Genomic DNA, 113,743 nt, shown 5'->3' with positions numbered 1-113,743 from the left:
GTTCGTCCGCCGATCGAAAGGCTCGCGCCCGCGAACTCGCCGACCAAGTAGCGTTGCACCCGGAGTTGTTGGCGCGCAAGCCTCGTGAGCTGTCGGGCGGTCAACGGCAACGCGTCGCGATCGCCCGCGCACTAGCTCTCGACCCCAAGCTCGTCATTCTCGACGAGGCGGTCTCCGCGTTGGACGTCAGCGTCCAAGCACAGATTCTCGAACTCCTCGTGCGACTGCAGAACGAGCGAAACATCGCTTATCTCTTCATTTCGCACGACCTCGCCGTCGTCCGGCAGATCTGCGACGACGTCGCAGTCATGCGCGGCGGCCAGGTTCTCGAATCCGGTTCCACGGCAGCGGTATTCGACAACCCCACAACCGACTACACCCGTGATCTGCTCGGATCCGTTCCGAGCAACCGACAGGAAGCGACCGCCCAGTGACTTTTCAGACCCAGTTCGACGAACCCGCAGGCCTAGGCCCCCGTGGCACTCTCGTGGTACTGCCGGGTCGCGGCGACTCGGGCGCGTTGTACGAGCGATTCGGCGCCCGCATCGCCGCCGACGCGTACCGGGTCCGAATCGCCGACACCATCGATGTTGCAACGGCTTTCGTGAACGACGAGGACATCGTTCATCCTGTCGTGCTGGTCGGCGTCGACACCGGCGCACTCCAGGCGGTACAGCTGGCGAACGGAACGGTCGACGCTCTCGTTCTGGCCGGCGTCCCCGTTGCCGGCCACGATGTCACGTTGGACGACGAGGTCGACGCCAAAGTCAGCTGCCCGACCACCCAGGGCAGACTCCGCGACGACGCGTCTCTGTCCGAACGCGGCGCGCTGACGACGGATCACATCGCGGCCGACCTGCAGCAGACAACTCTCGACGTCACGATCCCGGTGCTGGCCTTGCACGGGCGCGACGACGTGGTGAGCCCACTCGATGCGGCTCGGGAACGGTACGCGGCTGCGAAGAATCTGCAGCTGGCCGTCGTCGAGCAGGGCAGGCACGATCCACTGAACTCGTTGAACCACCGTAGCGTCGCGGCTACGGTCGTGGTGTTCCTCGAAACACTGAAGAGCGGTGCGAAGCAAATCACGGAAGAGGTACTGAAATGACGGTCGCGATCGACGTCAGCGAACTGAAAGAACAACTGGCAGGCAATAATCCGCCTGTTCTCCTCGACGTAAGGTGGTCACTCGGCGACAGTGAGGGCCGCAGGCACTACCGCGAAGCACACATCCCGGGCGCCGTCTTCGTCGACCTCGACACAGAGCTCGCGTCGCACGGCGAACCGTCGGACGGCCGTCATCCTCTTCCCGACGTCGCGGACCTGCAGAACGCCGCGCGGAGCTGGGGTATCGGCGCGGACTCACGCGTCGTCGCCTACGACAACTCCGGCAACCTCGCTGCAGCACGCGCGTGGTGGCTCCTGAAGTGGGCGGGGCTGACCGACGTCGTCCTCCTCGACGGCGGGCTCGCAGCCTGGACCGCCGCCGGCTTCGACACCGCGCCGGGCGACGAAATTCCCGCACCCGGCGACGTCGAGCTGACGGCCGGACACCTGCCCACTCTGACTGCCGACGACGTCGAGAACTACTCCGGCACATTGCTCGATGCCCGTGCGCCCGAGAGGTATTCGGGAGAGACGGAACCGATCGATCCGAAAGCCGGCCATATCCCCGGCGCTGTCAGCGCACCGACCGGGGCCAATATCGATGCCGACGGCCGATTCCTGGCTGCCGATGCGTTGCGTGAGCGATTCGCGTTCGCAGGCGAGGATGTGGCGGTCTACTGCGGTTCGGGAGTGACTGCCGCGCATCAGATCGCCGCCCTGGCCATCGCCGGTGTCGACGCAACCCTCTACCCGGGTTCGTGGTCGCAGTGGTCGAATCAACCGAACAGGCCCGTCGCGACAGGCCCCTCACCTCGATGACACCATCCGTGACGGACTTCGTGGCGGAACTCGACCGTGCATTCGGAACCAACGCCGTGACGGATCCGACGACCTTGGCTGCCTACAGCATCGACCGATCCGGATGGGAGCCCGAGGGCTCGCCGTCGGCAGTGGTGTTTGCGGACTCCACCAAGGATGTTTCTCGGTTACTTTCTGTTGCAACACAGTTCGAGATGCCTGTCGTTGCTCGCGGGGCAGGGACCGGACTGTCCGGCGGCGCGGTCGCTCGTGACGGCGAAGTAATTCTGAGCCTGGAGCGGATGACTCGAATCCCCGAGGTGTCCGAGGTCGATCAAGTGGCTCGCGTTCAGGCCGGCGTGCTGACGGCCGACGTCGACGCCGCTGCGTCGCGGGTCGGTCTGCGGTACGCGCCGGACCCGGGCAGCGTCGCGATCTCGACGATCGGCGGCAACATCGCGACCAACGCAGGAGGCCTGCGTTGCGCGAAGTACGGCGTGACGAAAGATTCCGTGCTGGGCCTCGAAGTCGTGCTCGCCGACGGCCGCGTCGTACGCACCGGCGGCCGCACGGTGAAAGGTGTTGCCGGATACGACCTCACGTCGCTGATCGTCGGTTCCGAGGGCACACTGGGCGTCGTCACCGAAGCGACACTGCGCTTGCGTCCCGCGCCTGCATCGACGGACACGGTCGTGGCGTTCTTCGACACCGTCGGCTCGGCGGCCGCTGCGGCATCGGCTATCACGGCGTCGGGCGTGCAGCCGTCGGTGTGCGAGCTGCTCGACGCCGCCTGCCTTCGCGCGATCGACGACGCGGAGGGCACCGACCTGTCCCGGCAGGGGGACGCATTCCTGCTCGTCCAGGCGGACGGGCCGGGGTCGGCGAACGAGATCGACGCCATCGAACGTGTGCTGAATCCGCTGGCTCAGTCGGTGTCCCGCAGTGTCGACCCGGGCGAGGCCGACGCGCTGGTGCAGATTCGACGCAACGCTCTGCCTGCGTTGGAGCGCCGCGGACGCGTCCTGATCGAGGATGTCGCGGTCCCGAGGTCGAAGATCGGCGAGATGGCCGACGCAGCCGCACGGATCGCCCGCGAACACGGCGTCGATGTGGCCACGATGGCGCACGCAGGCGACGGCAATCTGCATCCGATCTTCGTCGTCCCGCACAACAACTCAGTCGGAGACGCGGTGTGGGCGGCGGCGGGCGAGGTATTCCAGACCGCGCTTCGGCTGGGAGGAACGCTTACCGGCGAGCACGGCGTCGGCGTCCTGAAGAAGCAGTGGCTGGGCAACGAGACCGGACCTGATGTCGGCGAACTGTCGCGCGGCATCAAGGCCGTGTTCGACCCTCTGGGGATCCTGAATCCAGGTAAGGCAATCTGAATCGGCGCGATTTGCTCCCCTATTCGGAATTCGAACCCTCTACAAGGGGTTCGAATTCCGACACGGGGAGTGAATTGCGACCACTGCCGTCGGCTCAGCCGTGGACGGACAAATCCTCCGCGGCGCGTGCACACCCCGCGCCGCACTCGGCGTGATCGTCGAACCAGCTCAAATCGAGAATCCTCTTCAGCCATGCCATACCCAGCAAGCTAGCCCCGGGACAGCGTCGACGACACCCTTCGAATCACGCTGATTCTTACCCCCGCATCACTACCCCAACCACGTGTCGAAGAACTACAGTCGAGCCGACGCCTCGAATTCGAGGTCATGGACCTTCGGGCCCGCGCCGATCGCCTGTGACAGCTCGATCGTCGGGATCAGCAGACCGTTGTCCAGTACCAACTGCTGGGCCTCGGCCAGGATGGCCTTGCGCTCCGCCTCGTCGGTGGTGGTCAGCTGGCGTTGCAGCACATCGTCCAGTTCGGGGATCGGACCGCGACGATTGTTGTTGCGGCCCTCCAACGCATAGGACGTCCGCAGGATGTCCCCGTCAGCACGAGTGCTGTTGCCGTAGGTCGCGTCGTAATCTCCACTGGCCTGACGGGCCAAAGCCTCAGGCGTGGACACCAGGTCGAGAACCAGCTCCACCCCCACCTCGGCCAGCTGCTGTTGCACCAACTCCAGAACAGCCTGATTGCCCGCGAACACAGCACTGAACGTGACCGAGAACGACAATCGCCGTCCATCCTTTTCGCGAACACCGTCCGGCCCCTCGACCCAACCGGCGGCGTCGAGAATCTCACGCGAACGCTCGGGCTCGTACGTGACCTCATCCAGCGCGACGTACTGCGGTGTCTTGCTCGCCAGCGTGCTCGTCGCGGGACGGAAGTCGGGACCCAGAACCGTGTCGACGAGTTCCTGACGGTTCAGCGCCGGGATCAATGCGCGCCGTACTTCTAGATCGCCCAGAACCGGTCGTTCGAAGTTCGGCGTGAACCCGAACGGCGTGCCAGGGTTCGACGTCGTCAGCACCCGCCCGCCTGCCGCTTCGATCTGCGGGGCATCCTGAGGCAGCGCATCGGAAATCGCGTCGACCTGGTCCGACGCCAGACTCCCGGTCCGCACACCCGACTCGGGCACGATCGTGAACTCGATCGCGTCGAGGTAGGCCTCACCGTCGTGCGAGAACACCTCCGAGCCCCAGTCGTAGCCGGATCGCTTCTCGACGGTGATCGCCCGATCCTGCTGATACGACGCGTACACGAACGGCCCGCTTCCGATGTTGTCCCCGAGGCAGCGCTGGTCGGCAGGCTTGTCGGTGGTCGCCTTGGCCTGCAGCCCCAGTTGTGGAGTCGACGTCGCCTGCAGGAACTGCGCGTTCGGCGCATCGAAATCGACGCGCGCGGTCAGCGGGTCGACGACCGTCGTACCCACATAGCCCGCGAGGTAACTGGCCCCGAGCTGTGCTTTCGCCGCGCCGAGGGTGTTCACGATCGAGTCGAAGTTCGCCTTGACCGATTCGGCGTCGACAGGAGTGCCATCGCTGAACGTGACACCGTCCTTCAACTCGAACGTGAACGATGTGGCGTCGTCGTTCACGTTCCAACCCCGAGCAAGCCACGGCGTGATCGCACCGGTCACGGGATCCTGGTCCGTCAGCGAATCGACGATCTGTCTTGCCACGTAGATCGTCTGATTGGTCCCGGACTGCGCAGGATCCGAGCACGTCGGTGCCTGCGACAACGCGTACCTCAGCGTGCCACCGGCCTGCGGCTCACCACCGTCGGCCTGCGATACGTTCGCGCCTCCGCACGCCGACACGACCGTCGTCACGGCAGCCGCCAGCGCCACCGGAACCCACCTACGCATGCTCGTCCCCCTGTCGAACGTCCTCAGACCAGTTCGAGATTCTCTCTGAATGTGCTTCCTACATAATCTTTTCCGACGATGCCTCGACGCCGCAGCTCAGGTAGCAACCCGTTCAGTGCAAAGTCCCGAGTCCGCGGATCTGCGAGGCCGCCGATCGAGATGACGTCGAGAACGCCGGCGTCGTAGCGCTGCTCGATCGCGTCGGCAAGCTGATCGGGCGTGCCCGCCTCGGCCCAGTGACCGGTGTCCTTCGACGCGATGATCAACTCGCGCAGCGTCTTTCCTTCCGCAGCGAGCTTGCCGAAGATCTCGACGCGGCCGCGTCGGCGATTCACGGTCTTCGGGTCGGGCAGCAGATGGACCGGAATCGGCTTGTCCAGTGGCAGTTCCGACAGATCGATCTCCCCGCCGAGCATGTCGGCGAGCCGAGCGCGCCCGGCGTCGAAGTCGGTCGACTCCTCCCGCTCCTTCACCAGTTGTCGCACCTCCGCCTCGGAAGCGCCGTAGGTGGCATGGAACGACGAGAAGATAAGCGGGAGCTCTTCCCCGCGACCCAATTCTGCTGCGCGAGAACGAATAGTTTTCGTGTACGTGACCGCATCTTCGAGCGTCGCGAGCGACGTGAAGACCACTTCGGCGAACCGAGCACCGAGTTCGATCCCTCCCGCGGACTGACCGGCCTGGAACTGTACCGGCCGTCCCTGCGGCAGCGACGGAATGTTGAGCGGCCCCTGCACGGTGTAGTACTTCCCGCGGTAGTCGATCGGCTGCACGAGCGACGCGTCGAGCACGGCACCGTCCGGGCCCGGCGTCAGAGCGCCGGGTTTCCAGCTGTCGTACAGCGCGTGAACAACCTCGAGGGATTCGGTGGCGCGGGCATACCGCTCCTCCGGGCTCGGGAGATCCTGATCGCCGTAGTTCTCCTCACCGAGTGACGACGTCACCGCGTTCCACGCGGCTCGACCGTTGCTGACGTGGTCGAGAGTCCCGAACAGCCGGGCCAGATTGTATGGGTGGTGGAACGTCGTGGTCACCGTCGCGATCAGTCCGACGTGTTTCGTCACCGCAGCAAGCGCCGCCAGGTAGATCAACGGTTCCTGTGCACCGATCGCACCCTGTGCACCGAAGCTCAAGAGGTCGGCGGCGAACAACGCGTCGATCCTGTTGTCCTCGGCGATCTTTGCGACCTCCAACGACGTCGCCAGAGTGGACTGCGTCGGATCGACGGCCAGATCGTAGATGTCCTGACCGCCGCTGACACCGGTCACCGTCTTCAACGTGCGACGGCGACCGGCAGAGAACGCTCTGGTCACCGCGCGATCACGTCCTTGATCGCAGCCAGGAAACCGTCGCGGTCGTCGAGATGCACAACGTGCCCGGTACCCGGTACGACGCGAACCTCGAAGCCTGCGACCTCGAGTTCGGCTGCTCGATGCGGCGGAATCAGCGCGCTGGGGTCTGCCAGCACGAGAGTCGACGGCACGGCAGCAGTCGAGACATCCGCGGCGGGGAGCGTCGCGAGCGCATCCAGGATCGCGGGATCCCATTGCCGAAGCGCCTCGAGCTTCAGTTCGTGACTGCGTGAGCTCCACCGCGGGAAGGCCGTCTCGACGTCCGACAGCGTCCAGTCCTTCTGCGCGCGGAACGAGCCGACGATCGCCTGATCGGCAGACACACGAAACGCCGGGTCCACGTACACCGCATGACCCGGCTGCAGGGTCGTGACGGCATGCGCGAGCACGAGACCACCCAACGAATGACCCACCGCCACGGCAGGTTTCGACGGAACGGCGGACACCACGGCATCGACGAGTGCCTGCACCGTGTACTCCGATGCCGGTGCACTGGCACCGTGACCAGGTAGGTCGACGGCGTACACGTGGAAGCCCCGTTCGGCGAATTCGGGCCCGACCTCCCACCATGACGTCGACGAGTTCCCGAGACCGTGGATCAGAACCGCAGCCCGGTCCCCCGACCCCCACTCACGTACGTTGATGCCCGCCATTCCCTACTCCTCCCCCGCACTGCCCGGTTCGTAGAACCACTCGTTCAGGTCGAAGTCTTCCCTGATGTTGCCTTTGTCCACCAGAAACTGCTTGGTTCCGGTCAACAATTCGACGGCCTTGGCCGGGAACGGTTCCTCTGCAATGGAATCCGGATTCGCTGCTCCGCGCACGACGTCGGGCGGGAAGTTGGACTGACCGATCTCGTACGCCAGGTAGTCGTCCCAGTGCTGCTTCGCGTACGTCGCCGACGACGACAGAAGCTGCTGCCACGCGGCACCGAACTCGGGGTTGGTGTCCAGAAATTCCTCACTGCTGACCGACGCGCTCGTGCCTGCGAGGTCACGGTGGTTGTCGTACACCGAGTCGACCTGATGGAAACCCTTGGCGAGAAACGCATGCAGCGACGCCGACGGATTCACGTCGGGAAGCGCCGCCGCGTCGATCTCGCCCGAGTTCAGCGGTGCTTCTTGATCGGCCGGGTAGAGGTGGATCAATTCGGCGGTGATGCCCTCCTCCTGCAGTGCGCCCTGCAGATACCGATCGATGTACGAGCCCGATGGGACGCCGATCTTCTTGCCGCTCAGGTCACGCAACGACGTGATCGCCGGATCCTTCGCGACGACGCCCGCGTTGTTGTCGAAAGCCGTCACCGCGAGAAGACGCGTGTCGAGTCCACTGCCCTTCGCGACCAGCGCAGGTGTGTCTCCGTAGTTGGCGACGTCGAGTTCACCGGCGACGAGCGCCTGGTTGAGGTCCGGGCCGTTGGGAAAGCTGAAGATCTCGACGTTCTCGACACCGAGGTCGGCAAGCGCGGGCACCAGCTTGTTCTGCGACTGCGCGAAGCCGAGCGGGCCGGACAGCGTGTTACCCGAACCGATCGTGCCGATGCGCAGCGTCTTGATCTCGGCGCGCGACGCGGACCCGGCCTCGTCGGAGCTGCAGCCGGACACGACGAGCGCAAGGGCGGCTGATGCGGCGACCAGGGCCGCACCGAAGGTGGTTTTCACTTCTGGAGAGTCTTTCTGTTCGTGGCCAATCGTGGTGGTGGATCACCGTGCGGTAGTGGAGGTCCCACTGCCGTCAGCGTCCCTGCGGCGCGCCCTTTACCCCATCCGAGCTTCTCTCGGTACCGACCGATGTGGTCGCTCGACACGTCGTGATCGTCGGCCGACGGAATCGACTGCGGGTCGACATACAACGCGTCGACCGGGCAGTACGCCTCGCACATGAAGCACGTCTGGCAATCGGATTGCCGCGCGATCTCCGGCACACCGGACTCCGTCCGGTCGAACACGTTGGTCGGGCACACGTCGACGCACTTGTCGCAGCCGATGCAGGCGTCGGCGATGACCAGTTCGATCACGATGCTTCCCGAACCGTCTCGTGATCAGCTGATTTCAAGGCACCGGGTCGAGTCCACACGTGATCGAGTCCACCGGTCAGGATGTGATGGTGCTGCGAATCGTCGAGGTTCGGGTAATCCTCACGCTTGCTCATCCCGCGCGACTCGGTCCGCGCCAGCGTCGAGTGATACATCCATCGCCCGACCGCGGTGATCGCCGCCGACTGCCGCGACCGCAGGCGTGATTCACCATCGTCGCCGCGCAATCCGGAAACACCGTCGTACCAGAGGCTTTCGAGATTGCTCAACGCCTCACGCACACGCTCTCCCTCGCGCAGGAAATTCTTCTCGTAAGGCACCAGTTCCGACTGTGCAATCCTCAGCACCTCGGAGTGGCCTAGCGCGTGTCCCCGCGTCGGACGCAGGCCCGCACCCCCGGCCCCGCGCAGTGCCGTCACCGGCGCGACACCTGCGCTGCGCGCGAACTGTGCGGCACCCGTGCCTGCCCAGGTTCCCGACGACATCGCCCACGCCGAATTATGGCTGCCCCCACCGGTGAAGCCACCACAGATGCGCTCGCGCGTCGCTGCGTCGCCGGCGGCGAAGAGCCCGGGCACACTCGTCGCACAGGTGTCGTCGGCGACTTCGATGCCGCCGGTGCCTCGCACGGTCCCCTCGGCGAGCAGGGTGATCGGAAAACGGTCCGTGAACGGGTTGATTCCGCGACGATCGAACTGCAGGAAGAAGTTAGGCTGCCCCAGACGCATCTGCCGTTGCACTTGCTCGTCGGCGCGATCCAGTTGCGCGAAGACTTTCTCCTGCAACAGGGTTCGCGCGATGACCGAGCGTCCCTTCGTCGACCCGGCGCCCTCGATGACGGATCCGTCCCCGCGGAAGAAGGTCGCGTAGCCGTAGTACGCCGTCTTCGTGATCGTCGAGTTCTCCGGCACGATCGCGTACGCGTTCGAGAACTCCATGCCCGAGAATTCTGCACCGACCTCGGCCGCCATCAGAGCGCCGTCACCGGTATCGACGTTGGTGCCGAGCGCCTTCGACAGGAAGGCACAACCACCACTCGCGACGACGACGGCACCTGCGGACACGCGGTAGTCACGATTCTCCTGACGCTGCCAGCCCGCGACACCCCTGACCTGGCCGCCGCTATCGACGAGCAGTTCCAGCGCCGGTGAGTGGTCGAGAATGCGGACGCCGCGTCGAGAGATCCACGCCCGCATTCGACGCATGTATTCGGGTCCTTGTAGACCTGTCCGAATTTGCCGTCCGGTCGTGTCGTCGACCGGGAACGGGTAGCGGCCCTCGGTGGCAAGCAAATTCATGTTCTCGTACGTCTGATCGAGAACGCGGTCCATCCATCGATGGTCGGCCAGATGCCCACCCAGCGTCTCGCGGCTTGCCTTCGCTTTTTCCCGCTGGCTTCGAGTGGGATCCACGTACCAGACGCCGGTACCCGACGGCGCCGTTGCGCCGGAGGTTCCGCAGTAGCCCTTGTCGACGAGCACCACGTCGGCACCGGCTTGCGCCGCACGCAGTGCCGCCCACGTTCCCGCCGGGCCGCCTCCGATCACGAGCACATCTGCGGTCAGGTCGAGTACATCGGACTTGTGAAGTACATCGGTCACAGCAAGCTCCCCTGGGTCGGTGAATCGGTCGCAGTCGGCGCGTCGGCGTCGACACCGAGACCAGTCAGCAGCCTCTTGCGCAACGCAGCGTGTTCAGGTGTGAGGACGGATCTCGGGCGCGGCGCGTCGACGACGATCTCCTCTGCGATTCGGCCGTCGCGCAACAGCAATGCGCGGTCGGCCAGGAGTAACGCCTCCTCGACGTCGTGCGTGACGAGCAGCACGGCGGGCCGGTGGCGCTGCCACAGATCGGCGACGAGTGCCTGCGCCTTGAGCCTCGTCAACGCGTCGAGCGCACCGAACGGTTCGTCGAGGAGCAGCACGTCCGGAGTCCGCACCAGCGCACGAGCGAGCGCGACACGCTGCGACTCCCCTCCCGACAGAGTCGACGGCCACACGTCGGCCTTCGATTCGAGACCGACCTCGGCCAGAGCCGAGCACGCGCGGGCGCGAAGGTCACTCCCCTTCACGCCCAGAACGACGTTCCGCCAAACGTTCAGCCACGGCATCAACCGGTGTTCCTGGAACACGATCGCCCGCGACGGTGCGACGTCCAACGTCCCGGTGAAGCCTGCGTCGAGACCGCCGATGGCACGCAGCAGCGTGCTCTTGCCGGACCCGCTCGCCCCGAGAAGGGCAACGAATTCGCCGGGGGCGATGTCGAGGTCAACGCCGTCGAGAACCACTTTGCCGTCGAACGCCCGGCCTGCATCCTCCACATGAACGCCACGGTGCGTTCGGGTCACAGATGTACTCACGGACGTACTCATTGGCCCTCGAATCCGGTTCGCCAGGAGAGGAATCGATGTTCGAGCACGCGCACGAACACGTCGGTCAGCAGTCCGAGAATCGCGTAGATGACCAGCACCAGGAAGATTTGATCGGTACGCAGAAACTCCTTGGCGTCGTTCATCAGGAATCCGAGGCCCACCGGGGTCGTCTGCATCTCGGCGACGACCAGTGCGAGCCAACCGATTCCGAGCGCCTGTCGCAGTCCGACGAAAATCTGCGGGAGCGCTGCAGGCAACACGATGCGTCGCACGAGTTCCACTCGTCCGAGCCCCAGCGACTGTGCCGCCTCGACGAGCTTTCGGTCGACACCCCGGATGCCGGCCAAGACGTTGAGGTAGATGGGGAAAATCGGCGCGACGATGATCAGCGCGATCTTGAACGAGTCGCCGATACCGAACCAGATGATGAACACCGGCACGAGCGCCAGCGCAGGCATCATGCGCAGCACCTGAATCGGCGCGTTGACCAGGTCTTCGGCGACACGCAGCAGGCCGGCCGCCGCGCCCAGTACGAGACCGATCGCGATGCCGATGGACAGCCCGATCACGACGCGTCGCGTCGATGCGAGAAGGTGCTGCCACAGCTCACCGGTTCGGATCAGATCCCACCCGGCTTCGAGAACCTCGGACGGCGCAGGTGTCGTCGCGCCGAGCCATCCACGTGCGCCGAGCTGCCACAGAACGAGTATCAACACCAGACCCGACGACTGCCGGAGCAATTTCACCCACCGCCGAGCGGTGTGTCTACGCGGTGCAGTCGGCGGCGCCGACGAGTCGGGTGGTTCGGCGGTCGGACGGACGTTCTCCGCCCTGTCCAGCTGAAGGGTCATCTGGTTCGAATCCTCGTGTGCGCGCGAAAGACGCACCGCGACCTGGGCTGTTCACGGATGCGACATGGTGGTTGCTGGCAGCGTACGAATATTCGGGCTCGTCGAACAGAAATAGAATCACCGTGATTCTGTGTTGACCGTTGGTGTCGACCAGCCGCTGCACCCGACGCCGTCTGGAGTCCGTTCCAGACTTGGTCGATGGGAAATGCCGGTTTATGGTTCGTGACGACTCTCGGGCGTCGACGAACGGCAGGGACGAAGAGCAGGGACGGGCGGCAGGCACCTCGAGAGGAAGCACACGATGAGCATCACAGCAGGCCATCGCATCGCGATAGTCGGCGCAGGCCCTCGCGGTACCGGTGTACTCGAGCGTCTGCTCGCCCATCTCGCGGACATCGACGCGGCCGACACCACGTCGATTCATATCGTCGATCCCTTCCCCGCAGGCGCGGGCCGAATCTGGCGCGGCAGCCAGCCCCCGTTACTCTGGATGAACTCGGTCGCCGCAGACGTCACGATGTTCACCGACGAGACAACGACCGTCGACGGCCCGATCAAGCCCGGCCCGACGTTGGCCGAGTGGGTCCTGTCGAACATCGGGACACTGAAGTCGGATCCCGAAGTCGCGCCGGAGCTCGAGACGTTCACGGCCCAGTCCTTCGCGTCGCGGACACTGCAGAGCCGATATCTGGAGTGGGTGTTCGCGCAGGCCGTCACCGATGCACCGGCCACGGTCGAAGTCCACCGCAGCACCGTCGTCGACATCGCGGACTCACCGGACGGCTCGCAGACACTGACTCTCGACGACGGTTCGACACTCGAGGTGGACACGGTCCTGCTCGCCCAGGGCCATCCGGACGCCCTTCCGTCGTCGGCCGAGACCTACCTGCAGAAGTTCGCCGATTCGCACGACCTGACGTACGTGGGTCCCGGGTACACCGCGGACCTCGATCCCGACGTCGTGCCGTCGGACGAGCCGATCCTCGTCGCCGGTCTCGGACTCGCGTTCATCGACTGGATGGTTCTGCTCGCCGAGAGCCGCGGCGGTGTGTTCTCTCGTGGCATCGACGGCGACCTGATCTACGAGCCTTCCGGACGCGAACCGATCGTCTACGCGGGCTCGCGACGCGGCGTCCCGTATCACTCGAAGATCGGATACGACATCGCCGCCGCCCGACCTCCGCTGCCGAAGTACTTCACCGCCGACGCATTTCCCGGCGACGGGTGGCTCGATTTCCGACGCGACGTCTGGCCACTGGCCGCGAAAGAGCTTGCGGGAGCACATTTTCACGAGTTGTTCGCCTCCCATCCCGAACGCACCACCGGTGAGTGGGCGGATTTCGACGCGCGGTTCGCTGCCCTCGAGTGGGGATCGGCCGAGGCACGCCGACTCGTGGAGGCGTTCGTGCCCAAGGACGACGACCGGATCGATCTCGACCTGATCGACCGACCGTTGACGGGTGAGTCCTACAGCGGTGTCGACGACGTCACGGCGCGCATCATCGGATACATCGACGACGATCTCGCACGCCGTGCCGATTATCACTACAGCAGCGACGCCGCAGTGTTCAGCGCTTTGCTGTCGGTCTACATGACCACCGGAGAACTGTTGCGCCGCGGGCGCATTCCGGCCGCGTCGGTCGCCATGGACATCGAAGGCTGGCTGCACTCCTTCTTCAGTTTCGTCGCCAGCGGTCCACCTCCGCAACGGCTCGAGCAACTGCGCGCCCTGGCGTCATGCGGCATCGTCAGGTTCCTCGGCCCCGACACGACGTTCAGTGCCGACACCACGGACGGGCTGTTCGTCGCGCAGAGCGCAGCTCATCCCGAAACCGTCACGGCGAGAACACTTGTCGACGCCCGCCTTCCGGTCGCGTCGATCCAGTCCAGTGGCGATGTGCTGCTGCGTACCCTGCATGCCCGCGGCGAGATGGTGGAGATCCGAGCGAACGAGCGCAGCGCCGCGAAGATCTCGGTCGACGGCAGATCTCGAATCATCAAGTCCGACGGCTCGGTTCACGAGCGCCGCTACGCCGTCGGACCATGGGTGGCAGGACACAACTGGTCGTCGGCCTTTCCCCGGCCACGGACGAACGCGGGCTTCTTCCGTCACAACGACGCATTGGCACTCGAGTTGCTTCCGTAGGACTTCGAATCACGGCGAATCGAACTGTTGTCGACCCCGCCCGGCCCGGGGTTTGCTGGGAAGATGCGTACATTCCTGGCAAGCCGAAGACCGACTCGCAATGCAGTCACCGCACTCACGGCTCTGGCCCTCGGCGTTGCTGCGCTGACCGGCTGCGCCAACGACGACACCCCGGAGAACGCGCTCGCGTCCGATGCCCCGCTCCCCACCGAAATCCCTGCGGGCACGAAGTTGGTCATCGCGGATCAGTCGGAGTTCCAGCAGTCCGTGCTGCGTGCATCCGGCGAGCTGGACAAGCTTCCGTTCGACTACGAGTTCGCGAATTTCGTCGGTGGCCCGGCGATTCTCGAAGCATTCCGTGCAGGCGCGGCCGACGTCGCACGCGTCGGTGACACCCCGCCGATTCAGGCCCTCATCGCAGGCCAGGACGTGCCGATCATTCTCGGTACACAATCGGATCCGGACAACACCAGACTCGCTGTCGCCGCAGATCGCGGCATCACGACCCTCGCGGATCTGAAGGGCAAGAAGATCGCCTACGCCGAAGGGACGGCACAGCAGGCAATCGTCCTGCGCGCATTGACGAAAGCAGGATTGAGCACCGACGATGTCGAACTGGTGCGTCTGCAACTCGCCGAGTTCCCCGACGCGATACGCACCGGTCAGGTCGACGTCGCACCGTTGAACGAACCGAATCTGACGCGCTTTTTGAACAATCCGGGCACGTCGCTGATCGACACGTCCGAATCCGGAGGTACGTCCACCGGCTTGTCGTACCTCTACGCACGACGTGAAGCCATTCAAGACCCAGCGAAAGCTGCTGCGCTGCAAGCCTATACAGCAAGCTTCATCCGAGCAGTGCAGTGGGCCAACGACAATCCCGAACAGTGGCTGCAGAGCTACTACGTCGAGAACCAGGGTCTGACGCCGGAGGACGGCCGGCGCATCGTGGAGTCGCTCGGACCCTACGTGTTCCCGAAGCTCGACGACGCACTGGTCCAGCGACAGCAGGACACGATCGACGTGATCGACGACGCGGGCGAGCTGCCGAAGTCGGTCGAGGCATCCGATGGCTTCGATCTTCGGTTCGCCGACGTCGCGAGCAGGACCGTCGAGGAAGTCGGTGGCGCGTTCACCAGGAGCGACAGCTGATGGCCATCTCGTTCCAGACCAAACCAGCGAAGACGAATGCGTCGTCCGCCGAACTGTTGAAGTCCCGAAAGACCACACGCCGCAGGCTCGGACCTGGCAAGGCGATTCCGTACGGCCTTGCGATCGGCCCGGCACTGCTGCTCGTTGCATGGGTCGCGCTGTCGGCGGCCGGACTCCTCGACGAACAGACGCTCCCGGCGCCGTGGACCATCATCGAGACAGCCATCGACCTCGTCGACGACGGGCGACTGCAGAGCAATCTCCTGACATCGCTCCAGCGCGCGGCCATCTCGCTCGTGCTCGGTGTCGCCATCGGCGTCGTACTCGCGTTGGTCTCCGGTCTTTCCCGCATCGGGGAATCCCTCGTCGACGGCCCCGTCCAGATCAAGCGCGCCATTCCGACGCTCGCACTCATTCCCTTGTTCATCGTCTGGTTCGGCATCGGCGAGTCGATGAAGGTCATCGTCATCACGACGTCGGTACTGATCCCGGTCTACATCAACACGCATGCCCAACTGCGCAGCGTCGACAATCGATACGTCGAACTCGCCGAGACCGTCGGGCTGTCACGGTGGCAGTTCGTTCGGCTCATCGCGCTGCCGGGTGCCCTGCCGGGCTTCTTCACGGGTCTTCGTATGGCCGTGACGATTTCGTGGTTGGCGCTCGTCGTCGTCGAGCAGGTCAACGCGACCAGCGGCATCGGTTACCTGATGACGCAGGCACGTACGTACGGGCAGATCGACATCATCGTCGTCGGCCTCGTCGTCTACGCGCTGTTCGGTCTCGTCGGCGACGTCCTTGTCCGTCGTGTGGAAAGGAGGGCCCTGTCATGGCGCCAGACACTGGGCGGGTAGGAGCTGGGCGGGTAGGAGCTGGGCGGGTAAACACTGGGCGGGTAGTTCGCGCAAGCGGACTGTCCAGAGGGTTCGGCGACCGCGTCGTCCTGAATTCGATCGATCTCGACATTGCGCGCGGCGAGTTCGTCGCCCTGTTGGGCCGCAGTGGTTCCGGCAAGAGCACTCTCCTGCGAGCGTTGGCCGAGTTGGACGACAACGTGCTCGGCTCCGGTGAGCTGACGGTCCCCAGGAACCGGGCGGTGGTGTTCCAGGATTCACGACTCTTGCCGTGGGCGCGTGTCCTGGACAACGTCGTTCTGGGTCTGCCCGGCCGCGACGCTCTGGACCGCGGCCGGGCAGCACTCGCCGAGGTCGGTCTCGCGGGGCGCGAGAAAGCGTGGCCGAAGGAACTGTCTGGAGGTGAGCAGCAGCGCGTAGCGCTGGCACGTTCTCTCGTCCGCGAACCAGAACTACTTCTCGCAGACGAGCCGTTCGGTGCACTCGACGCGTTGACACGCATCCGCATGCACGCGTTACTGCGGGAGTTGTGCGCCAAGCACACGCCCGCGGTTTTGTTCATCACGCACGACGTCGACGAGGCTCTGCTGCTTGCCGATCGTGTGTTGGTTCTCGACGACGGCCGCATCGCCTCCGACCGGCGCGTCGAGCTCGATTCCCCACGTAGACACAGTGATCCGAAATTCACGACGCACCGCGACGAGCTCCTTCACGCGCTCGGCGTCTTCGAGGAAGTGACCGCATGACCAGAACGCTCCACTTCAATGCCTTCTTGATGACGACCGGACACCACGAATCTTCTTGGCGTCTACCGCAATCCGATCCGCGATCTGGAACGAACATCAAGCATTACCAACGGCTGGCTCAGATCGCCGAACGCGGGAAGTTCGATTCCATCTTCTTCGCCGACAGCCCGCAACTCGTCGCCGATGTCGGTCGGCGGCCGTCGGGGTACCTCGAACCGCTGCAGATCCTGACGGCGGTGTCGACCGTGACCGACAGAATCGGCCTCGTCGCGACGGCAACGACCAGCTACAACGAGCCGTTCAACCTCGCGCGGGCGTTTGCGTCCCTCGATCACATCTCCGGTGGACGCGCCGGATGGAACATCGTCACCACTGCGGGTCTCGATGCCGCACAGAACTTCAATCTCGACACGCTGCCCGCGCACGGTGACCGCTATGCACGTGCCGCCGAATTCGTCGACGTCGCGCAGAAGCTGTGGGACAGCTGGGACGACGACGCAATTCTGGCCGACAAGGAAGCGGGGATCTGGGGCTCGAACGAACGAGTCCGCACCGTCGAGCACAAGGGCCACTACTTCAGCGTCCGCGGCCCACTGAATGTGCCACGGCCGATCCAGGGCTATCCGCTTCTCGTTCAGGCCGGTTCGTCGGAGGACGGCAAGGTGCTCGCGTCGAAGTACGCCGAAGCCGTGTTCACCGCGCAGCAGACCATCGAGGATGCCCGCGCGTTCTACTCCGATCTGAAAGCTCGCACGATCGCCGAGGGCCGAGGTCCCGACCACATCAAGATTCTGCCCGGCATCGTTCCCGTCATCGGGTCGACCGACGCGGAAGCCCGAGAACTGGAGGCCGAACTCGACCGCCTCATCGTGCCCGAATACGCGCTCGCACAACTTGCCAAGACGCTGAAGGTCGATCCGTCGGTCCTGTCGCTCGACGAACAACTCCCCGCCGACCTGCTCGCCGAGGAAGACATCGAGGAAGCCAAGAGTCGCTACACGCTGATCGTCGAACTCGCGCGTCGCGAATCCCTGACGGTGCGCGAATTGATCGGGCGGCTCGGCGGCGGACGTGGGCACCGTACGTTCACCGGGACACCGCTGCAGGTGGCCGACGCGATCGAGGAATGGTTCGTGGGCGGAGCTGCCGACGGATTCAACATCATGCCGCCCGCCTTGCCGTCGGGGCTCGAGATCTTCGTCGACGAGGTCGTGCCGATTCTGCAGGCACGAGGGCTGTTCCGCACCGAGTACTCGGGCACGACGCTGCGCGAGCACTACGGTCTGCCGCGGCCGGTCAATCGCAACGCAGCGTTGCTGGCCTGAGCTATCCCGTCTCGATCAACAGCACGCCCCCGATGATCAGGGCGATGCCCGCGGACATGACGGCCGTCAACGGCTCTTTGAACAGGAACTTGCCTGCGACGGCCGTCAGCGCGACCCCGGAAGCCGCCCATACGCCGTAGGCGACGCCGATGGCCATGCCCGCGGACAGCGCCAGCGCGAGGAACGTGAACGCGGCACCATAGCCGACCACGACCGGGACGAGCCAGATCTTCTTGCGGCCACCTTCGGACGCACGCAGTGACAGCGTCGCAACGACTTCGGTGACGATCGCGCCGAGCAGCAGAAACCACATCAGGCGCGCACCGCCCGTCCCGCGCCGAACTCGACGAGAACCACGCCCGCGATGACCAGCACGATGCCGGCGACCATCGGCACGGACAGGGGTTCGCCGAACACCAGGAACCCGAAGATCGCCGTCAACGCGATGCCCGCCGCAGCCCAGATGCCGTAGGTCTTTCCGATCGGTGCGCCGCCCCGCAGAATCAACGACAGGAACACGAAGGACGCACCATAACCTGCGACGACGACTGCATACCAGGCCGGCGCGTTCACGGCAGCTTTCATCGACAGGGACGCGGTCACTTCCACGGTGATCGCCGACGCGAGTAGCGCCCAGTACTTGTTGCTCACGCTTTCGAGCAACACGTCCACGCCTCGATGGATTCCTACCGGTCGGGTGAGCGCCACCCGTCGAACGAGAAAGTGCGGGTCGACGGACCACCTGGGTCGTCGTCCCGGCGGTTCCCCCGGCTCGCGACGCGGTGGGCGATACGCCAGCCGTCGTCGGTGCGCCTCAGCGTGTCCTGGTAGTCGCCGCTGCCGACCGAGCCGTCGGTTCGCACGATGAAGAACTTGCTCCACGCCCGCACCGAACCGTCGCGCAGAGCCGTCAGGATCGTGTTGCAAGTGTGGTGCGGGTGGTACGGCCGCACGGACTCGACCATCCGTCGTATCTCGGATATTCCGGTGGATGCCGACGACCCAGCGCCGAACACCACGTCGTCGGTGAACACCGTGTGCGCATCGTCCCAATCCCGGTTGTCGATGACCTGCGCATACCTCGCGAGCACGTCCAGGATCTCAGCGGCGACGTCGGCGGGGACGCGGACTTCCGACGTCATCGTCGGCCCCAGGTCTCGAAAGACTCGACCCTGCCCTGCTCGTCCGCCGGCCTGTTGCGAGTACTGATTCGGCGCTTGCCGATTCGCGGACCATCCGCGGTGTCCACGATCTCGTCTACGTAATCACCGGTCAACGAAGTCGCATCGAACTCGACGACCAGGAAGCGGCTCCAGGCGTGCACGATGCCGTCTGCGTCGACCTCAAGGATGGTGTTCAGCGTGTGGTGCGACCGACGGGAGTCGAATCCCTCGAGGAATTCTCGTAGTCGGTCGAGGCCGGTCACGACGCGGAATTCGCCGTCGGCAAATTCTGCGTCGAGTCGGACGTCGGCCGTGAACACCGACGGCAGCTCGTCCCACGCCTGGTTGTCGACGACGTGCCCGTAGCGGGCCAGGAGTTCGTGTACTGCCCAGCTGTCGTGGCTCACGGGATCAGCACGAACTTGCCGCGAGGGTGCTCGGCCTTCAGCTCCTCGTGCGCTTTCGCTGTCTCGTCGAGCGAGAACCTCTTCGCGATAGTCACACCGAAGTCCCCTGCTCCAGCGGATTTCACGAGATCGAGTCGCGCCTTCTTGCGTCGTTCTGCGCTCTCCGGGTTTCCTCCGCCGACCGACTGGAAGCCGTCCTTGCCCGCCCGCTCGAACGCCGCGATCGTCACGAAGCGCCGCTTGTCGACGACGAGTGCGAGCGAGACGTCCACGGCCTCGTCGGTTCCGACCGTGTCGATCGCGACGTCGACGCCGTCGGGAGCGAGATTCTTCACCCGTCCGAGCAGACCGTCGCCGTATTCGACGGGTTCGGCTCCGAGTGCACGCAGATCGTCGTGGTTGACTTCACGTGCTGTCCCGATGACCCGCGCGCCCTTCGCCTTCGCCAACTGCACCACGACGGAACCGACGCCGCCTGCTGCGCCGTGTACGAGGACGGTGTCACCCTCGCTCACATTCGTCACCGCGAGTGTGTCGTATGCCGTGCCCGCCACGAGAAGCAGGCCGGCCGCTTCCTCCCAGCTCAGCGATTCCGGCTTCGGCAACACCGCGTCGGCAGGCACGAGCAGCTTCTCCGCGTACGCGCCCTGCGCTCCCGACACGATGACCTCGTCGCCCACCGAGATCGGGCCTGCGGGCCCGGTCGCCGAATTACCGACCTCGAGAACGACGCCACTCGCTTCGCTGCCGAGGTGACGCGGAAGTGTCGACTCGTCGCTGCCGAACGCACCGCTGTACAGCTTGTAGTCGATCGGGTTCACACCGATGGCCTTGACCTCGACGAGCACCTGCCCCGCCGACGGTTTCACAAGCGCCTCGTCGACGATGCGCACTACCTCGGGTCCACCGAATGCTGTTGCTACCGCTACACGTGTCATGTCTCGATCCCCTTTCAGTGCTGCATCGTTGGTCCGTTGTACCTGTCCATCGAATGTCGCGGTCCATCGATGCGGAACTCAGACCCGCAACCGCGGCAAGCCCCACTCTTTGCCGAGCAGTTCGTAGGACCGAAGCCGGTCCGCGTGATCGTGAGTGATCGTCGTGACCACCAGTTCGTCTGCGCCCGTCGCCTTCTGCAGACCGTCCAACTTCTCTGCGACAGTCGCAGCGGACCCGACGAATTGCGTCGCGACCCGATCTGCCACCAAAACCTGCTGCTCGTCTGTCAGCGGCTCTGCGGTCTTCGGGTCCGGATACGGGATGGCACCGTGGCCACTGCGAATGCTGTGCACCCACTGCCCGAACGACGACGCGAGATACTCGGCTTCCGAATCGGATTCGGCGGCCACGACATCTGCGGACACGACGACGTACGGTTCGTCGAGCGTCGCCGACGGCACGAACGCCGCACGATACGCCTCGACCGCCTCGAGCGTCGTTCCCGGACTGACGTGGTAGTTCGCGACGAACGGCAGCCCGCGCGCGCCCGCGACCTGCGCACTCTGTCCACCGCTGCTTCCGAACAACCACAGTTCGACGTCGGCGCCCGTACCTGGCGTGGCGGTCAACTGCACACCCGACGGCGTGCTGAAGTCACCGCGTAGGAAGTCGACGATGTCGCTCAGCTGGTCCTCGAAGTCGGGCGCTTCGGCATGAGGTTGCTGCAGTACATCGCCGGACGCACGCAGTCGCTCCGACAGGATCAACTTGCCGGATTGGAACGGCTTCGGGAACAGAGTCCCCTCGACGACTTTCTCCTCGTGCTCGGGCTCCGGCCTGTCTTTGCCTGCCAACGCTTCCGCGCGGCGTTGACCGGACCGGCCGATCCCCAGATCGATACGGCCCGGGTACAGCGCGTCGACGGTTCCGAAGGACTCGACCACCGACGCGGCCGTGTGATGGCCGATCTGCACGGCGGCGGATCCGACGCGAATCCTGTTGGTAGCAGCAGCGATCAGACCGACGAGAACGGCGGGTGACGAACTCGCCGCAGCCACGAAATGATGCTCCGCCACCCAATACCGTGCGTAACCCCACTCCTCGGTCTGCCGCGCCAGATCGAGAGTATTGCGCAGAGCCTGCTGAACAGTGGATCCCTCGCTGATCGGCGACAGGTCGAGTACGTTCAGCGGCACTCGCGTCACGCAGGGACCTCGAATTCCGGTGTTTTCTCCCCCGCTTCGACGGCCACGGTCAGCTTGTTCTCGGCAGGAGCGACCGGGCACGTCGCGTAATCGGTGAACGCGCACGGCAGATTCGACGCCCGGTTGAAATCGAGGGTGACGCGACCATCGGCGTCCGGATCCGCGACCGCGAGCGAACGGGACGCCGCGTAGGTCGTCACACCACTCGTGGCATCGGTGAACAAAATCTGCAACCCACCTCGTTTACCGCCGAATGCGACGAACTGCTGACGCTCACCACCCAACTCGAAATCGATGGTTCCGACGGCGGTGTGATGATGCTCCAAGCCTTCGACGACGGCTCCCGTCGTCACGATCTTCGCTTCCGGGTACGGGGTGAACGTGCCTGTGACAGTCCATCGTTCGGAGGGTGCGTAGGTCGGAATGCCCTGGAACGACCGTAGGTGAGGCGATTTCGGATCGTGCACACGCAACGCCACCGCCCCGGTCCGACGAATGACCTCGATGCGTCGGTCACCGTCCTCGACGAGAATGCCGGGTGCGCCTTCGACGGGCTCGAGCCGCTCGACGTCCAGACCCTCGATGTAGACGGCATCCGCGTCGGCCTTCCACCGACCGGGCAGGTCGGCGACTGTCTCGAATTCGTCCGTCAGCCAATACAATCCGGTCAGCGCGACCCAGCCGAGCGGGTCACGATAGTAGCTCTCCCGGTCGGTGTGCCAGGTGTTCCACTGAGTTTCGAAGCTGTCGGCAGGAGCGGAGCCTGCGGAACGACCCGGTTTGACCGTACTGGTCATGATGCTCGTACTCCTTCACGCTCGTCGGTGTCGTGCGGGTGGGCGAGGTTCAAGTGCTCGCGCAGCGTGGTGCCGCTGTACCCGGTGCGAAAGCTGCCACGTTCCTGCAGCAGCGGAACCACCCTGTCGACGAATTCGTCGAGGCCGGCGGGGGTGATGTGCGGGACGAGGATGAACCCGTCGCACGCGTCGTTCTGCACGTAGCTGTCGATCTCGGCTGCCACCTGCGCGGGAGTACCGACGAACTGCTGACGCGTCGTGACCTCGATGATCAATTCGCGAATACTGAGGTTCTTCGCCTCGGCGCGCTCACGCCAGTCGCGTGCGACCGCGGCGGGATCGGCATGACGGACCCGGCCCCGCGTGATGTTCACATCGTCGGTCGGGTCCTGTTTCGGCAGCGGTCCGTCGGGGTCGTATTCGGACAGGTCACGCCCCCACACTTGCTCGAGGAACGAGATGGCCGTCTGCGGCCCGACCTGCTGGTGACGGATGATGTCGGCACGCTCGTGCGCCTCGGCTTCGGTGTCGCCGAGAACGAACGTGGCCGCGGGAAGCACCTTGAGATCGTCCTGCGCTCGGCCGTACTTCGCCAGCCTGCCCTTCACGTCGGAGTAGAACGCCTGCCCGGCCTCGAGTGTTCCGTGCACGGTGAAGATCGCGTCGGCCTCGGCTGCGCCGAACTCGCGGCCTTCGTCGGAGTCTCCTGCTTGCAGCAGGACCGGATGGCCCTGCGGACTGCGCGGGACGGTGAACGCAGCGTCGATGTCGAACTGCTGCCCACTGTGCCGGACACGACCGACCGCGTCGCTGCGTCCGAAGATCCCGCTCTCACGGTCGACGACGAGGTCGTCCTCGCCCCAGCTGTCCCACAGTTTCCGTGCGACGTCGATGATCTCGCGGGCGCGGACGTACCGATCCTTACGGTCCAGGTAGCCGCCGCGGCGGAAGTTCTCACCGGTGAACGCGTCGGACGACGTCACCATGTTCCATGCAGCGCGACCGTTCGACAGGTGATCGAGCGTCGCGAACTGCTTGGCCAGTTCGAACGGTTCGTTGAACGTCGTGTTGATCGTGCCTGCGAGTCCGAGATGCGTCGTGACGGCGGCGAGGGCGTTCAACACGATCAGCGTATCGGGGCGCCCGACGACGTCGAGATCGTGGATTCTGCCCCGGTGCTCACGCAGCCTGAGGCCTTCGGCGAGGAAGAAGAAGTCGAACAGACCGCGTTCGGCCGTCTTCGCGAGATGCACGAAGGAGTCGAACTCTATCTGGCTCTTCGATGCCGGATCGCTCCACACCGTCGTGTTGTTGACGCCGGGAAAATGCGCACCGAGGTGAATCTGTTTTTTACGCTCGACCATCACAACGCTCCTTCTGCATAGCGGTTCACCGGACGAGACAGGCCGAGACGTTCCCTCAGTAGTCCGGACGCACGGTTCTCCCGCGGCGGCAATGCGGCGACCCCCGACGCCAGTGCAAGCGGGCGGAACGTGATGCCGTCGACGATTCTCGACTCGTCCACCTCGTTCAGCAGGTCGACGAGGCCGGCCGAATCCCCTACGTAGCGCACGGTGTCCGAGACGTACGGCTCCCACCTGTCGAGTTGGTCGACGTCCGCGGCAGCGGTGTCGGACACGAGTACGTCGACATCCAACAGCACTGCGACATTCTGTGGGTCCCGGCCCGCCGCGACGACGGCTCGCCGCACCCGCGCCGCGACGACGGCCGCCTCCGCTGTCGTCGGGGCGATGATGCGGACGACGTCCGCGCGGGCGGCTGCCACCGGCAGAGAGTGCTCACCTGTGAACCGAACGGTCACGACGGGCTGCCCCTGCGGGGACCTGGGTGTGATCGAGGGACCCTTCACCGAGAAGTAGTCACCCTCGAAGTCGATGTAGTGCAGCTTGTCTCGATCGATGAACCGCCCGGTGCTCTGGTCGCGGATCTCCGCGTCGTCCTCCCAGCTGTCCCACAGCCGCGTCACGACCTCGACCGCGTCGTCGGCTTCACGCCACAGATCGGCCGCATCCTGAACACCTTTGCGGCCGAACGCCTTCGCGTCGTCGACGCCGGGTGACACAGCGACCTCCCAGCCGGCGCGGCCGTGCGATGCGAAGTCGATGCTCGCGATCTGCTTCGAGACATGAAACGGCTCGGTGTGCGTGACGGTGACCGTCGGGATCAGTCCGATCGACGAGGTGGCTGCCGCGGCACGTGCTGCGATCGATGCGGCGTCGAGCTGGCCGAACGACGCGGTCGTGTGCGCCCCGCGTGCGAACGAATCCGAGATGAACGCGAAGTCGACGCCCGCACGCTCGGCGCGTTCGAGCAGTTCGGTCCAGTAAGCCGCGGTGAACAGGTCCTCTGCGCGAGAATCCGCTCGCCGCCAGGACGCCGGATGCCTGCCGGTGCCCTGCAATTCGACAGCAGTGAGGAAAGCTCTGTCAGGCATGAAGTGTCTCCTTGTGGGTGCCCGGTATCGCTGCCAGCAGTTCGCGCGTGTACTCACGCTGGGGTGAATCGAAAATTGCTGCGGTCGTGCCGTATTCGACGATCGACCCGGACTGCATGACCGCGACGGTGTCACTGATCTGGCGGACCACCGCGAGATCGTGCGAAATGAACAGGTAGCTGAGCCCCAGTTCGTCCTGCAGATTCGAGAGCAACGTCAGAATCTGCGCCTGCACGGATACGTCCAACGCCGACACCGGCTCGTCGAGAACGAGCAGTTCCGGATGCAGCGCCAACGCGCGGGCGATCGCGACGCGTTGGCGCTGGCCGCCGGACAGTTCGGCAGGTCTACGGCGCAGATAGTCGGACCCGAGCGCGACATGGTCGAGCAGTTCGGCTGCGCGCGTTGTTCTTTCCGCCGACGAACCGACCTTGAATGCGTCGAGCGGTTCACGCACGATCTGCTCGACGCTCAACTTGGGGTTCAGTGACGCGTACGGGTTCTGGTAGACGATCTGCACGCGGCGACGCAGCGCACGCAGCGAGGAGCCTTTCAGGGTGGACACCTCGGTACCGTCGAACTGCACGGAACCCGACGTGGGCGTCTCGAGACCGATGGAGATGCGCGCGAGAGTCGACTTGCCGGAACCAGATTCGCCGACGATGGACAGCGTCCGGCCACGTTCGACGGTGATCGACGCCGACTTCACGGCGTCGAGCGACACACCGCGGCCGATGCGGAACGTCTTGGACACATCGCTGACGGTCAGAATCGGATCTGACGACGGGCGAGCCTGCCGCACCTCGGTGCTCAGACTCGGCGCCGCGGCAAGCAACGACTTCGTGTACTCGTGCTTCGGGTTCGCGAGAACATCTGCGGTGCGGCCGGTTTCGACTATCTCGCCCTTGCTCATGACGACGAGCCGATCCGAACGGTCCGCGGCGACACCGAGATCGTGCGTGATGAGCAGAACGGCAGCGCCCGTCTCCGCGATCCGCGCATCGAGGTGGTCGAGTATGCGGCGCTGGACAGTGACGTCGAGCGCGCTGGTCGGCTCGTCGGCGATGACCAGTTCCGGCCTGCACGCCAGGGCAATTCCGATGAGTACACGCTGGCGTTGACCACCGGACAGGTCCTGCGGGTACTGCCGAGCGCGGACCTCCGGGTTGTCGATGCCCGCTTCGGTGAGGATACGGATCGCGTCGACCTTCGCGGATCGCTTGGTCGCAAGACCGTGCACGCGAAGCACTTCGGCGACCTGGTCGCCGATGCGGATGACCGGATTCAGCGACGTCGTCGGATCCTGCGGGACCAGTCCGATGTGCGCGCCGCGCAGACGATCGAGCGTCTTCTCCGACGCGTCGTCGATGCGGTCGCCGTCGAACGTGACCGTGCCTCCGGTGACATGTCCGGAGCCGGCGAGCAGACCGATGATGGCGTGCGCCGTCGTCGACTTGCCCGAACCGGATTCACCGACGACTGCGACGACCTCGCCCTTCTCGACGGACAGGCTGACGCCGCGCACCGCCGTCGACTCACCGTAGGAAACCTGGAGGCCCCGGACCTCGAGGATCGGGCTCATCGCTTTCCTCCTTCGATGGCGTGTCCGACGCGGTGGGCGGACAGCACGACGGCGACGATGACGAGGCCGGGAAGCGTCGTCATCCACCACGCCGTGGCGAGGAAGTTACGTCCCTCGGAGATCAACGATCCCCATTCGGGAGTGGGTGGCACCGCTCCGAATCCGAGGAAGCTGAGTGACGACACGGCCAGCACGGCCATACCGAATTCGACTGCGGCCAAAGCGATCACAGGCGCATAGCTGTTCCGCAGGATGTGGCGTCGGAACACGTCGTACCACCGCACGCCCGACGCGTATGCTGCCTCGACGTAGAGCGAACGCCTCACCCTGAGCACTTCGGACCGCATGACGCGGGCGAAATTCGCCACGAGCGAGACACCGACCGCGATGGCGACGTTGGTGGTGCCGAAGCCGAGCGCGGTCACCAGGGCGAGCGACAGTAGCAATGCCGGAATCGACAGCAGGACGTCGACAATGCGCATCAGTACGGCGTCGAGCACACCGCCGACGGCACCGGACAGCAATCCCATGAGAGAGCCCGCGACGAGGGCTATTCCTACGGCCAGCAGCGTCGCCGTCAGCGACAGTCCCGCGCCGTGCACGACGCGGGTGTACACGTCGCGACCGATGTTGTCGGTGCCGAACCAGTGGGCGGCGCTCGGGCCCTGCAGCTTGTCGGCGGGTACGCCCTTCAACGGATCGCCGCTCGCGAACACCGACGGGAACAGGGCGAACCCGACGGCGAGGAGCAGTACGACCGTCGACACCACGAGCCAGACGTTCTTCAGCCAAGACCGCGGCGAGCGGCGCCGTCGCGGGGAAGGAACCGGTGCCGTCGCCTCAGGTTCGGTCTCCTGGACCTCGCGAATCAAGATGTCAGACATCGGCTTTCTCCTTCACCGGCGACTCGGAGTTCACGGCGTCGGCCTTCGCTGCCGGCTTCTTGTACTCCGCGACGATGCGCGGGTCGATCAGCGGGTAGAGCACGTCGACGAGCAGATTGATCGCCACGAACACCAACGACGTCAGGACGACGATGCCCTGCACGACGGGAATGTCCTGCGCCATCACCGAGGTCTGCGTCAATCGTCCGACGCCTGCCCGGGAGAAAACTGTTTCGACGACCACCGATCCTGCGAGGAGGTTGCCGACGAGGACGCCCGCGATCGTGAACGCCGGAATCGACGACAGCCGGGCGACATGCTTGGTCTGCACGCGCAGCCGCGAGACGCCCTTGGCGCGAGCCGATTCGACGAACGGCTGCTTCCACGTGGTCGTCATGGACGTCGCGAGGACCTGAGCGATGACCGCGCCCGTCGGCAATGCCAGCGTGATCGCGGGCAGCACCAGCGACGAGAACCCCTGGTCGCCGAACGCCGGGAACAGTCGCATTTGGAACGAGAACAGTTGCAGCAGGAGCAGCCCGACCCAGAACGTCGGGACGGCGACCCCGAGTGGCGGGATCGACAACAGGATATTGCGCAACCATCCAGCGCGGGTGTAGGTCGCGAGAAACGCGACCGTGCCGCCGAAGATCACGGCCAACACCAGGGCGCTGAAGGCGAGCGCCAGCGTGCTGGGCAGCGCGTCGAAGATCGCCGTCGTCACCTTCTGCCCTGTGGCAATCGAGTACCCGAAGTCACCTCGGACAGCGCCGCTGAGCGAGTTCCAATACTGAACCCACACCGGCTGATCGAGGCCGTACCGCGCCTGCAACTCCGCGATCGCGGCCGCGTCGACCGGGGTGCCTGCTCCCCCGCCGTCGGCCGCGATGCTGACCGGATCGGACGGGAGCAGGAACAGGACGACGAACGAGATCGTGAACGCCGCCCACAGGACGACAACCGCCTGCAGTACACGCTGTGCGAGGTACCGGGTCATGACTACTGTCCGCTCAGCCAGGTGTCGAAGAACTGAAGACGGGCCGACGCCTCGAATTTCAGGTCCTGCACGGTCGAGCCTGCGCCGATTGCCTGCGACAACTCGATGGTCGGGATCCACAGGCCGTTGTCGAGCACCTGCTGCTGAGCGCGACCGATGATCTCGTTGCGCTCTGCGGTATCGGTGGTGGCCAGTTCCTCGGTCAGCGACGCGTCGAGATCGGGAATCGGGCCGCGTGCGTTCAGGTTTCGGCCGTCGACGGCGAACGACGTGCGCAGGATGTCACCGTCGGCACGCGTGCTGTTGTAGTACGTGGAGTCGTAGTCCTTGGTGCCCTGACGCGCGGTGGCCTCGGCATTCGAAACCAGTTCGAGCTGCAGATCGACGCCGACCTCACGCAACTGCTGCTGGGTGAGCTCGAGGATTGCCTGGTTACCGGCGAACACGGCACTGAACATGACCTTGAAACTCAGCTTCTGGCCGTCCTTTTCACGGATGCCGTCGGCTCCCGGGACCCAGCCTGCCGCGTCGAGTATGGATTTCGCCTTCTCGGGGTCGTAGGTGACGTCCGCGAGTTCGGTGTAGCCGGGAGTCCTGCTGGCCAGCGTGCTGGTTGCAGTCTTGAAGTCCGGGCCGAGAATGGTGTCGACGAGTTCCTGACGGTCGATCGCCGGAACGAGGGCCTTGCGCACCTCGGGATCCTGCAGCGCACCCCGAGTCACGTTGGGCTGGATGCCGAACGGCGTGCCCGGATTCGACGTCGTCAGGATCCGTCCGCCGGTGGCCTCGATCTGCGGGGCATCCTGTGGAAGCGCGTCGCTGATCGCGTCGAGCTGATTCGACGACAGGCTGCCGGTACGGACACCCGATTCGGGGACGACTGTGAATTCGATGGTGTCGAGGTATGCCTCACCGTCGTGGCCGAACACGTCCGAGCCCCAGTCGTATCCGGTGCGCTTGGCGAGCGTCACCGATTTGTCCTGCTGGTAGTCGGCGTACGTGAACGGACCGCTACCGATATTGCTGCCGTCGCACCGCGCCTCCGCCGGCTTCGCGACGGTGGCGAGCGACTGAATTCCGAGCTGCGGCGTCGACGTCGCCTGCAGGAACTGCGCATTCGGACCGTTGAACTCGATCTTCGCGGTGAGCGGGTCGACGACGGTGGTGCCGACGTAGCCGGACAGGTAGCTGCCGCCGAGCGGAGACTTCGCTGTGGTCAGGGTGTTCACGATCGAGTCGAAGTTGGCCTTGACCGCCTCGGCATCGACCGGCGTGCCGTCACTGAACGTGACACCGTCCTTCAGCGTGAACGTGAACGACGACGCGTCAGGGGCCACTTCCCAGCTGTCCGCGAGCCACGGCGTGATCTCACCGGTCTCGGGATCCTGGTCGGTGAGCGAATCGACGATCTGACGAATGACGTAGATCGTCTGATTCGTGCCCGACTGCGCGGGATCGGAGCAGGTCGGCGCACCGGACAGGCCGTAACGCAGCGTTCCGCCCGCCTGGGGCTCACCCGCGTCGGCGGTGCTGGACGACGAACCGCCACCGCACGCGGTCAAAAGGACACTGGCGGCAGCGATGGTGCCGATTCCCACCAGAACGGAACGTGAGGACACGTGGATACTCCGGATCTCGAGATGCGAGGACACCGCAGACATGGGTGTCCTGAATTAGGGAGGGGTGAAGATGCTCAGCCGTCGAGGCTCAGCGACAACAGCTGGAACCGCACAGACGACACAGGTCGACGTGAATGCGGCCCCAAGCAGTCGTGAACCCCGCGCTGATCGACCCAGCGTCGTGAGTGGCGTGCATCGTTCCTCCATCGTTCCCGGCGGTAGCACCCGCTCCCGACTTGTTCGGGGGGTTGCTGCGACGTCGTAGAGCCAGGTCTCTCGGTCGCTCTGGATGGTGTTGCGCTGGCAAGTGTACGACTACGTACGACACTTATGCCAATTGGGGCATTCCCTACGGAGTATTGGGGGATTCGAACAGCGGTAGCACTCCCCTCCCGAAATGCTCGGCTTCTTCGACGTGGGGGTAGCCCGAAAAGATGAACTCGTCGATGCCCACCGCCTGATATTCGCGAATCCGGTCGGCCACCTCGGCGTGACTGCCGACCAGCGCGGTACCGGCTCCCCCGCGCACCAGACCGTACCCCGCCCACAGATTCGGCCCGACCAGCAGGTTGTTTCGATCACCACCGTGCAGATCGAGCATGCGTCGCTGCCCCTCGGACGCGATGCCGCGCAATGCTTTCTGCCTGCGTGCGATGATCTCGTCGTCGAGCCCGGAGATCAGGTTCTCGGCAACCGCCCACGCCTCGTCGGCGGTGTCACGCGCAATGACGTGCAGCCTGATCCCGCCTCGGATGTCCCTGCCTCGGTCGTGTGCGGCCTTCTTGACGTGCGCGATCTTGTCGGCGACCTGACTGGGCGGTTCACCCCAGGTCAGGAACACGTCGGCCTGCGCGGCCGCGACATCGACGGCAGCCGCGGACGATCCACCGAGGTACACGTCGGGAAGCGGGACCGGCGGGTAGCCACTGAAACCGGCGCCGCTCGGCCGCTCGACGGTGTAGAACTCGGACGACGTCGAGACAGGCTTGCCGTCGCCGACGGCACGGGCGATTTCGAGGAATTCGAGCGCTCGACGGTAGCGGTCGTCCTTGCCGCGTGTGTCGCCGTACGCGCGCTGTTCGACGTCGTCACCTCCCACGACGACGTTCAGCAGTGCACGTCCACCCGAAAGTCGTTGGAACGTACTGACCATCTGCGCCGACAGGACCGGCTCTACGGCACCGGGTCGGAACGCGACGAGGAATTTCAGACGCGTCGTCGCCGCGATCAGCGCCGACGTGACCAACCACGCGTCCTCGCAGTGAGCACCCGTCGGCGTCAGCACCGCATGGAAACCGAGCCGGTCGACGGTCTGCGCCAGACGGGTCAGGTAGTCGAGCGACGCGTCGCGATGGCCGGAATCAACCACTGCTGCAGCGTTTTCTGCAATGCGCACTCCGTGCGACGTACCACCGAGGCGTTCGTCGTCGCCACCGGTAGGAAGAAACCACGAAAACTTCGGTGCCGTCCTTGTCACTGCCCACTCCGTCTCTTGCTGTCCGTCACTGCACACGCCAACGATCCGAGCAACATCAGCGCGCAGACCCCGAGCCCCAGAACGGCTGCCCGCCCGAAGTTCTCGCTGTCCGCAGCGAGAACGCCCAAGTAGATTCCGGGCACCGCGGCGAGCGAGATCGTCGCCGACAATCGTTGCGACAGTTGGAGAAAACCTGCCGCCACACCGTTCGCGCCGGAAGGTGAATACTCCAGCGTCATACCGCGATTGGGCGCGTCGACGAATCCGCTTGCGAGACCGGACAGTGCGGCGAGGACGACGAACGCCGGCACGGTGAATTCCCTGGGAAACAGAGCGATGACCATGATGTACCCGGCTACGACGAACAGCTCGAGCACGATGGCACCGACGACCGCGTTGCGTCCGAACCGCGCCACCACCCGCCACCCGAACGCCGAGGTGATCGCCATCAGCAACGAACTGCCGACCATGATCAGCGCCGCCTGCAAAGCCGGATAGTTCAACCCCTCGATGAGATACAGACTGAGCACCGCTTGCAGCGCGAGCACGGCGCCGAACCAGAACATCGCCACCGCGGTGCCGAGTGTGTAACCACGCGCAGAAAGCAGTTCCGGTAGCAGGACCGGGACGCCGCCCGATGTCGAGAAACTCCTCTCCCAGAACCAGAACCCGACGAGCGTGCCGACGGATGCGAGAACGAGCACCGTAGACACCACAGCCCCCAGTGACGACACCATCGGCAGCAACAGCAACAGCGTCGCTACCCCGAGAGCGAGCAGTCCGACGACATCGATGCTCGCCCCCGACCGACGCACCTGATCCTTGCGAAGTGCGAACAGCGCGGCAGTGAGAGTCACCACCGCGAACGGCACGTTGAGCACCAGCAACAAGCGCCATCCGATGTCGGCGTCGGCGACCCCGAGAACGATTCCGCCGAGGATCGGACCGAACAGGCCCGCAAGTCCGCCAGCAGTGCTGTACGCGCCCAACGCCTTCGCACGTTCATGCCCGCTGTACCGATCGGTGATGATCCCGAGCACCTGCGAACTGACGGTGCCTGCGCCGATCCCCTGACCGAGGCGCGCGGCCACGATCATCCACGGCTCGGCAGCGAACGCACCCAGCAATCCCATCACCGAGAACAGGCTCAGCCCGAACAGGAACAGCCGCCGTCGCCCGATCACGTCCCCGAGGCGACCCGCGGGAACGAGCGCCAGTCCGAACGTCAGCGAGTAGCTGGCGAGGATCCACTGCACCTCGGAGGTCCCGGCATCGAGCGACGACCGAATCGCCGGGACGCCGATGCTCAGAACAGCCGAGTCGAGAAGCGTCGTGAAACCCGCTGCAGCGCAAACGAAGACATCTTTGCCAGTTGCTACCCGGTCGGCTGGATCAGCCCGCAGCGCTGTTATCGGTCTCACCGGACGTCCTGCGGGACAGCGGCTCACGCAGCCCGAGATGGCCGCGCAGCGTCGTCGACGTGTATTCAGTCCGGTAGGACCCGCGTTCCTGCAACTCGGGCACGAGCCAGTCGACGATCTCGTCGAGACCACCCGGCACGATGTACGGCGAGATGTTGAATCCATCCGTTGCGCCTTCGCGTACCCACCGCGTGAGCTCGTCGGCGACCTGACCCGGTGTACCTGCGAAGCCGGACCTGGCCGTCGTCTCGATGGCGACCTGACGCAACGACAGGTTCTTCGCCTCGGCCAAAGCGCGCCACTCCCTTGCCAATTCGATCGGATCCTTGCCGTCGCGGAAAGCACCACGCGTCGCCGAGATGGGAGCCGGCACCGGATCGTCCGCGGGGAGCGGACCGTCGGGATCGAGATCGGACAGGTCGCGCCCCCACACGAGCCCGATGAGCGACAACGCCGTCGGCCCGGTGAACTGGCCCTCGCGGACCCACCGTTCCTTCTCTTCTACCTCGTTCGCGTTCTCCGCCAACACTATCTGGGTACCGGGAAGGATCTTGATGTCGTCCTCGGGACGACCTGCCTTGCGGAGGCGAGACCGAATGTCGTTCGCGAACGTCAACGCTTCGTCGAAATGCGTTCCGTGACGGGAGAAGATGACGTCGGCGTTGGCAGCGGCGAAGTCACGGCCCTGCGGCGAGTCTCCGGCCTGGAAGATGACGGGATGTCCTTGCGCACTCCGCGGGAGGGTGGCGTCGAGCTCGATGTCGAATTGCGACGTGCTCTGCTGCACCCGAGTCGGTTCACCGTTCTCCCAGGAATCCCAGATCGCACGCGCCGCCTGGATGAACTGGCCTGCCCGCTCGTAGCGGAGCTCGTGGTCGAGAAACCCTCCCCGGCGGAAGTTCTCACCGGTCCACGCGTTGTCGGTCGTGACGGCATTCCACCCTGCCCTGCCGTCGGACAGGATGTCGAGACCTGCAAGGCGACGCGCGAGGTCGCCCGGCTCGTTGTACGTCGTGTTCTGGGTCGCGACCAATCCGATGTGTTCGGTGATGCCTGCGAGCGCCGCGAGCTGCGCGATGGCGTCGGGACGCCCGGCGATGTCCAGGTCGAGGATCTTGCCCTGCTGCTCGCGCAGGCGCAGACCCTCACCGAGAAAGAACGCGTCGAACAGGCCCCGCTCGGCCGTCGCGATGATCTTGCGGAACGTCTCGAAGTCGATTTGCGAACCGCTCTGCGGGTCGGACCAGATGGTCGTGTGGTTGACGCCTTGGAAGAAGACACCGAAGTGCACCTGGGCGTCCGGTCGAAGGACACTCATGTTCAGACCCTCTCGTAACGATTGACCGGCCGGGCAAGACCGAGGTTGTCGCGGAACGTCGATCCTGGAACCGGGCGATGCGCGACGCCTGTCTGGAACAGCTCGGGCAGGACGTAGCGGATCAGCACCGGTAGGTCCTCGTCGACGACCGTCGGGAACAGCCGAACCCCGTCTGCTGTGGAAGCTAGATCGGTGAGCAGTTCCGTCAGGCCGGCTGCAGGACCGGAGTAGCTCGTTCGACCCGCTGCCGTTGCGGCACCGAGTGATTCGAGTCGCTCGGCCGCAGTTGCGTCCGCGGTGTCGAGCGCGACGTCGATTTCGACGACGGTGAGCGCGTCCGTCCGCGACGAGGGTGTCTCGCGGACGAGGACGACGTCGACGAGGTCGCGCTCGTCCTCCGTGCCGAACACGACGAGCTGTCCCTGCGGTGGGCGCGGCACGATCGCCGGGCCTTTCACCGAGAACGACTCGCCCTGGAAGTCGACGTAGTGCAGCTTGTCGCGGTCGAGGAAACGCCCGCTCGCGACGTGGCGGATGACAGCGTCGTCCTCCCACGAATCCCACAGTCGTCGAGCGACGGTGATCGAGTCTCGTTGCTCGCGAGTGCGATCCGCGTCGGACGTCATTTCGGGTCGGCCCCACGCGCGGGCCGCCGCCGGGTCGGTCACACGAATCGGGATCCATCCGGCACGTCCGCGCGACGAGTAGTCGAGCGTCGCAAGCTGCGACGACGTGTGGAACGGCTCGGCGTACGTCGTGCCGACGACCGGGACGAGTCCGATCGTGGACGTGGTCGCCGCGACGAACGAGGCGCGGGCGACGGCGTCGACCCTCGCGCGTACGTCGCCGGACGGCGGGAGGATCGAGTCGTCGAACGTGGCGAACGTGAAACCCGCATTCTCGGCGGCCGCGACGCGACGCGATAGCGTCTTCCCGCTGATCGTCCCGCTCGACGGCTGGTTCGCACGCCGCGCCGCGCGTGGATGAGCACCCTCTCCGTCCAACTCGATTCCGACGGCGAAAATACTCATACGAGAACCTCTTTCAGGGCCTTGGCTGCGGCGAGTGGTCGGCTCGGAATCCGCTCGCGTATCACGGGTGCGACGTCGGACTGGAACAACTCCAGGCTACGACGCTGCTGACGCGCGGGGATACCGTCGGCATCCGCGCTGAGATGGATGATCTCGTGACCGAACTGTTCGTGGTACCGACCGATCTTGTCGACCACCTGCTCGGGGCTGCCGATCAGCGCGGAACTGCGCTCGACGAGGTCTTCGAGGGAGTCGAAGACGACCGGGAGTCCAGCGCTGCGTTGCGCCGCCAGCCGTGCCTCGAACGTGAAACGGTATGCGGCAACGGCCTCCTGCGACGTCGCGGCGACATGGAAGCCTGCAGTGCCGGCGCCCACGAGTGCGTCCTCGGGACGACGACCGTAGTGCGCCCAGCGCTCACGGTAATGGCGAATCAGTTCGGCGTACGGCTCGGGCGGATTGGTGACGTTGGCGGAGAAGATCGGATCTCCGTGCCGTGCAGCCAGATCCACGGATTCCCTGCTTGTCGCACTGCCGTGCCAGATGCGAATCCTGGACTGCAACGGGCGAGGTAGAGCTTTCGCGTCGACGAGCGGAGGCCGGAAACGACCGGACCACGTGACGCTGTCGCTGTCCCACAACGCGCGAAACAGTTCGTAGCCTTCACGATTACGATCCCATTGATCCTCGGGTGTCACGTGAAACAATGCGGCCTGGGCACTTCCGTTGCCCTTGCCGATGATCATTTCGAGTCGGCCATCGGACAGGTTGTCGAGCGTCGAATAGTCCTCGAAGGCGCGCACCGGATCGAGAAGGCTCAACGTGGTTACGGCCGTGAACAATCCGATGGTCGACGTGCGAGCAGCGATGTTGCTCAACACCACCGGTGGCGACGCCGAGATGAACGGATCTTCGTGACGCTCCCCCACGGCGAACCCGTCGTACCCCAGCTCTTCGGCGAGTACCGCGGTGTCGATGACTTTCCGGAATCGCTCCGCCGGGCTCTTCTTCTCACCGGAAACAGGGTCCGGCCGATGCGACACGAGGCTCATCAGCAGAAACTTCATGCGACACCCTCGCAGACGAGAAGCTTTTCGAACGGGTGTGGGCCGACGTCCTCGGCCGGGATCGACCGGTCGTACAGCGGCGTGTATCCGGCGGACAGATACAACGCGACAGCTTCCGGTTGCCGCCACCCCGTCGTCAGGTAGATGCGGGAGTATCCACGCTGTGTGGCGATGCGCTCGAGTTCTGCGACGACGAGTTTGCCGAGACCACGTTTGCGGTGTGTCGAGGCGGTCCAGATCCGCTTCAGCTCGGCGGTCGTGGCGTCGTACTGCCGGAACGCACCTCCTGCGACGGGTTGGCCACCCGAGATGGCGACGACGAGAGAGCCGCCCGGTGGGGCGAATTCCTCCGCCGGATAAGAGCGAAGTTCGCTGTACTGCTCACCGGGAGTGCGGCCGTAGCGCGTCGCATATTCGAGCGCGAGTTCCTCGATCAGCGGTGCGGCGAGCGGGTCGTTCTGGTGCACGGCCACGAATTGCAAGGCGAGCTGATCTTCCGACGTCGTCAAGTGCGGTTCCTTCCATCGATCCTGGCAGGAGCACCCCCACGCGCACGGCGTGATGGTTGCTGCGACGTCGTCGAGCCAAGGTCTCTCGGTCGCTCTGGATGGTTGTGTTCAGTTGTACGAACCGGGCACGACTGTATTTCATTCCCGATCGCTAGGAAACATCGCCGCCGTAACGCACGCCCAGACGGAACAGCTCCGGCGTCGATCCTCCGTCGACCAGATCGGCAACCAACTCACCGATTGCAGGCGCGAATTTGAACCCGTGGCCGGAGAAGCCGGCGGCAACCGTGAGATGTCCGACGCGATCGACGACGAAGTTCGAATCGGGAGTGGTCGTGTACAGGCACGTCAGAGCGTCGGCGGAGTCTGCGTCCACGCCCGGCAGCCAGCTTCTGGCGTACGCCTTCAGCCGTTCGATCCCTTCGAGGCCTGGGGTGAAGTCCCTGTCGTCGGGGTCCACCACCGGACCGGTTCCGTGTTCGCCGATCTTGATCCCTTCGACGCCCTGCAGCCCGTAGATTCCTTCGGTGCGGAGTTCTGCACCAGGATGGTGGATGAAGCTCGGCCAGTCGGCGTCGACAGTAGGCAGAAAATGTGCAGGTTGTTCCTGCGTGGTGACGAGCGTGGGAAGGTCCACCCGGCTGCCGAGAACTTTCGACGACCATGCGCCTGCTGCCACGACGACGTGGTCGGCTTTGTAGGTCCGAGAGTTCGTGGACACGTCCGACGCGGTGATCTCCCGCACCGGGCTTCCGTAATGCACAGCGGCACCGGCATTCCGGGCCGCGACGACGAAGGCGTCGACACTTCCGTCCGCATCCAACCGTCCGGCATCGGGATGATGCAGGACGGTCGTGTCGAACGCCAACCCGGGCCAACGCCGCCGCGCCTCGTGCGGGTGCAGAACTTCGGCAGCAAGCCCAGCGCGCGCCAAGGCATCTGCCCGGGGCGACACGGTAGCGGGCAAGCCATGGTCAACGGCACCCGTCAGTGTGAGAAGTTCGGTGCCGGTACTGTTCTCGAGTTCACGCCACAGCGTGTGAGCGCGTGACGCGAGCGATACGTAGAAGTCGTCGGCGTAGGCGTGTCGAAAGATACGCGAACTGCCGTGTGACGCACCGTTCTTGTGGCCGGGCTCGAACTGCTCGAGCAGGGTGACCTGGTGGCCTCGGCGCGCGAGAATCCACGCCGATGCTGTTCCGATCACGCCACCGCCGACGACTACTACTTTCATGCCTGGGTCTAGCCAGCCTTACGGGGCAGGCCCTGCGGGTTGATCACGGACTCGGTGACAACCTCGTCCTTCAGCCCCCAGCGGTCGATGACCTTCTGGTAATCGCCGTCCTCGATGGCGTGGTTGATCGCCTCCTGGATCGCGACGATCAGACCGTTGTCCTTCTTGGTGGTCACGGCGATTTCGCCTTGCAGGGCGTCGCCCGCACCGGACACCGTGCCGATGATCTTGCTGTCACCGCTGGTGGCCGCGTGGTAGACGGCGGACGGGTTGGGTCCGACGTAGCCGTCGATGCGCTTGGACGACAGCGCAAGGTAGTAGTCGGAGGTGTTCTGGTAGTAGGCGATCTCGGCCGGCGCGAGACCCTCGGCGATGTTGGCTTCGTTCCACCCGACCAGAAGTTGTTCCTGGTTGGTACCGGATCCGACACCGATTTTCTTGCCTGCGATGTCCTGACGGCCGTTCACGACCCAGTCCGTGTCCTTCTGAGTCTCGAAGGCGAGGTTGTCGAGACGGTACGTCGCGAAGTCGTACTTGTCCTTGCGCTCCTCGGTGACGGTGACGTTGGAGATGAAGACGTCGTTCTCACCGGAGTCGATCTTGACGAAGTTCTGCGCCCAGTCGGCGACGGTGATCTCTGGCTTCAGACCCAGAATGTCGGCGATGAGGATGCCGAAATCCACTTCGGAGCCGACGACGGTCTTGTCGTCGGTCGCGTAGAAGCGCAGCGGCGGAGCGGTACCGGCAGTTCCAGCAATCGTCAGGACGCCCGAATCACGAATGGACTGGGGAACTTTCGCCGCGATCTCGTCGACCTTGTCGGCGTGAACGCGGGTGGACTGCTCCGGTGAGAGGTCGAAGGTCTGACCGTCCTCGGTCACCACCTCCGACTCGGCGGTGGGTTCACTGCACGCGGTGAGCGTCAGTGCAGCAGCGGAGAGGGCAGACGCGAGGACGAGGAGTCCCCGGTTGAATCTGGGCATGGCTTTTCCTCGAGTTCAGAGAACGTGGGCGAGGAACGCTTTGGTGCGCTCCTCTCGGGTGTTGTCGAAAAGTTCCGTGGGCGTGCCGCTCTCGACGATCTGTCCGCCGTCCATGAAGACGACCGTGTCAGCGATCTCCTTGGCGAAACCGACCTCGTGCGTGACGATGACGAGTGTCGCGCCTTCACGAGCGAGCCCCCGAATGACTTCGAGAACCTCGCCGACGAGTTCGGGGTCGAGCGCCGATGTGGGCTCGTCGAACAGAATCACTTTGGGGCGCAACGCGAGTGCCCGGGCGATGGCGACGCGCTGCTGTTGGCCGCCGGACAATCTGCGCGGGTAGTCGTGCGCCTTCTCTTTCAAGCCAACGCGTTCGAGCAGAGCCAGAGCTTCGGGCTCGACGTCGGCGCGCCTCCGCTTCTGCGCCGCGATCGGTGCTTCGATCACGTTCTCGAGCACGGTGAGGTGCGGGAACAGATTGAAGTTCTGGAAGACGAAGCCGATTTGCGAACGCTGCTTCAGGATGTCCTTGTTGCTGAGCTCGTGCAGTTTGTTGCCCTTGCGGCGGTAGCCGACGAGATTGCCGTCGACCCTGACCGTGCCCTGATCCACCTTTTCGAGGTGGTTGAGGGTGCGCAGCAGCGTGGACTTACCGGATCCGGACGGGCCGATGATGACGGTGACCTCGCCCGGGCGAACGACGAGGTCGACACCCCTCAGCACTTCGAGCGGTCCGAACGACTTGTGTATGCCGCGGACTTCGACGGCGTACTTCGAGTTCTCCGGTGCGGCGGTCATCGGGTTGCTCCCCGAGGCGCGAGGGTGATCTCGGCGAGCCGCTTGCGTATCTTCTGGACCGGTGTCAGAGGGATGGTGCGCACCGCACCCTTGGCGTAGTGCCGTTCTACGTAGAACTGGACGACCGACAGGATCGACGTGAGGATGATGTACCAGATGGTCGCGACCATGAGCAGCGGAACGACCCGCCCGTTGCGGCCGTAGATGACCTGAACCTGGTAGAACAGCTCGGCGATGGCCATGACGGACACGATCGAGGTGCCCTTGAACAGGCTGATGACCTCGTTGGCGGCGTTCGGGAGGATCCCTCTCATCGCTTGTGGCAGGACGATCTTGAAGAATTCGCGACGCTTCGGAATGCCCAGTGCAGCAGCCGCTTCCAACTGGCCTTGGTCGACGGAGATGATGCCCGCCCTGACGATCTCGGCCGAGTACGCAGCCTGGTGCAGCGCGAGACCGATGATGGCGGCCGTCGAACCGCTGATCACGTTGTTCACGTCGAACTCGAAGAACGCGGGACCGAACGGAATTCCGAGCGTGAGAGTTTGGTACAGGTAGGCGATGTTGAACCAGAACAGCAACTGCACAATGAGAGGAATCGACCTGAACGCCCAGATGTAGAACCAGGAGATGACCTGCAGCACAGGGTTGTTCGACAGGCGAGCCACGGCGAGCGCGATGCCGATCGCGATCCCGATGAGTGTGCCCCAGAACGTCAGCTGAATGGTCAGCCACAGCGCGGACATGACGGACGCCGCCGTGAAGTACTGAGCGAACGTTCCCCAATCCCATCCCGGGTTGGTCGCGAGGCCGTGGAGGAACTGCGCGACCAGCACGAGGACCGCGATGCTGACGACCCAGCGCCACGGGTGCCACTTCTTGGCGACGACGAGGTCTTCGTCGTCTATCTGCGGTTCGGCCGACGCGGGCCGAGCTTGCAATTGAGTCACCGAAACAAGCTTTCTGGTGGAGGTGTGGTGTGTGGCGGGACTATCTGCAGGTACAGCTACAGGCGCCCACGCGGCACAGGTCGACGTGCAGGCGTCGCCGCATTGCCCGTCGCTGACACAGTGCGCTACTCATACTCATGTTCGTCCTCCATCGGTCCTGGCGGTAGCACCCACACCTTCCGTGAGGAAGGGGGTTGCTGCGACGTCGACGAGCCAGGTCTCTTGGTCGCTCTGGATGGTGACAGGAATGTATTCGGTACCTAGTACAGCCGTCAAGTCTCCGGTTTTCGATTGCATTGCGGCGCTTGAGCTTCGACTTCGAATCACGGTGATTCGAACTCTTGCGGGTTTCGACCGTTCGCGTCCGGCCGCGCACCTTCCAGCAAGCGCGCAGGTTGCAACGTGCGCGTGCGCTGCAACCTGCGCGGGCGACGTAGTGGGCGGCCTCCCTTGTATTCGAACGCATGTTCGATTATCGTAGTGGGCATGGGAATGCCGGGGGGCGTTGATAATTCAGGCGAGGCGGACGCGATCCGTCGTGCCGCCGACGCGGAGGCGTCGGAACTGTTGGCGACGCTCGCCAGCAATCGCCGCGCCGAGAACATCGCCGCCGCAACGATGGTCCACAACCTGCACGCCCTGTTCGAGCTCCGCTTCTGCACCGAAGCCGACATCCACGAATCCGGCGACGGCGAACCCGACATCGCACTCGCCAAACGTACCGTCCAGTGCGAGGCGTCGGTCGCCTTGTCCTTGTCGCGCACCGTCACCAGCGACATGATGACCATCGGCGAACAGCTCGCCTGGCGACTGCCCGCAGTCGACGGCGCTTTCACCGCAGGCGATATCGACTACCCTAGGGTCCGCACCATCGCCCTGGTGCTCGAGAAGGCATCCGACGATACCGTCCACGCGATCGAGGACGACGTCCTCGCCACCGCACTGCACACCACCGTCGGCCCCCTCCGCGACCGCATCTGGAGCCTGTGGATCGAACACGACCCCGACGAGGCCGCAGCAGCGCGTAAGAAAGTCGAATCCGAAGAACGACGCGCCGACGTCATTCGAGGCGACGACGGCATGGCCACCCTCCGCGCCAGAATGAGCAGTCTCGAGGGCGCCGAAATCAACGCCGTGCTCGACGAACTCGCAGGCACCGTCTGCTCCCGCGACCCACGAACGAAGAAGCAACTCCGTGGCTACGCCGTCATGGCTCTCGTCTACCGCCAGGACTTCATCGCCTGCATGTGCGAAACCGACGTATGCCCGGTCAACGGACAGCAGGAGCATCACTCCAAGCGACGTCCACACCTGTTGCAAGTCACCGTAGACATCGAAACCCTCCTCGGACTCACCGACCGACCCGCAACCCTCAGCGACGGCACCATCCTCGACCCCGACACAGCCCGACGGCTCGCTGGCGACTCCCGACTGCAGATGATTCTCACCGAACTCATCGAGGACATCCGCGCGGAAGAAGGACACGGCAACAAGGCGGACGAGTCTGCAGACGACACGGCCGAGGATGTCGACTCCGCGGTGGCGCAGGAAGAACATTCGGGCAGCGAGCGTGCGGGAAGCGAGAATGCTTGCGGTACAGACGAACCCGATGACACCGCGGCCGCCGACCACGAAAACCCTAGCGCAGCTGAAGATGTCGCCGAACAGACAGCTCACCACTCGACCGACCACCGACCCATTGCCTACCGCCCGATCAAACGCGGCCGAATCCATCCGGTCGGGCCTCTGAGCGCAGCGCTGATCCCCTGCACCACCTCCATTTCCCGCTCACTCCCGCGTGCGGTACGCCGGCGCCTACGCCCAGGCCGCGATGTCGCTCTTTCCGAGATGATTTCGCGGTTTCTCGATGCCGCAGCCGCAGACCCCGCACTCGCGAAGGGCATTCACCCCGACGGCCACGGTGGACACACCGAACCGCCACCGGGAGCACTGACCTACCGACCCACGGCAGAACTCGTCGCACTCACACGCGCGACGTTCTCCACCTGCACATTCCCTGGGTGCAGTGTGCCCGCAGCAGCCTGCGAGATCGACCACATCGTTCCCTTCGACCACACCAACCCCCGAGCAGGCGGCTGGACCATCCGCGCCAACGTCCAGCCGCTGTGCCACTTCCATCACCAAGCCAAGACCCTGAAGCTCTGGGCCGCAGCACGACTCGCCGGCGACGCCATCATCTGGACTTCGACCTCAGGACTGCAACGCATCACCCCGTCGAACTACGGCACCGTCCTGGTCCCGGACACCTTCGTACACAATCGGAAACCACGCCCACTGCCGGCCACTATCGAAGACGAGCGCTCTGCGGCAGTTCTTGTCGTCGATGAGGAGAGACCGACGGAACCACCACCGGACGACGAACCCTCCGACGAACTTTACGAACCCACCTGGTGGGAACAGAACATCACCGACACCGACACCGACTGGGGCCGGCTGTTGAACCCCGAGACGGTGACGAACGTGCCGACACTCGGCGACATCGCACGCGCCCGCACTTCACAGGAACGCGACGACGCCGTCTACCTCCGCGAACGATTCCTCGAACACCGCGCCATCGTTACCGCCCGCGAGAATTACCGACCACCACCGTTCTGATTCGCGTGCCGGGTCAACGTCCACGCGACAACGCCGCACAGCAGGATCGTCACGACCGCTGCGAGAGCCTGCTCGTCGTAAGCGGGGGCGTCGCCCACGAACGAGCTCACCGTCCGGTTGTCGGCAGCCGTGATCGCCGTCCACCCGTAGTGCTCAGCGAACGGCACGAACAACAGAAGCGGCCCGAGCACCGCTCAGCCAGCGTCGACCCGACCAGTACGCCACCCGAGATCATGGCAATTCGACCGCTCCAAAAGTTCACGAAACAATTAGACGCTGGATGATTGCAAACCTTCTCGCCGGTCTTCTCACGCGACATCATCGCTACATGGCACCCACAACAGAAGCGTGGCAGTGGCAGCTCGACGCGGTCTGCCGCGGCGCCGATTCGGAAATCTTCTTCTCACCGTCGGGTGAGGGCCGCACGGCTCGTCGGCAACGAGAGGATGCCGCGAAGGTCGTGTGCAGGACATGCCCGGTCATCTCGCAGTGCCGCCAGTTCGCTCTGGCCGCGGGCGAACCGTTCGGAGTGTGGGGTGGCATGACCGCCCGTGAGCGCTCACTGCAGCGCGCGCAGTCGAAGAAAGCCGGATAGCGCACAATGGTGAGGTGAGCTCACCGGACGAACCGCAGCGTTGGACCTACCTGATGGACATGGACGGCGTTCTCGTCCACGAAGATCACCTCATCCCCGGCGCCGACGCGTTCGTCGCCGAGCTGGAGGCGAACGACATCCCGTTCATCGTGCTGACGAACAACTCGATCCGAACTCCGCGCGACCTGCAGGCCAGGCTCGAACGGACCGGCCTGAAGATTCCGGAGTCGGCGATCTGGACGTCCGCCCTGGCCACGGCCAATTTCCTCGGCAACCAGCGTCCCCGCGGCAGCGCCTATGTCGTCGGCGAATCCGGTCTGACGACGGCCCTGCACGACATCGGCTACGTACTCACCGATTCCAACCCCGATTACGTCGTGCTCGGCGAGACACGAACGTACTCCTTCGAAGCCATCACGACGGCCATTCGACTCGTCGAGAAGGGCGCACGCTTCATCGCGACCAACCCCGACGCCACCGGCCCGTCCCGTGACGGATCGCTACCCGCGACCGGGTCCGTCGCCGCACTGATCACCAAGGCCACCGGCCGCGAGCCCTACTACGTCGGCAAGCCGAATGCATTGATGATGCGTTCCGCGCTACGCGCGATCGGCGGTCACTCCGAAAGCACACTGATGATCGGCGACCGGATGGACACCGACGTCGTCTCCGGTCTCGAAGCTGGCCTGCAGACCATCCTCGTGCTGACCGGCATCTCGACCACCGCATCGGTCGAGCACTACCCGTACCGGCCGACGAAAGTCATCAACTCGGTCGCAGACCTCGTCGGACGCACCCAGTCGCCGTTCTGATGTCGGCTCTACCGCACTTCGTGCTGTCCCGACGCGACTGCACCGTCGAGGCAACCGGCGTCGAGCACCGGTTCTCGACGCTGCCGGAGGCCATGCAGTCCGGCCGTGCCGTCGTCGGCGCGATCCCGTTCGACATCGGTGATCCTGCCGCGCTCGTTCAGCCCGTCGGCCTGACCAGGACCGACGGGCCGTGGGCTTCCCGTGTCTCCTTGCCACCGCTACCCCACGTGCATGTCGGACGGCAGCAGCCCGCGTCGGACGTGCATGTCGAACGCGTGCGGGAGGTCGTGAACGCGCTCCGGCAGGGCGCAGCACAGAAAGTGGTGCTCGCGCGTGCTCTCGAGCTCCTCGCCGATTCGCCGATCGACCCACTGTCGCTGCTCGACGCGCTCGTTCGGGCCGATCCATTGGGCAACGGTTACAGCGTCGACCTCTCTTCTGCCGGAACCGATTACCAGGGAAAGCACCTCGTCGGCTCGAGTCCGGAACTTCTCGTACGACGACGCGGCACCACGGTCAGCTGCCACCCGTTCGCCGGTACAGCGGCGCGCAGCGACGACCCCGACACCGATGCAGCAATCGCCGAACGTCTGGCCGCGAGCGCGAAAGATCAAGCGGAACACCGATTCGTCGTCGACGAAATTCGCGCGGCACTCGAACCACTGTGCGCGACAATCGAAGTGCCAGAAACACCACAACTCAGTTCGACGCCTCAGCTGTGGCATCTGAGCTCGCCGATCACCGGCACTCTGCGCGACTCGTCCACGACGGCACTGGATCTCGCGCTCGCACTGCATCCGACCGCTGCCGTCGCGGGCGTTCCGCGCGACGCAGCCATGCAGACGATCGCAGACATCGAGGGCCCGCGCGGCTTCTACGCGGGCGCTGTCGGATGGACGGACTCCACGGGCGACGGCGAATGGATGGTGGCCATCCGATGCCTCGAACTCGCGGCGGACGGCCTGTCAGCGGTCGCGACGGCGGGCGGAGGCATCGTCGAAGCCTCCGACCCCGACGCCGAACTCGCCGAGACGACAGCGAAATTCAGGACTGTTCTGGAGGCGCTCCGCGCCTCGTGAGCGCCAATGTACAGCCGGCTGTACATTCGCGCTCACGTGCGCTGAGCGCTAGCGAAGCGCCTGTTGCAGATCCGCGATGAGATCCTCGACGTCCTCGAGGCCGACGGAGATGCGCACGACACCGTCCGAAAGCCCCACTGCCGCACGACCTTCCGGGCCCATCGCGCGGTGCGTCGTCGTCGCGGGGTGGGTGATGAGCGTCTTCGCGTCACCCAGATTGTTCGAGATGTCGACGATTCGGAGCGCGTCGAGCAGTTCGAACGCACGCTTCTTGCCTTCGCCTTCCGGCGCGTCCAGTTCGAACGTGACGACGGTGCCGCCGCCCTTCATCTGCTTCTTCGCGAGCTCGTGCTGCGGGTGCGATTCGAGGTAGGGGTACTTGACCCACGACACCCCTGGATGCCCTTCGAGGAACCGCGCGATCTCGAGTGCGCTCTGCGTCGAATGTCGAACGCGCACAGGCATCGTCTCGAGACCCTTCAGCAGAGTCCACGCATTGAACGGACTCAACGCCGGACCGGTGTGGCGCATGAGCGTCTGCACCGGACCGTCGATGTACTCCTTGCTCCCGAGAATCGCCCCGCCGAGGACACGGCCCTGGCCGTCGATGTGCTTGGTACCCGAGTAGACGACGACGTCCGCTCCCAGGGCCAGACTGTTCTGCAGCAACGGAGTCGCAAAGACGTTGTCCAACACCACGGTTGCGCCGGCCGCGTGCGCCAGCTCGGAGACCCGCTCGACGTCGACGAGCGACTGCATCGGGTTCGACGGCGTCTCGAAGAACACCGCCGTCGTCGGAACCGACAGCGCCTCTTCCCACTGCGCGTTGTCCTCACCGTCGACGAAGACGGTCTCGACACCCCAGCGCGGCAGGATCTCGTTGCAAACGACGAAACACGAACCGAACAGGCTGCGTGCCGCGACCAACCGGTCGCCGGCTTTCAGCAGTGCACCGAGCGCAACGAACACCGCGGACATGCCGCTCGACGTGCCGAAGCACGCCTCGGCACCCTCGATCAGTCGCAGACGCTCCTCGAACATCCGGACCGTCGGATTGCCGTAGCGGGAGTAGACGAAGTGGTCGATCTCGCCGGTGAACGCCTGTTCGGCCGCACCCGCGCTCTCGTAGACGAATCCGGACGACAGGTAGAGCGCCTCGGCGTTCTCGTCGAACCCGGACCGCATCAGTCCGCCGCGAACACCCAACGTGCCCTGGCCGACGCCCTCGGGCAACGGCTTGGAGAATCCACCACCAGTTGGGTTGCTCATGACTGCCTCCACGGAAGTCCGACCGCACGCCAACCCACAGCACCGCGGTGGCCCTCTGCGTCCGTCGCACCTTCGAACCCGTCGAGAACGTTGTACGACGGCCCGATGCCCGCCGCCGTCGCGGCTTCGGCAGCACCGATCGACCGCTGGCCGGACCGGCACAGGAACACCACGGGACGTTCGCCGTCGACTCCGGCTTCCTTCAGCTGTTCGACGAAGTTCACGTTGCGCGCACCGTTCGGGTAGCTGACCCACTCGATGAGATGCGTCGGGCGCTCGATCGACGACGTGTCGGGGACGCCGACGTACTGCCACTCGGCGTGAGTTCGGACGTCCACCAGGACGGCTTCCGGGTTCTCGCGAAGCAGCTCCCACGCTGCCTGCGGGGTTATGTCACCTGCATAAGTCACGGATTCAGCCTTTCATGAATTCAACCCGAGTACACATTGCAGACCAGCCACTTGTCGTCCACGCGCACGAATTTCCACTCGTCGTTCGTCGTCGTTCCCGACTTCTCGAGCTTCGTCGGAACAGTAGCGACTCCGCGGTCGCCGTTCACCTCGTAATCGGTGGGGGCACCGTCCACGACGAGTTTGCCGTTCTGCTCGACGTCGGCTGCCCTGGCAGCGCTGTAGTCGGCGTCGGAACCGGTGATCAGGTTGTCCACCTGCTGCGAACACGTCGTCTCGCGCAGGGCGGCCGCGTCACCGGTGTTCTGCGCGTCGACGAACTCGGTGATCGCATCGGTCATCAGCTGCGCCTGCGTGACGTTGTTCTCGGCGGGGGCGAACCGTGCAGCGATGAAGATGCCGGCGAGAATCACGACGACGATGCCGACCGCGATCAGAAGCGGCCAGGCCGTGGGTGCGCGTCGTTCACCCGCGTCGGCAGCTGCTGCCGACGCGTTGTTCTGCGCTTCCTCACGGCTGTCGACCCACTGTTGCCTACGTTCACGCCACGACGCCATGTGCCAATCTTCCCCGCCCGGCGAACTCCGGTTACTGCTGGGGTCCGACAGGTATGTCGCCGCGCAACGTGATGCGGTGCATCTTGCGGTGCGCTGTCCCGTAGTCGCGGTTCGCGTAATGCGAGGTGCTGCGGTTGTCCCACAGCACCAGGTCGCCGAGACGCCAGCGATGACGCACCACGTGCTCGGGTTTCGTCAGATGGGCGTACAGGAAGTCGAGGATGCCGCGGCTCTCGGCTTCGGACACTCCGACGATGTGCGACGTGAATCCCGGGTTGACGAAGATGCCCTTGCGTCCCGTCTCCGGGTGCACCCGAACCACCGGATGTTCGACGGGTACCAGCGACGTCACCTCGGCGCCGTCCCATACGTTGCCCTTGCCGCCGCGCTTGTGCGCGAGGTAGTAGCCGAATTCGCGATTGCCGTCGTGCACCGCGGTGAGCTGGTCGATCATCTGGCGCACCGGCGCGGCCAGCGACTCGTACGCGAGCTGACTGTCCGCCCAGTTCGTGTCGCCGCCGTGCGGAGGGAGTACGACGGGGCGCAGAATCGACCCCATCGGCGGACGCTGCATGAACGTCACGTCGGTGTGCCAGACGTCGGCGAACCCGTTGTCCTGCGAGTCGAGCGCGTAGACCTCGGCCGCGACGTCACCGCTGTGATGCACCGGATGCCCGGCCGTCAGCTCGCCGAGGCGTCGACCGAATTCGATCTGCCCCGCATCGTCGAGCGACTGTCCGCGCAGCACGAGAACCTTGTGTTCGACAAGAGCAGTGCGGATCGCGAGTATTTCGGCATCGGACGCAGACGCCACGTCGAGACCGATCACCTCGGCACCGAAACTCGGGCCGAACTTGTCGACGGTCAGAATTACCGGGGTTTCGAGAGTGGTCATCATTCCTCCATTTCTAGGCTGCTGCAGCGGCTTTCACGGCATGCCCGACTTCGGCACGCAATGCTGCGAATTCGGGCGAGCCTCGGAGCTCGTCCGCGTCGACCCCGCTGCGAGGCAGGTCGACGGGAATATCGAGGGCCACGCGGCCCGGACGCTGAGTGAGTACGACGATCCTCGATCCGAGGAACGCCGCCTCGTCAGCACTGTGGGTGACGAACACGGACGTGCGTCCCGACTCGGCGCTGACCTGGCGCAGATCCTCCTGCAGGCGCTCCCGTGTCAGGGCGTCGAGCGCGGCGAAGGGCTCGTCCAGCAACAACAGCGACGTTTCAGCAGCAAGTGCCCGCGCGATCGCGACGCGCTGCTGCTGACCACCCGAGATTTCCCAGATCTTGCGATCCGCCGTCCCGTCGAGTCCGACGCGAGCCAACAGCTCGTCCCGTCGGACAGCGCGCTCGCTCTTGCTCACACCCGCGTACTTCAACGCCAGTTCGACGTTGCCTCCCACGCTCTTCCAAGGGAAAAGACGCGGCTGCTGGAAGACGACGCCCGACGTCGAGCCCGGGGTCGGATCGGTACCGGAGACGAGAACGCTTCCGTCCGTTGCCGATTCGAAACCTGCGATCAACCTGAGCAGCGTACTTTTACCGCATCCCGACGCGCCGACGAGGACGAGAAACTCGCCCGGCGGCACCGTCAGATCCACGGGCCCGAGGGCCGTGACCGCGTCGCTGCCGCTGCCGTAGATGTGCGAGACGTTGTCGATACGAATCGAGCCGTCCGTGCTCGCCGCTTTTCCGACCTTGGAAGCTGCATCAGTCTTGAAGGACACCGGGTAGTCCCTTCGTGTAGATCGCGTCCTGGAAGGTCTGCAGCGGCGCAGCCTCGGGAATCTGGTTCTGCGACGCCAGGAATTCGGACGCACTCTGCAGGTTGACAGCGATATTTCCGACGGCCCCGTCGGTGCCGAGCCACTCCGAGGAGGTCAGTTCCTCGGGCGTCAGGAACACACCCTGGCTGAGCTGGTTTGCCGCCTCGTCCTGGGTGATGCCGATCTCGGCGGCGATGGCTTTGGCTGCCGCGTCGGGATCGTCGGCGATCGTGTTCAGTGCGCGGGTCTCGACCTGACGCCAGGCATCGACGGCGTCGGAGTGCTCGTTCGCGAAAGCGGTGGATACGACGCCGAGGTCGAGCGTCGGCTTGCCCGCAGTGGCCAGTTCTCGACTGGCGATGAGCGTCGTCCCCGTCTTGCGCAGCTCGTCGAGCGTCGGCAGCCACGTGTAGACGGCGTCGACGTCGCCTCGTTCCCATGCGGCCAGCGACGCTTGCGGCTGCAGGTCCACCAAGTTCACATCCGACGCGCCGAGGCCGGCCTGCTCGAGCGCGGCGAGGAGGCTGTAGTGCGCGGTCGACGCGAACGCGGTGCCGATGCGTTTACCGCGCAGGTCGGCCACGTTCGCAATGCCCGTGTCGTTGCGCGCGACGAGCGCTTCGTTGTCACCCGCGACATCCAGAACGAACGCCACCTGGTACGGAATATTCAGTGGCGCCGACAATCCGCGCGCCACGGGGCTGGAGCCGATCGCACCGAAGTCGAGCTCGCCGGCGATGAACGCGGTATTGATGTCGGCGCCGGAGTCGAACTTGGTCCACTCGATGTTGTAGTCCGGCAACGCCTCTTCGAGCCAACCGCTGTTCTTCACGACGAGGTCGCCACTCGGAAACGATTGGTACGCAATCCGAATGGTGGGCTTGCTGTCGTCCGAACTCGAGTTGTCGACGGCGCAACCCGAGAGCGCGAGCGCTCCCACGGCCAGCGCGATGACAGCCTTGGTGATTCTCATATCTTTCCCCTCCAGGGAACTACGCGGCGCTCCAGCGCTCGCAACAAGCCGTCGATGATCAGCCCCGAGATGCCGATGGCGAAGATGCCGACGAGCACCACCGGGGTGTTGTTGTAATTACTGGCATCCTTGACTGCGCCTCCGATGCCGGGAAGACCGTTGAACAGTTCGGCCGCAACGACCGAGGAATACGCGATACCGACCGAAAGCCTTATGCCGGTGAATGTTTCGGGAAGCGCCGACGGGATGACGACGTCGCGAATCACGTCTTTCCTGCCGGCTCCGAGAGCACGTGCCGCCTCGACGAGGCCGACGGGGGCAGCGAGCACTGCTGCCGTCGTTGCCACCGCCGCCGGAGGCAACGCTGCCAACGCGAGCAACGTGACCTTCGGCGCCTCGTCGATACCCAGCCAGATGACGAGAAGGAAGAAGTAGGCCAGGGGCGGCAACGCGCGCAGAAACGTCAGCCAGGGTTCGAGAACTGCACGCACCCACTTGACGGTTCCCATGGCCAGGCCGAGGGCGACCCCGAGCGCGATACCGATCAGGACGCCGGCGAACACGCGCCGCAACGTCATGTACAGGTGTTCCCACAGGAGATATCCCTGATAGCCCCGAACGCCGTCGTGCGTCGTCGAGAAATCGACGAACGCTTTCCAGACGGTGCTCGGGTACGGGACGAACGTCTCGTTCCACACGCCGCTCGACGCGGCAATCTGCCAAACGCCGATGAATACGACGAGCGACACGAGCGGGAGGCCGATGGTGGTGAGGTAGCCGCGTCCCGCACGCGTCTTGGCGCGGGACGGCGGGAGCGAGGATCGGACGGGATCGTCGGGGACGACCTCGACGGAAGTGGACATGGCGTCACTTTCGGGGCAAGGGATGCAGCCCGGCGCACGGCGCGGCGGAGCTGTACAGATGCAGAGATGGGCCTGAGTCAGGCCAGGAGCGCGTGGGGTTCGGTCACCGACAGCACGCGTTGGTGCAGGTACGGCAGAAGTCGACGGCGAGTCGCCGGACCAGGAATGTCGTATGCACGATGCAATTCCTACCCGAATAAGGGGAATACCTCAACCCCCGAGGTTGTGGAGACTGCGGATCGCGCGACGTAGCCTGGAACGAGGACCAGCAGCCCAGAGAAGGTAATGCTTAATTTATGCTGGGCTGTCCGTACGTTTCGTCGACGAAGGTAGTTCGCTGCACATGACTGATCAGACTCGTCCACTCCGCGTCGCCATTGTGGGCGCTGGACCAGCCGGCATCTATGCCGCCGACGCTCTCATGAAGTCCGACACCGATGTCAGTATCGACCTGTTCGAACGCATGCCCGCGCCCTTCGGCCTGATCCGCTACGGCGTCGCACCCGACCACCCACGCATCAAAGGCATCATCACCGCCCTGCACAAAGTCCTCGACAAACCACAGGTCCGCCTCCTCGGCAACATCGACTACGGCACCGACATCACCCTCGCCGACCTACGCCGCTTCTACGACGCCGTCATCTTCTCCACCGGCGCCAACGCCGACCGCGCCCTGAACATCCCCGGCATCGACCTCGACGGCAGCTACGGCGCCGCCGACTTCGTCTCCTGGTACGACGGCCACCCCGACGTCCCCCGCACCTGGCCCCTCGACGCCGAAAAAGTCGCCGTCCTCGGCGTCGGCAACGTCGCCCTCGACGTCGCCCGCGTCCTCGCCAAAACCGGCGACGAACTCCTCCCCACCGAAATCCCCGCCAACGTCTACGAAGGCCTCAAAGCCAACAAAGCCATCGAAGTCCACGTCTTCGGCCGCCGCGGCCCCGCACAAGCCAAATTCACCCCGCTCGAACTACGCGAACTCGACCACTCACCGAACATCGAAGTCATCGTCGCCCCCGAAGACATCGACTACGACGAAGGCTCCGAAGCCGCACGCCGCGGCTCCAAACAGGTCGACATGGTCGCCAACACCCTGCAGGACTGGGCCATCCGCGACGTCGGCGACCGCCCCCACAAACTGTTCCTCCACTTCTTCGAATCCCCCACCGAAATCCTCGGCGACAACGGCAAAGTCGTCGGCCTACGCACCGAACGCACCGAACTCGACGGCACCGGCAACGTCCGCGGCACCGGAAAATACAACGAATGGGACGTCCAAGCGGTCTACCGCGCCGTCGGCTACCTCTCCCAGAACATCACATCCCTGCCCTTCGACGAACAAGCAGGCACCATCCCCAACGAAGCAGGACGCGTCCAGGACGAAGGCAAGCACGTACCCGCCACCTACGTCACCGGCTGGATCAAACGCGGACCCGTCGGCCTCATCGGCCACACCAAAGGCGACGCCAACGAAACCGTCGCCTGCCTACTCGAAGACGCACCCAACTTCGACGGCGCCACCGACCCGTCCGAACAAGCCGTCATCGACTTCCTCGAAGACAAGCAGGTCCCCTTCACCACCTGGGACGGCTGGTACCGCCTCGACGCCCACGAACGCTCCCTCGGCGAACCCGAAGGCCGCGAACGCGTCAAAGTCGTCGAGCGCCACGACATGCTGAAGGCCTCCGAGCCCGACAAGGCATAACCTCGTGCGTGCGAATGTATAGCGGGCTATACATTCGCACGCACGGCACGGGCACGGGCAATAGCGAAGCGCCTCCCGGATCAAAGCCGCGGCGAAAGCCGCGGCTTTTCCTTTCGGCGCGAGCCTTGCCAGTTCGTCCCGATCCGTCGGGAGGCCGAGCTTCTTTGCCTCGGCGAGAGTCTTCTCGTCGAAGTACGGCCCGACCCACGGCCACACGTCCTGTACCTCGCGCAGGAAGATGTCCGACCCGGTCGGGCCGATGCCCTCGAATTCCTGGATCAGTTTCTTCGCGGTTCCGACGTCGCCGTCGGCCTTCTCGGCCAGACCCCTGAGGTCACCGCCGTACTCGTCGCCGACGCGCGCGCCGAGCTTCTGCAGCCGCGTCGCCGTACTTTCGTCGTACCGCTTGTAGTGCCCGCGGCCCAACGCGTCGACGAGATCCTGCCAGCCGGCGTCGGCCATCTTCTTCGGTGTTCGGTATCCCGATGCCCACAGCTCACGCGCCGCCGCCACCGCGATGCTCGCCGAGATGCGGGTACTGAGCAGCAGCGACAACACGAGCAGCTCGAACAGCGGTGACGGCTTGTCGTGCAGCGTGATGTCCGCTTCCTCGGCGTAGGTGGTGCTGTCGGCCATCAGCTGGTCGACGGTGTCTCGATGGGAAGTCATACGAGACGACTACCCGCGACCCCCGACGCTCTACACGCGCACCGCGAGGAGTTTCCCTTCCGTCTCGACCTTTCGTTGATGCTCGTTGAAATCGGGTGCGGCACAGACGAACAGCGTGCGTCCATCGTCGCCGCCGAATCCGCAGGCGAAGACGCCGGTGTCGAATTCGAGCTGGTCGACGATGCCCCTCCCTGGTTCGATGTGCACGATCCGCTGACCGAGCGCATCCGCGGCCCACAACGATCCGTCGGTGTCTATGGCACATCCGTCCGCGGCGACGACCAGCTGGCCGAGCGCGGTCGTCATGTCGGTCATGTCGGGAAGTTCGGCGAACTTCGCCCAGTCCCGACGCTCTCCGAGCGAACCGTCCGGGTGCACCGAGAACACACTCACCCGGTTGCCGACGGTCTCGTCGACCAACAGTTCGCCGTCGGGCGTCAGTGCCATCCCGTTCGGGAAATACAGATCCTTCGCGACGACGTGTGCCGACCCGTCCGGATCGACGCGGATCAGATCGGCGGTCGACGGCTGGGCCAGATTCATCAGATCGAACCCGAAATTGCCGACGTAGGCACGGCCGCGGTCGTCGACCAGCATGTCGTTGAGGTTCGCATCCACGTACGACGACAGATCGGCATGCACGACGAGAGACCCGTCGTCTTCCCGTCGGAGAATGGTGTGGTCCTTCATGGACACGACCAGTAGACGGCCGTCGGGAAGCCACCCGAGTCCCGACGGCTGCTGCGGAACCTCGGCTTCGACGGTCGCGTCGGAACCGTCCGCATTCGCCGAAAGCACGCGCCCGCTGTAGAAGTCGGAGACCCAGATGCGGCTGTCGTGCCAGCGCGGACACTCGAAGTAGGTGTAGCCCTCGAGAACTACGGAGAAGTCGGGTTTCATGACTCGCATTCAAACACCGCTGCAGGCCCCGGGAAGTCGGAATTACCGAGCTGGCATGCTATTGGTGTGTTCGACGCCCACCGTTACATCCTCGATCCGCAGTTTCCGCTGTTCGAGAATCAGGGCGCACGGGCAGAGCCGTACACGATCACCGACTACGAACGCGACACCGACGGGCTCGGCATCACCGGAGGCGCCGTCATCAGTGCGTCGTTCCACGGCACCGATCAGAGCTTCCTCGTCTCGTCTCTCGAGACGCTCGGATACGGCTGGGTCGGCGTCGCGAGTCTTCCTCCCGACGCCACCGACGAGGACATCCTCGACCTCGACAAGGCTGGCGTGCGAGCCCTTCGCCTCAACCTCAAGCGCGGCGCCACCGACGTCCAGACGCTGACGTCGCAGGCCCGACGGGCTCACGATCTCGTCGGCTGGCACGCCGAGCTGTACGTCGAAGCGTCGATGCTGATGTCGCTCGAACCGATCCTGTCGAAACTGCCCGCCGTCAGCGTCGACCACCTCGGCATGTCGAGACAGGGTCTGCCGTACCTTCTCGATCTTGTCGACCGCGGCGTGCGCGTCAAGGCATCGGGATTCGGCCGCGTCGACATGGACGTCGTCGACACGATGAAGCAGATCCACCGGGTGAACCCAGCGGCATTGATGTTCGGAACCGACCTCCCGGGCGCCCGCGCTCCCCGGCGGTTCCGCGAATCGGACCTCGACCTCGTCGCCGAAGCCGTCGGCGGCGACCTGCCCGCCGTCCTCGGCGGCAATGCGCGAGCCTGGTACCGGGTCAAGTAGTTCCGGTCAGGTGAACAGCACTGCCGCGAGCCACACTCCGCTCGCGACGAGCGCGCCGAACAGTTCGACGAGAATCGACAGGCCTGCCGCCTTCGTGGCATGAATGGTGGATTGCCAAGCGCCGCTGCGAATTCGGATCAGTTCCGCGACGTAGGTTCCCGCGACGAAGCCGACGAACAGACCGACGACCGGGATGACGAAGAACCCGACGATACCGACCAGCCCGCCGACGATCAGAGACCGCGTCGGGATACCGGCGTCGCGCATCCGGCGACCCGGCCACGTGTATTTCACGACACCACTCGCCACGAGCAACAGCGTCGCGACCGCGAACGTCGTCCACGCCACCGAACCACCGGTCACGAACGCCCACACCGCGATTGCGGCGAAGATCAATATCGTCCCCGGAAGGATCGGCACGACGATTCCGGCCAGCCCGACGACAATCGCCAGACCGACCAGAACTTCACCGAGGGCGCTCACCTGACAGGTCGAACCTTGCCCGCGGCCTCGGTGGCGCGGGAACGGGCGGTGTCGACGTCACCTGCAGTCGACACCGCGACACCCATGCGTCGACGCACGAAGCTCTCGGGCTTGCCGAACAGCCGAAGATCGGTCTCGGGCACGGCCAACGCGTCGGCGACGCCCTCGAAGGCGATGCCTTCCGCGTCGACACCTCCGTAGATCACCGCGGACGCACCCGGAGAAATCAGCGAAACATCGACGGGCAGGCCGAGAATCGCCCGAGCGTGCAGCTCGAATTCGGAGAACCGTTGCGTACGGAGTGTGACCAGGCCGGTGTCGTGCGGGCGAGGGCTGACCTCGGAGAAGTAGACGTCGTCACCCTTGACGAACAGTTCGACACCGAACAGGCCGCGGCCGCCGAGGGCCGTCGTGATCTTCTCCGCGACCTCGCGCGCTGCGGAGATGGCGGCGTCGCTCATCGGCTGCGGCTGCCACGACTCGACGTAGTCTCCCGACTCCTGCAGGTGCCCGATCGGCTCGCAGAAATCGGTTCCCGACGCCGATCGAACCGTGAGAAGCGTTATCTCGTAATCGAAATCGACGAATCCTTCGACGATCACCCGACCGAGGTCGACGCGACCCCCTGCCAACGCGTAGTCCCACGCCTTTTCGACGTCCTCGGGGCCGCGGACGACGGACTGCCCCTTGCCCGACGACGACATGACCGGCTTGACGACGGCTGGGAACCCGATCGTCGCGAGTGCGCTCTCGACCTCGGCGAGCGAATCCGCGAACGCATACGGCGACGTCGGCAAGTTCAATTCCTCGGCCGCCAGACGGCGGATGCCCTCACGGTTCATCGTCAGCTGCGTCGCACGAGCCGTCGGAATGACGGTGCTGCGGCCGCGTCGCTCGACCTCGGCGAGGGCGTCGGTCGCGATCGCCTCGATCTCCGGCACGACGAAATCGGGCTGTTGCGCGTCGATCAGCTTCTCGAGCTCTTCTCCGTCGCTCATGTCGATCGTGAACGCGTGATGCGCGACCTGGTGGCCCGGCGCGTTGTCGTAGCGGTCCACGGCGATCACCTCGACGCCCAAGCGCTGGAACGCGATGATCACTTCCTTGCCGAGTTCACCCGATCCCAGCAGCATCACCCGGGTAGCGCCGGGGGTAAGGGGGGTTCCGATACGGGCAGGCACGTCGCGTTCGCTCACCCGCTCATTATCCATGCCGCTATCGCTTTGACGTCCAATCATAAGTTAACCTCGATTCACCCTGCTCCCCTGCTCTGGAACGAGGATGCGTGTCGAACAAGGATTCATCCAAGAACGGCCCCCTGACGGGGCTTCGTGTCGTCGAGCTCGCCGGCATCGGCCCTGGCCCCCACGCTGCGCTTCTGCTCGCAGACCTGGGCGCCGACGTCGTGCGCGTGCAGCGCGGCGGACAGATCGCCGAGCACGACCAGCAGTTGCGTAGTCGCACACTCGTCGAGGCGAACCTCAAGGACCCCGCCGACATCGAGAAGGTTCTCGGGCTCATCGAACGCGCGGACGTGCTCATCGAAGGTTTCCGCCCCGGGGTGACGGAACGGTTGGGCCTCGGCCCGGACGTCGCTCTGGAACGAAATCCGCGCCTGGTCTACGGACGTATGACCGGATGGGGCCAGGACGGCCCGTGGGCGTCGTCCGCCGGCCACGACATCAATTACATCTCCGTCACCGGCGTCCTGCACGCCATCGGCCGTCAGGGTGAACGCCCCGTGCCGCCGCTGAACATGGTCGGCGACTTCGGCGGCGGATCGATGTTCCTCGTCTTCGGCATTCTCGCTGCACTGTTCGAACGTCAGACGTCCGGCGAAGGCCAGGTCGTCGACGCCGCGATGGTCGACGGCACTGCCGCACTCTCGCACATGATCTGGGGCATGCGAGGCGTCGGCGCCTGGTCCGACGAGCGCGGCGTCAACATGCTCGACACCGGCTGGCCCTACTACGACACCTACGAGACCGCCGACGGCAAGCACATGGCCGTCGGCGCGCTCGAGCCACAGTTCTTCGCCGAACTGCTGCGGATTCTCGAACTCGATCCGGCCACGACACCCGGCCAGGGCGACCGTGCACGCTGGCCCGAGATGCGTGAAATCTTCACCGCCACGTTCAAATCAAAGACCCGCGACGAGTGGGCGGCGATCTTCGACGGCACGGACGCGTGCGTCTCCCCGATCCTGACCTTCGGCGAGGCGTCCGAGCAGCCGCACCTGAAGGCACGGGAAACGCTCATCGAGGTCGACGGCGTCACCCAGCACCGGCCTGCACCGCGATTCTCCCGCACTCCCAACGGGATTCCGACGCCGCCGCCATCGGTGGCAACGGATGCGGACAGCGTCTGGCGCTGACGCACACGTGCGCGCGAATGTATAGCGGGCTATACATTCGCGCGCACGTCAGAAGACGAGAGCCGGTTCGCGCGCGTCCGTGTTCGGGGCGAGCGCACGGTAGGCGCCGGCGGTCGCGCTCACCGCGGCCGCCAGCTCCACCGGTTCGCGGGTGTACGGCAAGCGGATGAACCGCTCGAACGCGCCCTCGACACCGAAACGCGGGCCCGCGGCCAGCACCGCACCGAACGACGGCGCCGTCGCCGCCAGTGCACTGGACACCGGCGTCGGCAGTTCGAGCCACAGCGACATCCCACCCGTCGACCGACGGTAACGCCAGTCCGGAAGATGTTCGGCCAGAGCAGTTTCCAGCGCTTCCCGACGCTCACGCAACTGGTCGCGTCGCACCTCGAGGATGCTGTCCGCGTCGTCGAGCAGAATCCCGGCGGCGAGTTGATCCATGATGGACGTGCCGAGGTCGTGCGCGGCACGTGAGCCGGCAAGACGGCTGATCAACGACGGGTGCGCCCGGATCCATCCGATCCGCAGTCCACCCCAGTACGACTTCGACGCCGACCCGATCGTCACGATGTCCGTGCCGGACACCCGGCCGAACGACGCGACCGGAGGCGGCGGCGGTGCGTCGAGCCACAGGTCGACCATCGTCTCGTCGACGATGAGCGTCATCGACACCTCACGCGCGATCCGGGCGAGTTCCGCGCGACTCTCCGAACTCATGACCCGACCTGTCGGATTGTGGAAGTCGGGAATCATGTACGCGACTTTCGACGCGGTTTGCCGTGCGGCGCTGCGTACTCCATCGAGATCCCAGCCGTCACCTTCGGGTCCGATCGGCACCGGGACCGCCCGGGCGCCGACTCGTCGCACCGCCTCCACCGCATTGGGATACGTCGGATGATCGATCAGCACGCGGTCACCGGGAGCGGTCAGCGTTCCGAGCAACAGCCGAACTGCTTGCTGCGCACCGGAAGTCACCATGATCTGGTCCGCCGTCGTCGGCAATCCTCGTTCGACGAACCGACGCGCGATCGATTCGCGCAGAACCGCGAGCCCGATCGGCTCCATGCCGTGCGTCGACAGGTACGTCGGAAGCGCTTGCAGCGCAGAGGCGTACGCGTCGGTCATCGCCTCCGTCGGCGCCGACATCGCCGCATGACTCATGTCCACGACCGGCCCGGCTACTTCCCTGGCCTGCAGCAGCAGTCCGTTCGGCCGCGCCATGTCCGGCAGCGTGACCGTGCTGCGCGCGCCCTGCTTGCTGACGAGATAGCCCTCTTCACGCAGGACCGCGTACGACGACGTGATGGTCGTGCGACTGAGGTCGAGTGCCGCCGACAGATCTCGCTCACTCGGAAGGCCGACTCCGAGTGGGATACGGCCGTCGTGCACGAGCAGTCGAATGCCGTCGGCGAGGGCACGGTAGGTGGGACGCGAGGTGCGTCGCCGTCCGGGCGCGCCGTCCGTGTCCGTGCGCCATCGACCTAGATCGCGCGCCAATGACGTTGCGTTGAGTACCCGGGTGGCCATGCCAGCCAGTATTCGCTCGACCGGCCTCGTGAATCAAGTCCAATTACGGATACAGTGGACTGGTGCCGTTCGCGCTGTTCGATACCGCCCTTGGTCGCTGCGGCCTCGCCTGGACCGACCACGGGATCACCGCCGTCGCGCTCCCCGAACCCGACGAGCGACTGGTCGAGTACCTGCGGCCGTTGTGTGTCCCTAGGCGAGCTCGACGGCACGGCCGCACGGGCCGCCACGCAGATCGTCCTCCTGCTCGACGGTTCGCCCGCGGACTTCTCCGCGATACCCGTCGTGCCGGGTGTGTCCGAATTCGATCGTGCTGTGTACGACGTGACCAGTGGCATCCCCCGGGGCGCGACGCTCACCTACGGTGCGGTAGCAGCGCGGCTGGGCCGGCCTCGGGCCGCTCAGGCCGTCGGCCGAGCGCTGGGCCGCAACCCGGTGCCGATCATCGTCCCGTGCCACCGTGTCCTCGGTGGCGGGCGCGAGGTCGGCGGCTTCTCCGCGCCGGGTGGACCGTCGACGAAAGAGAAGATCTTGGCGATCGAGCGCGTCGCAGGTTTCGGTGAACCGACGCTGTTCTGAGATTTACTGCAGACGGATCGGCGTCGGACGGCACTTGCACTTCGATTTCGATTATCTGCGGTCGGATATTCGATCGATAACAAACCGCAATTCTTATTCGAAGCTTTCTTCAAGTACGTGCGGTATTTCAAGCCGAAATCGACACAGCGGAAGACGAGAGATCGATCGACTCCGTTTCGTCCGCCTCGGATGCGGAATTCATCGAGTCGTCCTCGGGCGTACCGATCGCAAACGCACCGGTTTCCGGCAGCCACCCGATCGATCCTCGCTCGAACAAGCTGTACCTTCCATAGCCCGTCGGGGTCGGTTTCTCGTTGCTGATGGGGTAACCGAGAGGTCCGTACGGTCCTCCGTGGGCCATGTACCAGTCGAGAATCTCGCCGTGGACCTCGTGCGCGCCACCGTCGGGGAGAGCGAAGACCGTAGCCTTGGCGAACTCCATCATCCCGCCACCGTTCGGTCCGAGCATGAATTCGCCGGTCGGTTCACCGATCCACGGGTGCTCGTAACCGAATCGATCAAATTGAAACTCGAACACGTCCAGACCGTTGTAAGAATTTGACATCGCCGCCCCTCCCTAGCATCGCCTGGCGACCATTGTCCGCCCAATTCTGCGACAAAGCCCGCGAATTACCCAGATTGCGTGGAGGACTTCGAGATCAATTCACTCGCGAAGCAATTTCCGCGGGTATGTCCGGTGAGGTCGGATCCACGATGGTCCTCGTCCACCCCGATGCCCCGCCGTCGAGCCGGACCAACTGGCTCGGTCCGAGGATCCACAACTGGTCGCCCGACGCCCAGGCCACCCCGTAGCCGTATTCGGCGGACGACGTGATCGGTCCGCTGTACTGAACCTCGCCGGACGAGTCGGTGATCTGCAGCGTCGGCGAACCGTCTACGCTCACCACCTTCGCCACCGCCGAGCCCGACGGGGAGGTCTGGGGTGCAATCAGGTCCGCGGGAGCCGGTGACGGGGTGGTCGTGGTTGTCGTCGTGACGGGTGGTGTCGTCGTCGTAGGCGGGGTTGTCGTCGTAGGCGGGGTTGTCGGCGCAGGCGTAGGCGTCGTCGTAGTGGGGTCTTGCGTTGTGGACGAAGGCGACGGGGTCGTCGTGGTCGATTGGGCGGCTTGCGGTGCCAGGCGGGCGGCAGCTCCGGCTGCACCACATTCAGCCGACGGCAGCAGAACGATCGCTACACCGAAGACAATGGTGTACGAGGGCCCGAACGCAGATACACGTGTCCCGGACACCGACTGCACACGTGCTGTGTAAGTGCCACTCAAAGCGCTGAGGCTCAGGATTGCACCGTTGGTGATCTCATGCGTCACAGTCGTATTAAGGGCTGCGGTTGTGCTCACCGGAATTTCGACGTTCGCCGAGCCCGTTCGCGACAGAGTTATCCGGTACGTATTGGCAGGGCCGGTCGACGGCCACGAGAGCCGAACGTATTTCTGCAATCCAATCCCCAACACGGATCGCGTCAGGTTCGTGCAACCCAGCGAAGTCGGAGCAGGCACCGGAGCCAAAGTCGTGAATGTCCCGCTCGTCACGGTCGAGGTGTCGGTCAGAGGTGCGGCCAATGCAACTGGAGGGTTGGAGGACGACAAGCCGACCGCACCGATCGTAGCCAGCACCGCGAATACCGACATCGGCATCTTGCTGTGACGACCGAAGGATTCCGGTTCGTCGTCGGACGACGTCCGTTCACCGTCCCGGGGCCTGAACGCGATCATCAGCAGAACCCCGACGAATACCCCACCCGCGAACACTGCAACAGGCCCACTCAGCCAGGTCACGGCGTAGCCCAGCTTCGGCACGCTGAACAGGACCCTGCCTGCTTCCGAGACGACGTACGGCTGCGCATCGGGATCTGCGTTCGCATCACCCTTCAGGAACAGTTCGACGCTGTCGCTTCCGACCGCCCCGATCTCGACGACGCGGTGAGTGATGCCGTTTCCCGCGGCATCGGTGACGTTCACGATGTCGCCCACACGCACGTCGCCGGCAGGCGTCTTCTTGCTCAATGCCAGCGCGCCCGTCTCGATGGCCGGTGACATCGACCCAGACCTGAACACCAGCGGGGTCACACCGAACACGAACGCAGACAACGCCACCAGAACGCACAGCAGGCCTGCCAGAGCTCCGATGGTGAGCGCGGTCTCGCGTAACCATCGTCGCGGCCTTCGGTCGTGCGCATCGACTCGCACTGTGTCGGTACTCATCTACGACGACGTCGCCACGAGCGAGTAGGTCAAAGTTCCGGACGCAGGCGTTGCCGGCGCTGTAGCAGTCGACGGCATCGTCACGCTGATGCACAGCGGATCGGTGGCGTTGCGCGCGAGAGGCCTGCTCAAATTACCCGCTGGGGATGCCTGTTGGAAGAACTTCGACGGAGACAGACCCGACACCGTGCTCAATGCCGTTCCCGTACAAGCTGATCCGGCGTACACCGAGGTGTTCAGCAAGGCACCCAGCGTCGCATTGCTCGCGACGACCGAGATCGTGTACGTGAACGGCACGGAATTGTTGTTGCGGACCGTCAACGGAGCAGACACCGTATTGCCCGGAGCGATGCCCGTGCTCGACAACGACGTCAGCGTGACGTTGTCCGCACCCGGCGCCGTGTCACCGATCGTGATGTCGATCGTTCCTGTCGTGAAGGTACCCGACGTCGCCGTCGACGTATCCGACCACGCCGCAAGGGTTCCCACCGCACCCAGGCCGAGAACGATGCCGATCGACATGATGGCTCGGGCACGGGCGCTGATCACTGCCGCCCCCACCCGGGACACCACACTGCGCTTCTCCGTATGACGCGCCATCACGAGTACGCACCTTCCCGTTCACCCGAGGCCATCGCACACTCGACGTCGTCCTCGTTGTCCCAGCGCACCATCAATTCCACGACCGACAGCGCATTCTGCGTTGCATTTCCTGCATTCACAGCCATATCGACCGTGGCCCCGATACGACGCTTCTCGTGCGCGCCCACCAACACAGCTCCACACCCCGACGAGTACTGAGTTCCGTCGATCGACACCGTCAAGGATTCGCCGAATTCTCGGTTGTCGGTCCGAACCTGCACCTGAATACGTCCATCGTCGTCCGTGTCGTTGAAGACATGAAAGGCCACGTCGCGCCGATCACCGGGAACCCATCGAATCTTCTTGTCCAATAAAGGAGTAGGGAGTGCATGCTCCCACGTCACGCCGTCGTAGCTGTAACCGACCGCTTGCACCGGCCGAGCCGAGCCGGTCCCGAGCAAGACCACGATCGCCAATGCCGTGACCACAATTGCGCAGGGAACGGCAACGTCCTTGTTCACGACGCCGCCCTCCGCTTCTTCCGGTGATCCAGTCCAGCTCCGACGAACATGAACAACGCGTACCCTGCGAGGCCGATCACTATGACTGTCACCGTGACTCGGCGCTGTTCGCCGTTCAGCCAGTTGTTGACGTAACCCATGTACGGCACCGCATACCAGACCTTGCCGCGAACCTGACCGATCTGCACTGGGTTCTCGTCGTCGGATCCATTATTGTCGCCGCGTGTGACGTACGTCGTGACGCCGCCGCCGGACTGTTGCGTCGCGACGATTCGGTGCGTCACCACATCGGGCTTGCCCGACTCGATCTGGTACGTGATCGGGGTGCCTACGGTCAGCTCCGAGCGATCGGCAGGCTTGACGACGACGAGAGTCCCGGGTGGGTAGGTGGGCTTCATCGAAGACGTCAGGATCGTGTACGGCGTCGAACCCGACACGCGCGGAACGACAACCGTCACAGCAAGCACGAAAAGCATTGCGGCGAGCAAGGTATACGAGACGACGCGACTGACCCACCACCACACACCCGTGCGCTCGTCGGCTGGCTTCTCAGCCCGAACCACGGGGATGACGTCGGTGTCTTCGGTACTCATGTCTGGTCCGCCCGGAACGAGAACTTCACGGTCGACGACTGGTTCTTCGGCGGATCGACCCCGACCGCGAGACGAAAGCACCAGACCTCACCGGCTCCGGGTGCAAGCGCCCTGGACCCCGGTGCAAGCGGAGCCTGCGCGCCGGCTGCATTGCCGGTGTACAACTGCGTCGCCCCGGTCGGGTCGACCGTCGACGGGCAGTTCGCGGTCGCGGCAACGATACTCGCGGTCAGCGTCAATGGAACCGTCCCCGTCACCGTTGTCGTCTGCAAGCGATAGCCGAACGGCACCGTGCCCGCGTTCTTCACGGACAGCGGCGCCTGAGAGAACCCGTTGGGTCCGAGGTTCGTCGAGCCCAACGCAGCAAGCACGTAGTCGTTCACCTCGGCTCCCGAGGGTCCGACCTTGATGTCCAAGGTGCCGGAGTTGATGGTGCCTCCACTCACCGCGGCATCGTCACGCCACAACGCGCCCGTCGTCTGTGCTGATCCGAAGACCACCACGACGACGGACGCGGCTGCGAGGGCCCAGTACCGGCCGTGCTTGATCACAGGTCAGCGGTCAGGGACGTACCTGATCGAGCGTCAGGGTGAAATCGTTCAGGTTCACCGACTGATTCTGAGCGATCAGATCCGGAGTCGTCTCGTCGAAGGTGATGGTGACCGTTACCTCGATCGTCTGGGTGGGAGATGTCAACGGGAGCGGTACAGCCGACCCGCTGGCCAGTGCAGGACCGCCGTCGACGGAAACCTGCGGGTTCAACCTGGCGGCGAGTTCGTTTCCACCACCGATGCCCGTGAAGTCCGCGGTGATCGTCGCCGCGATGTTCTCACCGGCCGAATTGACCGTGTACGTCGTGTCGTACGTGAGAACATCGCCCGGCACGATGAGGTATCCCGACGGATCGGCACCGATGACGACGTTCGGCGTGACGGAGATGTCCGTCCAGACGCCCGGCGCCCCGCTCGGCTCGAAATTCAGCTCACCCGAGTTGATTTCGCCGCCACCGACGGTTTCGGTGTCCTGCCACAGAGCGAAGGACCCGAGACCACCGAGCAGCAGTACGGCCGCCGCACCCGCTGCTACGGCGCCTTTTGTTGCCTTGTTCATACGATTCTCTCTTCGTGTGGGCCCGAGCTTTCTCAGGCCGATGAGGAGACCCAGCTTCTTCGGGTCGGGTGGCCGATGCCGGCCCGCGCACCTGGTGCGTCGTCCATTGTTTCGCAGGTACCGAGGGGTCTGTTAGCGACGCAAAGGAAAAAGGCAAAAGATATTTTTAACTGCTTTTTACCAACCGGACGTTACATGCTGCGACGGTGTGTAAAGCTGACCGTTCGTTCGAATGCAGTAACGCGAAAACCTCACGATGCCCGACGCTCCGCCCCGCAGGCGCACACCTACACGACCAGATCAGCTGAAACCGACCACGAGGTTTATCCAATTCGTTACCTGCCGATACGCGGTCCAGAACGAGAAAGGCCCCGCAGCATGAATGCTGCGGGGCCAAGGGCGCGGCGGATCAGGAACCGAGAATGTCCCGACGCACGATGGTTTGGTCGCGGCCAGGACCCACACCGATGCACGAAATGTGGGCACCTGAAAGCTCTTCCAGACGCAGCACGTAGTTCTGCGCGTTCTGGGGCAGGTCTTCGAACGTGCGCGCACCGGAGATGTCCTCCCACCAACCGGGCATCTCTTCGTAGATCGGCTTTGCGTGATGGAAACCGGTCTGCGTCATCGGCATCTCGTCGTGGCGAACCCCGTCGACGTCGTAGGCCACGCAGATCGGAATGGTGTCGAGGCTGGACAGGACGTCGAGCTTCGTCAAGAAGTAGTCGGTAATGCCGTTGACACGCGTTGCGTAACGAGCGATGACGGCGTCGAACCATCCGGTGCGTCGCGCGCGACCGGTCGTCACGCCGACCTCTCCACCCTGTTTCGCGAGGTACTCGCCGTGATTGTCGAACAGTTCGGTCGGGAACGGGCCGGACCCGACGCGCGTCGTGTAGGCCTTCAGGATGCCCAGGACGGTCGAGATCTTGTTCGGGCCGATACCGGAACCGACCGCGGCACCACCGGACGTCGGGTTGGACGACGTGACGTAGGGATAGGTGCCGTGATCGACGTCGAGCAACGTGCCCTGCGATCCTTCGAGCAGAACCGTCTCACCACGCTCGAGTGCCAGGTTGAGTTCGAGGCGAGTGTCCGAGATGCGGTGCTTGAAGCTCTCCGCCTGTTCGAGCACCTCGTCGACGACCTGCTGAGGATCGAGAGCCTTGCGGTTGTAGATCTTGGACAGCACCTGGTTCTTGAACTCCAGCGCCGCCTCGACCTTCTGCGTCAGGATCTTCTCGTCGAGAACGTCCGCGGCACGCACCCCGACACGGGCGAGTTTGTCCTGGTAGCAGGGGCCGATGCCGCGTCCCGTCGTACCGATCTTCTTCGCGCCGAGGAAGCGCTCGGTCACTTTGTCGATGGCCACGTGGTACGGCATGATCAGGTGCGCGTCGGCGCTGAGCAGCAGGCCGGAGGTGTCGACGTCGCGCGATTCGAGGCCGGCGAGCTCGTCGAGCAACACACCCGGGTCGACGACGACGCCGTTGCCGATGATGTTCTTGACGCCAGGAGTCAGGATGCCGGACGGAATCAGGTGCAACGCGAACTTGTCACCGTTGGGGAGAACAACCGTGTGGCCGGCGTTGTTGCCGCCCTGGTAGCGGACGACCCACTGCAGCCGCTCGCCGAACAGATCTGTCGCTTTGCCTTTGCCCTCGTCGCCCCACTGGGCGCCGATCAGGACTATCGCCGGCATGTGCTCTCCTGGTGTGTTTCGCGTGCTGTGTCTCGGGGCGATGGTTGCTGCCAGACGCAAGGGCAGGCCGGGGGGTCAGTCTAGCCGAGTCCGTGTGTCGTTCCGGCTCCGCACCGGCCCGGACACCACTTGACGCTACGGTGGACGTCGAACAACGGCCTCTAGGAGCACAGTGAGAAACATGCGCGCACGTTCTCGTCCGATCTGGCGGGCACCGTCGGTAGGGCAAGCACTGTGACGCCGTTCGTCTTCCAGTGCGGTACTCCGCCTGTGCCCATTTCACTGACCGACGTGCCCCTCACCTCCGCATCTCCGATCCCGACCGTCGAGGAGTGCGATGCACTGTTCTCGGCCATCGGGACGGTCGTCGATGCCCGGGTCATCGTTCTCGGCGACGACGCGGCACTGGCGGCCGTGTTGACCAGGCTGATGCGGACCGAGCGTCTGCACGTCGAACTCGCCTACGTTCCCGACTCGGCCACCGCGGCATGCCACATCTACCGCCTCGGGACGGGCGCACGCGCTGCCAAGGTGGCGATGACCGGAACCGCGACGCCCACGCCGCTCATTCGCGACGACGCAGGCAAGGCCGTGGTGGGCCGGGCCGTCGTCCACGGTTCCGGTGAGCGGCTCGAAGGTGAGGCGTACGTCGACGACACGCAACTGTTCTCCGGTACCGCACCCGGAGTCGAGGTGGTACCCACACCGGAGATGCCGGGACTGAAGGCGCGTGTGACGGGTCGACGTCGCCTCTTCCGGTATCGCTGGGTGGCCGGACGCGCGATGCAGTTGGGCGCGATGGCAGCTCAGCTGATTCGCGACGGCGTCCCGGGCGACCGGGAGGTCAAGCGGTCGACGTTCTACCGCCACGATCAGGAGTGGTTGCTGGTCCGGTGAGCATCTCGCCGATTCGACGCTCGGTCCGACCGAGCCCGGTCTTCCTCGCGGTGGTCGTCGCCGCTGTCGCGGGTGGTGTCGTCGCGTGGACCGCATCGTCGCCGACGGCCGTCTCGGCGCGCGTCGGTGTGTTCGTGCTCGTTCTCGCCGGCTGGATCGTGACGGTCTGCCTGCACGAGTTCGGCCACGCGTACACCGCGTATCGCGCGGGTGACCGTGAAGTCGAGCTGCGCGGGTATCTGACGCTGAATCCCGTCAAGTACAGCCACCCGCTGCTGTCGATCGTGCTGCCCGTGGTGTTCATCGCGATCGGTGGAATCGGACTTCCCGGCGGGGCAGTGTACCTGCGTCAGGGGATGTTCGCGCCGAAAGTGCAGCGCCGCATTTCGCTGGCCGGTCCCGCCGCCAATGCGATCGTTGCCGTGGTTCTCCTGGTCGTCATCCGCCTGTTCGGAACGGACGGCAACCACCTCGCTTTCTGGTGGGGCCTGAGCTTCCTCGCGTTCCTGCAGGTCATGGCAACCGTGCTGAACCTGCTGCCGGTCCCCGGTCTCGACGGGTATGCCGCACTCGAACCCTCCCTTTCCTACGAGACGCGACGCGCTCTGGCGAACTTCAAGGCCTACGGCATTCTGATTCTTGTTGCGTTCCTGTTCGTCCCGCAGATCAACGCGGCCTTCTTCGGCGCGATCTACTGGCTGTTCGGGCTCTCGGGGGTTCCGGAAATCTACGCGCAGTACGGCAACTATCTGATGCGGTTCTGGCTGTGACGTCAGGCGTTCCGGTCTGCCATTTCGAGCGCGACCGCACGCAGAGCCCGACGTAGCCGGGCAGGGGCGAGCACTTCCACACCCACGCCGAGAGCGGTCACCTGACTCAGCGCGACGTCGAACGTCTCGAGCCGCAGATCCGTCGTCGTCCAGCCGTCGGCGCCGGGAGCAGGCATCGGATCAGGCGTCGCCTCTCGCCCGATCACACCCCGCAGCATGTGGACCGCAGCAGGAGACAGCCTGACGCGGCAGTCGAATCTCAGCAACGCGCGGTCGAATTTTGCCGTGGACTCGGCCCACCACGTCGCAAGATGGAAGCCGTCGGGACGCTCGACCTCGCCGTCCTGAAGTTCGACGCTCGAGGTGCGGTCCACTCGGTACGACAGAACCGTCGACTCGCGACGTGCGACGAGGTACCAGACTCCAGCCTTCGCCACGAGGCCCAACGGGTCGACCCGCCTGGTCGATCCGCGGTAACCGAGCTCGACCGGTCGTCCGGTGAGTACGGCCGTGCTGATCGTCGGCAGGTGCTCGTTCGCCGCCGGCTCGGTGAACCAGCCTGGAGCGTCGACATACAGACGCTCGCGCCACACCTGCGCGCCTGCCCGAAGAGGCATCGGCAACGCGCCGAGAAGCTTGTTCTCGGCCGCCGCGGTGGCGTCGGAAAGCCCGAGGTCTGCCGCGATCGACGGGACCCCGAGCAACATCAGCGCCGACGTCTCGACGCCGGTCATGCCGGTCAATTTCGACTGCCAACCGTCGAGAAGTCGAACGCCGCCGCCCGGTCCGGACTCCGTCCACAGCGGCACTCCGGCCGCGCCGAGTGCTGCGATGTCGCGGTAGATCGTGCGCACGGACACTCCTGCCTCGTCGGCGAGAGCCTGTGCGGTCGTCGCGCTGCCGTGCTGCAGCGTCAGCATGAGCTGCAGAAGTCTGGACGAACGCACCACGCGAATATTACTGACACACGATGTCAGTGACCAGGCTGCACAATTTCGTCATGGCTTCCTGGAGACAATTCGAGACCGATGCACCCGACCTGGCCAACGCGGTAGCCGCACGCCTCACCGCTCACAAACATCACGTCCTCGCGACACTTCGTAAGGACGGATCGCCACGAGTGAGCGGCACCGAGGTGGAGATCGGCGAGAAGACCCTGCGACTCGGTTCCATGCTGAACGCGCTGAAAGTACAAGATCTGCGCAGAGATTCGCGGTATGCGATTCACAGCAACCCCGGTCATCATTCGATGGACGGGGGCGACGCGAAGATTTCCGGCACTGCCGTCGAGTTGACGGACCCGGTCGAACTTCAAAAGATCTTCGACGCCGCACCGCCGGAGTTGACTCCGTACAACGTGTTCGACCTGGACATCACCGAAGTGGTGCTGACATCACTCGTCGACGATCACATGCAGATCGACCTGTGGCGACCGGGTCTCGGGGTGAAAACGTTCACCAAGTGAGTTCGTCTTTGCACGTCGACCCGTGCGCAGTGGGTTCGACCTGAACGGTCGCGTGGTCGAGACCGTACGTCGCGAGTACGGTCTTCGCGCGCTGGAGCAGCACCGAACCGGACCCGTCGCACTCGAGATGCACGGTCGCGACGTCCATGCCGGTGGTGAGCGTCCAGACGTGCAGGTCGTGCACCCCGACCACTCCGGGCAGCGCTGCGAGATCCGCTTCGACGGCCTCGACGTCGACGTGTCCCGGGCTCGCCTGCGTGAGGATGCGCAGCGCCGCGCCTGCGAGCTTCACCGCGCGCGGGATGACCCACAGCGAGATCAGAACACCGACGACGATGTCCGCCCATGTCCACCCGAACACGAGCAGCAGGAAGCCGGCGACGAGCACTCCGACACTGCCGACGGCGTCGGCGAGCACTTCCATGTAGGCGCCGCGCACTGCGATGCTGTCCTTCGCATCGCCTCGAATGAGCAGCATGACGACGAGGTTCGCCGCCAGACCCGCCGCTGCGGTGAGGATCATCGCGAGGCCGGGAATGTCCGGCGCGTCGCCGATCCGGTCGATTGCCTCGTACATGATGAACGCGGCGACGCCGAGCAACAGCACCGCGTTCGCGACGGCCGTCAGCACCTCGGCGCGATGCCACCCGAACGTGCGAGCCGCGACGGCGCTGCCCTTCCTGGCGAGTAGGAGCGCGACGAGACCCATCGACATTCCGAGGACGTCGGTCAGCATGTGTCCGGCGTCGGCGAGCAGACCGAGGGAGTCGATGATCAGCGCGACGGTGGCTTCGAGGATCAGAAAGGCCACGAGGATCGCCAGTGCGATCACCATGTTGCGTATCCGCTTGGTCGACGGCGCCGCCGACTCGCCTGCGCCCGTGATGCCATGACCGTGCCCGTGTCCGGCGCCCATGTCTCCCCTTGGTCGAAGTAGTTGCCGGGCTCACCATATGCGTATATGCGCATGTGTGCAATGGGCTCATGTCACCAGGGGTCGGGCTTCACCTCCGGGTTCTCGACGGTCGGTGGCAACGTCGCCAGAGCGGAGATCCGCTTCAGGCCGGCGACCTGCAACAGGTCGACGATGATCGACCGCAGCTGCGCGAGCACGACCGTCGCCGACAATCCTGCGTTCCTGATCAGTTCCGGCTTCGCTCCGGCCGCAACGGTCCGCAGCACCCGAGCAGCCTCGGCCGCGTCGGGCTGCTGGCCGGGATCGGCGAGGATCATCTTGCGGAGGACATCGACGGCATGAGCCAACTTCTCGACCTCGTCGACGAGACGCGGGTCGAGGATCTCGTCGTCACGCACGAGCGTCAGCGACCGACGCGCGAGCACGCGGATGTTGCGGATGGCGTTGTCGATGGGGTCGGCCGTTCTCGCGAGCTCGCCCAACCGATTTCGGTGACCCCAGTACAACGGCGAGAGTCGCGCGATCTCGCGACCGCCCTTGATGTTCGTCCGCAGCGCGTCGATGTCGGACTGCGTCGCGCGCGCCTTCTTCAGCGCTTCCTCGATCGGCTTCGGATCGTTGGCGACGAGACCGTCGGCGACCTTCTGCAGCACGTCACCTGCGGTGCCGAGGACCTTGGCCGCATCCTTGCGCGCACGCCACACCGGATGCGTCGGAATGAGGGCGACGATCGCGATGCCGACGAGACCACCGGTCAACGCGTCGACCATGCGGTCGATTCCGCCGGAATTTCCCGGCGGAATGAGCGTCGCGACGAGTACCGCGGACGAGCCGGCCTGCATCGCGATGATGGGACCGCCGTCGAGAAATACGGCCGTCGACATCGCCAACGCGACGACGAGGGCGATCTGCCACGGGCCACTGCCGATGGCCGAGATGATCAGATCGCCGACGCCGATTCCGACGGTGACTCCGGCGACGAGCTCGGCCGACCGGCGCAAGCGAGCGCCGAGCGAGATTCCGAGAGAGACGACGGCCGCGATAGGCGCGAAGAACGGATGCGTGTGCCCCACGATGTCCGTTGCCACGAACCACGCGACGCCTGCCGCGAGCGCGCACTGAACGATCGGAAGCAACGACAGCTGCAACCGGGTGCGCCCGGCCCTGATGCGCGCCCGACCTCGCCTGGCGTTCGGGCGCAGCCGATCAGCCGAGACCGAGAGCTTCGGCTGCCTTCGGGTCGCTGTCTTCGAGGAGGTCGAGGCACCGCGCGTACTCGTCGTTCTCTTCGATGTCGCGGGCGGCTTTGGCGAGGACGGCGACGCAGCGGAGGAATCCTCGGTTGGGTTCATGGCTGTACGGGACCGGCCCGAATCCCTTCCATCCGTTGCGACGCAGCTGATCCAGGCCGCGGTGATAGCCGGTCCGCGCATACGCGTACGCGGTGATGGTCTGGCCGGACTCCAGCGCGGCTTCCGCGAGGTACGCCCATGCGATCGACGCCGTCGGGTGGGTCGCCGCGACCGAAGCCGGGTCCTCGTGATTCAGGAGCGCGGACTCAGCCTCGTCGTCCCCTGGGAGCAGCGTCGGCTGCGGTCCGAGCAAGTCACCGAATGAAGTCATGGGGTCCATTGTGCCCCTTCACCCCGCGCGGCTTCCGGGCCACCACCGGCTTGCTCGTTAAGATCTGGCGATGCAGATGTGGCGGTCGATCGGGAGCAGGCGTGTCGGACGATGAAAACGGAGCGGAGGCACGGGCGGACGAGCCCGTGACCGAGGCGATTCCGAAATCGAGGAAACCGTCACCGAAGGTGCCGCCGCGCAAGATACCGCCACGGCTCGACACGCTGCCGCCACAGGCGAGGCCGCAGAGGATCGAACCGAGTCAGCCAAAACGTGTGAAACGCAGCTCTTCCGGGCGCCGTTGGGTAGTGGCGTTCGTCGGTGCACTCGTCGTGATCGTGGCTGCGGGCGCCGTCGCGTTCGCGTACATGTCCCGAGACCGGGGATCCTCGGAGGAGGCGCAGATCCGGTCGTCGATCGAGACGTTCACACAGGCCTTGACGACGGGCGATCTGGCGACGCTGCGGTCGTCGACGTGCGGAGATCTGGCGATGTTCTATCAGGACATTCCCGACGCCGAATTCGCGGACGTGCACCGCGTCGCCGTCGAGCAGGGCAGCATCCCGGTGGTCCAGAGCATCGACGCGGTCCAGATCACGGATGACACCGCGATCGCCCAGGTCACCGCGTACACGGCCGCGAACGCCGCCGATCGTTCTCCACGGACCTTCGATCTGCGCCTCAAGGGCGAGAGTTGGAAGATGTGCGGCTGACGCCGCATGTGAGTGGGAATGTGCAGCGGGCTACACATTCCCACTCACGAGCCGGCTAGCCGGCCGAAACGCTGCGACCTGCGGACTTGAGGTCGTTGCACGCCTCGACGACGCGGGCGGTCATACCGGCCTCGGCCTTCTTGAGGTAGCTGCGCGGGTCGTAGGCCTTCTTGTTGCCGACCTCGCCGTCGACCTTCAACACACCGTCGTAGTTGGTGAAGAAGTGGCCGGCGATGGGACGGCTGAACGCGTACTGGGTGTCGGTGTCGACGTTCATCTTCACGACGCCGTACTCCAGGGCCTCGTCGATCTCGCTCTTCAGCGATCCCGATCCGCCGTGGAACACGAAGTCGAACGGCTTCGAACCGGCGGCCAGGCCGAGCTTCTCGGAGGCGACCTTCTGGCCGTCGGCGAGCACGGACGGCTTCAACTTGACGTTGCCCGGCTTGTAGACGCCGTGGACGTTGCCGAACGTCGCAGCGAGCAGGTAGCGCGAGCCCGCATCTCCTGCACCGAGAGCCTCGACGGTCTTGAGGAAGTCCTCGTTCGACGTGTATAGCTTGTCGTTGATCTCGGCCTCGACGCCGTCCTCTTCACCACCGACGACACCGATTTCGATCTCCAGGATGATGCGCGCAGCTGCCGCCTTGGCGAGCAGGTCCTTGGCGATCTCGAGGTTCTCGTCGATCGGTACCGCGGAACCGTCCCACATGTGCGACTGGAACAGCGGGTTCTTGCCTGCGTCGACGCGCTCCTGCGAGATGGCGAGCAGCGGGCGGACGTAGGTGTCCAGCTTGTCCTTCGGGCAGTGGTCGGTGTGCAGCGCGATGGTGACGTCGTACTTGGCGGCGACCACGTGCGCGAACTCGGCGAGTGCTACCGCGCCGGTGACCATGTCCTTGACGCCGAGGCCGGAGCCGAACTCGGCACCACCGGTCGAGAACTGAATGATGCCGTCACTTCCCGCGTCGGCAAAGCCCTTGATTGCGGCGTTGATGGACTCGGATCCCACGCAGTTGATCGCCGGGAATGCGAACTGGTGTTCCTTCGCCCGGCCAAGCATCTCTGCGTAGACCTCGGGAGTTGCGATCGGCACGGCGTCATTCCTCCAATGTGAAGCAGATGATTGTCTCCTGCAGTATGGCAAGCCCTGGCCCGGGCTGTCGCGCTACCCACCCGGAGGCGTCCAGTCCCGATCAGGACGAAACGGACAGCCGTCGCGAAGGAAATCGACACCTGTCGTTCAGGTTCTCCCAGGTTCGGCCGGTAAGGTGGTCGCGGTGAGTCTTCTTGCTGCCTCGGAATCCGTGACGACGAACCTGGCTTTGTTGCCCGGCTTTCTCGATCCAGTCAACCTGCTGAACTCGTTCGGCACCTGGGTGCTCGTCGGACTGCTCCTCGTGGTCTTCATCGAGTCGGGTTTGCTGTTTCCTCTCCTTCCCGGTGATTCTCTGCTGTTCACGGCAGGCCTGATCGCCGCGTCGAAGTCCACCGAGGTCGAACCGTTCGCCTCCATCTGGACCCTGATCATCCTGATCCCCATCGCGGCTATCGCAGGTGACCAGGTGGGTTACTTCATCGGCCGCAAGGGCGGAACGGCGCTCTTCAAGTCGGACGACGCCAAGTTCTTCAAGAAGAAGTACATCGACGAGTCGCACGCGTTCTTCGAGAAGCACGGTCCGATCACGATCATCCTGGCCCGCTTCGTGCCGATCGTGCGCACCTTCGCCCCCGTCGTCGCAGGCGCGTCGAAGATGAAGTACTCGATCTTCGTCACCTACAACATCGTCGGTGGTGTCGTGTGGGGTGCAGGCGTCACCCTGCTCGGTTACTTCCTCGGCCAGATCGCGTTCATCCGCGACAACGTCGACATCATCTTCATCATCATCGTTCTCGTCTCGGTGCTGCCCATCGCGATCGAGGTCGGCAAGCGATTCGTCAAGGCTCGCAAGACGCCGCTGTCGGAGGCCACGGACGCCATCGACGCGCAGCAGGACAACCCCAACTCCTAGATCGCGAATGCAAGAACAGTGATTCAGTCGATGGGCCAGTTCGGTCCTCTTGAAACCGCAGGGCCACTCGTGGTCTGGATCGTGGTGGTCACGTTCGTCTTTCTCGAGTGCGCGGTCATCATCGGCTTGTTCCTGCCCGGCGATTCCATGCTCATCACTGCAGGCATCGTCATGGCGACGCACGCGTCGGGCACCGGGCACATCTGGGCGCTGTCGGCGGGCGCGATGATCGCCGCCATCGCAGGAAACCAGGTCGGCTACGTCATCGGCCGCAGAACGGGATCCAAACTCGTCGCGCGCAAGAACGGCAAGTACCTCAACACCAAGAACCTGCACAAGGTGAACGTGTTGCTCGAGAAGCACGGCTTCTGGGCCGTCCTGGTCGCGCGGTGGATCCCGTGGGTGCGCACGTTGTGCCCGATGGTCGCGGGCGCGGCCAACATGAATCACCGTCGCTACACGATCGCGAGCACGTTGGGCGCCATCATCTGGGCACCGGTTCTTCTGCTCGTCGGATTCTATTTCGGCAGTTTCCTGGAGAAGGTGCCGTGGCTGCTGCCTGCCGTCCTCATCGCGATGATCGTGCTTCTCGTCGTCGGCACGTGCGTCGGAATCTGGCAGTACCGAAAAGAAATGGCACGACCGGAAGAAGTCGTCGAGGTCGAGGAAGTCCTCGAGTAGTTCAGTTCTTCTCGGCGACGACGAACACCCGCCGGAAAGGGAAGAGCGTCCCCGTCGGAGTCGACGGGTAGGCCTCCCGCAGCAACTCCGCGTACTGCGCCTCGAAACGCGGCTGCTGTTCGTCGTCGAGCGCGTCCAGCACCGGCCGCAACCCGGTACCGCGCACCCAGTTCAGTACCGGATCGGCCCCGGGCAGCACATGCACGTACGACGTCTCCCACGCATCGACGGCGAGGCCCGCACCCATCAGCGCCGACGCGTACTGCTCGGCGCGGTCGACGCTGTCGGTCCCGCGAAGCACCCCCGAGAGCACCGGCGCCCACTCGTCCGACTCGGCGAGGCGACGCATCAGCACGTGTGACGGCGCGTCGAAGTTGGCGGGAACCTGGAAGGCCACGGTGCCGCCTGGATTCAGCTGCTCGGCCCAACGGGTGATCAGTTCGCGATGCTCGGGCACCCACTGCAGTGCCGCATTGGACACCACGACGTCGATGTTCGACGCGTCGAAATCGGAGATGTCTCCTTCGATCACCGTCACGTTCGACGGCAGATCGGCAGGCTGCCCGGCAACCATGTCCGGGGACGAATCGATCCCGGTGATGCGAGCGTCGGGCCACCGCTGCGTCAACGTCGCGGTCAGCACGCCGGTACCGCACCCCAGGTCGACGACCTCGACCGGCGATGCGTGCTGCACCCGCTGCACCAGATCGTGGAAGGGCCGCGAGCGTTCGTCGGCGTACCGGTGGTACACCGTCGGGTCCCAGGACGTCCGCGGCCCGGTTCCTGTCATGACGAAAGCTCCTATCGGTATCCCGCAGCGGACACCGTGTACGCCGCTTCCATGAGCATCCAACCGCTGAGCTGGACCGACAAGTCGCGCTCCGGCACGGCCGACGAGCGCACGGTCCCACCCGAAAACGTGGCCACCGTGTGCCCGGGACCGGGTAGCCGCGCTTCGGTCTCCCACGATGCACCGAACAGCGGGTGATCCTCGACCTCCAGCCGGTTCTCCCACGCAGCCTCGGCCGACCGCAGCACGATCGACGCGGCCAGCATGCGGGCCCTCTCGTCCTCGTCGGTATCACCCGGCAGGGACGTCGCGACGAGAGCGAGATAGCGGGCGAGGATGCCGTCGAACAGGCCGCCGTCTCCCCCGCCACCGCCGACGATCACGCACTCGCGACACAGATGCGTGTCGACCGAGTTCACCAACGCATGGACACGCTCGCGGTGCCGAGGTGCCCCGACCCGGACTGCGAGTTCCGTCTCGACGCCGAGCACGACGCCCTGGCAATAGCTGTACACAGCTCGGTCCAGACCCGGTCCCCCCTTCTGGGTCATTCCGCGGGCTCCACTCCCGCCGCCCCTGATGCCGTCGAGAATCAGGCCCGTCGCGGGGTCACGCAGAGTGGCGTCCATCCAATCCGCCATGGCCTGCGCGCGCCACAACCGGCCTCCGCGCGCAAGCAGGATCGACGCAGGCCCGTTCGCGGGTGCGTTGAAGAACGTGTCACCCTTCCGCCACGGAATTCCGCCACCGGATTCCGGTGACCACGCGTCGAACAGCTCCATCTCGAGAGCCTGGATACCGCCGCGATTGTCGACGGCGTGCAGCCGCTGCGCCCGTTCGAGCGCGAGACCGAGCCACGCCATGTCGTCGTAATAGTCGTTGGTCCACCCACTGATGTTCCGAATGCGGTGTGCACGCGCGATTTTGGCGAGTCGACGACGCCGCTTCGCGGTGGGTTCACGGCTGGCCGCGTCGACGGCGCAATCCAACAGATGCGCCTGCCACCAGTAGTGCCAGCGGAAGAACATGCGTTCGCGTCGAACCGGCGGCCAGGCCACGACCGCGAGCGCAGTGCCGGGCAATGCCCACAGCCGACGCACATGCCGCGCAACGACGGCCCCCTCCGCAGCGTCTGCCCGCTGCGACCACTGCTCCTGCATGTCTCGATCCTGCCATCACCGCACGGGAAGGGTCACGAAGGTGTCACGTCCAGGCATCGGACAGGTCCGCATGCTGCCGAATCCAGGCATGCATCGCGATCCCGGCTGCCACTCCTGCGTTGATGCTGCGCGTCGATCCGAACTGCGCGATCGACACCGTCATCGACGCCCCACCGCGCGCCTCGTCGGTGACGCCCGGGCCCTCCTGCCCGAACAGCAGGAGGCATTCCCGCGGCAGTTCGGCGGTTTCGATGGGCACCGAGCCGGGTGTGTTGTCCACGGCGACGACGGTCAGCCCGCGCTCGGCGGCGAACTCGAGCAAGTCGGCGACGGTCGCGTGATGATGGAGATGCTGGTACCGATCGGTCACCATTGCGCCGCGACGGTTCCACCGGCGCCGGCCCACGATGTGAACCGCTTGTGCCGCAAAGGCATTCGCGGTCCGGACGACGGTGCCGATGTTGGCGTCGTTGGCGAAGTTCTCGATCGCGACATGCAACGGGTGCCGACGACGGTCGATGTCGGCGACGATCGCCTCACGCGTCCAGTAGCGATACGCGTCGACGACGTTGCGGCGGTCCCCCGACTCCAGCAGTTCGGGGTCGAAGCGAGGGTCGGTCGGGCGCGGTTCGTCGTGTTCGGTCTCCCACGGTCCGACTCCGTTCGGGTTGTCACCCCACTCCGTCGGACCGATCGCTACATCGTCGAAACCGTTGCTGCTCAATAGACTTCGTTGCTGTCGGGAGCGATACGGAAGCCATGTCCGGTCTCGTCGTTGGTGCAGGAGATGCCGTCGGCGGAAGAAGTGCACGTGTAACCGTCGGCGGCGATGGTCTGCCCGACGCCCAGCGGCGGATCGATGGCCTCCCCGCCCGAGGTGTACACCGCGCCGCCCGCGCACATGAACGACGCCGCGCCCTCGTTGGTGACACGAATTCCGTTGCCCCAGCTGATCATGCAGTCCTCCGGACGCGGGGGAACCGGATCGGTCGTGCCCTGACATCCCGCCTCGGTGCGCGAGGACAGCGTGACGATGCCGCACTGGAACTGCCCGTCCGGCGAGCTGAAGTAATACGCCCCGTCGAGCGCCGCGTACGTGGTCTGCGGCGTCGGCGCGGGGGCGGGCTCGGTCGTCGTGGGGAGCGGTGCTTCGGTCGTCGGGACGGGGGCTTCCGTCGTCGTGGTGGGGGCCGCTGTCGTGGTGGTCGTCGTCGGCGGGGCCGACGACGGAGCGGCGACGTCGGCGCCCGATTCGCTGCCACACCCGGCAAGCACGGCCGCTGCCGCACAGAGACCGGCCACTGCCAGACGCTTGTTCACCATGTTCGACCCCGACCCCACTTTCGCTTCACGCTTTCTCGCTCAGCGACCATACCGGCGAAGGCCGACGGTCGCCGTCGGGGTGCGGGTTGTTCAGCTCCGGTCGACCATGTAGATCTAGGTGTGGCTCAGGCGACGGTTCACCTCGCGCGTCAGCCAGGCAGGCGAGAAGCGCGAACCGAGCGACAGAGCCTTCGACTGCAGACCGACCGGGAAGTGCACCTTGTGCAACAACGGCCTCTGTCGCAACCCTTTCGCCGGTCTCGTGGCGTCGAAGATGGCCTGCGAGACGTCGTCGGCGGTGAGCTTGATTCCGAGCGTGCTCGTCGTTCCCGTGCTGACATCCTTGGTCATGGCGGTCTGGACGAACAGCGGCCACATGGCCTTGACCGAGATGTCGTACTTCTTCCATTCGAGGTCGAGCGCCTCGGTGACACCGCGTACCGCGAACTTCGTCGCGCCGTAGGTCACGAGCTCGGGCTGGCCGTAGATCGCCGACGCCGAACACAGGTTGACGACCTGAGCACCTCGCGTCACCTTCAGATACGGGAACGCCGCGAGCGTTCCGTAGACGACACCGTTGAAGTTGATGTCGATCTGCTTCTTGTGCACCTCGAGCGGCATCTCTTCGAACGGTCCGGCAACGAGAATGCCCGCGTTGTTGATCAACACGTCGAGACGTCCGTCCGCCTCGGCGTCGAATTCCTTCAGACGCTTCTCCCACTGCTGCGGGTCGGTCACGTCGAGGACGCCGGTGACGATGCGTCCGCCCCTCGAGGTCACCTCTTTGCTCAGCGAAGCAAGGCCGGTCTCGTCGATGTCGTACGCGCCGACGAGGTAACCCGAGCGAGCGAACTTGAGCGCAGTGGAACGTCCGATCCCGGCTGCGGCGCCGGTGATGAAGACGGAAGGCGTAGGCATTCCGACAGAATAGGCGTTACGACGGTTATCGGTAAGTCCCTCGGGGATATTTCAGGACTACGCTGAAGTTCTCGTCGAGGAGATGTGGGTGAATCACGAACGGATATTGCGGGCCGTCGCGGCTGTGGCGGTGGTCTATGTGATCGTGCTGGTGATCTGGGCCGGGTGGCTCAGGCCACGAGCAGAGCCCGGCACCCTTCCCTACCAGCTCATGTTCCTGGTGGCGGGGTTCGCCGTCGCGCTCGGGATCGCCATGCTCGTCGCGAACCGTCGCACCGCGGAGCAGCGACGCCTCGCCAAGAACGGCGTCGAAGGCTGGGCCACGGTGGAGGCGTCGCGCAGGATCGACGACGATTCCACCGAACTCGACCTCGCGTTCACCGTTCCCGGTTCTGCCCCGTTCGCCGGTCGCATCGTCTATTCCATTCCGCCGGACGAAGCCTCGAGGTTCGAGCCAGGCCGCACCCTGCCGGTCATGGTCGACCCGTTGGACCACCACAAAGTGCTTCTACTCCCCGGAAAGACCCCGGACGAGTAGGTATTGAGCGAGCGCATAGGTGGACAGGACGGCCCCTTCAGCGATCCGCCTCACGCGCTCGCTCGACGGCACGAGCCGACGGAACACGATGAGGGCGTCGGAGATCGTGAACAGGACACCGCCCGCGGCGAGCCACGACCTGGTGTCGCCGGTCGGCACGACGACTCCAGCGCGAACCGTCGCACCCGGCGCGAGCGTCGGGTCGGCAGACAACGTCGACATCGTCGCCAGCAGGACGCCGTAGCCGGCGAGACCCGGTGCCACGTCCGGTGAGCGTTTCCTCAACGCAACCGCAGCGATGCCCCAGCCCGCCAGCCGCGGAAGCGCGGCCGCCGTCGTGATCCGGGCACCTCGCGACGCAAGCAGCACCGAGTAGCAGGTCTGCATGACGGCGAACGCTCCGGCACCGCCCAGAATGCGCGCATCGTCGTCGGGATCGAGCATCAGGACGTCCCCGAGCGTCGCGGCCGCGAGTGCGGATCCGAGAACAGCAGACGGACGTTCCACGCTCGCCGCGAGAGCCGGCATCATCAACGGCTTCGCGACGCGATGTACACGCTCGCATCCCGTGGCTGCCCCGATCACCGTCGCAGCCGCCGACCCGGCGAAGAAGATCCTGGCCACGGACGTTCGTTTCATCGGGCACCCCTCATGCTTCGCAAAACTAATTAGTTGTGTGATGCTGGCCCCTATCGCTTGATCGGAACCGTGCAGCTTGTCATCGTTGAAAGGTAAACACGCGACACGACACGTAGGGACTACTATGCGCCGGAAACACACTGACCACGCTCGTAACTCCGGTGTCGGCTACCCCGCGTTGCACAACCCCCTGTTCCGACGCTCCGACCGCATCCAAGCCCGCGTCAAGAACGTCGTCGTCACGCTCGTCATCCTGATGGTGCCGATCGCTGCATGGCTCGGAATGTCCACCCTCGAAACGCAGCAGGCGCGGATGGTCGCGCAGGAGACGTCGCTCCACCAGGTAACGGCGACCACCACCGCGGAAGCGCAAGCGATGCCCCTGGCCACAGGCGATGGCGGGTCGTCCACCACCGCATCCGTCGACGCGACCTGGACGTTCGACGGCGCCCAGCACAACGGGTCCGTGTCGGTCGCGTCCGGTTCGCCCGCGGGCACCGAGTCCGAGATCTGGGTCGACGCCGCGGGCGAGCGTTCGGCGCAGCCGACGACCGGTGCCGACGCCGTCGCAGCAGCCCTGTTCGTCGGCATCGGAAGCTTGTTCGCGGTTGCCATGATCCTGTCCGGCGTCTACACCGTCGTGCGTTACCGCCTCGACCAGCAGCGCGACTCGGAATGGGACGTCGCAATCAAGAACTTCCTGAACGAGAACAGCCCGAGCTGAGCCCCACCTCCCGACGAAGTTCGGGAGGCGTCCGGCTCGCTTGATATACATAATTAGCTTATGTAACATAATTGAAGTGACGCACCCCGACTCCTCGACGCGCGACCTACTCGTCGAACTGGTGACCACGTCGTCCAGGTTCGCCCGTCTTGCTGCGCAACTCGGCAGTGACGACCACCCACGTGCGTGGATGCGCGCCCTGTCATTGCTCGAGGAGTACCAACCGCTCCGCATCAGCGAGTTCGCTCGTCTGGATCGGTGCTCCCAGCCGTCGGCGACGGCCTTGCTCGGCAAACTCGCCGACCGAGGACTCGTCGCACGCACGGCGGACCCGTCGGATTCCCGAGCGGTTCTCGTCGAGATGACCGACGACGGTGTTGCCTGGCTGAACGACGGCCGCACACACATCGGCGACGGGTTGATCCCCTACCTTTCCGACTTCGAGCCGGATCAATTGAAGAAACTGACCGCCGGCTTGAGCGAACTGCGCACGATGCTCAAGACGTCGATCTCCGAGTAGAACGCGACATATTCGCAAGGAGAGAAGAAGAAGTGAGTACATCCTCGGAAAGCTTGTCGAAGCAACCGAAAGCTGTTTGGGCCGTTGCGTTCGCGAGCGTCATCGCGTTCATGGGCATCGGACTCGTCGATCCGATTCTGAAGCCGATCGGTGAACAACTGCACGCGTCCCCGTCGCAGGTGTCGTTGCTGTTCACCAGTTACATGCTCGTCACAGGCGTCGCGATGCTCATCACGGGTGTGGTGTCCAGTAGGTTCGGGCCCAAGAAGACTCTACTGGCCGGTCTGGCGATCATCGTCGTGTTCGCCGCTCTCGCAGGACTTTCCGGAACCGTCGGCGAGATCATCGGTTTCCGTGCAGGCTGGGGACTCGGCAACGCATTGTTCATCGCGACCGCCCTGTCGACGATCGTCGGCGCCGCGTCGGGCGGTGTCGCTCGCGCGATCATCCTGTACGAGGCCGCGCTCGGAATCGGTATCGCCACCGGCCCGCTCGTCGGAGGAGTGCTCGGCGGAATCTCCTGGCGCGGACCGTTCTTCGGCGTTGCGACGCTCATGGCCGTGGCGTTCATCCTGCTGATCGTCATGCTCCCCGAGACCCCGAAGCCGGCGCACACGACGTCGATCCTCGACCCGTTCCGCGCTCTGCGTCACCGCGGCCTGCTGACCGTCGGCATCACTGCGTTGCTGTACAACTACGGCTTCTTCACGCTGCTCGCCTACACGCCGTTCCCACTCGACATGGGTACGTACAGCATCGGTTTCATCTTCTTCGGCTGGGGACTGTGCCTGGCGATCGCGTCGGTGTTTCTCGCTCCTCGGCTGCAGCGCGCATACGGCACGCTGAACATGATGATGGCGTCGCTGCTGCTGTTCGCGGTCGACCTCGGCGTCATGGCTCTGTTCACCGAAGACAAGATCGTTCTGATCGTCGGAACGGTGCTCGCCGGGTTGTTCCTGGGCGTCAACAACACTCTGATCACGGAGACCGTGATGATCTCGGCGCCCGTCGAGCGTTCGACGGCGTCCGCCGCGTACAGCTTCGTCCGCTTCGTCGGAGGTGCCGCGGCGCCGTACCTCGCAGGCAAACTCGGCGAGAGCAACACTCATGTTCCGTTCTGGGTCGGCGCGGTGTGCACGCTGTTGGCGATCGTCGTATTGTCCACCGGCCGTAAGGTTCTGGCGCACGTCGACGAACACGACCCGGCCCCGCACAGCGTGGACGAGGCTCAGGCCGTCACCGTCGGGGACTGAGCGGCTGCGCCGCATGTGAGTCAAAATGTATAGAGGGCTATACATTTTCACTCACGAGGGCTACAGGCCCAGGTCCCCCAGCCCGAGGAGCGAGCGGTATTCGAGCCCCTCGGCGGCGATGACGTCGTCGGCCCCGGTTGCACGGTCGACGACGGTCGCGACTCCGACGACGGTTGCCCCGACGTCGCGCAGCGCCTTGACGGCGGTCAGCGGCGAGTTACCCGTGGTCGTGGTGTCCTCGACGACCAGAACGCGCTTTCCGACGACGTCCGGCCCCTCGATCTGTCGCTGCATCCCGTGCGCCTTGGCGGCCTTGCGAACGACGAACGCGTCGATGGGACGGCCCTGCGCATGCATGATCGACAGCGCAACCGGGTCGGCTCCCATTGTCAACCCGCCGACGGCGTCGAAGTCCCAGTCGGCAACCAACTCACGCATCAGCGATCCGATCAGCTCGCTCGCGCGGTGGTGCAGCGTCGCACGACGAAGGTCGACGTAGTAATCGGCTTCCTTGCCCGACGACAACGTCACCTTGCCGTGTACGACGGCGAGTTCACGAACGAGCTCGGCCAGTTCGGCGCGGTCGGCACTGTCGGACATGAGAGATCCCTTCGATCGAATTCCTGCCCGATGAATCTACCGACCTAGGCTGCGACGCTCGTAGGCTGGTCGTCGCCGGCGAGATCGACGTGCTCGACGAACGGCTCCGGCGCGTCGACCTTCAGCGCCTTCGCGACGAACTTCGACGGGAACGACGTCCGCAGCAGCGAGAGCCGGTACGCGTTGTCGTTGTAGACACGGACCGCGCCCGCGATGCGCTTCTCGGTGGTCTCCAGATCACCGGCCGGCCCCTGGAACGCCCAGTTGGACTTGAGTTTCGGATGCCGATCCGACTCGGCGAGCACGGTGTGCACCGCCGCGGACAACGCGTTCTCGGCGGCGGCCTGCGACGTCAGTCCGAGCCCACGCTCACGCACTGCCTTCGACCACGACCGCGCTCCGACGAGTTGGCGGACGGCGTCCTGATCCATGCCCGACGACTCGATCGCCGCGATGAGCGGTTCCAGCTGCGTGTACCTGCGGTCGAGTTCGACCGTGACCAGTTGTCGACTTGCCGCGGTGTGCGAGCGGAAGCGCCGGATCCGTCGCTCGACGCTCACCGTGTAGGCAAGAACCAGGACTACGACAATCGCCACGATCACGAAAACAGTCACGAGGTACGAATTTAACGGGGTTCTCCGCGACACGCCCGCAGGCACGCCAGGACCGTTCGGACTATGTTCGCCCGCGACCGCGTCCGACGACGTTGGTTAGCTTGCGCACGACGCTCTTCGGCACCTTCGTACCGATCGCGGTCAGCACCTTGTACTGGGCACCCGGCACGCTGATGACCTTGCCCTTGTCGAGGTCGTTCATCGACGTCTGTACGACCTGATCGACGTTCAGCCACATGAACTTCGGAATAGTCGACATCTCGATGCCTGCCCGCTGATGGAATTCGGTCTTGATGAATCCCGGGCACAGCGCCTGCACCTGCACACCGGTTCCCGCGAGACCACCGGACAACCCCTCGGAGAACGAGATGACGTACGCCTTCGACGCCGAGTAGGTCGACCCACGCCCGGACAGCAGACCTGCCACACTCGCGACGTTGACGACGGTTCCCTTCGCCGCCGCGACCATCGACGGCAGTGCGGCGCGCGTCAGCTGCATGACCGCGGTGACGTTGACGTCGAGCTGCGCCTGCAACAACTCGGGCGACGCGGTCCAGAACTCGCCCGACGTACCGAAACCTGCGTTGTTGACGAGGAATTCGACGCCGCGTTCGAGCCGTTCGATCACCTGATCCCGACCCTGCTGAGACGCGAGATCCGCCGCGAGGATTTCCGAGTCGGTGCCGAATCCGAGGCGCAGCTCGTCGGCGAGCGAACGCAACTTCAGCTCGTTCCGCGCCACGAGCACCAGATCGTAGCCGCGGGCGGCGAGGTGCCGGGCGTACCCGGCCCCGAGACCCGACGTCGGGCCGGTGACGAGCGCAACAGGGCGAAGCTTCCGAGAGATCTCCGGTTCGATCGGATCAGCGGTCATGCGAGAAGGTTATAGCGTTCTCAGGAGTCCGTGGGACGACCTTCGGACGAGTCCGCCGAACGACGGCCGGCCGCACGATTGATCGGCGTCGGCCGCGCCCCCGACGGTTCCGGGCGCCTGGGCTCCTGCACGCGGGGAGCAGGTGCCGGACGCTGCTGAGGTGTCGGCGCCGGACGCTGCTGCGCCGCACGTGGCGTGGGGCTTGCTCGGCGGGACACCGGTGGTAGAACGTGCAGCATTCCGGACAGGCGTGCGACGGAGTCGATCGCGGCATCCCACTCACGGCCACTGCTGCCGAGCGGCATCGATCCGAGGGTCCAGTCGTTCTCGCTCCACAGCAGGTTCAGGTGCGGCGGCACCGATTCCGTGAAGGCCGCCATCCGCTGATCGCAGACGCGTCGCGCGATCTCGACGTCGGTGGCGAACACGACGCGCGGCCCGATCGAGCCGAGCAGTTCGAGGTCCTGGTCCTTCGGCGGCGGCGTCGACTTCAGTCGTAGATCGATGTCGACGTCGGACCCCACGGGCCGCTGAACCGCGACGATGGTCGTCTCTTCCTCGACGTCGAACAGAACGAAGTTCTCACCGCGGCGCACACCCCGAACGACGTCGAGGGCAATGTCGTGTTCCGGCTTGGCGAGTGCGGCTCGGCGGAAGCGCCGCACGAGGGCGTCGCTGTCGGCCTCGTAGGTGTAACCCTGCGCCTTCGCCCACATCTGGCGAACGCGTCCGAGCTGGTCGCGGCGCGACCTGTCGATGTAGAGAAGTGCGACAGCACCCACGAGTGCGATCGCTGCAAGTCCGAACCACATAGCCGTCATCGCCCGTCAGCCTATCGCTTCCACGATGTCGCCCATCTGCCGACTTACGGCGTTTCGACGATGATGTCGGCCGTGATGGCACCGTCGGCGGCCGGACTGCCGTTGACGACGACACGCGACCCGACCTTCAGAGCCGACAGGTCGAATCCGGACAGCGACAACACCTGGGTCGCGGGCGTCGTCAACACCGTCACCGGGGCACCGTCGATCCCCTGCAAGGTCAAGTTCGACCCGTCGATCGCCGTGACGGTACCGATCGCGGCGCCCGAGTTACCGAGGATCTCGGGGATACCACCGGGCACCAGACCACCGGGGGTGGACGGCGGCGCCGAGGGCTGCAGGCTGGGAGTCGGGAGAGGCGCGAGCGTCGTCGGCAACGGGCGCACGGTCGTCGGTGCGGATGCGGTGTTCGAACTCGACGGCTGATTGGTCACGAAGAAGACACCCGCCAGCACGACGACGACCAACGCGGCCAGTCCCAACAGCGCGAACAGCACCTTTCGCGACGAATTCCCACCCGTCGGCGGTTCACCGGTCTCCTGCGGCTGGTACTGCGGCTGCTGGAAGTTCTGGGGCGGTCCGTACGACTGGGTGTACTGATGGCCGGGCCCGTACTGCTGGTTCGGATCGTAGGGCGGCAGCGCCTGCGTCGGATTCGGCTGCTGCTCGGCATACTGCGGATAGCCGTACTGCTGCGTCGGCTGATCCGGGTACGGCTGCGACTCCGGATACGGCTGCGAATCCGGATACTGCTGGTAGCCCTGGTACTGCTGCGGTGGGTAGTTCTGGTACTGCTGGGTCGGCTGATCCGGGTACTGCTGCCACGACTGGGTGGGCTGATCGCGGCCGTAGGGGTCCGGTGGCGGATTCGCCGTCCCGTCCTCCCACGACCGCTCCCGCGGATCGTCCGAATTCGTCATTACCCGAGGGTACGTTGCGCGCATCCTCGATCCGCCGAGATCGACGTCACGCACGCATGTCGATCTCGGCGAACCGCGAATCAGCCCAGTACCAGCCCGTCTCCGTCGGGCGACAAGGCGACAGGAACGACGTCGCCGTCGCGGACCGTGCCTGCCAGCAGCAACTTGGCGAGCTGGTCGCCGATCGCCTGCTGAATCAGCCTGCGCAGCGGGCGAGCGCCGTACAGCGGGTCGTACCCACGCACCGCGAGCCACATCTTCGCCGCCGGCGAGACGTCCAACGTCAACCTGCGCGCAGCGAGCCGCGTCGCCAACTGGCCGAGCTGGATGTCGACGATCGACTCCAACTGGTCCTCGGACAAGGCGTCGAACACGACGACGTCGTCGAGCCGGTTGACGAACTCGGGTTTGAAGGCGCGCCGCACCGCATCCATGACCTGGTCCTTCGTGCCGCCCGCACCGAGGTTCGACGTCAGGATCAAGATGGTGTTGCGGAAGTCGACCGTGCGGCCCTGACCGTCGGTCAACCTGCCCTCGTCGAGGACGGCGAGCAGGATGTCGAACACGTCCGGGTGCGCCTTCTCGACCTCGTCGAACAGGATCACGCTGTACGGACGCCGTCGGACGGCCTCGGTGAGCTGGCCACCCGCCTCGTAGCCGACGTAACCGGGAGGTGCCCCGACGAGTCGCGCGACCGCGTGCTTCTCGCTGTACTCGCTCATGTCGATACGGACCATTGCCCGTTCGTCGTCGAACAGGAAATCCGCAAGGGCCTTCGCGAGCTCGGTCTTACCGACACCGGTCGGGCCGAGGAACAGGAACGACCCCGTCGGACGATTCGGATCGGCGACGCCTGCGCGAGCACGGCGGACGGCGTCGGAAACCGCTTGAACGGCGTCCTTCTGCCCGACGACACGCTTGCCCAGCTCGTCTTCCATGCGCAGAAGCTTCGCTGTCTCGCCTTCCAGCATGCGGCCTGCAGGAATGCCGGTCCATGCTGCGACGACGTCGGCGACATCGTCCGGCCCGACCTCCTCCTTCAACATGACGTCGTCCTGTGCGGGACTGGCCTCGGTCTGCTGTTCGAGCTGCTTCTCGAGAGCAGGGATACGGCCGTAGCGCAGCTCGGCGGCCTTGCCCAGATCGCCGTCGCGTTCCGCTCGTTCGGACTCGCCGCGCAGGTTCTCGAGCTCCTCCTTCAGCACCCGGACCGAGTCGATGGCGTTCTTCTCGTTCTGCCACCGTGCACTCAGCTCGCTGAGCTTCTCCCGGTCGTCGGCCAGTTCGGCGCGCAACTTCTCGAGACGGGCTTTCGACGCGTCGTCGGTCTCCTTCTCGAGTGCCATCTCCTCGATCTCGAGGCGACGCACGGCGCGCTCGACCTCGTCGATCTCGACAGGACGGGAGTCGATCTCCATGCGCAACCGCGACGCGGCCTCGTCGACCAGGTCGATTGCCTTGTCCGGCAGGAAGCGCGCGGTGATGTACCGATCGCTCAACGTGGCGGCGGCCACCAGCGCCGAGTCGGTGATGCGGACACCGTGGTGCACCTCGTAGCGCTCCTTGAGGCCACGCAGGATGCCGACGGTGTCCTCGACCGTCGGCTCCCCGACAAAGACCTGCTGGAAGCGACGTTCCAGCGCAGCATCCTTCTCGATGTACTTGCGGTACTCCTCCAGCGTGGTCGCGCCGACTAGCCGCAGCTCACCGCGGGCGAGCATCGGCTTGATCATGTTGCCCGCGTCCATCGCGGACTCACCGGTGGCGCCTGCACCGACGATGGTGTGCAGCTCGTCGATGAACGTGATGACCTGGCCGGCCGAGTTCTTGATGTCGTCGAGAACGGCCTTGAGCCGTTCCTCGAATTCACCGCGGTACTTCGCGCCGGCGACCATCGATCCGAGGTCGAGGGAGATGACGGACTTGCCGCGCAGGCTCTCCGGCACGTCGCCGTCGATGATGCGCTGCGCGAGCCCTTCGACGATGGCCGTCTTGCCGACGCCGGGCTCACCGATGAGAACCGGGTTGTTCTTGGTCCGGCGCGACAGAACCTGCACGACGCGTCGAATCTCGGTGTCACGCCCGATGACGGGATCGAGCTTGCCTTCCCGCGCGCGGGCGGTGAGATCGGTGCTGTATTTCTCCAGCGCCTGGTACGTGCTCTCCGGGTCCGCGCTGGTGACGCGGGCGCTGCCGCGGACCGTCTGGAACGCGTCGCGCAGCTCGCTCGGGCCCGCCCCGTGTCCGGTGAGCATCTTCGCGACGTCCGAATCGCCGGTGGCGAGGCCGACCATGAGGTGCTCGGTGGAGACGAACTCGTCGTCGAGTTCGGTCGCGAGGTTCTGTGCCGTCGTGATGGCGGCAAGTGCTTCGCGTCCGAGTTGCGGTGTGGTCGTCGAACCGGTTGCCGACGGCAGACGATCGACCATCGTCTGAGCTTCTCCCCGTACCGTCACCGGGTCGACGCCGACAGCCTTCAGCAATGGCGAGGCGATGCCGTCTGTCTGATCCAGCAACGCCACCAACAAATGTGCCGGACGGATGTCCGGGTTACCTGCCGCGGATGCGGCCTGCAGAGCCGCGCTGAGCGCAGCCTGGGTCTTCGTGGTGGGGGTGAAACTGTCCACCGGTCACCTGCTTTCTTCCGAGAACAACTGATGTCGGTGTGTACAACGATAGCGAAGTTGAGTCTGTTCCGCTCAACTCTGAAAATTTGCGCGAACCCGGCCCGCCCAGGCATGTGGCCACCGTTCGCCAAACGGGATACCCTCGACCGGTCTACTTCGGAACCGTCTACCTGGGACGGAGGTCGATTCGGTGCTCGATGCGCGAACACTCTCCCTGGTTCGTGCCGGTTTCAAAGCGGTTCTAGCAGTGGACGACGGCCCCGAGCGACTCGCCCGATCCTTTTACGCGCACCTCTTCGCGGAACATCCGGAGTTCAGAGCCTTCTTCCCGGCTGCCATGGATCAGCAGCGCGAACGGTTCGTCAAAGCGCTCGCGTGGGTGTTCGACAACCTCGACCGCGACGAGCGCGTCGTCCCGTTCCTCGAACAACTGGGGCGCGACCACCGCAAACACGGTGTCGACGGGTCGCACTTGCGTGCCGGTAGTTCGGCGCTGATCTCGGCGTTCCGGACCTTCGTCGGCAACGAGGTATGGACCGACGAGATCGAAGCCGCATGGACGTCCACACTCGACCTGGTCAGCGGCAGCATGGCCGTCGCAGCGGATTCGGATGAGATGCCGCCGTACTGGGGAGCGACGGTCGTCGACCACCAGCGGCTGCTCGACGACCTGGCCGTCGTGCGGCTGCAGCTGGACGAGAGCATCCCCTACTTCCCGGGCCAGTACGTCAGCGTTCAGATTCCGCAGCGACCCAAGCTGTGGCGCTACCTGTCCCCCGCCATTCCGAGCAACCCGCAGGGCGAGATCGAATTCCATGTCCGACGCGTGTCCGGCGGCTGGGTCAGTCCCGCGATCGTGGGCGAGACCGTCGTCGGAGATCGGTGGGCGGTGAGCCCGCCGCTCGGTGGATTGCACGTCGACCGGTCGATCCCCGAGGACGTGTTGATGATCGCAGGCGGAACGGGCCTGGCGCCGCTGCGCGCACAGATCATGGACATGGCTCGCATGAGTCGCAATCCCCGCGTGCACCTGTTCATGAGCGGGATCTACCCGCGCGACCTGTACGACGCGCAGACCATGTGGCAACTGTCGCTGTCGAACCCGTGGCTCACGGTCGTACCCGTCACCGAGGAGAACGAGGACCCGTGGTGGCACGCGTCGCCGACCCCGGAATTGCCTGCGGGCATGCACCACCGGCTGCACGGACCGATCGGCAAGGTCGTCACACAGTTCGGGTCGTGGGCGGACCGTCGAATCCAGGTCTGCGGTTCACCGTCGATGGTGCGCACGACGCTGTACGCACTGCGCAAGGTCGGTACGCCGATGGAGCACGTGCAGCACGATCCCCTGTAGGCAGCTCCGCTGCACGTGCGCGCGAATGTATAGAGGGCTGTACATTCGCGCGCACGTGCGCCGCAGGCGCCTACCAATACGGGTCGCGGAGTCTGCGCTTGTAGAGCTTCCCGTTCGGGTCGCGCGGCAATTCGTCGGTGTAGTCGATCGACTTCGGGAGCTTGTACTTCGCCAGCCGCTCGCGAGCGAAGTCGAGAATGTCCGCGGTCAGGCGATCGTCCGGTTCGACGCCTACTTCCGGTTGTACGACCGCCTTGACCTCTTCACCCCAATCTTCGTGCGGCACACCGAACACCGCGACATCGGCCACACTGGGGTGCGTGATCAGTTCGCCTTCGATCTCGGCGGGATAGATGTTGACCCCGCCGGAGATGATCATGTCGGACTTGCGGTCGCACAGAAACAGATAGCCGTCCTCGTCGAGATAACCGATGTCGCCGAGCGTGAACAGATCTCCGACGCGTGACGCCTCGGTCTTCTTCTTGTCGTGGTGATATTCGAAACTCGAACCGCCCATACGCATGTACACCTGGCCGGGTTCGCCTGCGGCGAGCTCGTTCCCGTCGTCGCCCAGCACCTTGACGACCGAATTGGGCCACGGCAGTCCGACCGATCCGGGCTTGCGCAGCCACTCGTCACCCGAGATGACCGTTCCCCCACCTTCGGTCGCAGCGTAGTACTCGGTGACGACAGGACCCCACCACTGCAGCATCTTTCGTTTCACCTCCAGCGGACACGGCGCGGCACCGTGGATCATGACGCGCAGCGACGACACGTCGTACTTCTCGCGGGTCGCGTCGGGCAGGGCAAGCAACCGGTGGAACTGCGTCGGGACCATATGGCCGTGCGTCACGCGATGCCGTTCGATGAGCGCGAGCATCTCCTCGGGATCCCATCGGTCCATCAGAATCACCGAGTGGCCCAGTTGAATCGAGATCGCGACGAAGTTCAGCACGGCCGTGTGATAGAGCGGCGAGCCGCAGATGTGCACGTGGTCGTCGAACGGTCGTATCCCGAAGATCGCGAAGAACCCACTCGACGCGAGCGGCACCTGATCCGGATCGGCACCGGTGAGCGGGCGTCGCACACCTTTCGGTTTCCCCGTCGTTCCCGACGTGTACAGCATCGGCCCACCCGCAGTGCGGATGTCGGGCCGCGCGTCGGAAGCACCGAGATCGCGCAACGGCGTGAACCCGTCGATGTCGCCGACCGAGAATCGCGCAGGCACACCGGATTCGTCGGCGGCCCGGCGCGCCGCATCGGCGAAACGTGCCGACGCCACAAAGGCTTTCGCGTCACTGTCCTGCAATATGTACGCCACTTCGGAGCCGGTCAGGTGCCAGTTGACGGCCACGATGTAGAGACCGGTCTGGAACGCGGCGAAGTAGAACGCGACGAGATCTGCGCTGTTGTGGAGCATCATCACGACGCTGTCACCCGGCCGGAGCCCCATGTCCTGCAAGCCGCGACCGTAGCGGTTCGCGTCGGACACCACATCGCCGTAGGTGTGCGGTCGCCCCTCGGGATCGACGAGCGCGATGCGTTCCGGTTCCTCGGCGGCGATGTTCCACAACCCACCCGTGCGCATTCCAGCCTTCTCTTCGACCGCCATGCCACATAATCTAGAACGTGTTCTACCGCTTCAGCAAGGCCCCGAGCTCCCGCACCCGCGACGCGGTGGGCGCAGTCACGAGCAGCATCGTCACGCCGGCGTCCTCCCAGCGCTTCACCTCGCCGCGCACGTGGTCGGCGTTGCCGATGATCATCGTTTCGGCAACCATCTCGTCCGGCACGACGGCGGCCGCCTCGTCCTTGCGTCCGGACTGGAACAGCCTGCCGATCTCGGCGACCTCCTCGTCGTAGCCCATGCGCCGGTACACCTGCGCGTGGAAGTTCAGTTCCGGTGCACCCATCCCGCCGACGTACAGCGCCACGGTCGGCTTGAGCTGCGCGATCGCCGCGGGCCGATCGTCGGTGAGCACCACCTGACAGGTCGCGGCGACCTCGAAATTCTCCCGTGTCCGACGCGCCCCGGGACGCGCGAATCCGTCGTCGAGCCACTCGTCGTACATCGGCGCGAGCCTCGGCGAGTAGTAGATCGCCAGCCAACCGTCGGCGATCTCGGCGGCCAACGCCACGTTCTTCGGGCCCTCGGCACCGAGCCAGATCGGCAGGTCGGCGCGGAGCGGGTGCGTGATGGATTTCAGCGGTTTGCCCAGGCCGGTGCCGTCGGCCGGCAGCGGGTAGTGCGGTCCTTCACTGGTGACGGGCCGCTCTCGAGCCAGGACCTGCCGCACGATATCGACGTACTCGCGCGTGCGTGCCAACGGTTTCGGAAACGGCTGGCCGTACCACCCCTCGACGACCTGCGGTCCGGACACACCGAGGCCGAGGACGGCCCTTCCACCGCTGAGGTGGTCGAGGGTCAGCGCGTGCATCGCGCAGCTGGTCGGCGTGCGTGCCGACAGCTGCGCCACCGACGTGCCGAGCGCGACGCGCGACGTACGCGAACCCCACCAGGCCAGCGGCGTGAATGCGTCGGACCCCCACGATTCGGCGGCGAAGACGGCGTCGAAACCCGCCTCCTCCGCCGCGTCGACGAGGTCCGCCGTTCCCGTCGGGGGCTGTGCACCCCAGTAGCCGAGCTGCAATCCGAGCTTCATTTCCAGTGCCCTCCGTCGACCGGTCTTGCCTCCATAATAAGAACCTGTTCTACTGGAAAATGTGACTTCGGTGAATGCACCACTCAGCGCGCCGCTGAACAATGCTTTCGATTACACACGCTCGGTCGGGCCGACCATCGGAGCGTTCCTGACGGGGTTGCGTCGCAAACAGATTCGTGGCGGACGCACGAGCGACGGCCGCGTTCACGTACCACCCCCCGAATTCGACTCGGCGACAATGGAACCCGTCAGCGATTTCGTGGACGTCGCATCGACGGGCACCGTCGTGTCGTGGTCCTGGGTGCCGACGCCCTACGACGGGCAACCTCTCGACCGGCCCTTCGCGTTCGCGCTCGTTCGACTCGACGGCGCCGACACGGCGCTGCTGCACGCCGTCGACGCGGGAAGCCCGGACCGTATGTCGACCGGCATGCGCGTACGTGCGCGGTGGGCCGAGGAGCGAGTCGGCGATATTCACGACGTTGTCTGCTTCGAGCCGGGAGTGGAGCCTGCCGAGGACTCACAAGCCGCCGGTGATCCCGTCGAGATGATCACCACCCCAGTCCGCCTGGAGTACACGCATTCCGCGTCGGCCGAGGAGAGTTACTACCTCCGTGGACTGAAAGAGGGACGCATTCTCGGCGGACGGACGGACTCTGCCGGCAAGGTGTACGTACCTCCTCGCGGGGCCGATCCCACCGACGGGCGGCCGACGACGGAGCAGGTGGAACTGCCCGATCGTGGCATCGTGACGACCTTCTGCATCGTCAACGTGCCGTTCCTCGGCCAGCGGATCAAGCCCCCGTACATCGCGGCCTACGTGCTGCTCGACGGCGCCGACATCGCGTTTCTGCATCTGATTCTCGAGTGCGATCCGGCCGATGTCCGGATGGGGATGCGCGTCGAAGCGAAGTGGAAGCCGCAGCAGGACTGGGACTACACCCTCGAGAACATCGAATACTTTCGCCCGACGGGCGAGCCGGACGCGGACTACGACAGCTACCGACACCACCTGTAAGGGGCGGCCATGACCGATATCGCAGTGGTGGGGTTCGCGCAGGCGCCGAACGTCGCCGAAACGGCGGGTACCACCAACGGCGTCGAGATGCTGGTGCCGTGCTTCCGGCAGCTGTACGACGAACTGGGAATCGACAAGTCCGACATCGGTTTCTGGTGTTCCGGCTCGTCCGACTACCTCGCCGGACGCGCCTTCTCGTTCATCTCGGCGATCGACGCCATCGGCGCGGTCCCGCCGATCAACGAGTCACACGTCGAGATGGATGCGGCATGGGCGTTCTACGAGGCGTGGGTCAAGTTGATGACGGGCGAGGTCGAAACGGCACTGGTGTACGGCTTCGGCAAGTCGTCGGCAGGAACACTGCCGAAGATTCTCGCGATGCAACTCGACCCCTACCTGGTGGGCCCGCTCTGGCCGGATGCGCTGTCGTTGGCCGGAATTCAAGCCCGAATGGGTATCGACGCCGGCAAGTGGGACGAACGCGCGATGGCCGAAGTCGCGGTGCGCAATCGAGCGAACGCGCATCCGCTGGCGCAGCTGACTGCGCCGCTGGATGTGGAAACGCTGCTTGCCTCGGACTACATCGCGGACCCCCTCCGCGCGCACGACTGCGCGCCGGTGACCGACGGCGCGTCGGCGATCGTTCTTGCGGCGGGCGACCGTGCGTGCTCGCTGCGCGAGAACCCGGCTTGGATAACGGGAATCGAGCATCTCGTCGACTCCCCCGAGATCGGTGCCCGAGATCTGACGACGGCCCCGTCGGCACACAACGCGGCGCTGAAGGCGTCGGGAGGCGATCTGGCGAGCATCGTGTCCGCCGAACTCCACGCGCCCTTCACACATCAGGAAATCATTCTCAGCGAATGGCTCTCGGACCGAACCGCCGTGAATCCGTCCGGTGGAACCCTCGTCGGGAACGCGATGTTCTCGGCCGGGCTCGAACGCATCGGACACGCCGCGACACGCATCTTCGACGGGCACGACGACCGCGTCCTCGCGCATGCAACGAGTGGTCCTCTGCTGCAACAGAATCTGGTCGCCGTGATGGAGGGGAGATAGATGAGCAAGCACCCCGCGGCCGTCCTCGGGACCGGCCAGACGCACTACGTAGCCAAGAGACACGACGTGTCCATGTCCGGACTGCTGCGCGAAGCGATCGACCGCGCGATGACCGACGCCGAGGTGACCTGGGACGACATCGATGCCGTCGTCGTCGGGAAGGCGCCCGATCTGTTCGAGGGCGTCATGATGCCCGAGTTGTTCATGGCCGACGCCATCGGCGCCACCGGAAAGCCGCTGCTCCGCGTGCACACCGCCGGATCCGTCGGCGGCTCGACCGGGGTGGTGGCGTCGTCGCTCGTGCAGTCGGGTGTGCACCGACGCGTCCTGGCCGTGGCGTGGGAGAAGCAGTCGGAGAGCAATGCCATGTGGGCGTTGTCGATTCCGATTCCCTTCAACATGCCGGTCGGTGCGGGCGCGGGTGGGTACTTCGCGCCGCACGTGCGGTCGTACATCAGGCGCTCGCATGCGCCGGACCACATCGGCGCAATGGTCGCGGTGAAGGACCGATTGAACGGCGCGAAGAATCCGTACGCGCATCTGCGGCAACCGAACATCACGCTCGAGTCGGTACAGGCGTCGCAGATGCTCTGGGATCCGATTCGCTACGACGAGACCTGCCCGTCGTCGGACGGGGCGTGCGCCATCGTCATCGGCGACGAGGAATCGGCACGTGCTCGCGTCGCCGACGGGAAGCGGGTCGCGTGGATTCACGCGACGGCGATGCGCACCGAGCCGACGACGTTCTCGGGCCGTGACCAGGTCAGTCCGCAGGCAGGCAAGGATGCCGCCGCTGCACTGTGGAAGGCTGCGGGTATCACCGACCCGCTGACCGAGATCGACGTCGCCGAGATCTATGTGCCGTTCTCGTGGTTCGAGCCGATGTGGCTCGAGAACCTCGGGTTCATGCCGGAGGGCGAAGGCTGGAAGCTCACCGAAGCGGGAGACACGGCACTCGGCGGAACCTTGCCGGTCAATTGCTCCGGTGGTGTGCTGTCGTCGAATCCGATCGGTGCGTCGGGCCTGATTCGGTTCGCCGAGGCCGCGATGCAGGTGATGCACCGGGCAGGCGATCATCAGGTCGACGGCGCCCGCACAGCACTCGGCCACGCGTACGGCGGTGGTTCACAATACTTTTCGATGTGGGTCGTAGGGAGTGATGGGCCGTGAAGTACACCGTCGGAATCGCCATGACACCGTTGAACGAGTTGACGACACTGGCGCGAACGGCGGAGGAGTGCGGGTTCACGTCGATCGCGCTACCGGATTCGTTGTTCTACATGGAAACTCAGTCGGCGGACTATCCGTACACCCCGGACGGGTCACGCATGTGGACCGCCGACACCCCGTGGGTCGACCCACTCATCGCAGCAGCCGCGATGGGTGCGGTGACGACGCGCATCGAGTTCTACACGCAGGTGCTGAAGCTCGGCTCGCGCAACCCCGTACTGTTGGCTCGCCAGGTCGGCTCGGTGGCCGCGATGACCGGTGATCGGTTCGGATTCGGCGTCGGAATCGGCTGGGCACCCGAGGAATTCGAGTGGTGCGGGGTACCGTACGCGAAACGCGGCAAACGAGTCGACGAGATGATCGACGTCATCAAGCTTATTCTCGGCGGCGGGATGGTCGAGCATCACGGCGAGTTCTACGATTTCGACAAACTGCAGATGAGTCCCGCGCCGGCGAAGCCCGTGCCCTTCTACGTCGGCGGCCACACCGACGTCGCGTTGCGGCGGGCGGCGCGAGTCGGCGACGGCTGGACGTCCGCGATGATCACGTTCGACGACCTGGTGGACGTCATCGCACGGCTGCGCGAGTTGCGCGCCGAATACGGAAAAGCCGACGAGCCGTTCGAGATCCAGACCGTGTGCATCGATCGCTTCGGGAAGGACGGATACGCCGAGCTGGAAGAAGCCGGGGTCACCGACATCATCACCGTGCCCTGGGTTTTCGACGGCATCGGGTTCGACGGGCCGCTCGAGGCGAAGCAGGAGTCGATGCGGAAGTTTGCACAGAACTTCATGTGAGTGGCAATGTACAGCGGGCTGTACATTGCCACTCACGTCAGCGCCTGACCGGACATCCACCCGTGTAGTCGACCCGAAACTCCTTGACCCCGTTGAGCCATCCGGACCTGAGCCGCCGGGGATCGGCCAGCTTGGTGATGTCCGGGATGTTGTCGGCGATCGCGTTGAACATCAGTCCGATCTCCATGCGCGCAAGATTCGCTCCGATGCAGTAGTGCGCACCGTGGCCGCCGAACCCGACGTGCGGATTGGGGTTTCGCGTGATGTCGAATCGGTGAGGATCCTCGAACACGTCTTCGTCGAAGTTCGCCGAGCCGTAGAACATCGCAACGCGTTGGCCTGCCTTTATCGTCGTGCCGTTCAGATCGAAGTCCTCGAGGGCGGTGCGCTGGAACGCCGTGATCGGGCTCGCGTAACGGACGACCTCGTCGGCCGTCGTGTCCGGACGTTCCTTCTTGAACAGTTCCCACTGATCGGGGTTGTCCATGAACGCCGCCATCCCGTGCGTGATCGCATTGCGGGTGGTCTCGTTCCCCGCCACCGCCAGGATGATGACGAAGAAGCCGAATTCCTCGGGCTTCATGTGGTCACCGTCGATGTCGGCGTTGATCAGAGTGGTGATGATGTCGTCTTTCGGACACCGGCGCCGCTCGTCGGCCATCTGGTACGCGTAGCCGAGGATCTGCGTCGACGCCTCCACCGGGTCTATGTCGAATTCCGGATCGTCGTACGACGTCATCTCGTTGGACCAGTCGAAGATCTTCTTGCGGTCCTCCTGTGGGATACCGATGAGATCGGCGATGGCCTGCAGAGGAAGCTCCGACGCGACCTCGGTGACGAAGTCACCTGTCGGATTCTGTGCAGCCTTCTTGACGATGACGTCGGCGCGCCGTTCGAGCTCGGCCCGGAGACCGTTGACGGCCTTCGGCGTGAACCCCTTCGACACGAGCTTGCGGGTCTTGGTGTGTTGGGGCGCATCCTGATTCAGCATGACGAAGCGCTGCAGCTCGATCTGCTCGCGCGTGATGTCGTCGTTGAAGCGCGGCAGCGCCGTGTTCTCCCGGCTCGAGAAGACATCACTGCGCTTCGAGATCTCCTTGACGTCCGCATGCTTGGTGACGACCCAGTAGCCGTCGTCATGAAATCCGCCGATCTCCGGAGACTGCGGACACCACCAGATCGGCGCTGTCCTCCGCAATTCGGCGAATTCCTTCACCGGGATGTGGCTTTCGTAGATGCCGGGATCGGTGGGGTCGAAGTTCTCCGGCAGATCGGGACGCGTGAGGTCCGGTCGTACTGTCACTGGCTCTCCTGACATCTGCAACACGTTCTAGGTTTATTCAAACACAGAGGCGTTTGGCACGGAAGAATAATGGTCTACGGCACTTGCACGTCGGAGAGAACGTGTTCTAGTTTCGAGAGGCAGGAGGGAAAGGAGTTCACCGTGGGTGATCCCGTCGTCGTCGAGGCCGTCCGCACACCGATCGGCAAGAGAGGAGGCTGGTTGTCGAGCCTGCACGCCGCCGAACTGCTCGGGCTCGCGCAACGCGGCGCACTCGACCGGCTCGGACTCGACCCCGCGCACAGCGACACCGTCGAACAGGTCATCGGCGGGTGCGTCACCCAGGCGGGCGAGCAGTCGAACAACGTCACCCGCACCGCCTGGCTCCACGCGGGACTTCCGTGGCAGACCGGATGCATGACCGTCGACGCGCAATGCGGTTCCGCGCAGCAGGCCACCCACCTCGTCGCAGGCCTGATCGCAGCAGGCGCGATCGACAGCGGCATGGCATGTGGAGTCGAGTCGATGAGCCGAGTTCCGTTGGGCGCCAACGTCGGCGAGAACGCGGGGCCGCGTCGACCCGAGTCGTGGAACATCGACCTGCCCAATCAGTTCGAGGCCGCCGAACGGATCGCCCGACGCCGCAGCCTCGGTCGCGCCGATCTCGAGGCTCTCGGTGTGCGATCTCAAGCGTTCGCGAGACGCGCCTGGGACGAGGGGCGGTTCGATCGTGAGGTCCTGCCGGTTGCCGTCGGCGACGAGGTCGTCACCCGCGACCAAGGCCTGCGCGACACGACGACGGAATCGCTGGCGAGGTTGACACCGGTGATGCAGGACGGCCTTCACACGGCCGGGACGTCGTCGCAGATTTCCGACGGGGCCGCGGCGGTGATCTTGATGGACTCGGCTCGCGCCGTCGAACTGGGTCTCACCCCGCGCGCGCGGATCGTCGCGCAATGCCTGGTCGGGGCGGAGACCGAGTTTCACCTGGACGGTCCGGTCCAGGCCACGACACGGGTTCTGGAACAGAGTGGCATGAAGATCGGCGATCTGGATCTGTTCGAGGTGAACGAGGCGTTCGCATCGGTTCCGCTGTCCTGGGCGTCGGTTCATCGCCCGGACATGGACAAGGTGAACGTCAACGGCGGGGCGCTGGCGTTGGGCCACCCCGTCGGAAGCACCGGTGCACGACTGCTGACCACCGCGTTGCACGAACTCGAGCGTCGTGACGCGTCGACGGCACTGATCACCATGTGCGCGGGTGGCGCGCTGTCGACGGGGACGATCATCGAACGAGTGTGAAAGCGACCGAAAAGTACGTTCCACGAGCATGTTTCAGCACTGCACAGCGGTTATCCACCGGTTATCATCGAGGTGTCGCATGCACTACGCGTGCGGCCGGTCGAAAGAAGATATCCGATGTCCGCAGACTTCGCGGCCAGACTGAATACGCTGTTCAACACGGTGCACCCGCCGGGCCGCAAACCACATACCAACGCCGAGGTCGCCGACGCATTGGCCGAAGGTGGCCACCAGATCTCCAAGCCGTACATCTCGCAGCTACGCTCCGGGCAACGGACCAATCCGTCCGACGACACCGTGGCCGCGCTCGCCCGCTTTTTCAAGGTCAAGTCCGACTACTTCTTCAACGACATCTACGCGACGAAGGTCGATCGCGACCTCGAGCTCATCACACAGATCGAGGGGTACGGGTTGCGCAGGCTGTCGGCGCGCGCGTTCGACCTGTCCGAGGACTCGCAGAATCTGCTCAGCGCGCTGGCGGAGAAGCTTCGCGTCAGCGAGGGTCTGCCCGAGGTACCTCCGGACAGTACCTAGCTGCTCGCGGCTTTCGCGGCGATGCGCGCCTGCACTTCGGGTCGACGCAGCGGCGGCAGGGTGGGTGGCGGCTGACGACGGTCGGGCAGTGCGTCGAGCAGCCGGTGCGTCGTCGCGGTGACCTCGGCGACCGCCTGTTCGAACGCGTCACGCGTCGCATCGGATGTCTTCTGGACGCCGCTGATCTTGCGGACGTACTGCCTTGCCGCGGCCTCGATCTCCTCGTCGGTCGCATGCGGTTCGAGCCCACGCAGCGTGGTGATGTTTCGGCACATGCCCGCCACGATAGCCCTGCTTTAGCTCGCCAGCAGCCCTTCGAGAGCACGCATGCACAGCGTCTTCACGTCCTCTTCCGTGATTGCCCTGCGGTCCAGCCAGTCGAGGCATACAGCGCGAACGAACGACACCCATCCGCGCAACGCGGACTTCATCAGCTCGGTCTGCAGCTCCGGCGGCAGCGCGGCGAGTATTCGCTGCTGTTGCGTGTCGAATTCGGCCGTCACGATGGCCTGAATCTCGGTGTCGCCCAATATGGATCCGCGGTTGATCGCCCGGACGCCGTGTTCGTGCTCGGAGGCGTAGCGAATGTAGGCATCGAGACCGGCAGCGACCTGTTCGACGACCGGGAGCGACGTGTCCGGCGCCGTGATCTCGAGAATGCGCACGGATTCGACGCGGATGATCTCGGCGAAGAAGTCACGCTTCGACGGGAAGTAGTGATACATCAAGCCCCGCGAGACGCCGGCCAGATCAGCGACCTCCTCGATCCACACGTCGTCGTACGGCCGATCGGCGAAAAGCCGGGATCCGATGTCGAGGAGCTGAGTACGTCGTTCCGTCGGGGACAGCCGCTTACGAGAGGTGGTCATGACGAGTACCGATGCTACTTGACACCGGTTCGACAACGAGTACGTTCGTTGTTGTATCCGAGTTCAATAGGAGCGAAAGGTACTGCCCATGACCACCGACGTCGCTGTTCGTGCACCGTCGCTGCCCCATCCTCCGAAGCGAGTGCCGGTCCTCGGCGACGTTCTCGGTGTGCACGCGTCCACACCCGTCCAGGATTCGATCGCCCTCTCACGTTCGCTCGGACCGATCTTCGAACGCGTCGTCCTCGGCCAACGGTTCGTCATCGTGACCGGCGCCGACCTCGTAGAGGACCTGTGCGACGAGGGTCAGTTCGTCAAACACGTCGCACCGGCAGTCGAGGGCCTGCGTTCCATCGGCGGCGACGCGCTGTTCACGGCGTACTCACACGAGCCCAACTGGCGGAAAGCACACGACTTGCTGCGTCCGGCCTTCGCGCAGAGTGCGATGCGGAGTTACCACGACATCATGGTCGACGTCGCGTCCGATCTGACGCAGCGCTGGCGCGAGCACAGCACCGTCGACGTGTCGTCCGACATGACGAAGCTGACGCTCGACACCATCGGCCGTACCGGATTCAGCTACACGTTCGACTCGTTCACGCGCGACGAGCGGCACCCGTTCGTCGACGCGATGGTGCGTACCCTCACCCACAATCAGCGCCGCGAAATACTGAAACTGCCGATCGTCAGCGATCTGTGGTTCCGACGACGCGACCGGCAGAACGAGGCCGACAAGCAGTACATGGCCGACCTGCTCGACGACATCATCAGGACGCGGCGGGACGGCAGCGGTTCACGCGGGCAGCACGATTTGCTCGACATCATGCTCGACGCCGCCCGCGACGCGGACAACCCCAATGCGCTGAGCGAAGTGAACATCCGCCAGCAGATTCTCACGTTCCTGATCGCCGGCCACGAAACCACCTCCGGTGCATTGTCTTTCGCGCTCTACTACCTGTCCCGCCACCCCGAGATCTTCGCGGCCGCCCGCGCCGAGGTCGACGAGGTCTGGGGCCGCAGCACGTCAGGTAGCGACGCCCCCTCGTTCGCACAGGTACCGAAGCTGCGCCTCGTCCGGCGGATACTCGACGAGACATTGCGCCTGTGGCCGACGGCTCCCGCGTTCGCGCGAGAAGCGCGTCAGGACACCGTCGTCGGCGGAACCTACCCGATGAAGAAGGGCGACTGGGTTCTCGTTCTGATACCCGGACTGCATCGCGATCCGGTGTGGGGACCGAATCCCGACACGTTCGACCCCGATCGCTTCCGGTCCGATCGTGTGCGTTCGCGGCCCGGCCACGTCTACAAACCGTTCGGCACCGGTGAACGAGCATGTATCGGAAGGCAATTCGCGATCCACGAAGCAGTGCTCGTGCTCGGAACCATCCTGCGGAACTTCGATATTCATGCCGATCCGAACTACCGCCTCGTTATCGAGGAACGACTGACCCTCATGCCGAAGAACTTCGAACTGGGCATCTCAATCCGGAAGTAGCGGAACGGACATCCCGGTGTTTCGCCCCAGCAGCACTCCTCTCGTCAGCGCCGTCTTCCCGAATTTGTCGTGCACACCGTCGAGCGCGACATCGAGTGCCGACGCGCTCGGCCCGTCCTGCGGTGCGTCGAACTGAAGCTCGAGTTGCTCGGCGCCGCTGCGTTCGATGTTGGAGACGGTGACGCCGACGAGAGTGATGCCGCGGTCGGCGATGAGTGACCGCGCGTCACGCAGCAGCGCCAATGCGGCTTCCTCGATGTCGCGGGTGTCGGCGGTGGCGCGCCGGAGCGTGTGCGACCGGGTGACACGCGTGAAATCGGCGAACCGGAGGCGTAGCACGACCGTGCGCCCGGTGCGGTCGGCCGCCCTCATGCGCCCGGTGACCCGGTCGATCAACGCGATCAGCGCCGCCTCCACGTCCTGCGGTGACGTCGGGCCGCGCCCCAAGGCGTGCTGCGCGCCGATGGAACTGCGCCCGCGATACGTCGTCACCTGCCGCGCATCACGATTGTTGGCGAGCGCGTACAGGTGACGGCCCGCGCCCTTGCCCAGAATCGACACGATCGACGCCTCACTGTGCGCGGCCATGTCGCCGACCGTCCTGATGTCGAACGCGTGCAGTTTCTCGGCGGTGACCTTGCCGACGCCCCACAGCCGCTCGATCTTCAGCGGATGCAGGAACTCGAGCTCCCGACCGGGCTCGACGAGCAGCAGGCCGTCCGGCTTACCGACCGCGCTGGCCACCTTGGCCAGGAACTTGGTGCACGCGATACCGACGGTGATGGGGAGGCCGACCTGCTCGCGCACGTCCCTACGCAGGCGTTCGGCGATCTGGACCGGAGTGCCCGCGATCTTGCCCAGGCCGCCGACCTCGAGGAATGCCTCGTCGACCGAAATGCCCTCGACCAGCGGCGTGGTGTTGCGGAAGATGTCGAAGACCGCCCGGCTGGCCTCGAGATACGCGTCCATCCGAGGGGGAACGACGATGGCATGCGGGCAGAGGGCACGAGCCTGTCCCCCGCTCATCGGCGTCCGCACCCCGAAGGCCTTGGCCTCGTAGCTGGCCGCGAGCACGACTCCACCACCGACGAGCACGGGCTTTCCGCGCAACCGAGGGTCATCACGCTGCTCGACGGACGCGTAGAACGAATCGAGGTCGGCATGCATGATGCTGGCCTGCTGCGGTTCGTCGACGTCGGACACGAACATATGTTCGCACAGGCCACCGACAAGTTCGCCGCGATCGCGCCCTTCGACCCGTCCCACGCCGGTAACATTCACCAAGCACTTGCTTGTCGCAAGCACCGGGGGGATTCAGTGGAGACAGACATCAGGGACGACACCGAACCGACCACGAGCCCGGCCGCACTACGTCGCGCTGCCGAGAAGTTCGCCGATCTCGACGCGGTCGCGGGCGACGGCGTTCGGTGGAGCTTCGGCGACCTGCATCGACAGGTCGCGATCGTCGCGCGCGCACTCGTCGCACGCAACGTCGGCGCAGGCGACCGCGTCGCCATCTGGGCGCCCAACACCCACCATTGGGTCGCGTCGGCGCTCGCGGTGCACTACGCGGGAGCTGTCCTCGTACCGATCAACACCCGCTACAAGGCCGCGGAAGCCCACGACATCCTGACCCGCAGCCGAGCCGTCGCACTGTTCGTGGCCGGTGAATTCCTCGGTGTCGACCGGTTCGCCGAACTGAAAGCCGTCGGACTTCCCGTGTCGCTGCTGACCGTCGTTCGGCTCGGCGGCGAGGTGCCACAGAACGACACGGCCATTCCGTGGGGCGACCTGCCGTTCCTCGGCGCGGCCGCCACCGAGGAAGCCGTCGAACAGCGGGCCGACGGCGTCACACCCGACACCGTGTCCGACATCCTGTTCACCTCGGGCACCACGGGCAGAAGCAAAGGCGTCCTCAGCGCGCATCGGCAGCTCGTCGGCGTCGCGCGCGCGTGGGCCGAGTGCGCGACGCTCGACTCCGACGACCGTTACCTGGTCGTCAATCCGTTCTTCCACAGCTTCGGGTACAAAGCAGGAATCATCGCCGCGCTGCTGACCGGAGCATGCGTCGTGCCGCAGTCGGTGTACGACGCCGAGGCCGCGATGCACACCGTGGAACGTGAGCGCATCACCGTCCTGCCCGGCGCACCCACCATCTTCTCGACGATCCTCGACCACCCGTCTCGCGCGCAGCACGATCTGTCGACGCTGCGAGTCGCCGTCACCGGTGCCGCCGTCGTACCGGTCGCGCTCGTCGAACGCATGCAGAACGACCTGAAACTGGACGTCGTTCTGACCGCGTACGGACTCACCGAGGCCGTCGTCGCCACGATGTGCCGCCCGGGCGACGACGCGGAGACCGTCGCGAGAACATCCGGCCGTCGCGTCGCGGACATGGACGTCGCGATCGCGCCGTCCGGAGAGATCCTGCTGCGCGGCCCCAACGTCATGCTCGGATATCTCGACGACGCCTCCGCGACGGCACAGGCGATCGACGAGGACGGGTGGCTGCACACCGGCGACATCGGAACCCTCGACGATCGTGGGTATCTCACGATCACCGACCGCTTGAAGGACATGTACATCGCCGGCGGCTTCAACGTCTATCCGGCCGAGGTCGAACAGTCGCTCGCCCGGCTGCCGGGTGTCGCGGAGTCCGCGGTCGTCGGAATTCCCGACGACCGTCTCGGCGAGGTCGGCCACGCGTTCGTCGTCCGGACGCAGGGGGCGACGCTCACCGCCGACGACGTCATCGCGTACTGCCGCGAGAAGATGGCGAACTTCAAGACGCCGCGCGTCGTCACGTTTCGAGATTCCCTGCCGCGCAACGCAAGCGGCAAAGTTCTCAAGACCGAGCTACGCTGACGCGCACTACGTGACCTTCTGGGCGCTGTCGATGGCGTCGGCGAGCTGACCGAGCCAGTCGGCGTATTCGGCGTAGGTATTGGGGCGCTTGTCATCCCAGTCCAGGACCTGCCCGGCAGCAACGGCGGGCAGCGAACCGTAGATGGCCGACTGCGCGAGAACTTCCTTGCCCGCCGGATACTCGAGCATGATGTCCGCCGCGTACTGCGGCACGTTCTCCCAGCTGACCGTTGCCCACGGCGTCTCGCCGCCAGGGCCGGCCAACGACACTCCGAGCTCGTTCAGCAGCTTCAGGACTACGAGGTTCTGCGTTCCGATGTACACACCGGAGGCCGAAACGTTCAGCGGCATCACGGTCAAACCGGGTTTCGACGCGGCCGCGTCCCGTACCCGCTGCTTGGCGGCTTCGAAAGCCTCGCGGTCCGAGGCGATCTCGTCGGAGTCGACGTCGGCGCCCAACGACTGCGCGATGGACCGGTACTGGTTCAGCGTCTCGTCGACGGACACGCTGGTGTTCACACCGACGAACGGTGCGACCGCGGTGATCTGCTCGGCCTGCGACGCTTCCCACCACGTCCAGGACTCGGGCGCGGCAGCCTTCGAGTACCCGATGATCACGTCGGGATCGAGGGTGGCAGCCGCTTCGGTGTCGAAGACCGAGTCGGTCCCGATGAGCGTCATCTCGTCGGCCTGTGCGTTTCCGAGGCCGGACCCGTCGGTGATACCGAATCCGAAGACCCCTGCGGGCCGGACGCCGTAGTCCCACAGCGCGGCTGCACTGTACGCGTCGACGATGATGCTGTCCGGCCGGCCGTCGGTCGTGACGGTGTTTCCGAACCCGGTCGTGTACGACCATGCTTCGGAGTTGGCCGACTCGGCTTCGGCGTCGGATGAGCATCCCGCCGCGGCAAGGGCGAGAACGGCGATGGCAGCGCTGGCGCGCAGGGAGGTCTTCATGAGCACCCGATAAAGATAGCTTAGGCAAAGCTATGGCGGCTACACCACCCGAAGGCGCACTACAACCACGTATCCGCGGACGTCGAGGTCAGGAATGCCTCCAGGTCGTCGCGCCACGGAGCCGGGACAGTCTTGTCCGGTTCGATTCCGGTGTACTGACCCCGATAGAACAGCAGAGGCCGCTCACCGGTGATCTCGCCGAGCGAGTGCACGCGTCCGACGACGATCACGTGATCGCCTCCGTCGTGGACGGTGTCGACCGTGCAGTCGATGTGCGCGAGCGAGCCCGCGAGAATCGGCGAACCCAACTCGGATCTGCGCCAGTCGATTCCGGCGAACTTGTCCGCCTCCCGTGATCCGAACCGGGCGCACGTCTTCTGCTGTTCTTCACCGAGTACGTTGACGGCGAACGTGCCCGTGCGCTCGATCGCCGCCCAGGACCTCGACCCTTTCGCCGGGCAGAACAGGACGAGCGGAGGGTCGAGCGACAATGCGGCGAACGACTGGCACGCGAACCCGGCGGGCGTGTCGTCGACGGTGGTGGTCACGATCGTGATCCCCGTGCAGAACTGGCCGAGGACGGTTCTGAAGACACGAGGATCGATCGTCATGGTCTCGACCCCACCGTGAAGTCGTGTCCCCACAGGCTGACGGCCGTACTTTCACGCGCCACCCATTTGTCGTCCTCGACTTGTCTTCCCTCGCAGCCGAATTCGACGTCGAACCCGCCTGGCGTCTTCATGTAGAACGACAACATCAGATCGTTGACGTGCCGACCGAGCGTCGCCGACATCGGTACCTTACGCCGCAACGCGCGGTCGAGCGCGAGGCCGACGTCGTCGGAGTTCTCCACCTCGATCATCAGATGCACGATGCCGCTCGGCGTGGGCATCGGCAGGAACGCCAGGCTGTGGTGACGCGGGTTGCACCCGAAGAAGCGCAGCCACGCAGGCGGTCCGTCGGCGGGTCGACCCATCATCTGCGGCGGAAGGCGCATCGAGTCACGCAGCTTGAAGCCCAGCACGTCGCGGTAGAAGCGCAGTGACGCCTCGTCGTCGTCGGTCGACAGCACGACGTGGCCGAGCCCCTGCTCTCCGGTGACGAAGCGATGTCCGTACGGACTGACGACTCGCCGGTGTTCGAGCGCCGCACCGTGAAACGCCTCGAGCGTGTTGCCCGACGGGTCCTCGAACACGATCAGCTCGTCGACGCGTCGGTCCTGCAGTTGCTCGGCAGTCCCTTCCTTGTACGGGACTCCTGCATTGTCGAGCGCATCTCGGATCTCCTGCAGCTCTGCGGCGTTCGCAGTCTCCCACCCGGACACGAGTAGCCGGTCCTTCTCGCCGGGTACGATCACCAGTCGCGCCGGAAAGTCGTCCATCCGTAGGTACAGGGCGCCGGGTGTCGCACCCTTTCCCTCGACCATCCCCAGCACCTTCAGCCCGTATTCACGCCAGGCAGCCATGTCGGTGGCTTCGACGCGCATGTACGCGAGAGATCGAATTCCCATGACTCAGCTTCCTTCCGTCAGGAACGCCGTTGTCAGCCGGTTGAATTCGTCGGCCACCTCGACCTGCGCCCAGTGACCACATCGGCCGAACACGTGGAGTTGAGCACGCGGAATGGTCTTGAGTGCGACCAACGCACCGTCGATCGGATTGACCCTGTCCTCGCGCCCCCAGATCAACAGCACGCGCCCACGCAGCTTGTACGCCTCACGCCACAGCATTCCCTTCTCGTAATCGGCTCCGGCGAAGGACTTTCCCATTGCTTTCATCGCCGCGATCGACTCCGGGGTGGACGCCTGTGCGTAGCGCCGATCGAGCAGCTCGTCGGTGATCAGCGACTGGTCGTACACCATGACCTTCAGGAACGCCGCGAGCTTCTCCTTGGACGGGCCCGGTGGCGCGGCGAAGTTCCCGAGATTCTTGACCCCTTCGGTCGGATCGGGCGCGAACAGGTTGATGCTCAACCCTCCCGGACCCATGAGCACCAATCTGCCTGCGCGACTGGGAAAGTCGAGGGCGAATCGTACTGCGGTGCCGCCCCCGAGAGAGTTGCCGAGCAGATGCACGCGGTCGATTCCCAGATGGTCGAGCAGATCCTTCAGCGCGGAGCTGCTGTGTACGAAGTACTGCGGATGCTCGGTCGGCTTGTCGGACTCGCCGAACCCCGGCTGATCGACGCACAACACGTGAAACCGTTGTGCGAGAACGGGAATGTTCGTCGCGAAGTTCGACCACCCGGACGCGCCCGGTCCGCCGCCGTGCAGCAGCACGATCGTCGTGTCGTTCTGGGCGCCTGCCTCGTGGTAGTGCAACGTCAGATCGTCCCGCACCCGGGCGAACTTCGACGTCGACTCGTACGTGATCTCCTGCACGATCGCGGTCATACCATCGTGTCCTTCAAAGGAAGTCCGAACTCTCCCCCACCGAACATCTGATACGCCCGCTCCGGGTCGTTCGCCGCGTGGACGCGTCCGGCATGGGCGTCGCGCCAGAAACGTTGCAGCGGAGCGGAGTTCTGCAATGCCGTCGCGCCGGCGCTTTCGAAGAGCAGGTCGATCGACGCGACGGACCTGCCCGTCGCACGGACCTGATCGCGTCGAGCACGCAGTCGCAGTTCGATGGGAACTTCCTTCCCTGCTTTCAGTAGCGCGTACTCGTCGGCCACATTGCCCGAGAGCTGCCGCCAGGCGGCGTCGATGTCACTACTCGCCTCGGCGATGCGGACTTTCGCGAACGGGTCGTCCTTGCCGGTCTCGCCGACGAACGCTTTGCGCACCCGCTTGCCCTGATGCTCGACGTGCGCCGCGTACGCGCCCTCGGCCATGCCGACGATCGGCGCCGAGATGGTCGTGGGATGAATGGTGCCCCAGGGCATTCGGTAGACCGGCGCGGTGTTTCGTTCGAGCCCCTCGGCAGTACCCTCGTTCATCTTCTTGAAGCTCAGCACGCGATGGGACGGCACGAACTTGTCCTCGACGACGACGGTGTTGCTGCCGGTACCGCGAAGGCCGACGACGTTCCAGACGTCGTCGATGCGGTAGTCCTCGCGCGGGACGAGGAACGTCACGAAGTCGACCGGGCGGCCGTCCTTGATGACGGGTCCGCCGAGCATTGCCCACGTCGCATGGTCACATCCGGACGACCACTGCCATGCCCCCGACAACCGGTATCCGCCTCGGGCGACGGTTCCCGCACCCATCGGCGCGTACGACGACGAGATTCGGACGTCGGTGTCCTGACCCCAGACGTCCTCCTGCGCCTGCTGGGGGAACAGCGCGAGGTGCCAGTTGTGCACACCGATGATCGAGCTGACCCAGCCGGTCGAGCCGCACGCACTCGCGATCTTCTTCACCGCCGAATAGAAGAGAACCGGATCCTCCTCGTATCCACCCCACTGCGACGGCTGCAGCAACCGGAAGAATCCCAGTTCCTGGAGCGACTTGACCGTGTCGTCGGGGAGCCGTCGTAGATCCTCGGTGTCCTGCGCACGCTCGCGCAGTGTGGGCAGTAGCGCGTCGAGCCTGTCGAAAACCTCGTGAGTCACCTGAGCCGCCTTCCGTGGATTCCGCAGTCAGACTAGAACACGTTACTGCCGACTGTCGAGGACTGGTTCCACCGCTCTAACTAGCGAGTTGTTGCCCTATTCTATAACGTGTTCTACTGACTGGGACGAGCAGAAAGAAGGCACGCACATGGCCCGAATCCGTGAGATCGACGTCGGCGAGACCCCGACCCGGTATGCCCGCGGCTGGCACTGCCTCGGTCTGACGAAGACCTTCGCCGACGGCACACCACACGCGATTCATGCCTTCGGGACCAAGCTCGTGGTGTTCGCGGACTCGTCGGGGAAGATCGTGGTGCTCGACGGCTACTGCCGCCACATGGGCGGCGACCTCACCCAGGGCACGGTCAAGGGCGACGCCATCGCCTGCCCGTTTCACGATTGGCGCTGGGGAGCGAGCGGCAAGTGCACCGAGATCCCCTATGCCCGACGCGTTCCGCCCCTCGCGAAGACCAGGACCTGGACGACGCTCGAGCGCAACGGCCAACTGTTCGTCTGGAACGACGCCGAGGGCAATCCGCCGCCCGACGACGTGACCATTCCGCGTATCGACGGCGCGTACAGCGACGACTGGACCGACTGGACGTGGAACTCGATGGTCATCGAGGGCGCGAACTGCCGCGAGATCATCGACAACGTCGTGGACATGGCTCACTTCTTCTACATCCACTACGCATTTCCGACGTACTTCAAGAACGTCTTCGAGGGCCACGTCGCGTCGCAGTATCTGAACACCAAGGGGCGTCCCGACATCGGCATGGCGTCGCAGTACGGTGGCGACACCCTGCTGAAGTCCGAGGCGTCGTACTTCGGGCCGTCGTACATGATCAATCCGCTGATCAACATCTACGGGGGATACGAGGTCAGCAGCGTTCTGATCAACTGCCACTACCCGATTGATCAGAACTCGTTCGTGCTGCAGTGGGGAATCACCGTGAAGAAGCCGGAGGGGATCGACGACGCGACCTCGACCAAGCTGGCGGAGAAGTTCACCGAAGGAATCAGCGTCGGTTTTCTGCAGGACGTCGAGATCTGGAAGAACAAGACCAAGATCGACAACCCACTGCTCTGCGAGGAGGACGGGCCGGTGTACCAGCTGCGGCGTTGGTACGACCAGTTCTACGTCGACGTCGCCGACATCACCGAGAAGATGACCGCGCGTTTCGAATTCGAGGTCGACACCACCAAGGCCAACGAGGCCTGGCAGCACGAAGTGGAGGAGAACCTGGCGCGGCAGGCGGCGGAGAAAGCGGATGCCTGAACGGCGGGCAGGAGCGGAGCGACCCGGGAAGATGTTCTGGGCGAAAGCGCCTGATTTCGCCGACGATCCCAGCCGCGTCGAGGAAATTCACGCGCAGACAATTCGGGACAAGGAGAACTACCTGGATTCGAGGCTCGCACCGGTCGAATGTCGGACGTGCGGGACGTGTGTTCTGGTGCGCAAGAACAGCGTCAAGCAGACCTCGGTGCAGTGGACGTCCAGGCCGTCGGAGACGTGCCCGGTGTTTCGCGAAGCCGGTGACTCCGCGACGCAGGACTCGTGCCCGCGGATGCAGGAGTCGATCGACGCCGCAGTGCTGGAGGGACGCATCCCATGTGCGTAGAAATGTAGGCGGTCTCAAGCGGTCATCGCAACGAGCGTCTTGTCGTATGCCTTCAGAGGAGTATCCCATCCGAGGGTCCTACGAGGACGGTTGTTGAGTAGGTCCTCGACCTCGGCGAGCCGTTCCGGGGAGTGAACGGACAGATCGGTGCCTTTGGGAAAGTACTGACGAAGCAGTCCGTTGGTGTTCTCGTTGGTGCCACGTTGCCACG

At 64.9% G+C, this 113,743-nt stretch carries 117 protein-coding genes, 2 pseudogenes and 3 riboswitches (1 of these 122 cut by a window edge); of the genes and pseudogenes, 38 read left to right on the top strand and 81 right to left on the bottom strand.

Annotated features, from left to right (window positions below; genetic code table 11):
- The 4 genes in view from DK926_RS00595 to DK926_RS00580 are tightly spaced (each overlapping or abutting the next) and all read left to right on the top strand, a layout consistent with a single transcriptional unit that may run on beyond the window.
- A protein-coding gene (locus DK926_RS00595; protein WP_114327915.1) for an ABC transporter ATP-binding protein crosses the window boundary here: on the top strand, window positions 1-434 show its end. The gene continues 1,159 nt to the left of window position 1, outside the view; the window shows 434 of its 1,593 coding nt (coding positions 1,160-1,593); its start codon lies beyond the left edge, outside the window; its stop codon occupies window positions 432-434.
- On the top strand, window positions 431-1,108 hold the full coding sequence (locus DK926_RS00590) for a hypothetical protein (protein WP_114327914.1): 678 nt from the start codon (window positions 431-433) through the stop codon (window positions 1,106-1,108). Before DK926_RS00595 ends, DK926_RS00590 begins: the two co-directional genes overlap by 4 nt.
- Window positions 1,105-1,926: a sulfurtransferase gene (locus tag DK926_RS00585; RefSeq protein WP_114327913.1), complete on the top strand. Its 822-nt coding sequence runs from the start codon at window positions 1,105-1,107 to the stop codon at window positions 1,924-1,926. Before DK926_RS00590 ends, DK926_RS00585 begins: the two co-directional genes overlap by 4 nt.
- Window positions 1,923-3,290, top strand: coding sequence for an FAD-linked oxidase C-terminal domain-containing protein (locus DK926_RS00580; protein WP_114327912.1), 1,368 nt, complete (start codon window positions 1,923-1,925; stop codon window positions 3,288-3,290). Before DK926_RS00585 ends, DK926_RS00580 begins: the two co-directional genes overlap by 4 nt.
- A 294-nt stretch (window positions 3,291-3,584) precedes the next feature.
- Here DK926_RS00580 and DK926_RS00575 read toward each other — a convergent pair whose 3' ends face one another.
- Genes DK926_RS00575 through DK926_RS00540 form a run of 8 tightly spaced genes read right to left on the bottom strand, consistent with a single transcriptional unit; the run spans window position 3,585 to window position 11,768 of the window.
- A complete protein-coding gene (locus DK926_RS00575) occupies window positions 3,585-5,159 on the bottom strand; it encodes an ABC transporter substrate-binding protein (RefSeq protein WP_114327911.1) in 1,575 nt (524 codons plus the stop codon).
- 23 nt (window positions 5,160-5,182) lie between these two features.
- Complete coding sequence (locus DK926_RS00570; RefSeq protein WP_114327910.1) at window positions 5,183-6,472, bottom strand: NtaA/DmoA family FMN-dependent monooxygenase; 1,290 nt, start codon at window positions 6,470-6,472, stop codon at window positions 5,183-5,185.
- Entirely contained in the window at window positions 6,469-7,164 is a 696-nt protein-coding gene (locus tag DK926_RS00565; RefSeq protein WP_114327909.1) for an alpha/beta hydrolase, read from the bottom strand. Before DK926_RS00565 ends, DK926_RS00570 begins: the two co-directional genes overlap by 4 nt.
- Window positions 7,165-7,167: 3 nt before the next feature.
- Window positions 7,168-8,172, bottom strand: coding sequence for an NrtA/SsuA/CpmA family ABC transporter substrate-binding protein (locus tag DK926_RS00560; protein ID WP_207890700.1), 1,005 nt, complete (start codon window positions 8,170-8,172; stop codon window positions 7,168-7,170).
- Entirely contained in the window at window positions 8,169-8,528 is a 360-nt protein-coding gene (locus DK926_RS00555; RefSeq protein WP_114327907.1) for a ferredoxin family protein, read from the bottom strand. The genes DK926_RS00560 and DK926_RS00555 overlap by 4 nt, the downstream gene beginning before the upstream one ends.
- Window positions 8,525-10,147: an FAD-binding protein gene (locus tag DK926_RS00550; RefSeq protein ID WP_114327906.1), complete on the bottom strand. Its 1,623-nt coding sequence runs from the start codon at window positions 10,145-10,147 to the stop codon at window positions 8,525-8,527. Before DK926_RS00550 ends, DK926_RS00555 begins: the two co-directional genes overlap by 4 nt.
- Window positions 10,144-10,917 carry an ABC transporter ATP-binding protein gene (locus DK926_RS00545; RefSeq protein ID WP_114327905.1) on the bottom strand — a complete coding sequence of 258 codons (774 nt, stop codon included), beginning with the start codon at window positions 10,915-10,917 and terminating at the stop codon, window positions 10,144-10,146. Before DK926_RS00545 ends, DK926_RS00550 begins: the two co-directional genes overlap by 4 nt.
- Window positions 10,914-11,768: an ABC transporter permease gene (locus tag DK926_RS00540; protein WP_114327904.1), complete on the bottom strand. Its 855-nt coding sequence runs from the start codon at window positions 11,766-11,768 to the stop codon at window positions 10,914-10,916. Before DK926_RS00540 ends, DK926_RS00545 begins: the two co-directional genes overlap by 4 nt.
- Before the next feature lie 301 nt (window positions 11,769-12,069).
- Here DK926_RS00540 and DK926_RS00535 point away from each other — a divergent pair, with 301 nt between their 5' ends.
- The 5 genes from DK926_RS00535 to DK926_RS00515 all read left to right on the top strand — a co-directional run bounded on the left by DK926_RS00535 (window position 12,070) and on the right by DK926_RS00515 (window position 17,991).
- The gene (locus DK926_RS00535; protein WP_114327903.1) at window positions 12,070-13,914 is read left to right on the top strand and encodes an FAD/NAD(P)-binding protein; all 1,845 of its coding nucleotides are present in this window, start codon (window positions 12,070-12,072) and stop codon (window positions 13,912-13,914) included.
- Between the two features lie 63 nt (window positions 13,915-13,977).
- On the top strand, window positions 13,978-15,066 hold the full coding sequence (locus DK926_RS00530) for an ABC transporter substrate-binding protein (protein ID WP_114327902.1): 1,089 nt from the start codon (window positions 13,978-13,980) through the stop codon (window positions 15,064-15,066).
- Window positions 15,066-15,920 carry an ABC transporter permease gene (locus DK926_RS00525; RefSeq protein ID WP_114327901.1) on the top strand — a complete coding sequence of 285 codons (855 nt, stop codon included), beginning with the start codon at window positions 15,066-15,068 and terminating at the stop codon, window positions 15,918-15,920. Before DK926_RS00530 ends, DK926_RS00525 begins: the two co-directional genes overlap by 1 nt.
- Window positions 15,896-16,666 carry an ABC transporter ATP-binding protein gene (locus DK926_RS00520; protein WP_114327900.1) on the top strand — a complete coding sequence of 257 codons (771 nt, stop codon included), beginning with the start codon at window positions 15,896-15,898 and terminating at the stop codon, window positions 16,664-16,666. The genes DK926_RS00525 and DK926_RS00520 overlap by 25 nt, the downstream gene beginning before the upstream one ends.
- Entirely contained in the window at window positions 16,663-17,991 is a 1,329-nt protein-coding gene (locus DK926_RS00515) for an LLM class flavin-dependent oxidoreductase (protein WP_114327899.1), read from the top strand. The genes DK926_RS00520 and DK926_RS00515 overlap by 4 nt, the downstream gene beginning before the upstream one ends.
- A gap of 1 nt (window position 17,992) precedes the next feature.
- On the opposite strand, the gene DK926_RS00510 is transcribed toward DK926_RS00515, so the two are convergent.
- The 23 genes from DK926_RS00510 to DK926_RS00400 all read right to left on the bottom strand — a co-directional run bounded on the left by DK926_RS00510 (window position 17,993) and on the right by DK926_RS00400 (window position 40,818).
- On the bottom strand, window positions 17,993-18,304 hold the full coding sequence (locus tag DK926_RS00510) for a multidrug efflux SMR transporter (protein ID WP_114327898.1): 312 nt from the start codon (window positions 18,302-18,304) through the stop codon (window positions 17,993-17,995).
- Entirely contained in the window at window positions 18,304-18,657 is a 354-nt protein-coding gene (locus DK926_RS00505) for an SMR family transporter (protein WP_114328593.1), read from the bottom strand. The genes DK926_RS00510 and DK926_RS00505 overlap by 1 nt, the downstream gene beginning before the upstream one ends.
- Window positions 18,658-18,677: 20 nt before the next feature.
- A complete protein-coding gene (locus tag DK926_RS00500) occupies window positions 18,678-19,133 on the bottom strand; it encodes a nuclear transport factor 2 family protein (protein WP_114327897.1) in 456 nt (151 codons plus the stop codon).
- Window positions 19,130-19,561: a nuclear transport factor 2 family protein gene (locus DK926_RS00495; RefSeq protein ID WP_114327896.1), complete on the bottom strand. Its 432-nt coding sequence runs from the start codon at window positions 19,559-19,561 to the stop codon at window positions 19,130-19,132. The genes DK926_RS00500 and DK926_RS00495 overlap by 4 nt, the downstream gene beginning before the upstream one ends.
- Window positions 19,558-20,499 (bottom strand): NADP-dependent oxidoreductase, encoded by a 942-nt coding sequence (locus DK926_RS00490; protein WP_114327895.1) that lies wholly within the window; start codon window positions 20,497-20,499, stop codon window positions 19,558-19,560. Before DK926_RS00490 ends, DK926_RS00495 begins: the two co-directional genes overlap by 4 nt.
- A 78-nt stretch (window positions 20,500-20,577) precedes the next feature.
- Entirely contained in the window at window positions 20,578-21,705 is a 1,128-nt protein-coding gene (locus DK926_RS00485; protein WP_114327894.1) for an LLM class flavin-dependent oxidoreductase, read from the bottom strand.
- Complete coding sequence (locus DK926_RS00480; protein ID WP_114327893.1) at window positions 21,702-22,502, bottom strand: DUF1684 domain-containing protein; 801 nt, start codon at window positions 22,500-22,502, stop codon at window positions 21,702-21,704. Before DK926_RS00480 ends, DK926_RS00485 begins: the two co-directional genes overlap by 4 nt.
- A complete protein-coding gene (locus tag DK926_RS00475; protein WP_114327892.1) occupies window positions 22,499-23,866 on the bottom strand; it encodes an NtaA/DmoA family FMN-dependent monooxygenase in 1,368 nt (455 codons plus the stop codon). Before DK926_RS00475 ends, DK926_RS00480 begins: the two co-directional genes overlap by 4 nt.
- Entirely contained in the window at window positions 23,866-24,957 is a 1,092-nt protein-coding gene (locus tag DK926_RS00470) for an LLM class flavin-dependent oxidoreductase (RefSeq protein WP_114327891.1), read from the bottom strand. The genes DK926_RS00475 and DK926_RS00470 overlap by 1 nt, the downstream gene beginning before the upstream one ends.
- Entirely contained in the window at window positions 24,950-26,539 is a 1,590-nt protein-coding gene (locus DK926_RS00465) for an ABC transporter ATP-binding protein (protein ID WP_114327890.1), read from the bottom strand. The genes DK926_RS00470 and DK926_RS00465 overlap by 8 nt, the downstream gene beginning before the upstream one ends.
- Entirely contained in the window at window positions 26,536-27,423 is an 888-nt protein-coding gene (locus tag DK926_RS00460) for an ABC transporter permease (protein WP_114327889.1), read from the bottom strand. The genes DK926_RS00465 and DK926_RS00460 overlap by 4 nt, the downstream gene beginning before the upstream one ends.
- A complete protein-coding gene (locus tag DK926_RS00455) occupies window positions 27,416-28,420 on the bottom strand; it encodes an ABC transporter permease (RefSeq protein ID WP_114327888.1) in 1,005 nt (334 codons plus the stop codon). The genes DK926_RS00460 and DK926_RS00455 overlap by 8 nt, the downstream gene beginning before the upstream one ends.
- A 2-nt stretch (window positions 28,421-28,422) precedes the next feature.
- On the bottom strand, window positions 28,423-30,039 hold the full coding sequence (locus DK926_RS00450; RefSeq protein WP_114327887.1) for an ABC transporter substrate-binding protein: 1,617 nt from the start codon (window positions 30,037-30,039) through the stop codon (window positions 28,423-28,425).
- A gap of 200 nt (window positions 30,040-30,239) precedes the next feature.
- A riboswitch (SAM riboswitch) is annotated at window positions 30,240-30,335 on the bottom strand.
- A 53-nt stretch (window positions 30,336-30,388) separates the two neighbouring features.
- Window positions 30,389-31,516 (bottom strand): LLM class flavin-dependent oxidoreductase, encoded by a 1,128-nt coding sequence (locus tag DK926_RS00445; protein WP_114327886.1) that lies wholly within the window; start codon window positions 31,514-31,516, stop codon window positions 30,389-30,391.
- A complete protein-coding gene (locus DK926_RS00440; RefSeq protein WP_114327885.1) occupies window positions 31,513-32,937 on the bottom strand; it encodes an MFS transporter in 1,425 nt (474 codons plus the stop codon). Before DK926_RS00440 ends, DK926_RS00445 begins: the two co-directional genes overlap by 4 nt.
- Window positions 32,909-34,255, bottom strand: a complete 1,347-nt coding sequence (locus DK926_RS00435; protein WP_114327884.1) for an NtaA/DmoA family FMN-dependent monooxygenase — start codon at window positions 34,253-34,255, stop codon at window positions 32,909-32,911. The genes DK926_RS00440 and DK926_RS00435 overlap by 29 nt, the downstream gene beginning before the upstream one ends.
- Window positions 34,256-34,257: 2 nt before the next feature.
- Window positions 34,258-35,286, bottom strand: a complete 1,029-nt coding sequence (locus DK926_RS00430; protein ID WP_114327883.1) for an LLM class flavin-dependent oxidoreductase — start codon at window positions 35,284-35,286, stop codon at window positions 34,258-34,260.
- Window positions 35,283-36,353, bottom strand: a complete 1,071-nt coding sequence (locus DK926_RS00425; RefSeq protein WP_114327882.1) for an LLM class flavin-dependent oxidoreductase — start codon at window positions 36,351-36,353, stop codon at window positions 35,283-35,285. The genes DK926_RS00430 and DK926_RS00425 overlap by 4 nt, the downstream gene beginning before the upstream one ends.
- The gene (locus tag DK926_RS00420; RefSeq protein WP_114327881.1) at window positions 36,350-36,862 is read right to left on the bottom strand and encodes a GNAT family N-acetyltransferase; all 513 of its coding nucleotides are present in this window, start codon (window positions 36,860-36,862) and stop codon (window positions 36,350-36,352) included. The genes DK926_RS00425 and DK926_RS00420 overlap by 4 nt, the downstream gene beginning before the upstream one ends.
- A gap of 9 nt (window positions 36,863-36,871) precedes the next feature.
- A riboswitch (SAM riboswitch) is annotated at window positions 36,872-36,967 on the bottom strand.
- A 46-nt stretch (window positions 36,968-37,013) separates the two neighbouring features.
- On the bottom strand, window positions 37,014-38,096 hold the full coding sequence (locus tag DK926_RS00415; RefSeq protein ID WP_114327880.1) for an FAD-dependent oxidoreductase: 1,083 nt from the start codon (window positions 38,094-38,096) through the stop codon (window positions 37,014-37,016).
- An 8-nt stretch (window positions 38,097-38,104) separates the two neighbouring features.
- Window positions 38,105-39,079 (bottom strand): ABC transporter substrate-binding protein, encoded by a 975-nt coding sequence (locus DK926_RS00410; protein WP_114327879.1) that lies wholly within the window; start codon window positions 39,077-39,079, stop codon window positions 38,105-38,107.
- A 15-nt stretch (window positions 39,080-39,094) separates the two neighbouring features.
- On the bottom strand, window positions 39,095-39,877 hold the full coding sequence (locus DK926_RS00405; RefSeq protein WP_068421967.1) for an amino acid ABC transporter ATP-binding protein: 783 nt from the start codon (window positions 39,875-39,877) through the stop codon (window positions 39,095-39,097).
- On the bottom strand, window positions 39,874-40,818 hold the full coding sequence (locus DK926_RS00400; protein WP_114327878.1) for an amino acid ABC transporter permease: 945 nt from the start codon (window positions 40,816-40,818) through the stop codon (window positions 39,874-39,876). The genes DK926_RS00405 and DK926_RS00400 overlap by 4 nt, the downstream gene beginning before the upstream one ends.
- Before the next feature lie 154 nt (window positions 40,819-40,972).
- Window positions 40,973-41,069: riboswitch (SAM riboswitch) on the bottom strand.
- A gap of 244 nt (window positions 41,070-41,313) precedes the next feature.
- Between DK926_RS00400 and DK926_RS00395 the strand changes: the two genes are divergently transcribed.
- Complete coding sequence (locus DK926_RS00395) at window positions 41,314-43,443, top strand: HNH endonuclease signature motif containing protein (RefSeq protein ID WP_243636571.1); 2,130 nt, start codon at window positions 41,314-41,316, stop codon at window positions 43,441-43,443.
- Here DK926_RS00395 and DK926_RS00390 read toward each other — a convergent pair.
- Window positions 43,422-43,610 (bottom strand): hypothetical protein, encoded by a 189-nt coding sequence (locus DK926_RS00390; RefSeq protein WP_125833352.1) that lies wholly within the window; start codon window positions 43,608-43,610, stop codon window positions 43,422-43,424. The two genes, DK926_RS00395 and DK926_RS00390, sit on opposite strands and share 22 nt — an antisense overlap.
- A 161-nt stretch (window positions 43,611-43,771) precedes the next feature.
- Here DK926_RS00390 and DK926_RS00385 point away from each other — a divergent pair, with 161 nt between their 5' ends.
- Genes DK926_RS00385 through DK926_RS00375 form a run of 3 tightly spaced genes read left to right on the top strand, consistent with a single transcriptional unit; the run spans window position 43,772 to window position 45,929 of the window.
- Entirely contained in the window at window positions 43,772-44,038 is a 267-nt protein-coding gene (locus DK926_RS00385; protein WP_114328589.1) for a WhiB family transcriptional regulator, read from the top strand.
- Between the two features lie 14 nt (window positions 44,039-44,052).
- Entirely contained in the window at window positions 44,053-44,850 is a 798-nt protein-coding gene (locus DK926_RS00380; protein ID WP_068421957.1) for an HAD-IIA family hydrolase, read from the top strand.
- Window positions 44,850-45,929 (top strand): isochorismate synthase, encoded by a 1,080-nt coding sequence (locus tag DK926_RS00375; protein WP_114327876.1) that lies wholly within the window; start codon window positions 44,850-44,852, stop codon window positions 45,927-45,929. The genes DK926_RS00380 and DK926_RS00375 overlap by 1 nt, the downstream gene beginning before the upstream one ends.
- A 48-nt stretch (window positions 45,930-45,977) precedes the next feature.
- Here DK926_RS00375 and DK926_RS00370 read toward each other — a convergent pair whose 3' ends face one another.
- From DK926_RS00370 to DK926_RS00340, 7 genes are read right to left on the bottom strand one after another with little or no spacing between them, the layout of a single operon-like run.
- Window positions 45,978-47,198, bottom strand: a complete 1,221-nt coding sequence (locus tag DK926_RS00370) for an O-succinylhomoserine sulfhydrylase (protein WP_114327875.1) — start codon at window positions 47,196-47,198, stop codon at window positions 45,978-45,980.
- On the bottom strand, window positions 47,195-47,608 hold the full coding sequence (locus DK926_RS00365; protein ID WP_114327874.1) for a rhodanese-like domain-containing protein: 414 nt from the start codon (window positions 47,606-47,608) through the stop codon (window positions 47,195-47,197). Before DK926_RS00365 ends, DK926_RS00370 begins: the two co-directional genes overlap by 4 nt.
- A 20-nt stretch (window positions 47,609-47,628) precedes the next feature.
- A complete protein-coding gene (locus DK926_RS00360) occupies window positions 47,629-48,165 on the bottom strand; it encodes a hypothetical protein (protein ID WP_114327873.1) in 537 nt (178 codons plus the stop codon).
- Window positions 48,166-48,196: 31 nt separating this feature from the next.
- Entirely contained in the window at window positions 48,197-49,060 is an 864-nt protein-coding gene (locus DK926_RS00355; RefSeq protein ID WP_114328587.1) for a TauD/TfdA family dioxygenase, read from the bottom strand.
- A gap of 13 nt (window positions 49,061-49,073) precedes the next feature.
- Complete coding sequence (locus DK926_RS00350) at window positions 49,074-49,892, bottom strand: ABC transporter ATP-binding protein (RefSeq protein WP_114327872.1); 819 nt, start codon at window positions 49,890-49,892, stop codon at window positions 49,074-49,076.
- Window positions 49,876-50,904 carry an ABC transporter substrate-binding protein gene (locus DK926_RS00345; protein WP_114327871.1) on the bottom strand — a complete coding sequence of 343 codons (1,029 nt, stop codon included), beginning with the start codon at window positions 50,902-50,904 and terminating at the stop codon, window positions 49,876-49,878. Before DK926_RS00345 ends, DK926_RS00350 begins: the two co-directional genes overlap by 17 nt.
- The gene (locus DK926_RS00340) at window positions 50,901-51,767 is read right to left on the bottom strand and encodes an ABC transporter permease (RefSeq protein ID WP_114327870.1); all 867 of its coding nucleotides are present in this window, start codon (window positions 51,765-51,767) and stop codon (window positions 50,901-50,903) included. Before DK926_RS00340 ends, DK926_RS00345 begins: the two co-directional genes overlap by 4 nt.
- A 343-nt stretch (window positions 51,768-52,110) precedes the next feature.
- Between DK926_RS00340 and DK926_RS00335 the strand changes: the two genes are divergently transcribed.
- Entirely contained in the window at window positions 52,111-53,472 is a 1,362-nt protein-coding gene (locus DK926_RS00335; RefSeq protein WP_114327869.1) for an FAD-dependent oxidoreductase, read from the top strand.
- Between the two features lie 66 nt (window positions 53,473-53,538).
- Here DK926_RS00335 and DK926_RS00330 read toward each other — a convergent pair.
- Together DK926_RS00330 and DK926_RS00325 are read right to left on the bottom strand one after the other, a co-directional pair.
- Window positions 53,539-54,141, bottom strand: a pseudogene (locus DK926_RS00330) (endonuclease); the annotation flags it as partial.
- Between the two features lie 30 nt (window positions 54,142-54,171).
- Window positions 54,172-55,050, bottom strand: a complete 879-nt coding sequence (locus DK926_RS00325) for an SMP-30/gluconolactonase/LRE family protein (RefSeq protein WP_114327868.1) — start codon at window positions 55,048-55,050, stop codon at window positions 54,172-54,174.
- A gap of 57 nt (window positions 55,051-55,107) precedes the next feature.
- Here DK926_RS00325 and DK926_RS00320 point away from each other — a divergent pair, with 57 nt between their 5' ends.
- The gene (locus DK926_RS00320) at window positions 55,108-55,842 is read left to right on the top strand and encodes an amidohydrolase family protein (protein ID WP_068421935.1); all 735 of its coding nucleotides are present in this window, start codon (window positions 55,108-55,110) and stop codon (window positions 55,840-55,842) included.
- Between the two features lie 6 nt (window positions 55,843-55,848).
- Here the strand turns inward: DK926_RS00320 and DK926_RS00315 are convergent, their stop codons facing one another.
- Window positions 55,849-56,325: a DUF456 domain-containing protein gene (locus DK926_RS00315; RefSeq protein ID WP_114327867.1), complete on the bottom strand. Its 477-nt coding sequence runs from the start codon at window positions 56,323-56,325 to the stop codon at window positions 55,849-55,851.
- Window positions 56,322-57,521, bottom strand: coding sequence for a formate-dependent phosphoribosylglycinamide formyltransferase (gene purT, locus DK926_RS00310; protein WP_279387053.1), 1,200 nt, complete (start codon window positions 57,519-57,521; stop codon window positions 56,322-56,324). Before purT ends, DK926_RS00315 begins: the two co-directional genes overlap by 4 nt.
- A gap of 89 nt (window positions 57,522-57,610) precedes the next feature.
- On the opposite strand from purT, the gene DK926_RS00305 reads away from it, so the two are divergent.
- Window positions 57,611-58,699, top strand: a complete 1,089-nt coding sequence (locus tag DK926_RS00305; RefSeq protein ID WP_114327865.1) for a CaiB/BaiF CoA-transferase family protein — start codon at window positions 57,611-57,613, stop codon at window positions 58,697-58,699.
- Between the two features lie 48 nt (window positions 58,700-58,747).
- On the opposite strand, the gene DK926_RS00300 is transcribed toward DK926_RS00305, so the two are convergent.
- Entirely contained in the window at window positions 58,748-60,226 is a 1,479-nt protein-coding gene (locus DK926_RS00300) for a PLP-dependent aminotransferase family protein (protein ID WP_114327864.1), read from the bottom strand.
- A 186-nt stretch (window positions 60,227-60,412) separates the two neighbouring features.
- On the opposite strand from DK926_RS00300, the gene DK926_RS00295 reads away from it, so the two are divergent.
- On the top strand, window positions 60,413-60,805 hold the full coding sequence (locus tag DK926_RS00295; RefSeq protein ID WP_243636570.1) for an MGMT family protein: 393 nt from the start codon (window positions 60,413-60,415) through the stop codon (window positions 60,803-60,805).
- 127 nt (window positions 60,806-60,932) lie between these two features.
- Here the strand turns inward: DK926_RS00295 and DK926_RS00290 are convergent, their stop codons facing one another.
- The 8 genes from DK926_RS00290 to DK926_RS00255 form a co-directional block, all read right to left on the bottom strand.
- Window positions 60,933-61,370, bottom strand: coding sequence for a hypothetical protein (locus DK926_RS00290; RefSeq protein WP_114327863.1), 438 nt, complete (start codon window positions 61,368-61,370; stop codon window positions 60,933-60,935).
- Between the two features lie 94 nt (window positions 61,371-61,464).
- Window positions 61,465-63,027, bottom strand: a complete 1,563-nt coding sequence (locus DK926_RS00285) for a signal peptidase I (RefSeq protein WP_114327862.1) — start codon at window positions 63,025-63,027, stop codon at window positions 61,465-61,467.
- Window positions 63,028-63,627, bottom strand: coding sequence for a SipW-dependent-type signal peptide-containing protein (locus DK926_RS00280; RefSeq protein ID WP_114327861.1), 600 nt, complete (start codon window positions 63,625-63,627; stop codon window positions 63,028-63,030).
- The gene (locus DK926_RS00275; RefSeq protein WP_114327860.1) at window positions 63,627-64,130 is read right to left on the bottom strand and encodes a hypothetical protein; all 504 of its coding nucleotides are present in this window, start codon (window positions 64,128-64,130) and stop codon (window positions 63,627-63,629) included. Before DK926_RS00275 ends, DK926_RS00280 begins: the two co-directional genes overlap by 1 nt.
- Window positions 64,127-64,723, bottom strand: coding sequence for a signal peptidase I (locus DK926_RS00270; RefSeq protein WP_114327859.1), 597 nt, complete (start codon window positions 64,721-64,723; stop codon window positions 64,127-64,129). Before DK926_RS00270 ends, DK926_RS00275 begins: the two co-directional genes overlap by 4 nt.
- Window positions 64,720-65,274 (bottom strand): hypothetical protein, encoded by a 555-nt coding sequence (locus DK926_RS00265; protein WP_114327858.1) that lies wholly within the window; start codon window positions 65,272-65,274, stop codon window positions 64,720-64,722. Before DK926_RS00265 ends, DK926_RS00270 begins: the two co-directional genes overlap by 4 nt.
- Window positions 65,275-65,284: 10 nt before the next feature.
- Window positions 65,285-65,833 carry an alternate-type signal peptide domain-containing protein gene (locus DK926_RS00260; RefSeq protein WP_114327857.1) on the bottom strand — a complete coding sequence of 183 codons (549 nt, stop codon included), beginning with the start codon at window positions 65,831-65,833 and terminating at the stop codon, window positions 65,285-65,287.
- A gap of 409 nt (window positions 65,834-66,242) precedes the next feature.
- Window positions 66,243-67,535 (bottom strand): adenylosuccinate synthase, encoded by a 1,293-nt coding sequence (locus DK926_RS00255; protein ID WP_068421905.1) that lies wholly within the window; start codon window positions 67,533-67,535, stop codon window positions 66,243-66,245.
- Between the two features lie 234 nt (window positions 67,536-67,769).
- Here DK926_RS00255 and DK926_RS00250 point away from each other — a divergent pair, with 234 nt between their 5' ends.
- A complete protein-coding gene (locus tag DK926_RS00250; protein ID WP_207890699.1) occupies window positions 67,770-68,432 on the top strand; it encodes a hypothetical protein in 663 nt (220 codons plus the stop codon).
- Window positions 68,429-69,202, top strand: a complete 774-nt coding sequence (locus tag DK926_RS00245) for a site-2 protease family protein (RefSeq protein ID WP_243636569.1) — start codon at window positions 68,429-68,431, stop codon at window positions 69,200-69,202. Before DK926_RS00250 ends, DK926_RS00245 begins: the two co-directional genes overlap by 4 nt.
- A gap of 2 nt (window positions 69,203-69,204) precedes the next feature.
- On the opposite strand, the gene DK926_RS00240 is transcribed toward DK926_RS00245, so the two are convergent.
- A complete protein-coding gene (locus DK926_RS00240; protein ID WP_114328585.1) occupies window positions 69,205-70,149 on the bottom strand; it encodes a WYL domain-containing protein in 945 nt (314 codons plus the stop codon).
- 53 nt (window positions 70,150-70,202) lie between these two features.
- Here DK926_RS00240 and DK926_RS00235 point away from each other — a divergent pair, with 53 nt between their 5' ends.
- Window positions 70,203-70,667, top strand: a complete 465-nt coding sequence (locus DK926_RS00235; RefSeq protein ID WP_068422252.1) for a pyridoxamine 5'-phosphate oxidase family protein — start codon at window positions 70,203-70,205, stop codon at window positions 70,665-70,667.
- Here DK926_RS00235 and DK926_RS00230 read toward each other — a convergent pair.
- The 3 genes from DK926_RS00230 to DK926_RS00220 all read right to left on the bottom strand — a co-directional run bounded on the left by DK926_RS00230 (window position 70,657) and on the right by DK926_RS00220 (window position 73,206).
- Window positions 70,657-71,583: a cation diffusion facilitator family transporter gene (locus DK926_RS00230; RefSeq protein ID WP_114327854.1), complete on the bottom strand. Its 927-nt coding sequence runs from the start codon at window positions 71,581-71,583 to the stop codon at window positions 70,657-70,659. The genes DK926_RS00235 and DK926_RS00230 overlap by 11 nt on opposite strands.
- Window positions 71,584-71,654: 71 nt before the next feature.
- Window positions 71,655-72,752 carry an FUSC family protein gene (locus DK926_RS00225; protein ID WP_114328583.1) on the bottom strand — a complete coding sequence of 366 codons (1,098 nt, stop codon included), beginning with the start codon at window positions 72,750-72,752 and terminating at the stop codon, window positions 71,655-71,657.
- Window positions 72,753-72,789: 37 nt separating this feature from the next.
- Complete coding sequence (locus tag DK926_RS00220; protein WP_068421891.1) at window positions 72,790-73,206, bottom strand: DUF3151 domain-containing protein; 417 nt, start codon at window positions 73,204-73,206, stop codon at window positions 72,790-72,792.
- A 275-nt stretch (window positions 73,207-73,481) separates the two neighbouring features.
- On the opposite strand from DK926_RS00220, the gene DK926_RS00215 reads away from it, so the two are divergent.
- Window positions 73,482-73,919, top strand: a complete 438-nt coding sequence (locus tag DK926_RS00215) for a hypothetical protein (protein WP_125833351.1) — start codon at window positions 73,482-73,484, stop codon at window positions 73,917-73,919.
- Between the two features lie 55 nt (window positions 73,920-73,974).
- Here the strand turns inward: DK926_RS00215 and fbaA are convergent, their stop codons facing one another.
- Window positions 73,975-75,015, bottom strand: a complete 1,041-nt coding sequence (gene fbaA, locus DK926_RS00210; RefSeq protein ID WP_068421889.1) for a class II fructose-bisphosphate aldolase — start codon at window positions 75,013-75,015, stop codon at window positions 73,975-73,977.
- A 184-nt stretch (window positions 75,016-75,199) separates the two neighbouring features.
- Between fbaA and DK926_RS00205 the strand changes: the two genes are divergently transcribed.
- Window positions 75,200-75,931 carry a VTT domain-containing protein gene (locus DK926_RS00205; protein ID WP_068422247.1) on the top strand — a complete coding sequence of 244 codons (732 nt, stop codon included), beginning with the start codon at window positions 75,200-75,202 and terminating at the stop codon, window positions 75,929-75,931.
- A 30-nt stretch (window positions 75,932-75,961) separates the two neighbouring features.
- Window positions 75,962-76,612, top strand: a complete 651-nt coding sequence (locus DK926_RS00200) for a DedA family protein (protein WP_068422244.1) — start codon at window positions 75,962-75,964, stop codon at window positions 76,610-76,612.
- Between the two features lies 1 nt (window position 76,613).
- Here DK926_RS00200 and DK926_RS00195 read toward each other — a convergent pair whose 3' ends face one another.
- The 5 genes from DK926_RS00195 to DK926_RS00175 form a co-directional block, all read right to left on the bottom strand.
- Window positions 76,614-77,402 (bottom strand): trans-aconitate 2-methyltransferase, encoded by a 789-nt coding sequence (locus DK926_RS00195; RefSeq protein ID WP_114327852.1) that lies wholly within the window; start codon window positions 77,400-77,402, stop codon window positions 76,614-76,616.
- Window positions 77,403-77,413: 11 nt separating this feature from the next.
- A complete protein-coding gene (locus DK926_RS00190) occupies window positions 77,414-78,562 on the bottom strand; it encodes a glycoside hydrolase family 76 protein (protein WP_114327851.1) in 1,149 nt (382 codons plus the stop codon).
- 43 nt (window positions 78,563-78,605) lie between these two features.
- Complete coding sequence (locus DK926_RS00185) at window positions 78,606-79,286, bottom strand: RNA methyltransferase (protein WP_114327850.1); 681 nt, start codon at window positions 79,284-79,286, stop codon at window positions 78,606-78,608.
- A complete protein-coding gene (locus DK926_RS00180) occupies window positions 79,283-79,885 on the bottom strand; it encodes a DUF6636 domain-containing protein (RefSeq protein ID WP_114327849.1) in 603 nt (200 codons plus the stop codon). Before DK926_RS00180 ends, DK926_RS00185 begins: the two co-directional genes overlap by 4 nt.
- A 114-nt stretch (window positions 79,886-79,999) precedes the next feature.
- A complete protein-coding gene (locus DK926_RS00175; protein ID WP_068421874.1) occupies window positions 80,000-80,803 on the bottom strand; it encodes an SDR family oxidoreductase in 804 nt (267 codons plus the stop codon).
- A gap of 88 nt (window positions 80,804-80,891) precedes the next feature.
- Here DK926_RS00175 and DK926_RS00170 point away from each other — a divergent pair, with 88 nt between their 5' ends.
- Window positions 80,892-81,341 carry a hypothetical protein gene (locus DK926_RS00170; RefSeq protein ID WP_114328579.1) on the top strand — a complete coding sequence of 150 codons (450 nt, stop codon included), beginning with the start codon at window positions 80,892-80,894 and terminating at the stop codon, window positions 81,339-81,341.
- Here the strand turns inward: DK926_RS00170 and DK926_RS00165 are convergent.
- Window positions 81,312-81,980: a lysoplasmalogenase gene (locus DK926_RS00165; protein ID WP_114327848.1), complete on the bottom strand. Its 669-nt coding sequence runs from the start codon at window positions 81,978-81,980 to the stop codon at window positions 81,312-81,314. The two genes, DK926_RS00170 and DK926_RS00165, sit on opposite strands and share 30 nt — an antisense overlap.
- Window positions 81,981-82,104: 124 nt before the next feature.
- Here DK926_RS00165 and DK926_RS00160 point away from each other — a divergent pair, with 124 nt between their 5' ends.
- The 3 genes from DK926_RS00160 (at window position 82,105) to DK926_RS00150 (ending at window position 84,477) form a co-directional block, all read left to right on the top strand.
- Complete coding sequence (locus DK926_RS00160; protein ID WP_114327847.1) at window positions 82,105-82,704, top strand: hypothetical protein; 600 nt, start codon at window positions 82,105-82,107, stop codon at window positions 82,702-82,704.
- Window positions 82,705-82,780: 76 nt separating this feature from the next.
- A complete protein-coding gene (locus DK926_RS00155) occupies window positions 82,781-83,224 on the top strand; it encodes a MarR family transcriptional regulator (protein ID WP_243636568.1) in 444 nt (147 codons plus the stop codon).
- Window positions 83,225-83,256: 32 nt separating this feature from the next.
- Window positions 83,257-84,477 (top strand): MFS transporter, encoded by a 1,221-nt coding sequence (locus DK926_RS00150; RefSeq protein ID WP_114327846.1) that lies wholly within the window; start codon window positions 83,257-83,259, stop codon window positions 84,475-84,477.
- Window positions 84,478-84,537: 60 nt separating this feature from the next.
- On the opposite strand, the gene pyrE is transcribed toward DK926_RS00150, so the two are convergent.
- The 6 genes from pyrE to clpB form a co-directional block, all read right to left on the bottom strand.
- Window positions 84,538-85,077, bottom strand: a complete 540-nt coding sequence (pyrE, locus tag DK926_RS00145) for an orotate phosphoribosyltransferase (RefSeq protein WP_114327845.1) — start codon at window positions 85,075-85,077, stop codon at window positions 84,538-84,540.
- A 44-nt stretch (window positions 85,078-85,121) separates the two neighbouring features.
- Window positions 85,122-85,691: a LemA family protein gene (locus tag DK926_RS00140; RefSeq protein WP_068421698.1), complete on the bottom strand. Its 570-nt coding sequence runs from the start codon at window positions 85,689-85,691 to the stop codon at window positions 85,122-85,124.
- Window positions 85,692-85,752: 61 nt separating this feature from the next.
- Window positions 85,753-86,565 carry an SDR family oxidoreductase gene (locus DK926_RS00135; protein WP_114327844.1) on the bottom strand — a complete coding sequence of 271 codons (813 nt, stop codon included), beginning with the start codon at window positions 86,563-86,565 and terminating at the stop codon, window positions 85,753-85,755.
- 20 nt (window positions 86,566-86,585) lie between these two features.
- On the bottom strand, window positions 86,586-87,377 hold the full coding sequence (locus tag DK926_RS00130; RefSeq protein ID WP_243636610.1) for a hypothetical protein: 792 nt from the start codon (window positions 87,375-87,377) through the stop codon (window positions 86,586-86,588).
- 53 nt (window positions 87,378-87,430) lie between these two features.
- A complete protein-coding gene (locus tag DK926_RS00125) occupies window positions 87,431-88,306 on the bottom strand; it encodes a DUF5666 domain-containing protein (RefSeq protein WP_114327843.1) in 876 nt (291 codons plus the stop codon).
- A gap of 80 nt (window positions 88,307-88,386) precedes the next feature.
- Window positions 88,387-90,933, bottom strand: a complete 2,547-nt coding sequence (clpB, locus tag DK926_RS00120) for an ATP-dependent chaperone ClpB (RefSeq protein ID WP_114327842.1) — start codon at window positions 90,931-90,933, stop codon at window positions 88,387-88,389.
- 190 nt (window positions 90,934-91,123) lie between these two features.
- On the opposite strand from clpB, the gene DK926_RS00115 reads away from it, so the two are divergent.
- Window positions 91,124-92,287 carry a globin domain-containing protein gene (locus DK926_RS00115; protein ID WP_114327841.1) on the top strand — a complete coding sequence of 388 codons (1,164 nt, stop codon included), beginning with the start codon at window positions 91,124-91,126 and terminating at the stop codon, window positions 92,285-92,287.
- Between the two features lie 70 nt (window positions 92,288-92,357).
- On the opposite strand, the gene DK926_RS00110 is transcribed toward DK926_RS00115, so the two are convergent.
- Both DK926_RS00110 and DK926_RS00105 read right to left on the bottom strand, forming a co-directional pair.
- Window positions 92,358-93,899, bottom strand: a complete 1,542-nt coding sequence (locus tag DK926_RS00110) for an acyl-CoA synthetase (RefSeq protein ID WP_243636567.1) — start codon at window positions 93,897-93,899, stop codon at window positions 92,358-92,360.
- A 22-nt stretch (window positions 93,900-93,921) separates the two neighbouring features.
- Entirely contained in the window at window positions 93,922-94,950 is a 1,029-nt protein-coding gene (locus DK926_RS00105) for an LLM class F420-dependent oxidoreductase (protein WP_114327839.1), read from the bottom strand.
- Between the two features lie 70 nt (window positions 94,951-95,020).
- Here DK926_RS00105 and DK926_RS00100 point away from each other — a divergent pair, with 70 nt between their 5' ends.
- The 4 genes from DK926_RS00100 to DK926_RS00085 are packed head-to-tail and all read left to right on the top strand — an operon-like array spanning window position 95,021 to window position 99,054.
- Complete coding sequence (locus DK926_RS00100) at window positions 95,021-95,968, top strand: OB-fold nucleic acid binding domain-containing protein (RefSeq protein WP_243636566.1); 948 nt, start codon at window positions 95,021-95,023, stop codon at window positions 95,966-95,968.
- Between the two features lie 9 nt (window positions 95,969-95,977).
- Window positions 95,978-97,027 (top strand): thiolase domain-containing protein, encoded by a 1,050-nt coding sequence (locus DK926_RS00095; RefSeq protein ID WP_114327837.1) that lies wholly within the window; start codon window positions 95,978-95,980, stop codon window positions 97,025-97,027.
- Entirely contained in the window at window positions 97,028-98,197 is a 1,170-nt protein-coding gene (locus DK926_RS00090) for a thiolase domain-containing protein (RefSeq protein WP_114327836.1), read from the top strand. It abuts the gene before it with no gap.
- Complete coding sequence (locus tag DK926_RS00085; protein WP_114327835.1) at window positions 98,194-99,054, top strand: TIGR03619 family F420-dependent LLM class oxidoreductase; 861 nt, start codon at window positions 98,194-98,196, stop codon at window positions 99,052-99,054. The genes DK926_RS00090 and DK926_RS00085 overlap by 4 nt, the downstream gene beginning before the upstream one ends.
- A gap of 37 nt (window positions 99,055-99,091) precedes the next feature.
- Here DK926_RS00085 and DK926_RS00080 read toward each other — a convergent pair whose 3' ends face one another.
- Window positions 99,092-100,357, bottom strand: a complete 1,266-nt coding sequence (locus DK926_RS00080; RefSeq protein ID WP_243636565.1) for a cytochrome P450 — start codon at window positions 100,355-100,357, stop codon at window positions 99,092-99,094.
- A 141-nt stretch (window positions 100,358-100,498) separates the two neighbouring features.
- Here DK926_RS00080 and DK926_RS00075 point away from each other — a divergent pair, with 141 nt between their 5' ends.
- Together DK926_RS00075 and DK926_RS00070 are read left to right on the top strand one after the other, a co-directional pair.
- Window positions 100,499-101,638 carry a steroid 3-ketoacyl-CoA thiolase gene (locus DK926_RS00075; protein WP_114327833.1) on the top strand — a complete coding sequence of 380 codons (1,140 nt, stop codon included), beginning with the start codon at window positions 100,499-100,501 and terminating at the stop codon, window positions 101,636-101,638.
- Between the two features lie 117 nt (window positions 101,639-101,755).
- Entirely contained in the window at window positions 101,756-102,172 is a 417-nt protein-coding gene (locus tag DK926_RS00070) for a helix-turn-helix domain-containing protein (protein ID WP_114327832.1), read from the top strand.
- Here the strand turns inward: DK926_RS00070 and DK926_RS00065 are convergent.
- Both DK926_RS00065 and DK926_RS00060 read right to left on the bottom strand, forming a co-directional pair.
- Entirely contained in the window at window positions 102,169-102,447 is a 279-nt protein-coding gene (locus DK926_RS00065) for a DUF2277 domain-containing protein (protein ID WP_068423295.1), read from the bottom strand. The genes DK926_RS00070 and DK926_RS00065 overlap by 4 nt on opposite strands.
- Window positions 102,448-102,468: 21 nt before the next feature.
- The gene (locus DK926_RS00060; protein ID WP_068423020.1) at window positions 102,469-103,041 is read right to left on the bottom strand and encodes a TetR/AcrR family transcriptional regulator; all 573 of its coding nucleotides are present in this window, start codon (window positions 103,039-103,041) and stop codon (window positions 102,469-102,471) included.
- An 88-nt stretch (window positions 103,042-103,129) separates the two neighbouring features.
- Here DK926_RS00060 and DK926_RS00055 point away from each other — a divergent pair, with 88 nt between their 5' ends.
- A complete protein-coding gene (locus DK926_RS00055; RefSeq protein ID WP_114327831.1) occupies window positions 103,130-104,536 on the top strand; it encodes a cytochrome P450 in 1,407 nt (468 codons plus the stop codon).
- Here the strand turns inward: DK926_RS00055 and dinB are convergent.
- Complete coding sequence (gene dinB, locus DK926_RS00050) at window positions 104,522-105,745, bottom strand: DNA polymerase IV (RefSeq protein WP_114327830.1); 1,224 nt, start codon at window positions 105,743-105,745, stop codon at window positions 104,522-104,524. The genes DK926_RS00055 and dinB overlap by 15 nt on opposite strands.
- A gap of 108 nt (window positions 105,746-105,853) precedes the next feature.
- Here dinB and DK926_RS00045 point away from each other — a divergent pair, with 108 nt between their 5' ends.
- Window positions 105,854-107,401, top strand: a complete 1,548-nt coding sequence (locus tag DK926_RS00045; protein ID WP_243636564.1) for a FadD3 family acyl-CoA ligase — start codon at window positions 105,854-105,856, stop codon at window positions 107,399-107,401.
- Window positions 107,402-107,407: 6 nt separating this feature from the next.
- Here the strand turns inward: DK926_RS00045 and DK926_RS00040 are convergent, their stop codons facing one another.
- From DK926_RS00040 to hsaA, 5 genes are read right to left on the bottom strand one after another with little or no spacing between them, the layout of a single operon-like run.
- Window positions 107,408-108,358, bottom strand: a complete 951-nt coding sequence (locus DK926_RS00040; protein ID WP_243636563.1) for an ABC transporter substrate-binding protein — start codon at window positions 108,356-108,358, stop codon at window positions 107,408-107,410.
- A 59-nt stretch (window positions 108,359-108,417) separates the two neighbouring features.
- Entirely contained in the window at window positions 108,418-108,969 is a 552-nt protein-coding gene (gene hsaB / locus DK926_RS00035; protein WP_114327828.1) for a 3-hydroxy-9,10-secoandrosta-1,3,5(10)-triene-9,17-dione monooxygenase reductase subunit, read from the bottom strand.
- The gene (hsaC, locus tag DK926_RS00030) at window positions 108,966-109,868 is read right to left on the bottom strand and encodes an iron-dependent extradiol dioxygenase HsaC (RefSeq protein ID WP_068423030.1); all 903 of its coding nucleotides are present in this window, start codon (window positions 109,866-109,868) and stop codon (window positions 108,966-108,968) included. The genes hsaB and hsaC overlap by 4 nt, the downstream gene beginning before the upstream one ends.
- Window positions 109,869-109,871: 3 nt before the next feature.
- Window positions 109,872-110,750 (bottom strand): 4,5:9,10-diseco-3-hydroxy-5,9,17-trioxoandrosta-1(10),2-diene-4-oate hydrolase, encoded by an 879-nt coding sequence (gene hsaD, locus DK926_RS00025; protein WP_114327827.1) that lies wholly within the window; start codon window positions 110,748-110,750, stop codon window positions 109,872-109,874.
- Window positions 110,747-111,910 (bottom strand): 3-hydroxy-9,10-secoandrosta-1,3,5(10)-triene-9,17-dione monooxygenase oxygenase subunit, encoded by a 1,164-nt coding sequence (gene hsaA, locus DK926_RS00020; RefSeq protein WP_114327826.1) that lies wholly within the window; start codon window positions 111,908-111,910, stop codon window positions 110,747-110,749. The genes hsaD and hsaA overlap by 4 nt, the downstream gene beginning before the upstream one ends.
- Before the next feature lie 148 nt (window positions 111,911-112,058).
- Here hsaA and DK926_RS00015 point away from each other — a divergent pair, with 148 nt between their 5' ends.
- Window positions 112,059-113,189, top strand: coding sequence for a Rieske 2Fe-2S domain-containing protein (locus DK926_RS00015; protein WP_114327825.1), 1,131 nt, complete (start codon window positions 112,059-112,061; stop codon window positions 113,187-113,189).
- Entirely contained in the window at window positions 113,182-113,532 is a 351-nt protein-coding gene (locus DK926_RS00010) for a hypothetical protein (RefSeq protein WP_243636562.1), read from the top strand. The genes DK926_RS00015 and DK926_RS00010 overlap by 8 nt, the downstream gene beginning before the upstream one ends.
- Before the next feature lie 14 nt (window positions 113,533-113,546).
- Here the strand turns inward: DK926_RS00010 and DK926_RS00005 are convergent.
- Window positions 113,547-113,743: pseudogene (locus tag DK926_RS00005) on the bottom strand (IS30 family transposase); the annotation flags it as partial.

The sequence above is a fragment of the Rhodococcus sp. Eu-32 genome (genome assembly GCF_003336925.1).
GTDB classification, from domain to species: Bacteria; Actinomycetota; Actinomycetes; order Mycobacteriales; family Mycobacteriaceae; genus Rhodococcoides; species Rhodococcoides kyotonensis_B.
This window is presented reverse-complemented; position numbering and strand designations above follow the sequence as displayed.

Excerpts from the sequence above, each read along its gene's own strand:
- DK926_RS00585 (WP_114327913.1), top strand. The coding sequence starts at position 1,105 with ATGACGGTCGCGATCGACGTCAGCGAACTGAAAGAACAACTGGCAGGC.
- DK926_RS00580 (WP_114327912.1), top strand. The coding sequence starts at position 1,923 with ATGACACCATCCGTGACGGACTTCGTGGCGGAACTCGACCGTGCATTC.
- DK926_RS00575 (WP_114327911.1), bottom strand. The coding sequence starts at position 5,159 with ATGCGTAGGTGGGTTCCGGTGGCGCTGGCGGCTGCCGTGACGACGGTC.
- DK926_RS00565 (WP_114327909.1), bottom strand. The coding sequence starts at position 7,164 with ATGGCGGGCATCAACGTACGTGAGTGGGGGTCGGGGGACCGGGCTGCG.
- DK926_RS00545 (WP_114327905.1), bottom strand. The coding sequence starts at position 10,917 with ATGAGTACGTCCGTGAGTACATCTGTGACCCGAACGCACCGTGGCGTT.
- DK926_RS00540 (WP_114327904.1), bottom strand. The coding sequence starts at position 11,768 with ATGACCCTTCAGCTGGACAGGGCGGAGAACGTCCGTCCGACCGCCGAA.
- DK926_RS00535 (WP_114327903.1), top strand. The coding sequence starts at position 12,070 with ATGAGCATCACAGCAGGCCATCGCATCGCGATAGTCGGCGCAGGCCCT.
- DK926_RS00530 (WP_114327902.1), top strand. The coding sequence starts at position 13,978 with ATGCGTACATTCCTGGCAAGCCGAAGACCGACTCGCAATGCAGTCACC.
- DK926_RS00525 (WP_114327901.1), top strand. The coding sequence starts at position 15,066 with ATGGCCATCTCGTTCCAGACCAAACCAGCGAAGACGAATGCGTCGTCC.
- DK926_RS00520 (WP_114327900.1), top strand. The coding sequence starts at position 15,896 with ATGGCGCCAGACACTGGGCGGGTAGGAGCTGGGCGGGTAGGAGCTGGG.
- DK926_RS00515 (WP_114327899.1), top strand. The coding sequence starts at position 16,663 with ATGACCAGAACGCTCCACTTCAATGCCTTCTTGATGACGACCGGACAC.
- DK926_RS00510 (WP_114327898.1), bottom strand. The coding sequence starts at position 18,304 with ATGTGGTTTCTGCTGCTCGGCGCGATCGTCACCGAAGTCGTTGCGACG.
- DK926_RS00500 (WP_114327897.1), bottom strand. The coding sequence starts at position 19,133 with ATGACGTCGGAAGTCCGCGTCCCCGCCGACGTCGCCGCTGAGATCCTG.
- DK926_RS00490 (WP_114327895.1), bottom strand. The coding sequence starts at position 20,499 with ATGACACGTGTAGCGGTAGCAACAGCATTCGGTGGACCCGAGGTAGTG.
- DK926_RS00480 (WP_114327893.1), bottom strand. The coding sequence starts at position 22,502 with ATGACCAGTACGGTCAAACCGGGTCGTTCCGCAGGCTCCGCTCCTGCC.
- DK926_RS00475 (WP_114327892.1), bottom strand. The coding sequence starts at position 23,866 with ATGGTCGAGCGTAAAAAACAGATTCACCTCGGTGCGCATTTTCCCGGC.
- DK926_RS00470 (WP_114327891.1), bottom strand. The coding sequence starts at position 24,957 with ATGCCTGACAGAGCTTTCCTCACTGCTGTCGAATTGCAGGGCACCGGC.
- DK926_RS00465 (WP_114327890.1), bottom strand. The coding sequence starts at position 26,539 with ATGAGCCCGATCCTCGAGGTCCGGGGCCTCCAGGTTTCCTACGGTGAG.
- DK926_RS00460 (WP_114327889.1), bottom strand. The coding sequence starts at position 27,423 with ATGTCTGACATCTTGATTCGCGAGGTCCAGGAGACCGAACCTGAGGCG.
- DK926_RS00455 (WP_114327888.1), bottom strand. The coding sequence starts at position 28,420 with ATGACCCGGTACCTCGCACAGCGTGTACTGCAGGCGGTTGTCGTCCTG.
- DK926_RS00435 (WP_114327884.1), bottom strand. The coding sequence starts at position 34,255 with ATGAGTGTCCTTCGACCGGACGCCCAGGTGCACTTCGGTGTCTTCTTC.
- DK926_RS00430 (WP_114327883.1), bottom strand. The coding sequence starts at position 35,286 with ATGAGTATTTTCGCCGTCGGAATCGAGTTGGACGGAGAGGGTGCTCAT.
- DK926_RS00425 (WP_114327882.1), bottom strand. The coding sequence starts at position 36,353 with ATGAAGTTTCTGCTGATGAGCCTCGTGTCGCATCGGCCGGACCCTGTT.
- DK926_RS00415 (WP_114327880.1), bottom strand. The coding sequence starts at position 38,096 with ATGAAAGTAGTAGTCGTCGGCGGTGGCGTGATCGGAACAGCATCGGCG.
- DK926_RS00410 (WP_114327879.1), bottom strand. The coding sequence starts at position 39,079 with ATGCCCAGATTCAACCGGGGACTCCTCGTCCTCGCGTCTGCCCTCTCC.
- DK926_RS00405 (WP_068421967.1), bottom strand. The coding sequence starts at position 39,877 with ATGACCGCCGCACCGGAGAACTCGAAGTACGCCGTCGAAGTCCGCGGC.
- DK926_RS00395 (WP_243636571.1), top strand. The coding sequence starts at position 41,314 with ATGGGAATGCCGGGGGGCGTTGATAATTCAGGCGAGGCGGACGCGATC.
- DK926_RS00385 (WP_114328589.1), top strand. The coding sequence starts at position 43,772 with ATGGCACCCACAACAGAAGCGTGGCAGTGGCAGCTCGACGCGGTCTGC.
- DK926_RS00375 (WP_114327876.1), top strand. The coding sequence starts at position 44,850 with ATGTCGGCTCTACCGCACTTCGTGCTGTCCCGACGCGACTGCACCGTC.
- DK926_RS00370 (WP_114327875.1), bottom strand. The coding sequence starts at position 47,198 with ATGAGCAACCCAACTGGTGGTGGATTCTCCAAGCCGTTGCCCGAGGGC.
- DK926_RS00360 (WP_114327873.1), bottom strand. The coding sequence starts at position 48,165 with ATGGCGTCGTGGCGTGAACGTAGGCAACAGTGGGTCGACAGCCGTGAG.
- DK926_RS00355 (WP_114328587.1), bottom strand. The coding sequence starts at position 49,060 with ATGACCACTCTCGAAACCCCGGTAATTCTGACCGTCGACAAGTTCGGC.
- DK926_RS00345 (WP_114327871.1), bottom strand. The coding sequence starts at position 50,904 with ATGAGAATCACCAAGGCTGTCATCGCGCTGGCCGTGGGAGCGCTCGCG.
- DK926_RS00340 (WP_114327870.1), bottom strand. The coding sequence starts at position 51,767 with ATGTCCACTTCCGTCGAGGTCGTCCCCGACGATCCCGTCCGATCCTCG.
- DK926_RS00335 (WP_114327869.1), top strand. The coding sequence starts at position 52,111 with ATGACTGATCAGACTCGTCCACTCCGCGTCGCCATTGTGGGCGCTGGA.
- DK926_RS00325 (WP_114327868.1), bottom strand. The coding sequence starts at position 55,050 with ATGCGAGTCATGAAACCCGACTTCTCCGTAGTTCTCGAGGGCTACACC.
- DK926_RS00300 (WP_114327864.1), bottom strand. The coding sequence starts at position 60,226 with ATGGCCACCCGGGTACTCAACGCAACGTCATTGGCGCGCGATCTAGGT.
- DK926_RS00290 (WP_114327863.1), bottom strand. The coding sequence starts at position 61,370 with ATGTCAAATTCTTACAACGGTCTGGACGTGTTCGAGTTTCAATTTGAT.
- DK926_RS00285 (WP_114327862.1), bottom strand. The coding sequence starts at position 63,027 with ATGAGTACCGACACAGTGCGAGTCGATGCGCACGACCGAAGGCCGCGA.
- DK926_RS00280 (WP_114327861.1), bottom strand. The coding sequence starts at position 63,627 with ATGGCGCGTCATACGGAGAAGCGCAGTGTGGTGTCCCGGGTGGGGGCG.
- DK926_RS00270 (WP_114327859.1), bottom strand. The coding sequence starts at position 64,723 with ATGAGTACCGAAGACACCGACGTCATCCCCGTGGTTCGGGCTGAGAAG.
- DK926_RS00260 (WP_114327857.1), bottom strand. The coding sequence starts at position 65,833 with ATGAACAAGGCAACAAAAGGCGCCGTAGCAGCGGGTGCGGCGGCCGTA.
- DK926_RS00255 (WP_068421905.1), bottom strand. The coding sequence starts at position 67,535 with ATGCCGGCGATAGTCCTGATCGGCGCCCAGTGGGGCGACGAGGGCAAA.
- DK926_RS00235 (WP_068422252.1), top strand. The coding sequence starts at position 70,203 with ATGGCTTCCTGGAGACAATTCGAGACCGATGCACCCGACCTGGCCAAC.
- DK926_RS00230 (WP_114327854.1), bottom strand. The coding sequence starts at position 71,583 with ATGGGCGCCGGACACGGGCACGGTCATGGCATCACGGGCGCAGGCGAG.
- DK926_RS00220 (WP_068421891.1), bottom strand. The coding sequence starts at position 73,206 with ATGACTTCATTCGGTGACTTGCTCGGACCGCAGCCGACGCTGCTCCCA.
- DK926_RS00200 (WP_068422244.1), top strand. The coding sequence starts at position 75,962 with ATGGGCCAGTTCGGTCCTCTTGAAACCGCAGGGCCACTCGTGGTCTGG.
- DK926_RS00195 (WP_114327852.1), bottom strand. The coding sequence starts at position 77,402 with ATGACAGGAACCGGGCCGCGGACGTCCTGGGACCCGACGGTGTACCAC.
- DK926_RS00190 (WP_114327851.1), bottom strand. The coding sequence starts at position 78,562 with ATGCAGGAGCAGTGGTCGCAGCGGGCAGACGCTGCGGAGGGGGCCGTC.
- DK926_RS00180 (WP_114327849.1), bottom strand. The coding sequence starts at position 79,885 with ATGGTGAACAAGCGTCTGGCAGTGGCCGGTCTCTGTGCGGCAGCGGCC.
- DK926_RS00175 (WP_068421874.1), bottom strand. The coding sequence starts at position 80,803 with ATGCCTACGCCTTCCGTCTTCATCACCGGCGCCGCAGCCGGGATCGGA.
- DK926_RS00165 (WP_114327848.1), bottom strand. The coding sequence starts at position 81,980 with ATGAAACGAACGTCCGTGGCCAGGATCTTCTTCGCCGGGTCGGCGGCT.
- DK926_RS00160 (WP_114327847.1), top strand. The coding sequence starts at position 82,105 with ATGCGCCGGAAACACACTGACCACGCTCGTAACTCCGGTGTCGGCTAC.
- pyrE (WP_114327845.1), bottom strand. The coding sequence starts at position 85,077 with ATGTCCGACAGTGCCGACCGCGCCGAACTGGCCGAGCTCGTTCGTGAA.
- DK926_RS00135 (WP_114327844.1), bottom strand. The coding sequence starts at position 86,565 with ATGACCGCTGATCCGATCGAACCGGAGATCTCTCGGAAGCTTCGCCCT.
- DK926_RS00130 (WP_243636610.1), bottom strand. The coding sequence starts at position 87,377 with ATGTGGTTCGGACTTGCAGCGATCGCACTCGTGGGTGCTGTCGCACTT.
- DK926_RS00125 (WP_114327843.1), bottom strand. The coding sequence starts at position 88,306 with ATGACGAATTCGGACGATCCGCGGGAGCGGTCGTGGGAGGACGGGACG.
- DK926_RS00110 (WP_243636567.1), bottom strand. The coding sequence starts at position 93,899 with ATGGCGGTCGAAGAGAAGGCTGGAATGCGCACGGGTGGGTTGTGGAAC.
- DK926_RS00105 (WP_114327839.1), bottom strand. The coding sequence starts at position 94,950 with ATGAAGCTCGGATTGCAGCTCGGCTACTGGGGTGCACAGCCCCCGACG.
- DK926_RS00095 (WP_114327837.1), top strand. The coding sequence starts at position 95,978 with ATGACCGATATCGCAGTGGTGGGGTTCGCGCAGGCGCCGAACGTCGCC.
- DK926_RS00090 (WP_114327836.1), top strand. The coding sequence starts at position 97,028 with ATGAGCAAGCACCCCGCGGCCGTCCTCGGGACCGGCCAGACGCACTAC.
- DK926_RS00070 (WP_114327832.1), top strand. The coding sequence starts at position 101,756 with ATGTCCGCAGACTTCGCGGCCAGACTGAATACGCTGTTCAACACGGTG.
- DK926_RS00065 (WP_068423295.1), bottom strand. The coding sequence starts at position 102,447 with ATGTGCCGAAACATCACCACGCTGCGTGGGCTCGAACCGCATGCGACC.
- DK926_RS00060 (WP_068423020.1), bottom strand. The coding sequence starts at position 103,041 with ATGACCACCTCTCGTAAGCGGCTGTCCCCGACGGAACGACGTACTCAG.
- DK926_RS00055 (WP_114327831.1), top strand. The coding sequence starts at position 103,130 with ATGACCACCGACGTCGCTGTTCGTGCACCGTCGCTGCCCCATCCTCCG.
- dinB (WP_114327830.1), bottom strand. The coding sequence starts at position 105,745 with ATGTTCGTGTCCGACGTCGACGAACCGCAGCAGGCCAGCATCATGCAT.
- DK926_RS00040 (WP_243636563.1), bottom strand. The coding sequence starts at position 108,358 with ATGAAGACCTCCCTGCGCGCCAGCGCTGCCATCGCCGTTCTCGCCCTT.
- hsaB (WP_114327828.1), bottom strand. The coding sequence starts at position 108,969 with ATGACGATCGATCCTCGTGTCTTCAGAACCGTCCTCGGCCAGTTCTGC.
- hsaC (WP_068423030.1), bottom strand. The coding sequence starts at position 109,868 with ATGGGAATTCGATCTCTCGCGTACATGCGCGTCGAAGCCACCGACATG.
- hsaD (WP_114327827.1), bottom strand. The coding sequence starts at position 110,750 with ATGACCGCGATCGTGCAGGAGATCACGTACGAGTCGACGTCGAAGTTC.
- DK926_RS00015 (WP_114327825.1), top strand. The coding sequence starts at position 112,059 with ATGGCCCGAATCCGTGAGATCGACGTCGGCGAGACCCCGACCCGGTAT.
- DK926_RS00010 (WP_243636562.1), top strand. The coding sequence starts at position 113,182 with ATGCCTGAACGGCGGGCAGGAGCGGAGCGACCCGGGAAGATGTTCTGG.